General features: G+C 53.2%; 106 protein-coding genes (2 of these 106 running past the window's edge). 47 read left to right on the top strand and 59 right to left on the bottom strand.

The window, feature by feature from the left end:
• Positions 1 to 319, top strand: partial view of a helix-turn-helix domain-containing protein gene (locus tag ACQ4M4_RS03705; protein WP_430683115.1) — the 3' end only. It extends 491 nt beyond the left edge of the window; 319 of the gene's 810 nt are visible here — the last part of the coding sequence; its start codon lies off the left edge, out of view; it ends in the stop codon at positions 317 to 319.
• Between the two features lie 207 nt (positions 320 to 526).
• Here the strand turns inward: ACQ4M4_RS03705 and ACQ4M4_RS03700 are convergent, their stop codons facing one another.
• Positions 527 to 670 (bottom strand): hypothetical protein, encoded by a 144-nt coding sequence (locus ACQ4M4_RS03700; protein ID WP_430683114.1) that lies wholly within the window; start codon positions 668 to 670, stop codon positions 527 to 529.
• A 31-nt stretch (positions 671 to 701) separates the two neighbouring features.
• Here ACQ4M4_RS03700 and nrdJ point away from each other — a divergent pair, with 31 nt between their 5' ends.
• On the top strand, positions 702 to 2,879 hold the full coding sequence (gene nrdJ / locus ACQ4M4_RS03695; protein ID WP_430683113.1) for a ribonucleoside-triphosphate reductase, adenosylcobalamin-dependent: 2,178 nt from the start codon (positions 702 to 704) through the stop codon (positions 2,877 to 2,879).
• A gap of 339 nt (positions 2,880 to 3,218) precedes the next feature.
• Positions 3,219 to 3,437, top strand: a complete 219-nt coding sequence (locus ACQ4M4_RS03690; protein ID WP_430683112.1) for a hypothetical protein — start codon at positions 3,219 to 3,221, stop codon at positions 3,435 to 3,437.
• A gap of 146 nt (positions 3,438 to 3,583) precedes the next feature.
• On the opposite strand, the gene ACQ4M4_RS03685 is transcribed toward ACQ4M4_RS03690, so the two are convergent.
• Positions 3,584 to 4,351 carry a tetratricopeptide repeat protein gene (locus tag ACQ4M4_RS03685; protein ID WP_430683111.1) on the bottom strand — a complete coding sequence of 256 codons (768 nt, stop codon included), beginning with the start codon at positions 4,349 to 4,351 and terminating at the stop codon, positions 3,584 to 3,586.
• 736 nt (positions 4,352 to 5,087) lie between these two features.
• Here ACQ4M4_RS03685 and ACQ4M4_RS03680 point away from each other — a divergent pair.
• Both ACQ4M4_RS03680 and ACQ4M4_RS03675 read left to right on the top strand, forming a co-directional pair.
• Positions 5,088 to 5,552, top strand: coding sequence for a hypothetical protein (locus ACQ4M4_RS03680; RefSeq protein ID WP_430683110.1), 465 nt, complete (start codon positions 5,088 to 5,090; stop codon positions 5,550 to 5,552).
• Positions 5,552 to 6,106, top strand: a complete 555-nt coding sequence (locus ACQ4M4_RS03675; protein ID WP_430683109.1) for a glutathione S-transferase family protein — start codon at positions 5,552 to 5,554, stop codon at positions 6,104 to 6,106. Before ACQ4M4_RS03680 ends, ACQ4M4_RS03675 begins: the two co-directional genes overlap by 1 nt.
• A 185-nt stretch (positions 6,107 to 6,291) precedes the next feature.
• On the opposite strand, the gene hpxO is transcribed toward ACQ4M4_RS03675, so the two are convergent.
• Positions 6,292 to 7,455: an FAD-dependent urate hydroxylase HpxO gene (hpxO, locus tag ACQ4M4_RS03670; RefSeq protein ID WP_430683108.1), complete on the bottom strand. Its 1,164-nt coding sequence runs from the start codon at positions 7,453 to 7,455 to the stop codon at positions 6,292 to 6,294.
• A 299-nt stretch (positions 7,456 to 7,754) separates the two neighbouring features.
• A complete protein-coding gene (locus ACQ4M4_RS03665; protein WP_430683107.1) occupies positions 7,755 to 8,441 on the bottom strand; it encodes a Bax inhibitor-1/YccA family protein in 687 nt (228 codons plus the stop codon).
• A 221-nt stretch (positions 8,442 to 8,662) separates the two neighbouring features.
• On the opposite strand from ACQ4M4_RS03665, the gene ACQ4M4_RS03660 reads away from it, so the two are divergent.
• From ACQ4M4_RS03660 to rsmA, 5 genes are all read left to right on the top strand, one after another.
• Positions 8,663 to 10,054, top strand: a complete 1,392-nt coding sequence (locus ACQ4M4_RS03660) for a hypothetical protein (RefSeq protein ID WP_430683106.1) — start codon at positions 8,663 to 8,665, stop codon at positions 10,052 to 10,054.
• 228 nt (positions 10,055 to 10,282) lie between these two features.
• Positions 10,283 to 10,849, top strand: coding sequence for a Mov34/MPN/PAD-1 family protein (locus tag ACQ4M4_RS03655; RefSeq protein WP_430683105.1), 567 nt, complete (start codon positions 10,283 to 10,285; stop codon positions 10,847 to 10,849).
• Between the two features lie 99 nt (positions 10,850 to 10,948).
• Positions 10,949 to 12,121 (top strand): molybdopterin-synthase adenylyltransferase MoeB, encoded by a 1,173-nt coding sequence (gene moeB / locus ACQ4M4_RS03650; RefSeq protein WP_430683104.1) that lies wholly within the window; start codon positions 10,949 to 10,951, stop codon positions 12,119 to 12,121.
• 295 nt (positions 12,122 to 12,416) lie between these two features.
• Entirely contained in the window at positions 12,417 to 12,752 is a 336-nt protein-coding gene (locus tag ACQ4M4_RS03645) for a ribbon-helix-helix domain-containing protein (protein ID WP_430683103.1), read from the top strand.
• Between the two features lie 10 nt (positions 12,753 to 12,762).
• Positions 12,763 to 13,704 carry a 16S rRNA (adenine(1518)-N(6)/adenine(1519)-N(6))-dimethyltransferase RsmA gene (rsmA, locus tag ACQ4M4_RS03640; RefSeq protein WP_430683102.1) on the top strand — a complete coding sequence of 314 codons (942 nt, stop codon included), beginning with the start codon at positions 12,763 to 12,765 and terminating at the stop codon, positions 13,702 to 13,704.
• A gap of 39 nt (positions 13,705 to 13,743) precedes the next feature.
• Here the strand turns inward: rsmA and ACQ4M4_RS03635 are convergent, their stop codons facing one another.
• Positions 13,744 to 14,457: an HAD hydrolase-like protein gene (locus tag ACQ4M4_RS03635; protein ID WP_430683101.1), complete on the bottom strand. Its 714-nt coding sequence runs from the start codon at positions 14,455 to 14,457 to the stop codon at positions 13,744 to 13,746.
• Positions 14,458 to 14,859: 402 nt separating this feature from the next.
• Here ACQ4M4_RS03635 and ACQ4M4_RS03630 point away from each other — a divergent pair, with 402 nt between their 5' ends.
• Entirely contained in the window at positions 14,860 to 15,972 is a 1,113-nt protein-coding gene (locus ACQ4M4_RS03630) for a site-2 protease family protein (protein WP_430683100.1), read from the top strand.
• A gap of 210 nt (positions 15,973 to 16,182) precedes the next feature.
• On the opposite strand, the gene ACQ4M4_RS03625 is transcribed toward ACQ4M4_RS03630, so the two are convergent.
• The 3 genes from ACQ4M4_RS03625 to ACQ4M4_RS03615 all read right to left on the bottom strand — a co-directional run bounded on the left by ACQ4M4_RS03625 (position 16,183) and on the right by ACQ4M4_RS03615 (position 18,057).
• The gene (locus ACQ4M4_RS03625) at positions 16,183 to 16,716 is read right to left on the bottom strand and encodes a hypothetical protein (protein WP_430683099.1); all 534 of its coding nucleotides are present in this window, start codon (positions 16,714 to 16,716) and stop codon (positions 16,183 to 16,185) included.
• Between the two features lie 33 nt (positions 16,717 to 16,749).
• Positions 16,750 to 17,697, bottom strand: a complete 948-nt coding sequence (locus ACQ4M4_RS03620; protein ID WP_430683098.1) for an FTR1 family iron permease — start codon at positions 17,695 to 17,697, stop codon at positions 16,750 to 16,752.
• A 111-nt stretch (positions 17,698 to 17,808) separates the two neighbouring features.
• On the bottom strand, positions 17,809 to 18,057 hold the full coding sequence (locus tag ACQ4M4_RS03615) for a hypothetical protein (protein ID WP_430683097.1): 249 nt from the start codon (positions 18,055 to 18,057) through the stop codon (positions 17,809 to 17,811).
• 577 nt (positions 18,058 to 18,634) lie between these two features.
• Here ACQ4M4_RS03615 and ACQ4M4_RS03610 point away from each other — a divergent pair.
• From ACQ4M4_RS03610 to ACQ4M4_RS03600, 3 genes are all read left to right on the top strand, one after another.
• Positions 18,635 to 19,945, top strand: coding sequence for an oligosaccharide flippase family protein (locus tag ACQ4M4_RS03610; RefSeq protein WP_430683096.1), 1,311 nt, complete (start codon positions 18,635 to 18,637; stop codon positions 19,943 to 19,945).
• Between the two features lie 146 nt (positions 19,946 to 20,091).
• Positions 20,092 to 21,156, top strand: coding sequence for a glycosyltransferase family 2 protein (locus ACQ4M4_RS03605; protein WP_430683095.1), 1,065 nt, complete (start codon positions 20,092 to 20,094; stop codon positions 21,154 to 21,156).
• Between the two features lie 65 nt (positions 21,157 to 21,221).
• On the top strand, positions 21,222 to 22,148 hold the full coding sequence (locus ACQ4M4_RS03600) for a glycosyltransferase family 2 protein (protein WP_430683094.1): 927 nt from the start codon (positions 21,222 to 21,224) through the stop codon (positions 22,146 to 22,148).
• A 167-nt stretch (positions 22,149 to 22,315) separates the two neighbouring features.
• On the opposite strand, the gene ACQ4M4_RS03595 is transcribed toward ACQ4M4_RS03600, so the two are convergent.
• Positions 22,316 to 22,846, bottom strand: a complete 531-nt coding sequence (locus ACQ4M4_RS03595) for a hypothetical protein (RefSeq protein ID WP_430683093.1) — start codon at positions 22,844 to 22,846, stop codon at positions 22,316 to 22,318.
• Positions 22,847 to 23,007: 161 nt separating this feature from the next.
• Between ACQ4M4_RS03595 and aroA the strand changes: the two genes are divergently transcribed.
• From aroA to ACQ4M4_RS03580, 3 genes are all read left to right on the top strand, one after another.
• Positions 23,008 to 24,348 carry a 3-phosphoshikimate 1-carboxyvinyltransferase gene (gene aroA, locus ACQ4M4_RS03590; protein ID WP_430683092.1) on the top strand — a complete coding sequence of 447 codons (1,341 nt, stop codon included), beginning with the start codon at positions 23,008 to 23,010 and terminating at the stop codon, positions 24,346 to 24,348.
• A gap of 194 nt (positions 24,349 to 24,542) precedes the next feature.
• Positions 24,543 to 25,841 carry a SpoIIE family protein phosphatase gene (locus ACQ4M4_RS03585; RefSeq protein WP_430683091.1) on the top strand — a complete coding sequence of 433 codons (1,299 nt, stop codon included), beginning with the start codon at positions 24,543 to 24,545 and terminating at the stop codon, positions 25,839 to 25,841.
• A gap of 105 nt (positions 25,842 to 25,946) precedes the next feature.
• Positions 25,947 to 26,606: an NAD(P)H-dependent oxidoreductase gene (locus ACQ4M4_RS03580; protein WP_430683090.1), complete on the top strand. Its 660-nt coding sequence runs from the start codon at positions 25,947 to 25,949 to the stop codon at positions 26,604 to 26,606.
• Positions 26,607 to 26,884: 278 nt separating this feature from the next.
• Here ACQ4M4_RS03580 and dnaG read toward each other — a convergent pair whose 3' ends face one another.
• Positions 26,885 to 28,897: a DNA primase gene (gene dnaG, locus ACQ4M4_RS03575; protein WP_430683089.1), complete on the bottom strand. Its 2,013-nt coding sequence runs from the start codon at positions 28,895 to 28,897 to the stop codon at positions 26,885 to 26,887.
• A 233-nt stretch (positions 28,898 to 29,130) separates the two neighbouring features.
• The gene (gene nadD, locus ACQ4M4_RS03570; protein WP_430683088.1) at positions 29,131 to 29,778 is read right to left on the bottom strand and encodes a nicotinate (nicotinamide) nucleotide adenylyltransferase; all 648 of its coding nucleotides are present in this window, start codon (positions 29,776 to 29,778) and stop codon (positions 29,131 to 29,133) included.
• Between the two features lie 575 nt (positions 29,779 to 30,353).
• Here nadD and murC point away from each other — a divergent pair.
• The 3 genes from murC (at position 30,354) to ACQ4M4_RS03555 (ending at position 33,575) form a co-directional block, all read left to right on the top strand.
• The gene (gene murC / locus ACQ4M4_RS03565; protein ID WP_430683087.1) at positions 30,354 to 31,892 is read left to right on the top strand and encodes a UDP-N-acetylmuramate--L-alanine ligase; all 1,539 of its coding nucleotides are present in this window, start codon (positions 30,354 to 30,356) and stop codon (positions 31,890 to 31,892) included.
• Between the two features lie 233 nt (positions 31,893 to 32,125).
• Entirely contained in the window at positions 32,126 to 33,064 is a 939-nt protein-coding gene (gene murB, locus ACQ4M4_RS03560; protein ID WP_430683086.1) for a UDP-N-acetylmuramate dehydrogenase, read from the top strand.
• Between the two features lie 157 nt (positions 33,065 to 33,221).
• Positions 33,222 to 33,575, top strand: a complete 354-nt coding sequence (locus tag ACQ4M4_RS03555; protein ID WP_430683085.1) for a YbaB/EbfC family nucleoid-associated protein — start codon at positions 33,222 to 33,224, stop codon at positions 33,573 to 33,575.
• Positions 33,576 to 33,955: 380 nt separating this feature from the next.
• Here ACQ4M4_RS03555 and ACQ4M4_RS03550 read toward each other — a convergent pair whose 3' ends face one another.
• The 4 genes from ACQ4M4_RS03550 to ACQ4M4_RS03535 form a co-directional block, all read right to left on the bottom strand.
• Positions 33,956 to 34,222 carry a hypothetical protein gene (locus ACQ4M4_RS03550; RefSeq protein WP_430683084.1) on the bottom strand — a complete coding sequence of 89 codons (267 nt, stop codon included), beginning with the start codon at positions 34,220 to 34,222 and terminating at the stop codon, positions 33,956 to 33,958.
• Positions 34,223 to 34,583: 361 nt separating this feature from the next.
• Entirely contained in the window at positions 34,584 to 35,672 is a 1,089-nt protein-coding gene (locus ACQ4M4_RS03545) for a zinc-dependent alcohol dehydrogenase (protein ID WP_430683083.1), read from the bottom strand.
• 161 nt (positions 35,673 to 35,833) lie between these two features.
• Entirely contained in the window at positions 35,834 to 35,971 is a 138-nt protein-coding gene (locus ACQ4M4_RS03540; RefSeq protein WP_430683082.1) for a photosystem II reaction center protein K, read from the bottom strand.
• A gap of 221 nt (positions 35,972 to 36,192) precedes the next feature.
• A complete protein-coding gene (locus ACQ4M4_RS03535) occupies positions 36,193 to 36,363 on the bottom strand; it encodes a hypothetical protein (protein WP_430683081.1) in 171 nt (56 codons plus the stop codon).
• A 32-nt stretch (positions 36,364 to 36,395) separates the two neighbouring features.
• On the opposite strand from ACQ4M4_RS03535, the gene malQ reads away from it, so the two are divergent.
• Positions 36,396 to 37,943, top strand: a complete 1,548-nt coding sequence (gene malQ, locus ACQ4M4_RS03530) for a 4-alpha-glucanotransferase (RefSeq protein WP_430683080.1) — start codon at positions 36,396 to 36,398, stop codon at positions 37,941 to 37,943.
• 166 nt (positions 37,944 to 38,109) lie between these two features.
• Here the strand turns inward: malQ and tftA are convergent, their stop codons facing one another.
• On the bottom strand, positions 38,110 to 39,438 hold the full coding sequence (gene tftA / locus ACQ4M4_RS03525; RefSeq protein ID WP_430683079.1) for a hormogonium tapered terminus morphoprotein TftA: 1,329 nt from the start codon (positions 39,436 to 39,438) through the stop codon (positions 38,110 to 38,112).
• Between the two features lie 487 nt (positions 39,439 to 39,925).
• Here tftA and ACQ4M4_RS03520 point away from each other — a divergent pair, with 487 nt between their 5' ends.
• Positions 39,926 to 41,329, top strand: coding sequence for a type IV pilus twitching motility protein PilT (locus tag ACQ4M4_RS03520; protein WP_430683078.1), 1,404 nt, complete (start codon positions 39,926 to 39,928; stop codon positions 41,327 to 41,329).
• Positions 41,330 to 41,337: 8 nt separating this feature from the next.
• Here ACQ4M4_RS03520 and ACQ4M4_RS03515 read toward each other — a convergent pair whose 3' ends face one another.
• The gene (locus ACQ4M4_RS03515) at positions 41,338 to 41,496 is read right to left on the bottom strand and encodes a hypothetical protein (RefSeq protein WP_430683077.1); all 159 of its coding nucleotides are present in this window, start codon (positions 41,494 to 41,496) and stop codon (positions 41,338 to 41,340) included.
• A 428-nt stretch (positions 41,497 to 41,924) separates the two neighbouring features.
• On the opposite strand from ACQ4M4_RS03515, the gene ACQ4M4_RS03510 reads away from it, so the two are divergent.
• Positions 41,925 to 42,716: a circadian clock KaiB family protein gene (locus tag ACQ4M4_RS03510; protein ID WP_430683076.1), complete on the top strand. Its 792-nt coding sequence runs from the start codon at positions 41,925 to 41,927 to the stop codon at positions 42,714 to 42,716.
• 261 nt (positions 42,717 to 42,977) lie between these two features.
• Here the strand turns inward: ACQ4M4_RS03510 and ACQ4M4_RS03505 are convergent, their stop codons facing one another.
• From ACQ4M4_RS03505 to ACQ4M4_RS03490, 4 genes are all read right to left on the bottom strand, one after another.
• Positions 42,978 to 44,402: an LCP family protein gene (locus ACQ4M4_RS03505; RefSeq protein WP_430683075.1), complete on the bottom strand. Its 1,425-nt coding sequence runs from the start codon at positions 44,400 to 44,402 to the stop codon at positions 42,978 to 42,980.
• 358 nt (positions 44,403 to 44,760) lie between these two features.
• The gene (locus tag ACQ4M4_RS03500) at positions 44,761 to 45,120 is read right to left on the bottom strand and encodes a hypothetical protein (protein WP_430683074.1); all 360 of its coding nucleotides are present in this window, start codon (positions 45,118 to 45,120) and stop codon (positions 44,761 to 44,763) included.
• Positions 45,121 to 45,174: 54 nt separating this feature from the next.
• Positions 45,175 to 46,482: a serpin family protein gene (locus ACQ4M4_RS03495; protein ID WP_430683073.1), complete on the bottom strand. Its 1,308-nt coding sequence runs from the start codon at positions 46,480 to 46,482 to the stop codon at positions 45,175 to 45,177.
• A gap of 135 nt (positions 46,483 to 46,617) precedes the next feature.
• Positions 46,618 to 46,989, bottom strand: coding sequence for a hypothetical protein (locus tag ACQ4M4_RS03490; protein WP_430683072.1), 372 nt, complete (start codon positions 46,987 to 46,989; stop codon positions 46,618 to 46,620).
• 866 nt (positions 46,990 to 47,855) lie between these two features.
• Here ACQ4M4_RS03490 and ACQ4M4_RS03485 point away from each other — a divergent pair.
• Complete coding sequence (locus ACQ4M4_RS03485; RefSeq protein WP_430683071.1) at positions 47,856 to 51,029, top strand: valine--tRNA ligase; 3,174 nt, start codon at positions 47,856 to 47,858, stop codon at positions 51,027 to 51,029.
• 222 nt (positions 51,030 to 51,251) lie between these two features.
• Positions 51,252 to 51,665 (top strand): hypothetical protein, encoded by a 414-nt coding sequence (locus tag ACQ4M4_RS03480; RefSeq protein ID WP_430683070.1) that lies wholly within the window; start codon positions 51,252 to 51,254, stop codon positions 51,663 to 51,665.
• 131 nt (positions 51,666 to 51,796) lie between these two features.
• Here the strand turns inward: ACQ4M4_RS03480 and gmk are convergent, their stop codons facing one another.
• Positions 51,797 to 52,354: a guanylate kinase gene (gene gmk / locus ACQ4M4_RS03475; protein WP_430683069.1), complete on the bottom strand. Its 558-nt coding sequence runs from the start codon at positions 52,352 to 52,354 to the stop codon at positions 51,797 to 51,799.
• Between the two features lie 121 nt (positions 52,355 to 52,475).
• Positions 52,476 to 52,739 carry an extracellular matrix/biofilm regulator RemA gene (gene remA, locus ACQ4M4_RS03470; protein ID WP_430683068.1) on the bottom strand — a complete coding sequence of 88 codons (264 nt, stop codon included), beginning with the start codon at positions 52,737 to 52,739 and terminating at the stop codon, positions 52,476 to 52,478.
• A 242-nt stretch (positions 52,740 to 52,981) separates the two neighbouring features.
• On the opposite strand from remA, the gene ACQ4M4_RS03465 reads away from it, so the two are divergent.
• The gene (locus tag ACQ4M4_RS03465) at positions 52,982 to 54,727 is read left to right on the top strand and encodes an Rqc2 family fibronectin-binding protein (protein ID WP_430683067.1); all 1,746 of its coding nucleotides are present in this window, start codon (positions 52,982 to 52,984) and stop codon (positions 54,725 to 54,727) included.
• A gap of 31 nt (positions 54,728 to 54,758) precedes the next feature.
• Complete coding sequence (uraH, locus tag ACQ4M4_RS03460; protein ID WP_430683066.1) at positions 54,759 to 55,115, top strand: hydroxyisourate hydrolase; 357 nt, start codon at positions 54,759 to 54,761, stop codon at positions 55,113 to 55,115.
• A gap of 60 nt (positions 55,116 to 55,175) precedes the next feature.
• Here uraH and ACQ4M4_RS03455 read toward each other — a convergent pair whose 3' ends face one another.
• From ACQ4M4_RS03455 to ACQ4M4_RS03435, 5 genes are all read right to left on the bottom strand, one after another.
• Entirely contained in the window at positions 55,176 to 56,435 is a 1,260-nt protein-coding gene (locus ACQ4M4_RS03455; protein WP_430683065.1) for a SufS family cysteine desulfurase, read from the bottom strand.
• 23 nt (positions 56,436 to 56,458) lie between these two features.
• A complete protein-coding gene (sufD, locus tag ACQ4M4_RS03450; protein ID WP_430683064.1) occupies positions 56,459 to 57,790 on the bottom strand; it encodes a Fe-S cluster assembly protein SufD in 1,332 nt (443 codons plus the stop codon).
• Positions 57,787 to 58,575 carry a Fe-S cluster assembly ATPase SufC gene (gene sufC, locus ACQ4M4_RS03445; RefSeq protein ID WP_430683063.1) on the bottom strand — a complete coding sequence of 263 codons (789 nt, stop codon included), beginning with the start codon at positions 58,573 to 58,575 and terminating at the stop codon, positions 57,787 to 57,789. The genes sufD and sufC overlap by 4 nt, the downstream gene beginning before the upstream one ends.
• 76 nt (positions 58,576 to 58,651) lie before the next feature.
• On the bottom strand, positions 58,652 to 60,088 hold the full coding sequence (sufB, locus tag ACQ4M4_RS03440) for a Fe-S cluster assembly protein SufB (RefSeq protein WP_430683062.1): 1,437 nt from the start codon (positions 60,086 to 60,088) through the stop codon (positions 58,652 to 58,654).
• Positions 60,089 to 60,222: 134 nt separating this feature from the next.
• Complete coding sequence (locus ACQ4M4_RS03435) at positions 60,223 to 60,588, bottom strand: ferredoxin-thioredoxin reductase catalytic domain-containing protein (RefSeq protein ID WP_430683061.1); 366 nt, start codon at positions 60,586 to 60,588, stop codon at positions 60,223 to 60,225.
• A gap of 222 nt (positions 60,589 to 60,810) precedes the next feature.
• Here ACQ4M4_RS03435 and sufR point away from each other — a divergent pair, with 222 nt between their 5' ends.
• Together sufR and ACQ4M4_RS03425 are read left to right on the top strand one after the other, a co-directional pair.
• On the top strand, positions 60,811 to 61,464 hold the full coding sequence (gene sufR, locus ACQ4M4_RS03430; RefSeq protein WP_430683060.1) for an iron-sulfur cluster biosynthesis transcriptional regulator SufR: 654 nt from the start codon (positions 60,811 to 60,813) through the stop codon (positions 61,462 to 61,464).
• A 183-nt stretch (positions 61,465 to 61,647) separates the two neighbouring features.
• Positions 61,648 to 62,046 carry a hypothetical protein gene (locus tag ACQ4M4_RS03425; RefSeq protein WP_430683059.1) on the top strand — a complete coding sequence of 133 codons (399 nt, stop codon included), beginning with the start codon at positions 61,648 to 61,650 and terminating at the stop codon, positions 62,044 to 62,046.
• A 311-nt stretch (positions 62,047 to 62,357) separates the two neighbouring features.
• Here ACQ4M4_RS03425 and ACQ4M4_RS03420 read toward each other — a convergent pair whose 3' ends face one another.
• The gene (locus ACQ4M4_RS03420) at positions 62,358 to 63,137 is read right to left on the bottom strand and encodes a DUF4079 domain-containing protein (RefSeq protein WP_430683058.1); all 780 of its coding nucleotides are present in this window, start codon (positions 63,135 to 63,137) and stop codon (positions 62,358 to 62,360) included.
• Positions 63,138 to 63,542: 405 nt separating this feature from the next.
• On the opposite strand from ACQ4M4_RS03420, the gene ACQ4M4_RS03415 reads away from it, so the two are divergent.
• On the top strand, positions 63,543 to 64,526 hold the full coding sequence (locus tag ACQ4M4_RS03415) for an alpha/beta hydrolase (RefSeq protein WP_430683057.1): 984 nt from the start codon (positions 63,543 to 63,545) through the stop codon (positions 64,524 to 64,526).
• A gap of 34 nt (positions 64,527 to 64,560) precedes the next feature.
• Here ACQ4M4_RS03415 and tsaD read toward each other — a convergent pair whose 3' ends face one another.
• On the bottom strand, positions 64,561 to 65,610 hold the full coding sequence (gene tsaD, locus ACQ4M4_RS03410) for a tRNA (adenosine(37)-N6)-threonylcarbamoyltransferase complex transferase subunit TsaD (RefSeq protein WP_430683056.1): 1,050 nt from the start codon (positions 65,608 to 65,610) through the stop codon (positions 64,561 to 64,563).
• A gap of 537 nt (positions 65,611 to 66,147) precedes the next feature.
• Between tsaD and ACQ4M4_RS03405 the strand changes: the two genes are divergently transcribed.
• From ACQ4M4_RS03405 to ACQ4M4_RS03395, 3 genes are all read left to right on the top strand, one after another.
• Positions 66,148 to 66,621: a Photosystem I reaction center subunit III gene (locus tag ACQ4M4_RS03405; protein ID WP_430683055.1), complete on the top strand. Its 474-nt coding sequence runs from the start codon at positions 66,148 to 66,150 to the stop codon at positions 66,619 to 66,621.
• 61 nt (positions 66,622 to 66,682) lie between these two features.
• Entirely contained in the window at positions 66,683 to 66,811 is a 129-nt protein-coding gene (gene psaJ, locus ACQ4M4_RS03400) for a photosystem I reaction center subunit IX (RefSeq protein WP_430683054.1), read from the top strand.
• Positions 66,812 to 67,512: 701 nt separating this feature from the next.
• Positions 67,513 to 67,740, top strand: coding sequence for a KGG domain-containing protein (locus ACQ4M4_RS03395; RefSeq protein ID WP_430683053.1), 228 nt, complete (start codon positions 67,513 to 67,515; stop codon positions 67,738 to 67,740).
• Positions 67,741 to 68,053: 313 nt separating this feature from the next.
• On the opposite strand, the gene ACQ4M4_RS03390 is transcribed toward ACQ4M4_RS03395, so the two are convergent.
• The 3 genes from ACQ4M4_RS03390 to ACQ4M4_RS03380 all read right to left on the bottom strand — a co-directional run bounded on the left by ACQ4M4_RS03390 (position 68,054) and on the right by ACQ4M4_RS03380 (position 70,224).
• Positions 68,054 to 68,665 (bottom strand): (2Fe-2S) ferredoxin domain-containing protein, encoded by a 612-nt coding sequence (locus ACQ4M4_RS03390; RefSeq protein WP_430683052.1) that lies wholly within the window; start codon positions 68,663 to 68,665, stop codon positions 68,054 to 68,056.
• Between the two features lie 187 nt (positions 68,666 to 68,852).
• The gene (locus ACQ4M4_RS03385) at positions 68,853 to 69,122 is read right to left on the bottom strand and encodes an Asr1405/Asl0597 family protein (RefSeq protein WP_430683051.1); all 270 of its coding nucleotides are present in this window, start codon (positions 69,120 to 69,122) and stop codon (positions 68,853 to 68,855) included.
• 631 nt (positions 69,123 to 69,753) lie between these two features.
• Positions 69,754 to 70,224: a hypothetical protein gene (locus tag ACQ4M4_RS03380; protein WP_430683050.1), complete on the bottom strand. Its 471-nt coding sequence runs from the start codon at positions 70,222 to 70,224 to the stop codon at positions 69,754 to 69,756.
• A gap of 277 nt (positions 70,225 to 70,501) precedes the next feature.
• On the opposite strand from ACQ4M4_RS03380, the gene rlmD reads away from it, so the two are divergent.
• The 3 genes from rlmD (at position 70,502) to clpB (ending at position 76,067) form a co-directional block, all read left to right on the top strand.
• Positions 70,502 to 71,956 carry a 23S rRNA (uracil(1939)-C(5))-methyltransferase RlmD gene (rlmD, locus tag ACQ4M4_RS03375; RefSeq protein ID WP_430683049.1) on the top strand — a complete coding sequence of 485 codons (1,455 nt, stop codon included), beginning with the start codon at positions 70,502 to 70,504 and terminating at the stop codon, positions 71,954 to 71,956.
• A 33-nt stretch (positions 71,957 to 71,989) separates the two neighbouring features.
• Positions 71,990 to 73,054 (top strand): UDP-3-O-(3-hydroxymyristoyl)glucosamine N-acyltransferase, encoded by a 1,065-nt coding sequence (gene lpxD / locus ACQ4M4_RS03370; RefSeq protein WP_430683048.1) that lies wholly within the window; start codon positions 71,990 to 71,992, stop codon positions 73,052 to 73,054.
• Positions 73,055 to 73,337: 283 nt separating this feature from the next.
• The gene (gene clpB, locus ACQ4M4_RS03365) at positions 73,338 to 76,067 is read left to right on the top strand and encodes an ATP-dependent chaperone ClpB (RefSeq protein WP_430683047.1); all 2,730 of its coding nucleotides are present in this window, start codon (positions 73,338 to 73,340) and stop codon (positions 76,065 to 76,067) included.
• Between the two features lie 101 nt (positions 76,068 to 76,168).
• Here the strand turns inward: clpB and ACQ4M4_RS03360 are convergent, their stop codons facing one another.
• Positions 76,169 to 76,912 carry a carbonic anhydrase gene (locus ACQ4M4_RS03360; RefSeq protein ID WP_430683046.1) on the bottom strand — a complete coding sequence of 248 codons (744 nt, stop codon included), beginning with the start codon at positions 76,910 to 76,912 and terminating at the stop codon, positions 76,169 to 76,171.
• 40 nt (positions 76,913 to 76,952) lie between these two features.
• Positions 76,953 to 78,152, bottom strand: a complete 1,200-nt coding sequence (locus tag ACQ4M4_RS03355) for an FAD-dependent monooxygenase (RefSeq protein ID WP_430683045.1) — start codon at positions 78,150 to 78,152, stop codon at positions 76,953 to 76,955.
• 217 nt (positions 78,153 to 78,369) lie between these two features.
• Between ACQ4M4_RS03355 and ACQ4M4_RS03350 the strand changes: the two genes are divergently transcribed.
• Positions 78,370 to 78,639, top strand: coding sequence for a YciI family protein (locus ACQ4M4_RS03350; protein WP_430683044.1), 270 nt, complete (start codon positions 78,370 to 78,372; stop codon positions 78,637 to 78,639).
• A 233-nt stretch (positions 78,640 to 78,872) separates the two neighbouring features.
• Here the strand turns inward: ACQ4M4_RS03350 and hpxZ are convergent, their stop codons facing one another.
• Positions 78,873 to 79,244 carry an oxalurate catabolism protein HpxZ gene (gene hpxZ / locus ACQ4M4_RS03345; RefSeq protein ID WP_430683043.1) on the bottom strand — a complete coding sequence of 124 codons (372 nt, stop codon included), beginning with the start codon at positions 79,242 to 79,244 and terminating at the stop codon, positions 78,873 to 78,875.
• A 38-nt stretch (positions 79,245 to 79,282) separates the two neighbouring features.
• The gene (locus tag ACQ4M4_RS03340; RefSeq protein ID WP_430683042.1) at positions 79,283 to 81,310 is read right to left on the bottom strand and encodes a DICT sensory domain-containing protein; all 2,028 of its coding nucleotides are present in this window, start codon (positions 81,308 to 81,310) and stop codon (positions 79,283 to 79,285) included.
• A 417-nt stretch (positions 81,311 to 81,727) separates the two neighbouring features.
• Here ACQ4M4_RS03340 and ACQ4M4_RS03335 point away from each other — a divergent pair, with 417 nt between their 5' ends.
• The gene (locus ACQ4M4_RS03335; protein WP_430683041.1) at positions 81,728 to 82,336 is read left to right on the top strand and encodes a hypothetical protein; all 609 of its coding nucleotides are present in this window, start codon (positions 81,728 to 81,730) and stop codon (positions 82,334 to 82,336) included.
• On the opposite strand, the gene ACQ4M4_RS03330 is transcribed toward ACQ4M4_RS03335, so the two are convergent.
• Together ACQ4M4_RS03330 and ACQ4M4_RS03325 are read right to left on the bottom strand one after the other, a co-directional pair.
• Positions 82,275 to 83,501 carry an extracellular solute-binding protein gene (locus ACQ4M4_RS03330; protein ID WP_430683040.1) on the bottom strand — a complete coding sequence of 409 codons (1,227 nt, stop codon included), beginning with the start codon at positions 83,499 to 83,501 and terminating at the stop codon, positions 82,275 to 82,277. The two genes, ACQ4M4_RS03335 and ACQ4M4_RS03330, sit on opposite strands and share 62 nt — an antisense overlap.
• Positions 83,498 to 84,142 carry a phycobiliprotein lyase gene (locus tag ACQ4M4_RS03325; RefSeq protein ID WP_430683039.1) on the bottom strand — a complete coding sequence of 215 codons (645 nt, stop codon included), beginning with the start codon at positions 84,140 to 84,142 and terminating at the stop codon, positions 83,498 to 83,500. The genes ACQ4M4_RS03330 and ACQ4M4_RS03325 overlap by 4 nt, the downstream gene beginning before the upstream one ends.
• Positions 84,143 to 84,860: 718 nt before the next feature.
• Between ACQ4M4_RS03325 and ACQ4M4_RS03320 the strand changes: the two genes are divergently transcribed.
• Positions 84,861 to 85,151, top strand: coding sequence for a hypothetical protein (locus ACQ4M4_RS03320; protein WP_430683038.1), 291 nt, complete (start codon positions 84,861 to 84,863; stop codon positions 85,149 to 85,151).
• Positions 85,152 to 85,158: 7 nt separating this feature from the next.
• Here ACQ4M4_RS03320 and cobT read toward each other — a convergent pair whose 3' ends face one another.
• Positions 85,159 to 86,313, bottom strand: coding sequence for a nicotinate mononucleotide-dependent phosphoribosyltransferase CobT (gene cobT, locus ACQ4M4_RS03315; RefSeq protein ID WP_430683037.1), 1,155 nt, complete (start codon positions 86,311 to 86,313; stop codon positions 85,159 to 85,161).
• 66 nt (positions 86,314 to 86,379) lie between these two features.
• Positions 86,380 to 87,192, bottom strand: coding sequence for a DUF2232 domain-containing protein (locus ACQ4M4_RS03310; protein WP_430683036.1), 813 nt, complete (start codon positions 87,190 to 87,192; stop codon positions 86,380 to 86,382).
• Between the two features lie 269 nt (positions 87,193 to 87,461).
• Here ACQ4M4_RS03310 and ACQ4M4_RS03305 point away from each other — a divergent pair, with 269 nt between their 5' ends.
• Positions 87,462 to 88,625: an AI-2E family transporter gene (locus ACQ4M4_RS03305; protein ID WP_430683035.1), complete on the top strand. Its 1,164-nt coding sequence runs from the start codon at positions 87,462 to 87,464 to the stop codon at positions 88,623 to 88,625.
• Positions 88,626 to 88,755: 130 nt separating this feature from the next.
• Here the strand turns inward: ACQ4M4_RS03305 and ACQ4M4_RS03300 are convergent, their stop codons facing one another.
• From ACQ4M4_RS03300 to ACQ4M4_RS03290, 3 genes are all read right to left on the bottom strand, one after another.
• Entirely contained in the window at positions 88,756 to 89,445 is a 690-nt protein-coding gene (locus ACQ4M4_RS03300; protein ID WP_430683034.1) for a hypothetical protein, read from the bottom strand.
• Positions 89,446 to 89,712: 267 nt separating this feature from the next.
• Positions 89,713 to 91,590 carry a DUF3685 domain-containing protein gene (locus ACQ4M4_RS03295; RefSeq protein WP_430683033.1) on the bottom strand — a complete coding sequence of 626 codons (1,878 nt, stop codon included), beginning with the start codon at positions 91,588 to 91,590 and terminating at the stop codon, positions 89,713 to 89,715.
• 84 nt (positions 91,591 to 91,674) lie between these two features.
• A complete protein-coding gene (locus ACQ4M4_RS03290) occupies positions 91,675 to 93,636 on the bottom strand; it encodes a hypothetical protein (protein WP_430683032.1) in 1,962 nt (653 codons plus the stop codon).
• Here ACQ4M4_RS03290 and ACQ4M4_RS03285 point away from each other — a divergent pair.
• Together ACQ4M4_RS03285 and ACQ4M4_RS03280 are read left to right on the top strand one after the other, a co-directional pair.
• Complete coding sequence (locus ACQ4M4_RS03285) at positions 93,614 to 93,868, top strand: hypothetical protein (protein WP_430683031.1); 255 nt, start codon at positions 93,614 to 93,616, stop codon at positions 93,866 to 93,868. The genes ACQ4M4_RS03290 and ACQ4M4_RS03285 overlap by 23 nt on opposite strands.
• Positions 93,869 to 94,141: 273 nt before the next feature.
• Positions 94,142 to 94,282: a hypothetical protein gene (locus ACQ4M4_RS03280; protein WP_430683030.1), complete on the top strand. Its 141-nt coding sequence runs from the start codon at positions 94,142 to 94,144 to the stop codon at positions 94,280 to 94,282.
• Between the two features lie 19 nt (positions 94,283 to 94,301).
• On the opposite strand, the gene ACQ4M4_RS03275 is transcribed toward ACQ4M4_RS03280, so the two are convergent.
• Complete coding sequence (locus tag ACQ4M4_RS03275) at positions 94,302 to 94,760, bottom strand: Fur family transcriptional regulator (RefSeq protein WP_430683029.1); 459 nt, start codon at positions 94,758 to 94,760, stop codon at positions 94,302 to 94,304.
• 392 nt (positions 94,761 to 95,152) lie between these two features.
• Here ACQ4M4_RS03275 and ACQ4M4_RS03270 point away from each other — a divergent pair, with 392 nt between their 5' ends.
• Positions 95,153 to 95,653: a CRR6 family NdhI maturation factor gene (locus ACQ4M4_RS03270; RefSeq protein ID WP_430683028.1), complete on the top strand. Its 501-nt coding sequence runs from the start codon at positions 95,153 to 95,155 to the stop codon at positions 95,651 to 95,653.
• A gap of 42 nt (positions 95,654 to 95,695) precedes the next feature.
• On the opposite strand, the gene ACQ4M4_RS03265 is transcribed toward ACQ4M4_RS03270, so the two are convergent.
• The gene (locus ACQ4M4_RS03265) at positions 95,696 to 96,631 is read right to left on the bottom strand and encodes a glycosyltransferase family 9 protein (RefSeq protein WP_430683027.1); all 936 of its coding nucleotides are present in this window, start codon (positions 96,629 to 96,631) and stop codon (positions 95,696 to 95,698) included.
• A gap of 119 nt (positions 96,632 to 96,750) precedes the next feature.
• Entirely contained in the window at positions 96,751 to 97,092 is a 342-nt protein-coding gene (locus tag ACQ4M4_RS03260) for a Dethiobiotin synthetase (protein ID WP_430683026.1), read from the bottom strand.
• A 40-nt stretch (positions 97,093 to 97,132) separates the two neighbouring features.
• Between ACQ4M4_RS03260 and ACQ4M4_RS03255 the strand changes: the two genes are divergently transcribed.
• The 3 genes from ACQ4M4_RS03255 to ACQ4M4_RS03245 all read left to right on the top strand — a co-directional run bounded on the left by ACQ4M4_RS03255 (position 97,133) and on the right by ACQ4M4_RS03245 (position 100,863).
• Entirely contained in the window at positions 97,133 to 97,282 is a 150-nt protein-coding gene (locus ACQ4M4_RS03255) for a hypothetical protein (RefSeq protein ID WP_430683025.1), read from the top strand.
• Between the two features lie 705 nt (positions 97,283 to 97,987).
• Entirely contained in the window at positions 97,988 to 99,217 is a 1,230-nt protein-coding gene (locus ACQ4M4_RS03250) for a DegT/DnrJ/EryC1/StrS family aminotransferase (protein ID WP_430683024.1), read from the top strand.
• Positions 99,218 to 99,738: 521 nt separating this feature from the next.
• Positions 99,739 to 100,863, top strand: coding sequence for a polysaccharide biosynthesis/export family protein (locus tag ACQ4M4_RS03245; protein ID WP_430683023.1), 1,125 nt, complete (start codon positions 99,739 to 99,741; stop codon positions 100,861 to 100,863).
• A gap of 83 nt (positions 100,864 to 100,946) precedes the next feature.
• Here ACQ4M4_RS03245 and ACQ4M4_RS03240 read toward each other — a convergent pair whose 3' ends face one another.
• The 12 genes from ACQ4M4_RS03240 to ACQ4M4_RS03185 all read right to left on the bottom strand — a co-directional run bounded on the left by ACQ4M4_RS03240 (position 100,947) and on the right by ACQ4M4_RS03185 (position 113,328).
• Complete coding sequence (locus tag ACQ4M4_RS03240; protein ID WP_430683022.1) at positions 100,947 to 101,423, bottom strand: ferredoxin; 477 nt, start codon at positions 101,421 to 101,423, stop codon at positions 100,947 to 100,949.
• Positions 101,424 to 101,509: 86 nt separating this feature from the next.
• Positions 101,510 to 101,896: a DUF1257 domain-containing protein gene (locus ACQ4M4_RS03235; protein ID WP_430683021.1), complete on the bottom strand. Its 387-nt coding sequence runs from the start codon at positions 101,894 to 101,896 to the stop codon at positions 101,510 to 101,512.
• Positions 101,897 to 101,947: 51 nt separating this feature from the next.
• Positions 101,948 to 102,157 carry a DUF2997 domain-containing protein gene (locus ACQ4M4_RS03230; RefSeq protein WP_430683020.1) on the bottom strand — a complete coding sequence of 70 codons (210 nt, stop codon included), beginning with the start codon at positions 102,155 to 102,157 and terminating at the stop codon, positions 101,948 to 101,950.
• 501 nt (positions 102,158 to 102,658) lie between these two features.
• Positions 102,659 to 103,345, bottom strand: coding sequence for a photosystem II repair protein Psb32 (gene psb32 / locus ACQ4M4_RS03225; RefSeq protein ID WP_430683019.1), 687 nt, complete (start codon positions 103,343 to 103,345; stop codon positions 102,659 to 102,661).
• Positions 103,346 to 103,605: 260 nt separating this feature from the next.
• Complete coding sequence (locus ACQ4M4_RS03220) at positions 103,606 to 104,607, bottom strand: M28 family peptidase (RefSeq protein ID WP_430683018.1); 1,002 nt, start codon at positions 104,605 to 104,607, stop codon at positions 103,606 to 103,608.
• A gap of 263 nt (positions 104,608 to 104,870) precedes the next feature.
• The gene (locus ACQ4M4_RS03215) at positions 104,871 to 105,530 is read right to left on the bottom strand and encodes a hypothetical protein (RefSeq protein ID WP_430683017.1); all 660 of its coding nucleotides are present in this window, start codon (positions 105,528 to 105,530) and stop codon (positions 104,871 to 104,873) included.
• A gap of 63 nt (positions 105,531 to 105,593) precedes the next feature.
• Positions 105,594 to 106,349: a HEAT repeat domain-containing protein gene (locus ACQ4M4_RS03210; RefSeq protein ID WP_430683016.1), complete on the bottom strand. Its 756-nt coding sequence runs from the start codon at positions 106,347 to 106,349 to the stop codon at positions 105,594 to 105,596.
• A gap of 267 nt (positions 106,350 to 106,616) precedes the next feature.
• Complete coding sequence (locus ACQ4M4_RS03205) at positions 106,617 to 107,363, bottom strand: SIMPL domain-containing protein (protein WP_430683015.1); 747 nt, start codon at positions 107,361 to 107,363, stop codon at positions 106,617 to 106,619.
• A 547-nt stretch (positions 107,364 to 107,910) separates the two neighbouring features.
• Positions 107,911 to 109,440, bottom strand: coding sequence for an AAA family ATPase (locus ACQ4M4_RS03200; RefSeq protein WP_430683014.1), 1,530 nt, complete (start codon positions 109,438 to 109,440; stop codon positions 107,911 to 107,913).
• A gap of 590 nt (positions 109,441 to 110,030) precedes the next feature.
• Entirely contained in the window at positions 110,031 to 110,906 is an 876-nt protein-coding gene (locus tag ACQ4M4_RS03195; RefSeq protein ID WP_430683212.1) for an MBL fold metallo-hydrolase, read from the bottom strand.
• A gap of 513 nt (positions 110,907 to 111,419) precedes the next feature.
• Positions 111,420 to 111,638 carry a hypothetical protein gene (locus ACQ4M4_RS03190; RefSeq protein WP_430683013.1) on the bottom strand — a complete coding sequence of 73 codons (219 nt, stop codon included), beginning with the start codon at positions 111,636 to 111,638 and terminating at the stop codon, positions 111,420 to 111,422.
• A complete protein-coding gene (locus tag ACQ4M4_RS03185; protein ID WP_430683012.1) occupies positions 111,631 to 113,328 on the bottom strand; it encodes an ATP-binding protein in 1,698 nt (565 codons plus the stop codon). Before ACQ4M4_RS03185 ends, ACQ4M4_RS03190 begins: the two co-directional genes overlap by 8 nt.
• 678 nt (positions 113,329 to 114,006) lie before the next feature.
• Here ACQ4M4_RS03185 and ACQ4M4_RS03180 point away from each other — a divergent pair.
• A protein-coding gene (locus ACQ4M4_RS03180) for a GAF domain-containing protein (protein WP_430683011.1) crosses the window boundary here: on the top strand, positions 114,007 to 114,456 show its 5' portion. The gene runs 1,611 nt beyond the window's last position; only the first 450 of its 2,061 coding nucleotides appear in the window; it begins with the start codon at positions 114,007 to 114,009; its stop codon lies off the right edge, out of view.

Raw genomic sequence — 114,456 nt, 5'->3', positions numbered from 1 at the left:
CTCGGTTGCGTCTAGCCCTAGTCCTAGCGCATCTCCATCTCCCATCTCAACCGATCCGGTACGGGTGAGCTTGCGGCTGCTAGAAGAATCCTGGATTCGTATCACGGTGGATGGTAGAACCGATTTTGAAGGAATTCTACAAGAAGGCACCGAGCGCAGTTGGACGGCGAAGGAAGAAATCAACATTCGCGCTGGCAATGCTGGCGGCGTCTCCGTGATTTACAATGAGCAACCCGCGCAAACGCTGGGTGAGCGAGGTCTACCGCGGACGGTCACATTTACCGCGAATTCATCCAATCAATCAGCCCTTTTGCCTTAATTGCAGCTGGCTGATTTGGATTTGCTCATCTGAATATTACTTGGAAAAGCCAAGGTTCTAGACACACTGCCTAAAACCTTGGCTTTTTGGGCAGCACAGCTTGCGGCGGCTGGAGCGTTGATTCAGGCGAGTCAGTTTGAAACTAGGCTGCGACCAACCAGCTTTGGATTTATGAAGCACACAGAATTTTGCGATCGCGCATCTTGATTAGGACTTACGCACTGCATCCGAAAAATCATTCAACTGCGATCGCCCATCCTGATTTTGGCTGCCTTCGGTTGATCTTTCCGAGATGACCTTATATAGTGTGTGCTTTAGAGCATAGCCACTACATCTATAGGGCGTCGCCATCGCTTCACACTACACCTATCCAAAGTGCCTTATGGTTCAAAACATCGAACGTCCTCGCCAATCCAGCCCATTTCCGAAGGCAGCGCCTGCTGCTAACCCTGTGTTTTATCGCACCTACAGCCGTCGTGGTGAAAAGGCTGAGGGATTTCGTGAGACCTGGGATGAGGTGTGCGATCGCACCCTTCGCGGCATTGTAGAACTGGGCAAGCTCACCCCTGAAGAAGCCGCACTCCTGGGCCGAATGCAGCGCGAGCTAAAAAGCCTACCTTCGGGACGTTGGCTTTGGGTCGGTGGAACCGACTGGGCCGCCAAACCCGAAAATTTTTCGGGAGCCTACAACTGCACCAGTACCAACGTCGTTGACTGGCGCTCCTTTGGGCTGATGATGGACTTGGCCATGATGGGCTGTGGCACCGGAGCCGTCCTGGAGCCAAAATATATTCAACAACTTCCCGCCATTCGCAATCGACTAAGCGTAGCGATCGTGAGCGAGTTGGGCACCACGTCTGCCGAGCAGCGCATCAACCAAACCGAAGTTAGCTTTAACGGCAACCACGTTCGCATTCGCGTGGGCGATAGTCGCCAAGGGTGGGTGAAGTCATACCAAGCTCTGCTAGAGATATCGTCTGATGAGCAATTTTCTGGCGATGTCGCGGTCGAAATCGACCTCAGCAGCGTTCGTCCTGCTGGAGAGCGCCTCAAGGGGTTTGGCGGCGTTGCCAACCCCATCCGATTGCCGGGGCTGTACGAGCGCTGCGCCCACATTCTCAACAAGGCGATCGGTCGCCAGCTCAACTCGGTAGAGTGCTGCTTGCTCATTGACGAAGCTGCTGCCTGTGTCGTAGCCGGAAATATTCGCCGCAGCGCCGGTATGCGCCAGTTCGATAGCGAGGACGTGCTGGCCGCTGGGGCTAAAGAGAACCTGTGGACGCAAGACGAAAACGGAAACTGGCGGATCGACCCCGAACGGGATGTACTGCGCATGGCAAATCACACGCGCGTATTTCACCGCAAGCCCACACTGGAGGAGTGCACCGACGCCGTTCGTAAACAGTTTTATTCGGGTGAAGGGGCGATCCAGTGGGCGGGTGAGGCCGAGCGCCGAGCCCAAGGCGAGGGTCGCTATGGCTTGAATCCTTGTGGAGAAATCATCGGCCAAAATTTCCACTGCAACCTGGCTGAAGTTCATCTCAATCAGCTTGATCCGAATGACGAGCAGGCCCAAGAAGAGGCGTTCACGGCTGGAGCGCTCTCTGTCGCCGCGCTGCTCAATCATCAGTTTCAGGAATCGCGCTATCAAGAGTCGCGATTAGATGATCCCATTGTGGGCGTGTCGTTTACTGGGCTGTTTGACTTTTTTGTGAATGCGTTTGGTGTGGAGTGGCTGCGCTGGTGGGAAGCCGGTCGTCCCGACACCATGAAGGGGCTGGAGTTCAAGGCTAAGGAGCAAGCCTATCTCAGCCGATGGAAAGAGATTGTGCATCAGGTAGTGTGGGACTATTGCGATCGCCACGGGTTGAAGCGTCCCAATCGTTGCACCACAGTACAGCCTGCTGGGACAAAGTCGCTGTTGACTGGGGCCAGCCCTGGTTGGCACCCACCCAAGGCTCAGCGCTTTATTCGCCGCATCACGTTCCGCAAAAACGATCCCGTCGCTTTAGCCTGCATGGAGTACGGTTACGCCATCGTGCCGTCCCAATCCGACAAGGATGATCAGGGTAATTTGCTGGATGATCCGTTCGATCCGCGTTGTACCGAGTGGCTGGTGGAAATTCCGGTCGAGGTGCCCTGGGCCAACTTACCCGGCGCAGACACCATCGCGATTGAAAAGTTCACCGCTTTGGCGCAGTTCGACTTTTACATGCAGGTGCAAACCTACTACACTGCTCACAACACCAGCGCCACGGTAGAACTAAACGAGGACGAAATTGAACCCTTAGCTAACGCGATTTACGAAGCGATCGCCCAAGACAAGGGCTACATTAGCGCAGCATTGCTGGCCCGGTTCAATGCACCATTCCCTCGACTCCCCTTCGAAAAAATCGACAAAGCGACCTTCGATCAACTGGAAGCTGAGGTGCAGACCCGACAGCGCACACAGGATTTTTACGGTGCGCTAACCCGCTACGATTCTGGCGAACTGCTAGAGGCCGGGCCTGCTGGCTGTGATAGTGATAAGTGCATGCTCCCCGAAACCAAAGGCAACTAACCTCAGCATCTTCACACCTTTAGCCATAGGACTGACGCACTTTATATAAAAGTCCAGGGGGTTGAATGATTTTTGAGGCGCTAAGTGCCTCAAAAATCATTCAACTGCACAAGTCTTGTCTAATTCGGATGTCCTGGATGGAACTCAGCGGTCATGCTGAGTTCCTTTTTTATTGCGGTCGGACTGCGATCGCACAGCCAATCCAGCTGCAGATCCTGCAATCCATTTGCACTCCACCGTATACAGTTCAAGCCAGAGGAAATTCAGACAAGAGCTGCATCCCCTATCGATTCACGTTAGGATTTATGCAGACTTAAGAGCTTGAGAGGATAGTTGACCGTGTTTCTGGATGAGTTATCTCCGGTTGCAAGAGAGTTGATTGGGCATCCTGTGGCCTTTTTGGGAGGCTTTGTATCTGGATTGTTTCGCCTGAATTTGTCTGACGATCCTGTCAAGAGTTGGCTAGAGGGGCAAACCGGCGCATCCGTCTCATCGCCCACCTCCACCGATTCACATAACGGCAAGTCCAGCGGTCCCCAGTCCATTTCGATCGATTAGAGCAACCCAAAACCTATCACCTCAAAACTAAAAAAAGCCTTCTGAACTAATGGTTCAGAAGGCTGCTTATCGAATCCACACTGCTAGGGAGGAGATATCAAGGTGAAAGCGAACGCTGTAGGGATTTCTGACAAGCACTATTCAGACTACTGGGCAAGGGGCGAGAGCAAATCATTCATCCAAGTTTCGACTTGCTGAAGCAGGCGAGCCACATTGCCAGCCGTAGCATTGGGAAGTTGCAGATAGCTCAGGGATCGCTTATAGTCAGCGATCGCGCAGTTCCAGTCGCCCCATAGGTGATGGGTGCGGCCGCGCTCGCTATAAACGTGGCTTTGCAAGCAGCCGAGACCGATGGCCACATCAAAGCTTTCAATTGCACGCTCATACATCTGCATATCGCGGAAGGTAATGCCTTGGTTGATCCAAGCGCGAACATTATCAGGATTGAGTTCTAGCGCAGCATCGTAATCCAGCACCGCTTCCAAATACTGACCCTGAGACGCAAAGTAATTGGCGCGATTGTTGTAGGCACTATCGAGACTGGGATTTAGCTCTAGCGCCTGGTTATAGTCAGCGATCGCCTTGTCAGTGCGACCACTTTGGAAATACACCAAACCCCGATTGTTGTAGTCACGAGCACTGAGGGGGTTGCGAGTCAAAATTTCGGTAAAGAGGGCGATCGCAGTATTGTAGTGACCACACTGCGCCTCTGTCAGGGCTTGCTGCCGGGTCAAGATTTCCCACTCTGCCGGGCTAACCGCGTTATGGCCTGAAACGCTCTCTTGGCGGCGCTGCCTAGGCTGCCAACGCTTGGTCTGCCGCTTAGAAGACCGCCCAGTCAGGTGGGACTGCGTAGCCGCAGAACCCGATTGCCCAGATTTGCCTTGATGACTTGTAGAAGAGCGCGTATTCATGGTCTTGACATCCTCACGATGCAACTTAGCTTGCAGAGTAACGCCTACGGTTTAGTATCTTGTCCCTTTCAATCTGATGCACCCGTCCCTGTGTCACTTGTTAATGTGTCTTATTCGCTCGTGATGTGTGAGGTTGAAAGTACGGAAAAGATTTCGTTCACCACAGCACAATTTGCAGCAAACAAGGGCTAAAACCCAGAACCCACAAGGATTTCGCACTTAAAAGGAGGCTACAATCGAACTCAGTACAATTCCTGAGAGTCCCTAGGAATTTTCTTTAACTTTATGGAAGCAGCAATACTTCTTCATAGAGAAAAGACTAATTACATTCAGAAATCCATCGTTTTATGAAGCTGCAATTTTGCACAGGTAAAATGAAAACCAATTGCTGCTAATTTTCACTCATTCACCAAGCAAAATAAGCAGTTTTTGCCCATCCTGGTTAACTCCTTGTTTGATGAACCTAGCTCAACATTTAGCTTCATCCAATTCAGGTTGTGCTGCGATCCCAATTCATAACAAATATGAACTAAAGCCTGTTGGAAATCTTAAATATGAAGGTAGTTTGTTCGATTTTGCTCAAGTCATGAGTCAAGCTATTTGACAGATTCTTCTGCTCAAGTTGTGGCTGAAACTCATAATTTGTTACACATCAACCAGGCTCATCATCTACGTTTTGCCTGATTGCCGTGTCTTGCAATGGTCAACGTTTGCTGTTCTCTATTAGAAAAAATTCATGACGACAATCAACTCTTATCCCAATGCACCCGATCTTTCGGCAAATGATTATGTAGTGATGGGTTTAGCAACCTGCTTTCTTCGAGAAGATGGAGAAACTCACCCCATCAAAGTTGTAGAACCGATCCCAGCTGCAACGTTGGAAACCCTCAAGCTTGGCATTCCTACTTCCTATGAAATGGCGATCGCCACTACTTTGGGAGCGGTATTAAGCGATGGCATGGCGCACATCCCGGCAGAGTTTCCTCCCGAAACACAGATTTGCGATGAGTTTGAACTGCGGACTTACTCTGCAGCGCGCACTTACCGGGCTAAACCCGCAACCCAGGACGTCTTACCGCTGGGCACCAGCCGCAGCGACTTCAACCACTCCACCGAGCGCAAACGCATCTTAAATTCGGATCGCATGGTCAAAACCGAAGACAATGTTAAGCAACATGCTTATACACACCAGGTTTTGTAATGCTGAAACTATATGGAGGGGCTCGCAGCCGAGCTTCAATTGTGAAGTGGTATCTAGAAGAGCAGGGGATTCCCTATGAGTATGTGCTTCTGGATATGCAAGCTGGAGAGCATCGAGAGCCCGCTTACTTAGCGATCAACCCGATGGGTAAGGTGCCCGCCATTGTGGATGGAGACTTTACCCTGTGGGAGTCGGGGGCGATTTTGCTGTATCTGGATGAAAAATACGGTGCAGCAGCGTCTATAGAAGAGCGATCGCGCCGAGCCCAATGGGTGCTATTTGCCAATGCAACGTTGGGGCCAGGAATCTTTATTGAATCGAGCCGTGAGCGCGAATTTCCCAAACTGATCGGTGGCCTGAGCGAGTGCCTTGCTCAGCAGCTTTACCTGTTGGGTGACACGCTAACCGTGGCGGATATTGCTGTTGGCTCTATGCTGGCCTACATGCCTCTCATGTTGGGACTCAACTTCAAGGAGTATCCTATCGTGGAGAGCTATGTTCAGCGCATTACGGAGCGTCCGGCATTTCAAAACACCATTGCCCAACGCGGCTAAACGATCCTCGTCAATCTGAATCAAGGCTGGATGTGAAGCTCGGGTGCGAGTTTCACATCCAGCCTGATCGTTTGGTTCAGGATAAGCCCATGGTGGGGCAGTGGGCCAACAACCTAGTTATTTTGAGGTGGCGCGATCGCTCCAATCAGCTCTCTCCACAGCCGCCAAATGCCCAACGGTCGTATCTAATGCAACGGCCCCGCCAAGATGGTGTTTGAAATAGCCTTCAGAATCTTCAGCCCATCTTCGTGTTTTAACTCCTCGTACCATTGTTGGGTTTTGATGGGATCTTTGCCGTGGGTCACATCCGATCGCTTGCGGGCTCGGTTCACAATATCGGTTACCCGGCTCAAGCGCGCCGCTTCATAGCGTTTGAGGGCATCCTCTACACTCAAGTTTGTCGTTTGCAAATAGTTGGCCAACACCAGAGCATCTTCCATCGCTTGACAGCCTCCCTGACCCAGATCGGGGGCGGTGCTGTGGGCTGCATCCCCCAAAAGCGCAACGCGACCCTTAACCAGTTGGCTTAACGGCTCAACATCGTGGATTTCAACCCGATTGGTCGTCATGGGGTCTAGCGTCTGAATCAACGTTTGCACAGGTTCGGCCCAGCCTTTGAAATGGCTAGATAGCTCTTCGCGGTATTGTTCCGGCACGCTTTCGGTACCTTTGGGTAGGGGCACATCCAGGAAGAAATAGAAGCGATCGCCTCCCACAGGCATCATCGAGGCCCGCTTGTGTTCCCCAACGTAGATAACCCAGCTATCTTTGGGCACAAGGCGTTCATCGGCAGTGACTAGCCCATTCCAGTTCACATAGCCCACATAGCGCCGCTCCACCGCTTGTTCCACCACATAAGAGCGAATTTGGGAATGCGTACCATCAGCAGCAATCAGCAGATCGCCCGTGGCTCTATACCCATCTTCAAAAATAGCGGTCACGCTGTCGGCATCTTGCTCCACGGCGACACAGCGCGAATTGAGCTGCACCAACCCCGGCCCAAAGGCATCCAGCAGCATGCTTTGCAAATCGCTACGAGTGACGGGATAAGGCCGCTGACCCACCCAGTCAATCAGCATTTGCAGGCTAAAGTCGGTCAAGGTTTCGCCAGTCATGCTGTGGTAGGCCATGCGGTTCATGATGCCGCCAATGCTGGCAATTTCTTTGCCCAGGCCCAGCCGATTTAGCACTTTGACCCCGTTTGACCACAGCGAAATGCCCGCTCCAGCTGGCCGCAACTCACGCACACGATCATAAATTTCGACGGTGTAACCCGCTTGGCGCATGGCGATTCCTGTTGTAAGGCCACCCATTCCGGCGCCAACAATAATGACTTTCAAGTTTTCCATGCTGCAATGTCCTACCTGGAGCGTGATCGGATGAGAAGGGCTAACAATTTCTAAGGGCAAGTTGCACTAACAATCTGCACGGTATAAGCTGCGCGGATCGTTAGCTCAAGGGGTGCTCTGAAAGGGATTGTAAAGGATAGCGGAAGCTGCGATCGCCCCAAAGCACACAAAAAGCGATCGCTGTAGAGAGAACGATCGCTTTTTGAGGTATTGAGGATGGTAGTGAACAACGCCAACTACCACATATAGCTAGCTATCTTCAAAGACATGGACGCGGCGTAAACCCTGCATGGGTTCATCTAGCGACGACTCATGCGCATCACAATTTGCAGAACGTACCAAAACAGCAGGGCCACCGAGGCAAACAGCTCTAGCGACGCCGCTACGTAATGGCGCGTTGAGTAGTGATGCATGATTTTGGAAGTGTCGTACAAAATTGCCGCCGAGGCAAACGCCACCATGACCACCGAAAACAGGAGGCCCAGGGTAAAGCCAAACACAATACTGCACACAATCAGCCCTAGGGCTACCAGTCCGCCAATTTTAAGAATGCCGCCTAGGAAGGTAAAGTCCTTTTGGGTTGTGAAGGCCACCACCGTCAGTCCTGCAAACAAAGCCAAGGTGAGAATGGCCGCCGTTGGCAATACACTGGCATCCGAGTAGAACGCCGCCAAATACAGGAGCGGAGCAAAGATGAGTGCCTGCGCCACCACGTAAATCCCTAGGCCCATGTATTGGGTATTTACATCGTCGGCTTTTGCGGCCAAGCTACGCGACATCCATCCGAGCAGCGAAAAGGCCCCTAAAATGAGCAGCCAGGCGAACCGCCCTCCTGCCACAAAGTTCAACATTGCCGCCGCAATGCCCGTTTGAAACAGGATAAATTCCACGCCAATAAATGCTGCGATCGCCCCTGCCAAATGGAGGTAGGTTTTTTGAATAAACTGTGCGCGATCGCTAGGCCGAGACTGTGCAACGGTAATCATGCGTGTCTTTCAACTCCCACAAAAGGAAATCATTTACGAGTGTAACAAACCCATGTTTTAGGACCATGGATTATGCGTTTTCTCTAATTGAAGAATGCCCTAAATCCAAAACAAATGTTCACCTTTATTTACCCTAAAAGCAATTAAGTTTGGGCAACAAATGAATCATTTTTTCGTCTCAAAAGGATAGGATAAAGCCGCGAAATTCAGCCTTTGATGTGATGAGAAAACCATTCCTCTCTATTGCCCTGAGCCTGTCTGCCGTTTTCGTTGCAGGAGGCATTCCAGTTGCCAAACACTTGATTTGTTCTCCAGCCGCCTGGGCACAAACAACACAAAGCTATGGAGAAGAGGGACAAAGCGGTAGCAACGGTCGAAGTGGTAGAGCTGGCAGCAGCGGCAGCAGTCGTACCATTTTTGCCAATGGCTTACCCCAGCAATTGGAACTGGTCGGAACCGATGGCGAAGATGGCGAATCGGGTCGCAATGGACGTTCTGCCCTGTGTGGGCGACAGCCACGCGATGTGGATTACAACTTGCGCGCCCCAAACGGCGGTCATGGTGGCAATGGGGGAAATGGCGGCGATGGTGGCGATGGCGGCTCTGTCACAATTTACTACACCAATCTGGCAGATGTTCGACAGGTATACGTCAATGCAGCGGCGGGCCGAGCGGGTCGCGGTGGGCTGGGCGGACAGGCAGGGCCAGGTTGTAACTGCGATCGCCGCTTTTGGGAGATTGAAACCTGCACTGGAACTCCAGGCACCGCCGACTATCGCTGTAGCGTTCGCCGCTTTACCTGTACCGATGGCAGCAACGGCAGGGTCGGCAGCAATGGCAACAATGGCAGAACTGGCACAATTGGCGAGCTTACCCTGATTAACCGAGCAGAACCGTTGTCCGCTGAGCAGCCACAGGCAGCCGCCCCACTTTCGCAACTGTTAGGGCAATCGATTTCGCTGTCCAAAGACCTGTGGGATGTGCGCCAGGGAGCAACCGGGCTGCTGGCTCCTGGCTCTGTTGTGGCGAATGAGTATCGGGAATATGCAGGGCGAGTGGAAGCAACCGTGCAGCTTGTGTGGCAGGCTGCGCGATCGCGCAGTGAGTTTGCCAACGAAACCGCAACCGTTACCCTTGAGCGCGATCGCCAAGTTCAGGTGGATTTTTCTGACGAGATTTGGGCGGACGGCACCCAGGTAACAGATGCGAATCAGCTCACCACCTACACCATTGCGAATGTGATTCGGCGGAATGAAGCGACTCAGATGGATACCGTTCGGGTCGCGGGATCGGGGCGAGATCTTCAGTTTACGGTGGTCGATCAGGCCAATGTGTCCGACCTGGTGGCAACCGAGTTTGCCGTGCAAATTCGTACAGCCGATGGCCAGGGCGATCGCCGCCCCGACTACCGCACTCGGTTTGAGGGAGTTGTACCAGCCAATTTGGTTACGCAAGATGGCAACCGATTTGTCCTCAATTTGGGCCAACTGCCCATTAGCGCTCGCGATTTGGCAGCGGGCAACCCAGCAGAAATTCGGCTGACGGCCACTCGCTCCTTTGCTGGGCAATCGGCAGAAACCTCAATGAACTGGCGCGGCAATTTGCGACGCTAGGAGAGCCTACGGCTTCATCCTGCGGCTCAATTCAGCAAGCTAGGCATTTTAAACCGGCCTGATAGGTCTGGTAACCACCTCGGCATCATGTTAAGTAAATTCGAAGTAATACGGGGAGTTGTATGAAGCAATGGTAAGCGATCGCTTCTTAGCACCCAAAAAACCGATGGGTATACCGTAGAATCATGCAAATCGTTTGTTGCCCACATCTCTTGGAAGCAACGGCCCATGGTTCTCGCCTTGAGTTCACAAGCGCTCCAGCAGGTGCGTCATCATGCGGAGCAAACCTACCCCGAAGAGTGCTGTGGGCTGCTGCTTGGCACCCTACAGCGTTTCTCATCCCCCCAGGAAGACGCAACCCGAACCGTCTATGAGCTGTGGCAAGCCCCCAATACTTGGGATGCTGCTCATTCTCAATCATCAGACGGTACTCCTGCCCCGCATCCCTCAAGTTCCAACCTCGACAACACTCGTCGCTATTGGATAGCCCCCCAACAATTGCTTGCAGCCCAGCGCCACGCCCGCGATCGCCAACTCAACATTATTGGGGTGTACCATTCGCACCCAGACCATCCGGCCATTCCCTCAGAGTGCGATCGCAGCTTCGCCTGGCCCGATTATTCCTACATCATTGTCTCAGTCCAGCAAGGCAGTGCCCAAGATTTACTATGCTGGAGTCTGGATGATCAGCATCAGTTTCAGCCAGAAGCCATTCATCTCCTGACCGAACCGCCAATCATCCAACCAATCCCCTCAGCAAAACCCCTCATGTCCAATCCGGTTGAAACCTCATAACGTTGCAGTTGGCCCCTGACCAACCGCACGTTGCATGTTTATGGTTGTCTATCTGGGTTTGATTGTCAGTTCATCCTCAAACTCATCATTTATAAAGCCATGCTGAATCCCAATCTGGACGAAATCCAGCTCACAAAAGAAGAGTACGAGCGCTATTCTCGGCACCTCATCCTGCCCGAAGTCGGAGTCGAGGGGCAAAAGCGCCTCAAAGCCGCCAGCGTATTGTGTATTGGCACAGGTGGGTTGGGCTCGCCACTGCTCCTGTATTTGGCCGCCGCTGGCATCGGACGCATTGGCATCGTGGATTTCGATGTAGTCGATCACTCCAACCTCCAGCGTCAGGTCATCCACGGCACATCGTGGGTTGGCAAACCCAAAATCGAATCCGCCAAAAATCGAATTTTGGAAATCAACCCCTACTGTCAGGTGGATCTCTACGAGACTCGGCTTTCGGCAGAGAATGCGCTCGATATCGTAGCGCCCTACGATGTGGTGGTCGATGGCACCGATAACTTTCCCACGCGCTACCTGGTCAACGACGCTTGCGTGTTGCTCAACAAGCCCAACGTGTATGGTTCTATCTTCCGATTTGAGGGGCAGGCCAGCGTCTTCAACTATCAAGATGGCCCCAACTATCGCGACCTGTACCCCGAGCCCCCACCGCCGGGAATGGTGCCCTCCTGCGCTGAAGGTGGCGTGCTGGGCATTCTACCAGGAGTGATTGGCGGCATTCAGGCCACCGAAACCATCAAGATTATTCTGGGTCGAGGCGAAACTTTGAGTGGTCGCCTGTTGCTGTACGACTCGCTGAACATGAAGTTTCGGGAGTTGAAGCTCCGTCCCAATCCGGTGCGCCCAGTCATCGACAAGCTCATCGATTACGAAATGTTCTGTGGCATTCCCCAAGCCAAGGCCGCCGAGGAAGCCCAAAAGACGGCTGCTCCTGAAATGACGGTCGTCGAGCTGAAGGAACTGATCGAGAGCGGTACCGACGATTTCTTGTTGGTGGATGTGCGCAATCCCAATGAATACGAAATTGGCCGAATTCCCAATTCAGTGCTGATTCCGCTGCCCGACATTGAGGATGGAGACGGCATTTCGAAGCTGAAGGACAAATTGAATGGTCACCGCCTGATTGTGCATTGCAAGTCGGGTGTGCGATCGGCCAAGGCCCTCGGCATTTTGAAAGAGGCTGGCATTGAAGGCACTAACGTCAAGGGCGGCATTTTGGCTTGGAGCCGAGAAGTCGATGCCTCTGTGCCGGAATACTAAGCCCAAAACTTCAGCCGAAATCTGCCGAAACACAGACCAGTTCTGAGCATCGGCAGATCAGAGGCTTGAGTTTGAGCAGCATGGACACATGCGGTAACTCAAAGGGTTGTGCGATCGCACAACCCTTTAATGTTTCGGCCTTGTCACCCCTATCGGGACAAGATGGGAGTCGTCAATCCATCCAGGCTCATGCATTGAGTTTTGATACTAGAGCCCTGGAGAGGTGTTCATCCCTGGACTCTCATACTACACTTGTATTACAAGTGGATTAATGATGAAATCTCAGGAGGATGCAATGTATACAATGCACAAAACCCCAACCACCGAAATGGAAGTGACCAGCATTCGCTTGGAGCGCGAGCTGAAGGAGCGGCTCAAGGAATTAGCTGGCAATCAAGGCTATCAAGCACTCATTCGCGATATTCTATGGAACTACGTTCAGCAAAAGTCGGGCGGGCAGTCGCTCAGTCTGTCGACGGGCGATATTCGGGCGAGTATGCAGGCGATCGCCCAGCAAGAATCGGTGTGCGCCCTGACAGGAACGGTGATACGGCCTCAGGAAGAGATGTTGTTGGGGCTGACCCTCAATGGTGATATGGTGCCATTGAGTCTTGATAGTTTATCGTCTTAGGTTTTTTTGGATGGCTCCCCGACCTCGCAAACGATTTGCACAACACTGGCTTAAAAGTGAATCGGCGCTTCAGCAAATTGTCAAAGCGGCCAGCCTGTCGGGGAGCGCATCGAGCCCTGCACCCACTCCTCCACATCCTCCAGCCAATACAACAGAGCCAGCCGCAGCAAGCGCTTCAGTCGTCCAAACGGGCGATCGCGTGTTGGAAATTGGGCCAGGAACCGGCATTTTGACGCGTCGGTTGTTGGCGGAAGCCGCCGCCGTCGTTTCTGTAGAAATCGATCGCGACCTGTGTGCGATTCTGCACAAAACCTTTCAGCAAGCCGACAATTTTTTGCTGTTGCAAGGCGACTTTTTAGAGCTAGACGTGGATGCTCTGCTAGAACCCTTTCCCAAGTTTCAGCAGCCGAACAAAGTAGTCGCCAACATTCCCTACAACATTACTGGCGAAATTTTGGAAAAGTTGCTGGGTCGCATTGCCCAACCCAATCCGCAGCCCTTTGACAGCATTGTGCTGCTCATCCAAAAAGAAGTGGCGCAGCGGCTATGTGCCAAACCCGGCAGCAAAGAATTTGGAGCGCTGACGGTACGGGTTCAGTACCTGGCTGAGTGCGACTGGATTTGTGCGGTACCGGCTAAGGCATTTCATCCTGCCCCCAAGGTCGATTCGGCGGTGGTACGCTTGCGGCCACGAGCCTTTGTACCAGCGGCACACCAGCCCAAATTCCTGGATCAACTGGTGAAGCTGGGCTTTGCCACCCGTCGCAAAATGCTGCGGAACAATTTACAAGCTGTGGTGGATCGCGATCGCCTTTCCAACATGCTGGAACAGTTGCAGCTTAACCCCCAAGCCCGCGCCGAAGAGTTGGGCGTAGCCGACTGGGTTGCCCTCAGCAATGCATTACAGCAAGTCGCTACACCCGTTTTAGAATCTGAGGCGATCGCAGAATGAAACCCATGAGCGGCTGGGGTTTGACGCTTAAGTTAACGCTTAAGACGTGGGCTGGGTTGCCGAGGTGAGGCGGGCGATCGCGTCCACCAGCTCATCAGGTTTTTGGAGCAGCACATCAGGCTCCATTTCTCCCAAGGCCCGACAGGAATTGAAGCCCCAGCCCACAGCCACCATTTTCATCCGCAGCTTGCGCGCCGCCTCTACATCCCGAGTTTCATCACCCACATAAATCACTGCATCAACCGGAAAGCGATAGCGACGCAGCACTTGATGAATCACCCGAGCCTTGCCAAAAAGTGTCACCTCCGTTTCGATCACATCAAACAGTGTTTGCATGCCATGCTGTGCCAAAAAAATCATGACATTGTCGTAGGTATTGGAGGTCACAATGCCCAGTGTGTAGCCCAGTTGCTTCAACTGTTGCAGCGCTTCGGGGATGCCAGGAATTGGCTGCAAATGCACCACTTCTTGAGTCATTTCTGTTTTGAGCCGTCGCAGCAAAAAGGGCAGCTTATAAACCGGAATCTGCGACTGGCGAATAATTTCGCGCGAGGTCAGATTTTGGAGCTGCTTGATTTGCTCGGGGCTGGCTGGCTTGTAGCCAAAATCCCGAGCGATGCGGTTGGTTAAAGCAAGGATGACATCAAATGAATCCGCAATCGTGCCATCAAAATCGAAAAGAACCACTTTCACGGGTTTGGTAGCACCAGGTGAGTGATAGGTAGAGGGTTCCAGCGTAATCTGCTTGAGCATGGTCATTGTTCAGGGCTTTTGCGCCAAATCCAGGCTGAATGAGCGATCGCCGCAGGTCATGCCAGGGTAGATGTTGAACCTGTGCAGCAGCCGTCTTGGAAACCGAGCTGAGCAGTTTAGCTGCACATCCTAAAGTACCCCATCGAGGAAAAGACTGCGCCAGGTCGATAAGATCATTCTGCCCACTGTGGCTCCAAATCCATGACCCAAACCCCAAACCCCAGGCCGAACCAACCGTACACGGTTATTACGTCTCTTAACAGATTAATCTAGGGACAGGGTCCGTTAGGCTAGAACTAACGCATAACCTCGCTTAACTAGGCTGTACTCATCCAGCGTGGGTTTAAGTCCAAGGTTATCGGTTTGAGGTTTGTAGCATTCGCTGCACGCAGAGGAGCACGCATGAATGGAAGTATTCGGGTCGGCAGCTTGTTTGGCATTCCCGTCTTTATCAATCCCTCCTGGTTTTTGGTGTTGGGGTTGATTACCTGGAATTACGCAACCTGGCTGGCGTTTCAGTTTCCCGAGTTGGGTTTGGTTGCTTGGGGGCTGGGGTTGGTAACCGCTTTGCTGCTGTTTGCCTCGGTGGTTGCCCATGAGCTGGGCCACAGCCTGGTTGCCATGCGCCAAGGCATTGAGGTGAAATCGATCACGCTATTCATTTTTGGCGGGTTGGCCAGTTTGGGAGAAGAATCCAAAACGCCGGGTGACTCATTCCGAGTGGCGATCGCAGGTCCCTTGGTCAGCTTTACCCTATTTGGTTGGCTGCATGCGCTCAGCACTTTTGGGCAACTGACGGGGCCGTTGGCAGCCGTTATCGGTTTGCTAGCGTATGTCAACTTGGCGCTGGGGGTCTTTAACCTCATTCCCGGCCTACCGCTGGATGGCGGCAATATTCTCAAGTCGATTGTGTGGAAAATCACTGGCAAACCCTACCAGGGCACAGCCTTTGCCAGCCGCGTGGGTCAAGTGTTTGGCTGGCTAGGCATTGGGCTTGGATTTGCCTCACTGCTGGGGCTGACCAATGTTGGTAGCATTTGGACGCTGTTGGTGGGTTGGTTTTTGTTACAAAATGCTGGCCAATCGGCTCAAGCTGCTGGTGTACAGCGCTTGCTGAGTGGGTTGACGGCGCAAGATGCGGTGATTCCCAACAGTCCACTCGTCTCAGCGGCAAGCTCGTTGCGAGAGTTTGCCAACAACAAAATCATTGGCAATCCGGTGAACTGGCGGAAGTATTTAGTGACGGATGAAGCCGGAAAACTGGCAGGCGAAATTTTGGTGGATGATATGAAGAAGGTACCTACAACCGATTGGTGGGATGTGCAGGTGCAAACTCTGGTGCGATCGCCCTCCGAAATTGCAACCGTGCCTTCTACAACGCCGCTGCTAGACGTGATTAACATGTTGAACGAGCAATTGACCGAGCTGGCCGTGGTCAAAGAAGATGGCGAAGTCGTAGGCTTGCTCGAAAAAACCTCCATCGTCAAGCTGTTGGAGCAAAAAGTCACAGCGTAACCTACAGCTTGATTAACGTTAGTTTTGGTTAAGGGCTTTTCTGAGGTTTTCGCGGCGCGAAAACCTCAGAAAAGCCCATTTTTGCGTGCGCAACGCGCACGCAAAAATGGGCACTTCAGCTGATCCATCACTCGCGTTAATCACCTGGGGCGATCGCCCGTCATTGCACTCAACCTTGCTCAAAATCCCTCACTGGTGCCAGGGATTTTGTTATGGGTCAACATCTGAGCCGTTTGACGCAAGGGGAGCCAGAGGGGCAACCGTACCGACCTCCTCAATGACCACATTTGAATTCATCGGATTCACCACCTGCACAAAACAGCTTTGGTCGGCATACACTCGCGAGTACACAATTGTGTCGCGCTGGTAGCCATAGGTAATGCTGCCATCATCATTATGAGTTAGGGATACGGGAGTTGCCTGATTGAGCGTAGTGTCGTTGGGTTTGCGGGTAAAGGACAGGCGGGGCTGATCCTGCTGCCAGGTCACATCCGCGTAGTAGCTTGGTGTATTGCAGCGAAAAGCTTCGCGCATCACTGAGCTGGGGGTTGGCTGGGGGGATGCCACCGGGGAGCCACTAGGCGGCAGCGCGGTGGGCGAAGGCGATACAGAGGGCTGATCGGGCTGCAAGCTCATGTTTGGCATGGTGGGAGAGCTTGCATTGCAACCTACCAGTCCCCCAATGCCAAAGATTCCAGCCCATCCATAGACGAGTAGCCAGGGATTCCGAGGTTTGGCCGCCATATGAGTGCTCGAAAAAGGGAATTGAACCGTTGTCTATTCAGCTTTAGGCGCGGGTGCGATCGCCACTTTGGGCAAAACACGACTGGCCGAACGACCTAAGCTACGTAGATATAAACTGCCAACGGTAGATAGGAATACACCATAGGCGATCGCCTGCACCCCGTAGATGCGCTCTCGATACCCAAACAGGGCCTTCAGCACCACACCAGGAAACTGCCGGTCGGGCAGAATGCCGCTCAAGTTCCACACTTGAGGCCCTAGCAAGCAGGAACCCAATTGCTGGGTCACACACAAACGGACATAGGCAGGGTCTAACTGAGCCAATTGGGCGATCGCTCCATCGGCATGGCGCAGCACCGACACCACCAACCCCGCAACAATGAGCAACAGCAGCACACCCATCACCTGAAAAAACTGGCGTAGGTTGATTTTGATGCCTAGCTGAAATAATAGTACGCCAATCAGCACCGCACCCAACAAACCCGCGATCGCCCCAACTACAGGCATCCACCCTTGTTGAAACTGCGCCGAAAGAAAGAGCACCGTTTCAAATCCTTCGCGCAGCACGGCAATGGTAATCAAGCCAAAGACTCGCCATTCGGCTTGGTCGGAGTGTTGCAAGGCCGACGACAGCGCCCCCTCTACATCAGACTTCATGGCACGCGCCTGCTGGGTCATCCAAATGAGCATCCAGCTCAACAGGGCGATCGCCACCAGGCCAAACAGCCCTTCTAGCGACAGTTTGAGCACTTGGGCATAGCCATCGCTCGCTCCAGCTAGCTGAGCCAAGATTTGATACAGCAGCATACCCAGCAACGTGCTACCCAACAAGCCAACCCCAACACCCGCTGCCACCCAGCGGTTTAATTGTGTCTGGTTTGCTTTGTTGAGGTAGGCCAGAACAATTCCAACCACCAGAGCGGCTTCCACGCCTTCGCGCAAGGTCACAACAAAAGTCGGCAACGCTATTGCAATATCCATGCCATTTCGTGGGAGAGGTGAGACAGATTGCGACGTTCGTTTGGCTCCAGCATCCAGGACGCTCTGCATCATTCCAGCATCTTGAGATTGAACTCAGATGCTGCGATCGCCTCAGCAGAACCCATGAGCCCTGTATTTCATCATAAAACCTAATCCAGCCCGCATTGGCGCAGTTCGCTCGGTTCCAGCACCCGTTCCCAAAGGCGATCGCTCGTTTTGAATACAATCTGCGTGTCTCACCGTCGCCCGGTTCGCCGTTTGCATTTGGCTGATGTTCGCTGCTGCTGCAACGATGCCTTCCATTTGAATTCCACAGCAGCCCACCTTGAGCCCCTTCCTCCGTAGAATTACCCGCAGCACATTTGCGCTCCATGCCACACGCAGCGGGTCAATCGCACTCAGGTCAAGCGAAGTACAAGTAGAACTGACGCACCTCGCCCCGCAGGGAAATGGCCTGAAATGGTGATTCGCCCTGGTTTTAACCTACGCCGACCATCAAACTGCGCACGCCTACCAGAGCCAATATCACGAACGAGAAGACTTCAGCATCGCTTCACAAACTGCACTCATAACCCAAGTCGTTTTGAAGTTTTCGCAAAGGCTCCGCAAATATACAGAGTCAAGAATTGTCTTCCCAATAGAATTCAAATACTAAAACTCGATGTTGCTCAATCGTGAACGGGTTTCTAGGAAGCGGTTGAATCCAATGGGTTTGTGGCTGGGTTTGTTGGCTTGTTTGCTGTTGAGGTCAATCGTGGTGCAAAGCACTCCAGTTTAGCGATGGGTTTCTGCGGCAGCCCGCCCGCACATCCATCAAGTTGGCGAAAACCCATTTGGGGTTGGGTAGGGTGTATCGCCTGCGTCACATCACAGAAGGGTACGGCATTAGCCCTGCGAAAACACTAGAGCCACAGGCACGGAGTTAGATCACCCAGTTATGGATCTCAAAGCTTTTAGCAAACGAATTGTCGCCGTCTTTCACAAACCTTCGGTTCAGGGCACGCTGTGGATGATCACAGCCCGTGGGTTTCGCATTGTGATTCAGGCAGGCTACTTCGTGATCATTGCCCGCGCGTTGGGTGCAGAACAGTACGGAGCTTTTGTCGGTGTGGTGGCACTGGCAGGTCTGCTCACTCCCTTTTGTGGGCTGGGTTCAGAGCATATCCTCATCAAGCATGTGTCGCGCGATCGCCTCCTTTTCCGCGAATACTGGGGCAATGCCTTATTTTTGGCGATCGCCAGCAGCCTTGTCCTCATTCCCCTGGCCATGCTGGCGGCGAGGGTCTTTCTCCCCGCCAGCATCTCGCCCTGGCTCGTCGCCCTCATCTGCATTTCCGACCTCCTGTTTCTGCGGATTATTGACACCGCCTCCAAAGCGCTTCTATCGGTTGATCTGGTCAATAAGACTGCCCGCCTCCAAATCTCGCTCACGTTAAAGAACCTGCTCGCCGCCCTGGCCCTCATTACCTTTTTCGAAACTCCCAACGTCGTCATTTGGTCGCTGCTCTACTGTGGCAGCACCGTCATTACTGGTGTCACCACCTTCTTTTGGGTCAGTCGCCTCGTTGCTCGCCCCAAGCTTGCGCTCAAGCGCATTCCACCGGAACTGGTAGAAGGGTTCTACTTTTCCATTGGTCTCTCAGCTCAAAGTATTAACAGCAACGTTGACAAAACGATGCTGACGCGGCTGTCAACCCTTCAGGCAACAGGGGTTTATGCGGCCGCCTACCGCATTATTGATGTAGCCCTTACGCCCATCTTTTCGGCGCTGGGTGTGTTTTATGCCAAGTTTTTTCGGTATGGCGAAAGCGGTATTACCGGAAGCCTTAGCTTAGCCAAGCGGCTTGTTCCCATTGCCGGGTTATATGGACTTGTGGCCAGCCTCAGTCTGTTTCTACTGGCCCCGTTGCTGCCTCTCCTACTGGGCGAGGAATATCGAGAATCGGTAGAGGCTCTGCGGTGGCTGTCCCCGTTGCTGATTCTGCAATCTCTCCAATTTTTTGCAGCGGATACCCTCTCAGGGGCGGGGTATCAGGGGGCTCGCAGTGGCTTACAAGTCACGGCGGCTTTGCTCAACTTTCTGATTAACCTATGGGTCATTCCGCTGTACTCATGGCGTGGAGCAGCGGGGTCAAGCATTCTTTCAGAAGGGTTTTTGATGCTGGGCATGTTTGCCGTGGTGTACGTGCTGTATACCCGGCACATGGCTAAAGCCCGACGCGAGTTACAAGAGACGCAGGAACTGTAAAGGGATGAGCGCAATGAGCATGTGCCCGATTCTTCAGCAGACAACGACGACACTAAAGCTGGTCTCGCGCCCCTTGCGGGATCGTTAGGGGTAGGTTGGCTGTGGCACCGGGGCCATCTTTGAGGTTTAACAGGGAGGAGAGCAGGATGCATCAACCCATTGTGAGTATCGTTATCAATAATTACAATTACGCCGGGTTTTTGGCCGAGGCGATTGATAGTGGGCTTCGGCAAACGTATCCTCATGTGGAGGTGGTGGTGGCCGATGATGGCTCGACCGATCGCTCCGCTGAGATTATGGCCAGTTATGGCGATCGCATCATTTCGGTATACAAAGCCAACGGAGGCCAAGCCTCGGCAATGAATGCCGGATTTGTCGCTAGCACAGGGGACTTGGTGATCTTTTTAGATGCGGACGACTATTTGTTTCCCGAAGCGGCGGAGCGGATTGTTGAAGAGTGGGAGACAAATCGGGCGATCGCCCAAATCCAGTATCGGCTTGAGTTGGTGGACGAAGTGGGTAAGTTTTTGGAAATTCATCCCATTCGCGAAGCCCCGCTCGATTCTGGGAATGTGCTGCCCACGTTGCTCGCCCGAGGCCGCTACGGTACCACCGTAACCAGCGGCTTGGCCTTTAGCCGGGCGGCACTTCAGCAAAGTCTGCCCATTCCCGAGGCCGATTTCATCATGTCGGCAGATGGCTACTTAGTGACGGTGCTGCCGTTTTACGGCCCTTTAGCCGCAATCGAAGAGCCCTTAGGAGCGTACCGCAAACACGGCAATAACCTATGGTCGTTTTCTAGCGATGCTATTCCGGTCGATCGCTTTCGCAAAACCATTCAGCACGAGTTACAAAAGTATCGCTATCTTGTCAAGACGGCAGAATCTCTCGGTTACACACCCGCCACCGACCTGGGCTTTCGAGACTATATCCACCTCACCTCACGCCTCGCCTCGCTCAAGCTTGAGCCGAAAGAACATCCGGTTTCTACCGATTCGGTATTGGAGCTTGCTTATCGGGGCTGCCTTTCTATTTGGCGCGATTGCGATTTTAAGTGGACGCGCAAGCTATTTTTGACGGGTTGGTTTCTGTGGGTGGGTCTGATGCCCAAGCCCCTAGCTGAGTCGGCGATCGCCTGGCTTATGGCCTCATCGGCGCGCCCTGCGGCAATCGACTGGGTTTTGAAGCGCATCCGGTCATTGACGAAATAAGGCGACCCGCCCCCGAAGTGAATGACCATGAGATTGAACCAGATTGAACGGAGAACCCAAGCTCTATGCGAGTGGCAGTATGTGCATTAACCTACAAGCGACCCGACGGGTTGAAGCGGCTGTTGGATGGGCTCAACCAGCTCACATTTGAGCAATATCCCCAACCTGAAATTGAGGTCATTATTGTCGATAATGATAGCCCTAGCGAGGCTGAAACCATTTGTGCCGATTTGCGACCCACGTTTCGGTGGTCGCTCAAGTATGTGGTAGAAACCCAGCGAGGTATTTCCTTTGCACGCAATCGGGCGATCGCCTCCGCCGCATCCGATACCGATTTTGTTGCCTTTATTGACGATGACGAAGTGCCAGAGCCCAACTGGCTAGAGCAGTTACTCATCGTGCAACAGCAGTACGATGCCGACATTGTTGGCGGGCCAGCCTTACCCTACTTCGCCAACGAAACCGTGCCTGATTGGATTGCCAAAGGCAAATTTTTTGACACGCCCCGCTACGAAACCGGGCATCTACTCGAAGTGGCTTATACCAACAACGTTCTCATTCGCAATCGCATCTTTCAAACTATGCCTCAACCGTTTGATGCGCGGTTTGCCGTCACCGGGGGCGAAGATTCTCACCTGTTTATGCGGCTATATCGAGCAGGGTACAAGCTAGTGTGGGCCGATACCGCCATTGTTCATGAATGGATTCCTGCCAGCCGCATGACCTTGAAATGGTTGATGCAGCGGGGATACCGCAGCTACAGCACCCATGGTTTGTGTGAACTTGAACTAGACCCGGCCATTCGAGTGGTGCCTCGCCGCGTTACCACGGGCTGTGGACGCATTGTGCTGGGTCTGCTGATGCTGCCGATATCCGTAGTACAGCCGCATCTGTTTGCCAAGTCACTGCTGCAAATTTCGCGCGGGGCAGGCATGCTGTCGGGCCTAGCCGGACGTCGCTACGAAGAATATCGCACGGTTCATAGCGTGTAGCGCGCTGCAGTCACCATGTCTCAGCATCGCCAGGATTCTATTAGACCTCCGGCCCGCACGTTTTTTTGAAGCATGCTTATGGTTGTGTGGCGGAGCCAGGCAACTCTGCCTGCAGGAGATCCATGTTAGACAAGGGCTAACAGTTTTAGCAGTGGCTAGCGAGTTGGCTAGTTTGCATCTTCGTCAGCCTGAATTTCGACATTGAGCACATATACCCCCATCAGGGTGCGATGGGCCGCAATGTGGCTGGGCGAGTCGCCCCACAGTTCGTACTCGACGCGCAAATGCTTTGGCAGTGAGTTGGGTTGTGGTTCGCGGGTGAGCGTCAGGCTGCGAGTATAGTTTCGCAGACGGAGCTGCTGGCAAGTAGCAAAGTCATCGCCCTGTAACCAAAACCGACTCAGGCCAAAAATCCCCTGTTCCCAATAGTGGCGGTAGCTTTGTTTGCCGTTGCCCTGCATGGTCATCGTGACCCGGTAGGGTGAGATTTCGAGCCAAATGAGGCGAGGCGAAGCGGGAACGGGAGGAGGAGCTTCAGATTCTGCTGCAATGTCGTGAATGGGAGGCTCGGTCAGCAGTAGATGAAAGCGATCGCCCTCTTTTTCGTAGAGTGTGGCGGCCGTTTCCACGACCGAAATCAGCGGCATGTCCAATGAAATCAGCGAAAAGCAAACCGGGCGGCGATGGTGAGTCAGCATAGCGGAAAAGGGAATGAGGGAACAGATGGGTGAAATTTGGTGGGATGATAACGAATGGTTGATTCAGTCTCGCAAGCACTGGCCAGCGCAATGGTGCGGTTGTAGTGAAGCTGGGTTGGCCAAGCCGACTGTTTTGCACATGTGTTACTACCATAATCGCAATGGGCACGCCTTCTATCATCCTGAGTTCCACAGAAACCCATCAAACCCTGACAATTGACCCGGCCGGTGAAGCATCCTTGAGTGGACACATCCAAATTCCAGGGGATAAGTCCATTTCCCACCGAGCCCTGATGCTAGGAGCCTTGGCCGAGGGCACCACCCACATTCGCGGCTTGTTGCTGGGGGAAGATCCCCGCAGTACGGCGGCGTGCTTTCAAGCGATGGGGGCCACCATTTCAGAACTCAATACGGAGTCGGTCACGGTACAGGGGATTGGCTTGGGGAACTTGCAGGAACCAAACCATGTGCTGGACGCAGGAAATTCGGGCACGACGATGCGTTTGATGCTGGGGATTTTGGCCTCTCACCCCGATCGCCTGTTTACGGTCACAGGAGATGCATCGTTGCGATCGCGCCCCATGGCTCGGGTGATTCAGCCGCTGAGCCAAATGGGAGCCCACATTTGGAGCCGCAAAGGCGGGTTGGCTCCGTTGGCGGTGCAGGGGCAAGTACTCAAACCCATGCACTACCAATCCCCGATCGCATCGGCTCAGGTCAAGTCGTGTATTTTGCTGGCGGGCTTGCTGACCGAGGGCAAAACCACCGTATCGGAACCCGCCCTATCGCGCGATCACAGCGAACGCATGCTGCGGGCCTTTGGGGCCAATATTGAAGTCGATCCCGACACGGTGAGCGCATCAGTGATTGGCCCTGCTCGACTGACCGGGCAAATGGTGGTTGTGCCGGGCGATATTAGTTCAGCGGCATTTTGGCTGGTGGCAGGGGCGATCGCCCCTGGGTCCGATTTGGTGGTAGAAAACGTTGGCGTGAACCCCACCCGCACCGGAATCTTGGAAGCATTGCAGCGCATGAATGCCGACATTACGCTGGAAAATCCGCGTGATGTGGCAGGGGAACCTGTGGCCGATCTGCGGGTGCGTCATTCCCGGCTCGTTGGCTGTACCATTGATGGCGACTTGATCCCCCGGTTGATTGATGAAATTCCCATTCTGGCAGTCGCGGCTACGGTCGCGAAGGGAACCACCGTCATTCGTGATGCCGCAGAACTGCGGGTCAAAGAGAGCGATCGCCTTGCAGTCATAGCATCCCAGCTCACGCGGATGGGTGCCCACGTCACCGAACTGCCCGACGGTTTAGAAATCACAGGCGGTGCCACCCTCAAGGGGGCTGAGGTGGATAGCTTTACCGATCACCGCATTGCCATGAGCCTGGCGATCGCCGCGCTCATGGCCCAGGGAACGACCACCATCCAACGCGCAGAGGCGGCAGCCATCTCTTATCCCACCTTTGTTCCGACGTTGCGATCGCTCTTTTCATAACGCCACATGGCATAACGCCACATGGAGGCAATTTGTCCCTGGGGAAACAGGCCAAAACAGGCCAAATTTGAACCAGCCCCAGTTCCACAAAACATCAACGAGCGAACACACGCCATACGTTGCACTATGTACCCTATGAGGTAGATCATCATGATCAACTCAATTCATTAGATTCAACCGTAGCAAGCACAGGTATGGGTGAGGCGTTTCAGCACGAAATGAACCAGCTCCGAGAAAACATTGCCGCCCTGCAAGCGCAAAACCTGGCTCTGCAACAAGAGTTGGCGGCCTGCCAGCAGCAGCGCCAAGCCGCCGAGATCGCCTGCCAAAACTCAGAGGCCGAGTTTCGCTCACTGCTTTCGGCCATGCCCGACATTACCCTCGTGTTTAATCGCGAGGGACGCTGCCTCAAAATTTTGGCTCCAATTAATGAATCTGTTTTTTACCTACCGCCCACGGATCAAATCGGCAAAACCATTTACGAAACATTGCCCAAAGCCCAGGCAGATTGGCGCATGCAGCTATTTCACCAATGCTTGGAAACCCAGGAAACAATTGTTGACCTGGAATATCGGCTGGATGTGAAGGGTCAGGAGCATTGGTACTCGGCCGCTGTATCACCTCTGCCCCCCGATCGCGTTGTGTGGGTGGCACGCGATATTACCGAGCGTAAGCTAGCAGAAAAGAACCTCGTCGCAGCCAACCAGCAAATCACCGAATTGAACCAACAACTCCAGGCCGACAATCGCCGCATGGAAACCGAACTGGAGGTGACTCGACGACTCCAGCAGTTGATTTTGCCCCGGCAAGAAGAACTGAACCAAATTTTGGAGCTGGATATTGCTGGATTTATGGAATCCGCGACTGAGGTGGGCGGCGACTACTACGACGTACTACACGACAATGGCAAGATCCGCATTGGCATTGGAGATGTCACGGGACACGGGCTAGAAAGCAGCATGGTGATGCTGATGGCCCAAACGGCCATTCGAACCCTCATTACCAATGGGGAAACCGATCCCGTCAAGCTGCTCAATACAGTCAATCGCATCATTTACGACAATACCCATCGCATGCGATCGCCCAAAAACATGACCTTGGCTCTGCTGGAGTACGAGGCGGGAATGTTGCGGCTATCTGGTCAACACGAAGAGTTGATCATTGTTCGGGCAGATGGCCACATCGAGCCGATCGACACGCTGGATTTGGGCTTTCCATTGGGGATCGAGTCGGATATTTCGGCATTTGTGGCTGGTAAGGAGATCCAGCTTCACTCTGGCGATGTGGCTGTGTTGTATACCGACGGCATTAGCGAGGCGATGAATGGCGATCGGGTTCAATATGGCCTGGAGCGACTTTACACTGTGCTCAAACGCTACCACCACAACAGCGCCCAAGCCATTCGCAAAGCGGTGATTGAGGATGTTAAGCAGCATATTGGCAGCGAACAAGTATTTGATGACCTGACGCTGCTAGTGCTGAAGCAATACTAATCAGCCCATTTTGCACCCAAGGTAGAATTAGCGATCGCTCAGTGAAAAATGCTAGGCTCGTTACAAAATGCAACAGTTAACGCAATAGTTTCGGAGCTAACCCACATGGTGTCTACTGCGATCGCCCCTCAAGATGTCCTACAACAATTGCAATGGCGCTACGCCACCAAAAAGTTTGACCCCACCAAAACCATCCCAGCCGACGTCTGGAGCGTCTTAGAAGAGAGCCTGGTTCTCGCACCCTCCTCGTTTGGCCTACAACCCTGGAAGTTTTTTGTGGTGCGCGATCCCAGCCTGCGGCAACAGTTGGTTGAGCACGCTTGGGGCCAAAAGCAAGTCGTCGATGCGTCACACTTGGTGGTCTTCACCATCAAAACCGAAATTGATGCCGCCTATGTCGATCGCTACGTTGAGCGCATGGCCGAGGTACAAGGCAACTCCGTCGAGGCGTTACAGGGATTTGCCAAGATGGTGAAGGGCTTTATCGCGCAGCCTCCCTATCCGCTGGATCTCACCGAATGGGCAAAGCGGCAAGTCTACATTGCCCTCGCTCAGTTCATGACCACAGCGGCCATGCTCAACATCGACACCTGCCCCATGGAAGGGTTTTCACCCTCCAAGTTTGACGAAATTTTGGGCTTGACAGGCACAGGCTATGCCTCTGTGGTTGTGTGCCCTGCTGGCTATCGGGCCGACGACGATCAATCTGCCGCTCGTCCCAAAGTCCGGTACAAGCATGAAGACATGATTGAGTATATTGGCTAGGAGCGGAGAGAGGGAAATTGGGAGTCGGGAGTTGGGAGTCGGGGAATCTACTAAAATTCCTGCCCCTATTCCCAATCTGACAGGACTGCTGGAAGTTCATGAGATGCAGCGTGTTTGTGTTGTATAGCTGTCGCCAGCGTAGTTGAGACAAGGACATTTTTGGGGGATGGCTTCGCCATCCCCCAAAAATGTTCCAATCAAACTGGGTATCGCTATATGTGAGTGCAAGCATTTTGCGTACAACACAAACGGTTCATCCCGCGTCGGACCAGAAGAGTTTAGGGAATATTGCTCACATCTTGATAAAACTCACCGACCCAAGGCAATTGGGCCAAGTCAGCAAACGTTGTACTGCGATCGTCGCGATCGAGTGCTGCAATGCGTTGATTTTCTAAATAGATTTGCTGTTGATAGAACTGGCCCAGTTCAGGATTGGTCATGCAGTCGTTTTTTTGCCACAAATCGAGAAAGTGGCGGCGGCGCTTTTCGCACATGACTCGTTCCATACAGGCGATCGCCGATCGAATGACCAGCGGTGCCCGCAGCATATCTCGTTGGATCTTTTCACTCACCTGAAAGAGGTACATAACGGGGGTGAACTGGTCAGGATAGTCAATGCTAAGATCTTGCAGCATTGACAACAAATCCAGCTCCAGTAAAGCCTCATCCGAGGATGCTGCAAGTCCCACACCGCCCTCGGCCCAAGTCGAAGCTCCCTCGGAACGGGAGGCTTCTGCCGATCGCTCCAGTTCTACGATTTGGTGCCACAGAAAGCGATGATGCCCAATCGCAAAGCCTTCATCCAGCGCATCCAGCGCGGTGCGAATTTGCTCGCGGTAGGCAGGTAGATGCAGGTACAGCCGCAGCAGTTGCGCTTCCGATTCCTCGAGTAGGGTGCGATCGCCCGGAGTTTGCCATTTTTGCGACTTGCCGTGCCACCGTTGGCCCCGCACTAGCGTGCGCAAATCGCTTTCCAATTGAACCGTGAGACGAGCATTGCCCTGGCTCAACCGCTCGGCACAGCGATGGATGTAATGGGTGCGCAGCGAGGCATTGGGCAGATTGCCCAAGAGCTTGGCGATCGCCTGCGTCGCCTGCTGAAACTGATCCGCCTGATTCAAATCTTTGGTGGCGAGCAATTGCTGAATTTGCCAATCTAGCCACAGCGGCGCATTGTCCAGCAAGGCGTTGTATTCAGCAACCGGATGCGATTTCAAAAACTCGTCGGGGTCCTTGCCATCGGGAATGGTGAGAATGCGCAGCTGAACCTCACCCTTATAGGCCAGGTCAGACAACTCTCCAATGGCGCGATCGGCGGCATTTTGTCCCGCCGTATCTGCATCAAAGTTAAACACCACTTGCTTCGATTCGGTATAGCGCAGCAGTTGCCGCACTTGCCCCACGCTCAAGGCGGTGCCCATAGAGGCCACCGCATTTTCGACCCCGGCGGCATGGAGAGCGATCGCATCAAAATAGCCCTCTACCACCACCGCCCGATCCTGCTTGGCAATGGCCGATCGCGCCTTATCCAACGCAAACAACGTTCGGCCTTTATCAAACAATTCCGTTTCGGGCGAGTTGAGATATTTGGGCTGCTCATCTCCTAAACTCCGCCCACCAAAGGCAATCACTCGTCCCTGCAAATCGTGAATGGGAATCATTAGGCGATCGCGGAATCGGTCGTAGTATCCCGTCCCGCCCTGCCGAGGCACAATCAACCCCGCCTTTTCCACCAGCTCAACCGGGTAGCGCTTTTGCTCCACCAGGTAGCCATACAGCGTTTGCCAGCCCCCTGGTGCATACCCCATTTGAAATTGTTGAACGGTTTCCATCGACAGGCGGCGCTTATCCGTCAGATAGCGCAGAGCCGCCTCGCCTTGGGGTTGCCGCAGTGCATGCTCATAGAACTTGGCCGTAACAGCCACAATTTCGTACAGATGCTCTCGTAGCGATAGCTGGCGCTGCAACTCTTGCCGCTGCGATGGTTCTAGCGTTTTGACGGCGACTTGGTAGCGCCGCGCCAAATCCAACACCACATCAGAAAACGATCGCTTGTTCAGCTCCATCAAAAACTTGATGGTGTTGCCGCCAGCCCCGCAGGAAAAACAGTAGTAAAACTGCTTGCCCGGACTCACACTAAAGCTGGGCGACTTGTCATCGTGAAAGGGGCACAGCCCCACAAAATCTTTGCCCTGCTTGCGCAGTACCACATGCTCCGATACCACGTCCACAATATCGGCCCGCTGTTTCACGGCTTCTATCGTATCGGGATGGAGACGAGGGACTTCCATACAGGCGAATCGGGGTGGAAAGGGCTATGCACAGAAAACTGAGCACATCTGACGCCTCAGTTCGAAATTTCGCTGATGAATGTACAAACCGAAGGTGCAAACATTGTCGCCTCTTTGTCCGTTCAACGCAATCCTGAACCCAAATCATAAATATTGAGTTTGCGATCGCCAAAATTCGGGCGATCGCCACAGATATAGCGCCACCGCATAAGTGCTACCTCATAAGTGCCGCCTCAGCATTGAGGCTGGGCAGCAGCATACAGAGCATGGTCAGCAATGTACTGAACCACGGCATCGGGCACCAGCCCGCGAATGGATTGGCGATCGCGACAGAGCTGACGAATCTGACTCGACGAGACCTCGACTTGGGGCATCTCCAACCGCTGCCACCGTAGCGCAATCCCTTCCTGCTGCAGCTGCTGGGCAACCGTGCAAGCGATCGCGGCAACCCCCGCCGCCGCCGTTTGGCGTTGTCTGCGGGGCACCACCAGCCAAATGCATTGGGGAATCAGCCACTGGCGATCATGCCACCTCACCAGCGATTGAAACGCATCTAAGCCAATAATCCAGGCCCACTGTCGCTGAGGATATTGCTGTTGCAACGCGGCCAACGTATCGCTAGCGTAGGACGGCCCTGCGCGATCGCCATCAACCCGCGACACCGTGAACTGAGGGTAGGGCGCGATCGCCCGTTCCACCATGGCGTAGCGATGGTGGAACGGCAGCACCACCTCTCCACGGCGATGGGGGGGAACATCGTTTGGCACCCAAATCACCTGCTCAATGGCTCCCCAACCAAGGGCCGCTTCTGCCATGTGCAGATGTCCCACATGGGGAGGATTAAACGTGCCTCCCAAAATAGCGAGCGGTGCCTGGGCCATAGGTCATGATGCCAACAGCAAAAGATACGTTCTGTGGCCCTATTTGGGAGCCCACCAAACAGGGCTGGATGGAAACGAAATTCCGCAAATTGAGCAATTCTATGTGGAACGGATCAAGAATTTCGAAACAAAATCAGGCCCACCGAAATAACTATATTTTTATTCCTTATAAAAAATCTCAGAAATTTGCGGTGCAAATCGTGAAGCATTTTCTATACTGATGGCCAAATCCCTTGATCACCTCAGCTGTCAATTCATGAGTCGTTGTGCATCTTCTGCAAACAACCTGATGCAAACAATCTGAGCAAAGGATTTTAGAACCCTGAGGGAGAGTGCGATCGCAACGTCATCCATTCTCCACCTCAACAATACAGGAAGCATCCCTGATGTGCCGAAACGTAGGTTTTACCTAGCGGAATCGCTCTGTTTCTCAAACCATCATCGATTTAAAACATCAGCAACCGCACAAAATCTCCTGAATCGGCAAGTTTTTCAAGATATATATCGGGAATAGGTAATTCTTGCTATGATATCGCGTGATATTTGTGTGGTGTGGTGTACGAGGAGCAAGGACGTTGAATCCTGTTGATCTCAGTGGGAAACCATTTCATTTTATCGGCATTGGTGGCATCGGGATGTCAGCCTTGGCTTATGTTCTAGCGAAGCGTGAGCTTCCGGTCTCAGGTTCCGATATTTGCCTAAACGACATTACTCGACGGCTACAACAAAGCGGCGCACACATCTTTTGGAGTCAAGAAGCATCCAACCTTGACTTTTATCGCACCGGCAAACCGCTCCCAGATTCCGAATCTCGAACAAAGCCTCCCTCGCTATCCAGGGCAGCAACCGCAGCGGCCAATCCGCGCATTGCAGTGTCCACCGCCGATTTGACCTTTCTCCCTCAGGTCATCTGTTCCACCGCTATCAACCCAAACAACCCTGAATATCGCGCTGCACTCGATTTGGGGTGTCCTATCTTTCATCGGTCTGATTTGCTAGCGGCCCTCATACAGGAGTATCAGGGCATTGCCGTTGCAGGAACACACGGCAAAACCACCACCAGCAGTATGATTGGCTACATGCTCTACAAAGCAGGGCTTGATCCAACGATTGTGGTAGGTGGTGAGGTGAATGCTTGGGAGGGCAATGCTCGTGTTGGGCAGGGCGAATACTTGGTAGCCGAGGCCGATGAGTCGGATGGCTCTCTGGTCAAGCTAAAAGCCCAGATTGGTGTGGTCACTAACATTGAACTCGATCACCCCGATCACTACACCAGCTTAGAGCAGGTCATCGACACATTTACCGCTTTTGCCGGAAATTGCAAAGTTTTAGTGGGATGCATTGATAGCCCCGCTGTTCAAGAACGGTTGAATGTGACCATCACCTATAGCCTTCAGGCTGACCTAAAGGCCGATTACACCGCAGACCAAATCCTGCATCATGCAAGTGGAACCACCGCCCGCATTTGGGAACGTGGAGAGGTGCTGGGCCAGTTACACTTGGGTTTGTTGGGTCGCCACAACCTGAGTAATGCATTGGCGGCGATCGCCGTAGGGCGGCAGCTGGGTGTTCCATTTGAAACCATTGCAGGGGCATTGACTACATTTGAAGGCGCGCGACGTCGATTTGAGCGGCGCGGCGAATACAACCAAATCCTATTTGTGGATGATTACGCTCATCATCCTAGTGAATTGCAAGCCACGCTATCAGCAGCTCGCCTCAAAATTACGGCTCCATCCTCTCCTTATGAGCGGCTGGTGGCCGTCTTTCAGCCCCACCGCTACAGCCGTACACTGGCGTTTTTAGACGAGTTTGCCCAGTCCTTTGTCGATGCGGACTTAGCCATCACCACGGACATTTACAGTGCTGGCGAGCCCGATTTGGGCAAAGTGAGCGGTCGCCAGCTCTCGGAGGCGATCGCCCAGCATCACCCCCATGCCATTTACCAGCCCACGTTGGCTGACGTGTCATCCTACCTGTTGGAAACTTTGCAACCTGGCGATCTGGTGCTCTTTTTGGGTGCTGGCAACCTGAATCGCATCATCCCCGACCTGATGGCACACTACCAGGAACCTGATCCTGGCGATCGCGTTGCCTGTGCTGCTCCCGCTTAGCAAGATTTGGCTTCGCGCAGGCAACGCAGCATTAACATTGGCAGATCGCTTCCGTAGCGTTCTATTTCGGCGAACCTCTGATCTGCCCTGTTTCTGCCTTCCCCTATTGTTGCTTCAGGCATCAGGTTGCATCTCATTCCATCCCTAACTCGGTGCTTCAGGTCATGACACTCTCAAAAGATCCATCACTCGCCTGTGAAAACCTGGTTCGATCAACGCTTTCTGGTCGGAGTTTGCAACCTGTCCTCGGAGCAGAACCACCATCCATCCGCCTAGCGGATACAGGGCTGATCATTCGCCCACAAGTTTCGCTCACGCCTTATACGTCTTACCGCGTTGGTGGGCCGGCTGAATGGTTTGCCACCCCCCGCAACCAGCTTGAGCTTGAAGAAACCCTGGCCTGGGCCAACGATCAAGGTCTTCCCATTACCCTGTTGGGTGCAGGTTCCAATTTACTAGTGAGCGATCGCGGCCTACCCGGTCTAGTCCTATGCACTCGCTACTTTCGCCACAGCCAGTTTGACGCGGAAACCGGGCGCGTTACCGTTGCGGCGGGGGAACCGTTGCCAAAGTTGGCTTGGCAAGCCGCTGAGCGAGGTTGGCAGGGGTTAGAGTGGGCCGTTGGCATCCCCGGCACCGTTGGGGGAGCCGTCGTCATGAATGCAGGAGCCCATCAGTCTTGTACGGCAGACGTGTTGGTCAATGCACAAGTGCTAACCCCCGCAGGGCTGGCAGAAACATTGATGCTGAACGACCTCGAATACTCCTATCGCACGTCCAGTCTTCAGGGTAACGCAAACCGCTTTGTTGCCCAGGCCACCTTCCAGCTCCAGCCCGGAGCCGATCCCAACCTGGTTATTGCAAACACCCGTGCCCACAAAGAACATCGGCAAAAAACGCAGCCTTACAACCTTCCTAGCTGTGGCAGTGTTTTCCGCAATCCATCTCCCCGTACCGCAGGATGGCTGATTGAACAAACGGGATTGAAAGGGTATCAAATTGGTGGCGCTCAGGTGGCCCATCGACATGCCAACTTTATTTTGAATTGCGGCTCGGCAACCGCCAGCGACGTATTGCGGCTCATTCACCATGTCCAAGAGCAGGTTGAGCAACACTGGCAACTCTTGCTGCATCCTGAAGTGAAGGTAATTGGAGAGTTTCAGGGCGCTTGAGGCGATCGCCCGACTGGCTCAGTTGCCCATGAGTTGCTTCTCATTCGCAAATTGGCCGATTGCACGAACAGCGCGTTAAGGTGTTAAAAGTGTTAAGGTTTTAGCAATTGGGATATCTGCCCAAATGTATTGCAATTCAATCATCAAGTAGAGAGATATGACGCAAGGAAAAGGATTCGGCGGCTTTGGTCTTGGCAAAATGAAGGAGCTGGGCGAAGCCTTCAAAAAAGCTCAACAAGTTCAAGAAGGTGCCAAGCGACTTCAGGAAGAACTGGAGCAAATGGAAATTGAAGGGACGGCAGGTGGCGGTCTCGTCAAGGTGATTTTCAGCGGGAACCAGGAACCTCGGCGAGTCGAAATTTCTCCCGAGGTGCTAAGCGAGGGTGCAGAAGTTCTCTCTGACTTGGTGCTGGCTGCTTCTAAAGATGCCTACAACAAATCCACAGCTACCATGCGTGAGCGGATGGAAGAGCTCACGGGTGGTTTGGGGTTGAACCTGCCAGGAATGTAGGTTTCGCCGATTGCCTGTTACTCTGCGATCGCGGGTATTTTTTAGCCTGCTGATTCCTCAAGTCCAATGGGTTATGCCCAGTGCAGCCCGGTTGGGCTTTTTGCATGGGAATTATATTTTTGAGGAAATTTCAGCAAAACGTTCCTGCAAAAGGCGGAAGCCACGCTAGAGCCCAAGGTCAACATCGAAAGGCAATTGCCCTTAAGGGCATGCAATAAAGGGCACAACGTACGTTGTGCCCTTTATTGCGTACAAAACCTTCAGGGGATCAATCGTGGAAACTATAGCTGTCGCCAACTTAGTTGAGACGAGGACGTTTTTGAGGGATGGCGAAGCCATCCCTCAAAAACGTCATAATCAAACTGGTATCGCTATATTTACTAGTCAGAGAGATTGGAGCTAGAGTTTGAACCGACCGGAACTGGCTTAGGTGCAGCCAAAGCCAAAATGTGGTAGCACGATGGCGTTTCTTCGCCAAGAATGTCGTTGATGCGCTGACGAATTTGAATGTGCAAATCGCGAATCGAAGCGTTGAAGTCGTGCTGAATGCTCAGGACGGCCGTTTGCATTTGGTAGTTGTTGCCATAGTGAGCCACAAAATAGGTGTAGCGATTTGCGGCAGGCGCGTCCAAAACAAAATCTTTCATATCTATAAATCTCCCGTACTTGGAGGGTGGCCCTCTCAACCGAAATGGGCGTTTGTGGCGACTGTCTGCGTAGCGACGGTCTGTGTAGCGAAACTTGAGAGCTCTTATTGAGTTATACGCTTAGACTTCACGCTTTTACGCTCAAAATGATCAACCTTCACTGATTTTTCATTTAGAAAACACTGCTCAGCCTGGTGAGGCGAAAGAAACTTTTCATTGAGCGATCGCGTGCAATCAAGCGTGTAGCTAAGGCAGCAGTTCAATACTTACTTGGAGATTATGCAACAGCAGAGCTGCGGTTGCCTTCCTTCCACTAGATAATTTGTTCTACTCTTACCGGGTGATTCTACACCCTTAAAGCCTAGGGCTGCATGGAAACTTTTATCACCGTGCGATCGCGCATATCAGCTAGGGATCTTTCTAGGTCCTTTAAAGGACGAGTATCGCTAATGAGTAATGGAAATGGGATGGAGGACTGTTCAAGCATGGCCAAGGCTGCACGCACCCACTGTGGCGTATTATGAAACACGCCTTTTAGCGTTAGCTCACTGTAGTGCAGCCGATCGGTATTGACAGTAATCGTGGTGTCGCGAGGACAGCCTCCAAATAGGTTCACCGTCGCACCGGGCCGGGCACAGGCGATCGCCAGTTCCCACACGCTGGGTACGCCCGTCGCCTCAATCACGACATCCGCCCCCCATCCTTCGGTAAGCGATCGCACCAGCGCAGGCACATCTTCCACCTGGCGATACAGAAACGTCTTCGCTGCCCCAAAGGCCTCCCCCACCTGCAAGCGAGCCGGACTCCCACCCAACAAAAATACCTGGGGACAAGCACCCCCACTCCCAGTTCCTTGCAGCTCTCCCTTCACAGCATGGGGGGACATGAAGCCATATCCGGTCGTTAAAGCCGCCACAAACATCAGACCAATCGCGCCATCTCCCAACACAAGCACGCGATCGCCGGGTTTGACATTGGAGCGAGCGATCCCATGCAGCACACAGGCCAACGGTTCTGTCATCGCGGCCAGGCTATCGGGCATGCCGTGGGGAATGGATAACAGATTTTGTTGAACAATGGGCGCGGGCACTCGCAGGTATTGGGCAAACGTGCCATTGTTAAAACATAAGTTTGAACAGAGGGAGAACTCCTGTTTTTGGCAAAAGAAGCACTGGCCGCAGGGTGCAGAGTTGTTCGCCACGACGCGATCGCCCACCGTCCAACCCGTTACGCCCTCGCCAAGCGCCGCGATTTCTCCCGCCACCTCATGGCCAAACAGCGTCGGCAGCGTCAGCATTTTGGCATGGCCGCCCCGTCGCCACACCTTCAGGTCGGTGCCACACGTTGTTGCAGCGCGAACCCGCAGCACCACTTCACCTGTGGCGGGCGTTGGCGCAGGCACATCTTCAAGCCGTACATCTTCCTTGCCATACAGTAATGCCGCCTGCATCTGACCCTCCGCTTCGCCATACTAAAAACCGAGAGATCGCTCTTAAGTAAAGCAAAATCCCTCGGTGTAAATGCCTCTGGAGCCAAAACACCAGCGGCCAACAGATACAAAACATTCTTATGAAAGGTCGAATACCCTAAACCAAGCTTGCTGACAGCAGCTTACTTAAAGCCAACGGCAGCTTGCCATACAAACGCCAACAAGAAGAAGAACACGGGGATCACCGGCAGAACATCCACCAGGGGATCAAACACGGAATATGCCTCGGGCAGTTTAGCCAACAGTAGTGCCGCTTCCATCGACGCAAAACCTCTCCAACACAGATCTCATAATTGCCAGATATCTTAACATGGGCCGGGCGCACAAATTTGTTCTATCTCGAGTTTTGTATCGCCCAATCTCTACCCTAAAACGGCCCAAAACCTGACCTTTGGCATAGGAGGAAGCGTGTTAGAGTTCTTAGGAATTGAGTTGCCAATCCATAATTGTTTTCGCGGCAATTGTGCGGCAATTTTTGCGGCTATGTCTGGTTGTTTATAACTCGCGATCGCACCAGACTGAACAGATCGACCTCTCGGGATGAGCTGTACTGATAACCGCTACCGCCGCCACCCATCGGCATCGCTGCGACAGCATTTGTAACAGATTTGCGACCAATTGGCTGCGATCGACCTTCGCGATCGCGGTTCACAGCTTTTAGCGGTAGTGTTTCAGCGTCAGCCTATGCCTTTTCCTAGAACCAGCGGAATCCTTCTCCACCCCACCTCACTTCCCTCCCCCTATGGGATTGGGGAACTGGGGCCAGCAGCCCAGCAGTTTGTCGATTTTTTGTGTGAGAGTGGCCAACGCTACTGGCAGGTTTTGCCGCTGGGGCCAACGGGCTATGGCAACTCGCCCTACATGTGCTACAGCGCCATGGCTGGCAACCCGCTGCTCCTTAGCCTTGAGCTTTTGGTAAAACAGGGCTTGCTGCATCAAGAGGAAGTTGCCAGCCTGGGCCACTACCCAACAGATTGGGTGGATTACGACCGCGTTGCCCGTGAAAAGCTACCGCTCCTTACCAAAGCGGCTGCTCGCTTTCGTGAGCAAGCAACCCCCTCGCGGCAGCAATCGTTTGAGTCCTTTTGCGCAAGTCGTTCATTTTGGCTAGATGACTATGCCCTATTCATTGCACTAAAGGCGGCTCATGAGGGCAAGAGCTGGAACGAATGGGATGGGGCGATCGCCCGTCGAGAGCCACAAGCTATGGAACATTGGCGACAGCAGCTTGAGCCAGAAATCTTTTGCCAAAAGTTTCTGCAATACGAATTCTTTCAACAGTGGTCTGCTATTCGACAATATGCCAACAACTTGGGCATCGAAATCATTGGCGACATTCCCATCTACGTTGCCCACGACAGTTCAGATGTGTGGGCATTTCCAGAAATCTTCAATCTTGATCCTGAGACTGGCCTCCCCAAACTGATGGCAGGTGTACCGCCCGATTATTTTAGCGAAACAGGACAGCTCTGGGGAAACCCAACCTATCGCTGGGAGGCTCTGCAAGAAACTGACTTCCACTGGTGGATCGAGCGCTTCAAGGCCACGCTAGATTTTGTTGATATCGTGCGCATTGACCACTTCCGAGGCTTTTGCGCCTTTTGGGCAGTGCCCCAGGGGGAAACCACTGCGATCAACGGCCAATGGCTTAAAGCACCAGGGGTTGAATTCTTCAAAACGTTAAACGATCGCTTGGGTAGCTTGCCGGTCATGGCCGAAGATTTGGGCGTGATTACCCCCGATGTCGAAGCATTGCGCGACCAGTTCAACTTTCCTGGCATGAAAATTTTACAGTTTGCTTTTGGCGGTGGGCCGGGGAACCCATTTTTGCCATTCAACTACGAACGCAACTTTGTGGTGTATACGGGCACCCACGACAACGACACGACGGTTGGCTGGTTTAGCCAAATGCCTGATCACGAGCGCGAAGCCATGTCGCGCTATCTCGGCGGTTTTTCATCCGATGGGGTTCATTGGGATTTGATTCGGCTAGCGATGAGTTCGGTCGCCAATCAATCAATTTTGCCGCTGCAAGATGTGTTGGGTTTGGGAACAGACTGTCGAATGAATTTTCCTGGCAGGCCCGAAGGAAATTGGGGTTGGCGCTACCGAGCCGAGTATCTCAGCCAAGAATTGCGCGATCGCCTCCATTTCTTCACCTATCTCTATGGCCGCAACCCCCAACCCCGACGAGATCCCAACGCCGAATCAGACGAACCATCCAACCACTAAAAAAACGTGAGTGATGGATGAGCTGAAGTGCCCATATTGGCGTGCGAGTTGCATACGCAAATATGGGCTTTTCTGAGGTTAAACCTGAGATTAAAAAAGAACCCAAGCTCAACGACAAAAGAGCCCAGGTTCAATTAGATATTTGTCAGGATTTCGGTCAATTCGCTTACAGCAATCGCGAGAACTCGTAGAGTCGGCGTACGGTGGCTAGAATTTTGTCTCCATATTGTGGGTCAGCCGACCAGCGGCCACTCAGTTGACCAACAAGCGGCGCAATTCCTCGTGCCACAAACTGAAAGCGCGGGTCTACAAGTTCTTGAACTAACGGAGCCGTGCTGGCATAGGCTTTGAGGTGTTGAATTTGCGCCCGGACTCCAATACGGGCGCTTGGGAAGGCTGCGCCTGTGGGGCTACCCACCGCATCGCCCAGGCCGCCAAAGTTATTTTGCTCTGGGGTAACCAACCCACCAAACCGCAAGTAGTTGGTTTCAATGCACATTTGGCAAAAGGCTAGATCGTGGTTGACGCCTTCAATGGCAGCTTCTTCACGAAATAGCTTTGGTAAGTCTGGAAATTGGTTAAGCGCCGCCTCGTTATTACTCTTCAAAAACACGATTAGGTTAACGTCAGACGTGTTGCCAATTCCCATGATTCGGTCAATTTGACCAGGGCAAATGGTTGTATTGCGCAAAATGACCGTTCGGGTCGCTCCATCCCACCCTACGGAAATCGCATAGGGGCGCAAATCCACGGCTTTTACATACACCACATTGCGATACGTAATGCGCACCACATCCGACGATTGCGATAAGTCAATTCCTAGGCGATCGACCAAATCGATAGGGATATAGGCATTGCCATTGACGATAATGCCCTGTTCGTCATAGATACCGCCGTTAATGTTGATGTCGCATGTGGGATAAGCGGTTTCGGGAGAGACAGCGCGGCTCCAGGATGCCAGCCCATCGGCAATGCCAATGGCAACATCTCGACGGCGGTTTTGCAGAACGTTGCGATCGTCAGGGTTGGTCAGAAACCCAAGATTCATTTGCAACGAGGGGCAAACAATTTGGCGGCAAAAAGCTAGCATTCCCAAGCCGGAATCGGTATCGGGGCGCACCCCTCGGCTCGGTAGCTGTGGTGTGCGGCGCAGCAATGCCAGCAGCAACAGTTCGGCATGGGCACGACGCTGATCATTGTTGGGAATATGGAACACGGATGCGCCTCGCACCGTAGGGCTGCTAGAGCCATCAGCATGGATTTCGAGAGCAACATCACTCGCTACGGCGCGGGCGTTAATCCAGGTTATGGTTTGAGCAAGGTTGATGTCATCGGGAACAGATAGCACCTCAAACCCGCGCGATCGCAGTTCGGTCACAATTAAGTCCCGAGTCAGGATCATTTCTCTGGCTTCGGTGGTCCCAGCAACAACAATGCCTGGATCAAAGTTCGATCCACCACCGCCATGCCCTGCCGATACAAAAATTCGTCCCATACAGTTTCCCGCCAGGCCTCTCAAACAACAAACAAATTGATCTGACAAACTAATCTGTTAGATTAGCGAAAATAGATCCGATTGGTTCATCAAGTTCGGTTCACCTGGCCTTTTCGCTCAACTGATTATAATTTCTGCATTTTTGGGCATTCTGGTTGAGAGTTGGATCAAGCCTCACCTGCTGATATTTTCTTCCTTGGCGCAAACGTCCCCAGCAGCAGTCTTTCCCCGGCTCACGCTAACAGACTCATCACCTTTTCGCCAAAATCGTTATAACGATGGGAGGATCACCTTCACAGGCAGTTCCAGTTCCAGACAGTTCCAGTTCCAGACAGCCCCAAATCACTCAACAAGAGAGCCCAATCAATCCTGATTCATTGATTCATCAGGGCCATGAACTTTGTAACTTAGCTTCTTCCCCGCGATTCCCTTCCCTCTCGGTTGATTTCGATCTACCTTTCCTAAACTTTCCTGCGAGACGTGGCATATGACAGACGCACAACGCCCATTCAATCAGCCGCCAGCCGTTCCCCGTACACCGCCGCCACCGCCACCGGCTGGCCGTCCGGCTCCCAACAACGGCGACATTACCCAAATTGCTCAGCCATTGCCTACGCAGGGAATGCCAACCAGCACAACCCGGGTCAACACAGGGGCCGCAACCCGCGTAAATGCGCCCCCTCCAGGCATGCCCGCACCCGGCATGCCTGCCCCAGCGGGTATGCCCACACCGGGTACTAGACCTCCGGCCCCAGCAGCGCCTTCAGCAGCTCATCGTCCAGGAACGCCACCCCCTCAAGTTGGCGGGGTTCGCAGCAAAGCAGCTCCTGGCAGCCCGACTCTAGCTCAAATTGTGCAGGAAGCCTATGACAAGGGCTTCTCCGATATTCACCTGGGGGTAGGCGAAAAACCTCGTTATCGGAACCGAGGTGAAATCGACATTACCGACCATCCCGAAACCGATCGCGAAACATTCATGAGCTGGATGGAAGAGATTCTAACCGATGGTGAGATTCGGCACTTCCAGGACCATCTCGACTTTGATGGTGCGACCCAGTACGAGTTTGCCCGGGTGCGGATCAATATCTTTGATACACTGCGCGGCCCAGCCATGGTGATGCGACTCATTCCGTTGCGCATTCCCACTATGGAGCAGCTGAACCTGCCACCTGTGTTGAAAGATATGTGCCACTACCACAAGGGCCTGATTTTGGTGACGGGGCCAACAGGTTCCGGTAAGTCGACCACCATGGCAGCGATGATCGACTACATCAATAAGGAGATGCCGAAAAACATCATCACCATTGAAGATCCGATTGAATTTGTGCACACCAGCCAAAAGAGCCTGATCAAACAGCGTGAGGTTGGTATGCATACACTCAAGTTTGACAATGCCCTCAAGGCCTCGTTGCGGGAAGATCCTGACATTATTCTTGTGGGTGAAATGCGGGACCAAGAGACCGTAAACACAGCCCTGAAGGCAGCTCAAACCGGTCACTTGGTGATGGGGACCCTGCACACCAACAGCGCTGTAAAAACTATTGAGCGGATCCTTGGCTTGTATGAGCCCGATCAACAGGAACCCATGCGTTTGGCGATCGCAGAATCGCTTGTGGGTGTGGTGGCTCAGGGCTTGTGCCGAACAACCGATGGTAAGCGGGCTGCATTCCACGAAATCATGATTAACACCGATGCCATTCGCGACTATATTCGCCGAGGTGACTTGGATGAAGTGGAAGCGCTTGTTCCTCGATGTGAATTTGACGGAATGTGCACCATGAACCAGTCGCTGTACCGTCTATACGAAGCTGGCCGCATTACCGAAGAAACGGCCCTCGAAATGTCGCCCAAGCCAAACGAAATGGCACAGATCTTGCGGGGCCGCGTCTAGGCAAGGTTCTAAGCCAGCGAAGATTGCTGCTTTTTTCTGTAGAGAAACGATGATACTAAGCGATCGCCGGACAGGTTTCCGGCGATTTTCTTTTGCGGTGCCGGGAGTCGAGACATGATGGCGATCGCCCCATACCAGCTCATCTGCCAGTTCATCTGCCCAGCCATGAAGGAACTCGAGATAGGTTCAGTTCTGCATCGGTTATCTATGTAACACAACATGAATGTGTTACGCGAAGCATAGATTTTTGCACCATCCATGCAATATTTCGGCTACAGACTCAGCATCTCCTTCACAATAAAAGTAGCAACCTCCCAAGCTCTCCAAACGAAACGCTAGGTTTATCTCCAGCTGGAATAGAACTGCTCGATTAGAGCGCTGCCCCTGTCACCGTTTCATTGTCAGCGCCTACGCAATTGCGCTACATCAAGTCATCTATTCCATGGGTAACCAAAGTTCCCTCAATTCTTGTTGCTTCAAGGCTACGCCGAGTAGCTCACCCATTACCGTTATCAAACGCTCTATCAACCCTTGTTGCTTTCAGTAAAGCACCATCCCAAATCCTTAATTCTTGAAACATTGGGTTCTGTAGGCAATGAATGATAGCCCTATTGAGCCAGGTAAACCGACTCAATCTGATCTGTTTAAGGGAATCGCCCTGTTTACCCCAGGTGGGGATGTGGTGTACTGCATCGATCCTCATAAGCGCACGCGATGGCACCTGCAGCTTTGTGCCGTTCTGCAGGAAATGTTGAGGTTATCAGAACCACCGCATTTCCTGGTTCCTTGTTACACCGCAACGATCGATCGCTGGATCGACTCACAAACTCAGCAGTTGCGCACGTCAGCCGAAGCCCATCCTCTGGTGTTGTACCATCAAGCGTTGCTCAATGCCATGTTTGGCACGGGCGACTTGCAATGGCAGGCGATGCCAGCGCTGAGCGAAATTTGTGAACCTCTGATGCTCACCACTTATCGCAAACAGTTTCCCGAATTGTGGGAAAACCACGACTTGGTGATGCAATTTGAAACACTCGAGCCACAGTTTTCTTCACGCGCCAATGATGGCTCCAGTACGTTGGCATGGTCGCCCAATAGCACAACACGAGATGCCCAGGGCTATGTGCTGCGGCTGTATATATCGGGGAATAGCGGCATGACCGAAGAAGCCCTGAAACAGTTGCATGAACTGTTGGAACAGTCGCTGCGTCAGCCTTATACCCTCAAGGTGGTGGATATTCACAAAACACCTGAGGAGGCCGAGGCCGACCAAGTGACCGCGACCCCAACGCTAATTAAGGTGTATCCGCCTCCGGTGCGGCGATTGGTTGGAGATTTGGAAAGCCTGGGCAAAATGCTCAAGGTACTCTCCTATCCAGGAGTGTAGCGATCGCACATCCTGCGAGTATGGGCCTAAACACCCACCAGCAACGTGAGTTTGGATAAGCTGAAGTGCCCAGTTTTGCGTGCGCGGCGCCCACCCAAAACTGGGCTTTTGTGAGGGTTGCGCGCCGCGCAACCCTCACAAAAGCCCTTAACCGAAACTGACATGTCAGCACAGTTCTGCCGACCACATCCACATCATTTCCACGATTCGATAGCGATTCAAGCTAACGATGGCGATTTAGGCGAACCATGGCGATTCAGATTAAAAGGATGAATCCGATGACGATGAATCGGATGAGACCGTTGTCGATTGCTGAGACAACCAATCTCGGCCAATGCGAATTGTAATATCCGAGCGCAACACGCCTGTACTTTCTACCCGGATCTCACCCACACCCAAGGCTTGCCGCACCGATTCAGCCGTCGCGGTATTTCCCTGCTGGGCAATAATCCGCGTTGTTTCGAGAACTTCACCCCAGGGCTGATCAACCGATACATTCGTGAAACCCTGGTCGGCCAGGGCTGTCATCACCTCATCTGCGGCCAGTTCATCGCCTGTACTGTCTTGAATCGAGATGCGCTCATAGCCAGAGGCTTGAATGGGTTCTCCATCAGCCAAAGTTGCTTCGGCTGAGTTGCGGAAGTACTGAGCTACTAGTTGATCGATCGCCCGGTAGTTGGGCAACCAATAGCTGGCCACATACTCCTCGCTAGAGCTAAAGTCTCCCGGCAACATCAGCATTTGCACTTTTGAGCGATCGACCTGGGAGCCAAAGCCAACCAGGGCAACCAATTCCTCAACCGATAGGTTGGTGTCTACATTTTCTTGAATGACTGACAAAATTTGAGGCAACCGGGTAATGGTGGCAGGATTTAAGGCTTGCTCAGCCATGGCCCGCATAAACAATTGCTGCCGCTGCACACGGCCAATATCGCCATATTCGTCGTAGCGAAAGCGCAAAAAGTCGATTGCCTTTTTGCCATTGAGCCGCTGCTGCCCCTGCTTGAGGTTGATGTAGAGATGCTGGGAGTCGTCTTGATACTTCATATCGCGAGGGACGTACACATCGATGCCGCCCAGGGCATCAATCAGCTTTTCTACCCCTTGAATGTTGATACGAACATAGCGATCGATAGGAACCTCGCCCAATAGATTGCTAGTGGCGATCGCCGCAGAAGCAGGCCCACCGTAAGCATTGGCCTCGTTGAGCTTGGCGGTGCCCACCCCATCAATACGCACTCGGGTATCGCGAGGCAGCGACAGCACCGTTAGGGTTCTGTCACTCGGTTGAAACCGAATGAGCATCATCGTATCTGACAGGCCATCCAGCGAGTTGACCAGGGCGTGATAGCCCAGATCCTGCACCTCTTCGGGCGGATTGGCCACATCCGAACTGAGCACCTTAATGCCCAGCACCAAAATATTGACTGGACGTGTAAGCTGCGGGAGGCGAAAGTTGACCCCTGATGAGATGTCACTGCCTTCAAACGCTTCTGCATCTTCGGGACTGAGCCGACTTTGCAACAGAGGGGTACTGGCCAACGACACAGCCAGCAGGGCTCCAGCGATCGCCGAGGATGAAGCAATTCCCACCAAACCCAACATAAACCAGAGGCGCTTCGCTCCGGTGAGCTTTTTCTTTGGCAATTTGGGCCTATACCCAGAATAGACTTTGGGATGGTTCACACACTTCCTCGACAGACGATACTCGGCGTTAGGGTTAGTAACCGGGTGAAAAATGCTGACCTCAAGTTGGCGATCGCCTGCAATTTGCGGCTTAGCTCGACTCGTTTCCTCTCATTCACTGATTCTTTCAACTGCATCAGGCAACCTTCAGGATCGTTTCTCTGATACGGTTACACGCTAGATGTAGAGGTCATCATGCATACTTCAAGCTGCATATTAGCAGTGTTTTCAAAAATTGCGACAGTTTATAACAGGACTGACGCACTTTACGTCAAAATTTGAAAGTTTTCAGGTGTACATGCATGGGAAATAGCCCAGAGATGAACTCCCTGGCAGTTCCCCGCTGATGAGCACCTGGCTATGGCAGGCGATCGCTCAAGTCGCTAATTCCAGGCAGCACAAGCGGCTTGCGTTGCCACAGGCGCAACATGAGCCAAAGGTTTACGCCAAAGTAGCCCGACGTGGCCAAGGCATTGGCCATACTCCACACCGTGGCGTGGGAAATTTCGGTGCCTGCGCCCAGCGCCACATAGCTGGCCAACCACAGCATTCCCAAGGTCACAACCAGCCGACTTACCGCCCGCTCACGGCGATCGCCCGTTCGGCGCAACAGCGTCCACACCGCCGGAAACACCCCCACCACAGGCGTCAGATACAAGAATAGCCGCAGCCGTTTCAGCTCTGTCGGGTCGTAGGGGTCATCCAAATAGCGAGGCATGGCAAATCGCTTCCAAATGCAGCGAATTGAACGTTTCTCTAGCCTAGCTTTTTCCTAAGTTTCTGGGTTAACAACCGTTCCCATAAATAAGATGCTGCCGGTTTCGTTGTCCTGAATGGCGTAAAAGAAGGGGCGATCGCACGTCATTTGAAACGGATTCATCGGCATGGATGTTGTCGTTACTCCAATGGAAGTCACCGCTGCGGCCTCGGTTCCCCGCTCATTCACATCAATCAATGTTTTGTGCTGCACCCGACTCACATAGGTAGGCTCAGCACTCAGCCCAGAAAAATCAGCCGCCGATGGATCAAACGCCACATCCATTCCCATGGCCTGTAGGGCAGTGTTCAGGTTCACGCTAAATTCTGACTTAAAACGGGGAAGCTGAATGGCCCCCGCTCGAAAGCTAAATTGCTCTTGCCAAGTCTGCCAATTGTCGGGCGTGAGGATAGAGAGAAACGTATCCAGCCCCAGGCTCTGTTGCGGCAAAACGATCACCATGCTCAAACGGCCATTGCCGTAGGGCAGCTGAACGGCCTGAAACTGGTTGTTTTCTAGATATAAATACCCGCCATCTTGCCGCATCATCGGGTGCGACTTTTGGCTGCCATCGGCCAAATAAAACGGCTGGTTGGAGGTTTGGCGTGCGTCAAAGACCCGCTGCCAGGTGCCGTTGAAGTAGATGGCGTTGATGATGAACATGACATCATCGGGGTTGATCTGGTCGATGATGGTGGGAATTTTGCCTTCGGTGTTGCGGCTCACCCAATCGTTAATGGTCTCCACGCTTTGCCGATCACTAAAATCCAGCGTAGAGACTTCCGCCTCGTAGAATGCCTGATTGGCTTGCAGAAACGCATCTTCAAACGGAAAGTTTCGTCGTGCCCATAGGGAGTTGGCGATCGCCAGCTTCACCTTAGGATCGGCGTTTTCTAGAACCGTCATCAGAGACTGGTTGGCCTGGTTAAGGCTTTCGACCGACAGCCCCCGCAGCGATAGCGCATTGGCCATGGCTTCTTGGGTTTCGCCGTTGGCCCCGTTATACAGCATCGCCAGCGCCAGCGCCACGCTCGATGGCGAAATCATCAGATTATCCCCATCCGATTGCTGCACCACCTGCGAAAAGAGTGAGAAGCCAAACCGGGTTTGTGCCGCCACAACCTCTGGATCAACCGCAGGCAACGGCGCATTGGGCGTCTGGGCTACCGAGTCCGGCGGTTCCACAGACGAGCCGGATTCTGGCGATGATGCATCAGGGCGCTTCGATCCATCGGCCCACGACTCACTCACGGCGCACCCCACTAGGCCCAACAACAGCACACTGCCAGCGATCGCTGCTCCCGCCCAACGTAGCCCAACCATGGTCTTGACTCCTGCACAACATTGGTGATTTCTTCAACAATGGCATTGCGATGGCCTCTGGGTTGAGGGGTTACGTTTTTTGCAACTTCCGCCTTTCGGGCCAAGGGCACGCACCGAGAGAGCACCACCGACGCGCTACCATCCCAATTGGCGCAGAGCAATCTCTTTGGCACGTTCCGACAACTTGCCCAAAGCAAGCTGATTCGACTCGGTAATCAATCCTTCTCGATGCATCAGATCCACCATGGTCTGAGCGAGCAGGGTTTCGATTTGCTCAGCGCGATCGCTCAACCATTCGTGGGTTTCGGTATCTTCGGGAAATTGGTCTATACAGCGCAGGGTATAAGCCCGAAAGGATTGCACCTGACGCAACAATCGGGCCAAATAGCCTGGACATTCGCAGGCAATCACATCTGCGGCTTCGCAAATGGCAACCACCAACTCCCGCGATACATTGTCAGGATCAAATTCAAGAAATTCTTGATTATCGGAAGGGTTTGAAGTCATAACGTTATAGCGCGTCAGAAAAAAATTAATCAACAGAGAACCTTGATAAGGCTGGCCACCACTAGCCTCAAGCAAGAGAGCGTAACACTATCTCTTTCAAGCTAACTCAACACTGATCAGGTACATCTCGCAGAAACGAAGCGCGATCGCCCCATTGGCAAACGATGGAACATATCGACCCCATCGCCAAGCCACTCCTGATCTAGAGCATACTTCAGCTTACTAACTTTACGAAACGCATCATTAATCCAGCTTGAGAGTTTAGGAAACCACAGCGATCGCAAATCTCCATCCAAAACCTCAAAACTTCTATCAACCTGAACAGGACTTACGCAAGCCCACTAAATCTGGTGTGTTGGTGTTGTGGGGGGGGGGGGGTGGGGGTTGGGTGCTGCCCCCCCACCCCACAACACCAATGCGTAAGTCCAGCTGAAGACGAGTTCACGCCGCCTAGGACACTAGACCTCCTACATGAATCATTGCGCAACGGTGCCACGCAATAATTCCAGGACTTACGCAGGTGAATGCTTTTTGGAGCGCTAAGCGCTCCAAAAAGCATTTAATCCCCTGGTTTTTCGGATGAAGTGCGTAAGTCCTAAATTCATCCTTCCAAAAAGCAATTCGTGCACGAGGCCTATTAGTTGAGACGCTTTGGGTAATGCACGGGTTGAACCGTATCTCACCACACATCACCCCAACCAAACACATCAATCCTGACGCATGAACCCTCATGAAGCACTACAGGCGAGAATTGCAAACCCAGCACCCCGCCTCAAATTCTTATCGCCTTCGGTGGCAACCCTGCGCCAACACTACAAAATTCTAGTAACGTTAAGAAGAGTAATTTTGTCTCTGCATAGCCGTCCATGACTGCATCCATTCCAACTCTCTCCAGCCAATACGATCCCTCCACAACCGAGCAGAAGTGGCAGCAGTTTTGGGAGCAGAATCATGTCTTTAAGGCAGACCCCAACGCCGCTGGCGATCCCTATGTCGTGGTCATTCCACCGCCAAACGTCACGGGCAGTCTGCACATGGGCCACGCCTTCGAAAATGCCCTAATCGACACTCTAGTGCGCTACCACCGTATGACTGGGCGCAATACCCTATGGCTACCGGGCACCGACCACGCCAGCATTGCCGTGCAAACCATTTTGGAAAAGCAGCTCAAGACAGAAGGCAAAACTCGGAACGATATTGGCCGCGATGCTTTTTTGCAACGAGCCTGGGCCTGGAAAGAAGAATCGGGCAGCACAATTGTGAATCAGCTGCGCCGATTGGGCGTATCGGTGGACTGGAGCCGTGAGCGCTTCACCATGGATGAGGGCCTCTCTCATGCGGTATTGCACGCCTTTACCCAACTGTATCAAGAAGGGCTGATCTATCGCGGCAAGTATTTGGTGAACTGGTGTCCTGCCAGTCAATCCGCCGTGTCCGATTTGGAAGTAGAAAGTAAAGAGGTAGACGGCAATCTCTGGCATTTTCGCTATCCCTTGACGGATGGCTCAGGCTTTGTGGAAGTGGCGACCACTCGCCCCGAAACGATGCTGGGCGATACGGCGGTTGCGGTCAACCCCAATGATGAGCGCTACACGGCGCTGGTGGGTAAAACGCTACGCCTGCCCATCATGAACCGCGAAATTCCCATCATTGCTGATGAGTATGTGGATGCCAGCTTTGGGACAGGCTGCGTAAAGGTTACCCCTGCCCACGACCCCAACGATTTTGAGATGGGTAAGCGCCACAACCTGGAGTTCATTAACCTAATGAACAAAGATGGCTCAATGAATGACCATGCAGGGCCATTTGTGGGGCTCGATCGCTTCGAGGCGCGCAAACAGGTGGTAGCCCGCCTGCAAGACGAAGGTTTTTTGGTGCGCGTTGAAGACTACAAGCACACCGTTCCCTACAGCGATCGCGGCAAAGTTCCCGTAGAACCGCTGCTTTCGACCCAGTGGTTTGTCAAAATTCACCCGTTAGCCGACAAAGCCTTGGATCGGCTAGATAACCACAACGAACCCAAATTTGTACCCGAGCGTTGGACCAAGGTGTATCGCGATTGGCTGGTGAGCCTGCGTGACTGGTGTATTTCTCGTCAGCTGTGGTGGGGGCACCAAATTCCTGCCTACTATGCCGTCAGCGAAACGGGCGGCTCCATTACCGACAGCACACCGTTTGTGGTGGCCATGAGTGCAGACGAAGCGCGGCAAAAGCTAGTGGAGCAATTTGGCGAAGGCGTGCAGATCGAGCAAGATCCCGATGTGCTGGATACGTGGTTTTCGTCGGGGTTGTGGCCCTTCTCCACCATGGGCTGGCCAGAGCAAACCCTGGATCTGGAGCGCTACTATCCCACCACTACGCTGGTGACTGGGTTCGACATCATCTTCTTCTGGGTGGCCCGCATGACCATGATGGCAGGTCACTTTACCGATCACATCCCTTTTGACACGGTGTACATCCACGGTCTAGTGCGGGATGAAAACAATAAGAAGATGTCGAAATCAGCCAACAATGGCATTGATCCGCTGCTGCTGATCAATAAATACGGCACCGATGCCCTGCGCTACACCCTGATTCGTGAAGTGGCCGGAGCGGGCCAAGACATTCGCCTGGCTTACAACCGTAAAACCGATGAATCGGAATCGGTGGAAGCCTCGCGCAACTTTACCAACAAGCTGTGGAATGCGTCCCGCTTTGTGCTGATGAACCTGGATGGGCAAACGCCTGCCCAACTGGGGCAGCCCAATCCGGCAGAGTTGACCCTGGCCGATCGCTGGATTTTGTCGCGCTACTACCAAGCCGTCCAGCAAACCCGCAATTCGTTAGAAAACTACGGCATGGGCGAAGCAGCCAAGGGGCTGTACGACTTCATTTGGGGTGATTTTTGTGATTGGTACATTGAGCTAGCTAAGTCGCGATTGCAGGATAAGGAATCGCCCGCCCGCCGAATCGCTCAGCAAACGCTGGCTTATGTGCTAGACGGTATTTTGCGACTGCTGCATCCCTTTATGCCCCACATTACCGAAGAAGTGTGGCAAACCCTAAATCAGGCTAATTCGGCAACCCTCTTGGCAACCTCTGAGTACCCAATGGCCAATACCGTGCTGATTGACCCAGCATTGGATGAGCAGTTTGAGCTGCTGTTTGGCACAATTCGCACGATTCGCAACCTGCGAGCCGAGGCTGACATTAAACCCGGTGTGCGGATTACGGCCATTCTGCAAAGTGACAGCGATCGCGAGCGCCAAATCCTCACAGCAGGCCAAACCTACATTCAAGACTTGGCCAAAGTGCAAACCTTAACCATTCAGCCCGATCCAAAAGCGACTGCAGCCACTATACCGTTGACTGGAAACCCAGCGCTGAACTCCGCGACCGAAGCTGCCCGAGCCGCCATTCGCGCCATTGATGACTTTAAGTTTGAATCGTTGGGCCAATATCGCAACCCCGTTGTGACGCTGGGCTTGCTCTTTGCAGCAATCGTTGTGGCCCGAGTGACGCTGGCGGTCTTGGGTGCGGTGGATGGCCTGATTTTGATTTCGCCCTTGCTCAAGTTGGTTGGGTTGAGCTACAGCACGTGGTTTGTTTACCGCTATTTGCTCAAAGCCGATGCACGTCAAGAGCTGCGGCGCAGAGCGGGCGAGGTATACGAAGAAATTACGGGTCGCGCCGAAACCTTTGTAGAGTCCATTGACCTGCCTGAGTCGATTCGAGGCACCGCTCCAGCGACTGTTGAGGTACCTGCAACAGTCCCTCAACCCGACGAAGCTGTAACTGCTGAGCAAATGCTGGTCGGGGTGGTGGGCACCGTGCAGGTTCTCATTCCCCTTGCGGGGGTGGTGGACGTGGATGCCCTGCGCGCCAAAATCACCAAAGACTTGACCAAGGCTGAGAACGAAGTAAAATCGTTGGGCGATCGCCTCTCAAATTCCAACTTCGTGGATCGTGCCCCAGCCGATGTGGTGCAAGGGGTGCGCGACTCGTTGGCCGAGGCTCAGGCTCAAGCTACAATTTTGCGCGATCGCCTTGCTCGACTGTAGTTGTCGCGGTTCAGCGTAACTCACTCCATCCAACCTGCTGTGACTTGAAGCGAACCTCAAAAGCGACAGCAGGTTTTGCCATGGATCGCGATCGCCATTTCGATTAGGACAGTTGTGCGATCGCTAGAAAGAGGGCACTTGGTCTCAATCGCAAACAAATCTTAAAGCTATACTTTACAACGAGGGTAGTTTTCTTCGGGAACTCTGTACATCGCTGCTTATATGCTTTACCTGGCACAGGTGCAAAAAAAGGACCCTGACGGTTCGACAAGCCTAAGGTTGCTGGCCCACCAAAAGGCCGAGCATCTTTGGGCAACGCTCAGCGCTGAGGAAACTGTTCTTGCGCCAGAAGCGGAGGCATTTCCGGAAGGGATGCTTGTGCTGATTCAGATCTCAAGCGCACACAAGGTCAAAAGCATTGAAGATGCAAAACCGTGGATTTTGACCATTGTTGAAGAGTTTCTCAGTTCAGGCATGACTCCAGAACTGTTACAAAAAGAAGTGGAACGGGCAGAGCAGTGGCGACAATCATTAACCCTCAAAAGCCAAGAACTCGATCGGCGATCGCTCGAAATTGAAGCACGCAAAGATCAAATTCAGCAGCTAGAAGAGAACCTCAAGCGCGAGAAAAAATAAATCTCAAGCGCATCCCATCTATCACTAAGGGCAGCAGCATCAGTGTGTTGCCCTCCAATAGATGACAAACACAAAACCCCGTGAATGCTTCGACATTCACGGGGCTTTCAAGTCATGAGCCGCCGCCGCACTTACACCGGGGCACACAGCACATCTTCAATGCGAGACAGGGCCGCCTCCAAATCATCGTTAATGACTTGAACATCGAATTCGCCCGCAGCACCGATTTCAGCTTTGGCCCGCTCCAACCGTCGAGCGATCGCCTCATCCGAATCTTGCCCGCGCCCGCGCAAACGCTGTTCCAACTCCTCCATCGAGGGTGGCAGCACAAAGATGCGCAACGCTTCGGGAAAAGTTTGGCGAATTTGGCGCGCACCCTCTAGCTCAATTTCCAAAATGACCGATTGACCCCGGCGAATTTGATCTTCCACAGGTTGGCGAGGGGTGCCGTAGCAATTGCCAGCAAACTCTGCCCACTCTAGCAGGTCGCCATTTTCTACCATTTGATGGAACTGCGATCGCGACCGGAAAAAGTAGTGTTTGCCATCCATTTCACCCGGACGTGGCGATCGCGTCGTGACCGAAATCGACAGGTAAAACTCAGGATGTCGCTTCATCCACGATTTCAGCAGAGTACCCTTGCCGACCCCACTCGGTCCGGTAATGACAATTAGTCTGCCTCTGCTCATGAGTTCCCCCGTTTGCAAAATGGTTAAACAATTATCATCCAATACAATGGAAGATTTTTGCCAAGTTCTTAAGCCAACCTTCCCCTAGTCTGATTCTTCAAACCTTTTTCAAGCCAATGTTCTAGTCATCCGTATGAGTATCTTTGCTAACCACAAAGCGATTTGCCACCGTTTCGGGCTGAATGGCTGATAGCACCACATGTCCCGAGTCAGAGATAATCACCGCTCGGGTGCGGCGACCGTAGGTTGCATCAATGAGCTGGCCGCGATCGCGCGCATCGCTAATAATGCGCTTGATCGGGGCAGACTCAGGGCTAACGATGGCAATCACGCGGTTGGCAGATACAATATTGCCGAAGCCAATGTTGATGAGCCGAATATCCATAAAAATTGCTCTGAGATCGGGCAAAATGTCCCAAAATCCCTTAATTTCAATGGTATCGAAAAAAATTTGCCCAACAAGGTACTATCGGGCGATTCTCAACAAAGGGACGGAAACGTTTTTCGAGCGCAGCAATTTTAGGCAAATCTCATCTACTGCCAACCGGAGCTTCACAGCCCAAGTTAGGATCAGAGCTTGAGCGAGTTTTCCGCTCCGTTCGTTCGCGTCTATCCGGTCAAGATTCTGTGCAACCTGTAGATTTCACGACCTTAGCTGCCCTCGCAGCAGATTTGCGATCGCACTGGTTACCCGCCCGCGTGGAGCAGGTGTATCAGCGCGATCGCTACACCATTGCCATTGCGCTGCGTACGATCGACCAACGGGGGTGGCTGACGGTATCCTGGCATCCGCAAGCGGCGCGAGTCTGCATTGATGAAGCGCCCCCCCGCGATCCCAACACGTTTGCCTTTAACCAACAGTTACGACACCAACTGAGTGGATTGGCGCTATCGAGCATTGAGGCGATCGCGCCCTGGGAGCGGGTGCTGGATTTTCAGTTTACCCGGCGACCCGGCGACCCGGCCTTGTGGCATCTCTACATTGAGGTGATGGGCAAGTACAGCAACGTGGTACTCGCAACTGCCGATCAGCAAATTGTCACGGTTGCGCACCAGGTCAGCGCTCAGCAGTCGAGTGTACGCCCCTTGCTCACTGGGCAACCCTACGAGGTGCCGCCTGCTTTAAGGGAAGCCGCTCCTAGCCTGGAAGAATCCTTGGAACGATGGCGCGATCGCCTTGCCCTTGTGCCCATTCCCCTCAAGCGTGCCCTGTTGCAAAACTATCGCGGGCTTAGTTCTGCCCTAGTGCTGTCGATGTGCCAAACGGCTCACGTCGATGCCAACGCCACCACTGACACACTCCTAGCAGACGATTGGGAGCGGCTGTTTCATCACTGGCGGCAATGGCTGACAGCTCTTGGTAACGAAACCTTTGAGCCAGCGTGGACAACCGATGGGTACACCGTCTTGGGCTGGAACTCGACGGCAACCGTGGATTCGGTGCAAACGGTGGTGGGCCAGTACTACCGCGATCGGCTCAACCAACAGGAGTTTGGCCAGCTCAAGCACCAAATCAGCCAGCGTTTGGTCAATGTGTTGAAGAAGCTCTACATCAAGCTAAATGATTTTCAGTCTCGGTTAGACCAATCCGACAGTGCCGATCGCCTCAAGGATCAGGCCGATTTGCTGATGGCGCACTTGCATTTGTGGGAACCGGGCATGACCCGCATTACGCTAGAGGATTTTGCCACGGGAGACCCGGTGGCGATCGCCCTCAACCCCGAAAAGAATGCGGTGCAAAATGCCCAGGCGCTTTACAAAAAACATCAGAAACTACGGCGATCGCGCCAAGCGTTAGAACCTCTGTTACAGGAAACCCAGTCCGAAATCGATTATCTAGAACAGGTACAGGTTGCCCTGGCGCAACTGGGCGAGTACACCAGCCCCGACGATTTGGAAGCGCTCGACGAAATTCGCGAGGAGTTGGAGGAACAGCAGTACCTCACCACATCCGAGCAGTCCAGCCGCAGCCGCACGGCCACCAATTTTCGGCGGTACACCACCCCAGGGGGTTTAGAAATTTGGGTGGGTCGCAACAATCACCAAAACGACGAGTTAACATTCCGGCTGGCGACTGATTACGATCTCTGGTTCCACAGTCAGGAGATTCCAGGAAGCCATGTGCTGCTGCGGCTCCAGCCCGGTCACCCAGCAGAGGAGGCCGATCTACAATTCACCGCCGATGTGGCTGCGTTCCACAGCCGCGCCGTCCAGAGCGAGCAGGTGCCTGTCATTTACACCGAGCCACGCCATGTGTATAAGCCCAAAGGGGCAAAGCCGGGAATGGTCATCTACAAGCAGGAGCGTGTGATTTGGGGACAGCCGCAGCGCTTTGCGGGCGATCGCCAACTAGCTTCTCCCCTTTCGTCCTAACACCAATTCAGTCAAACGAGCGAGCAACCATATGGGAAAACTCACCACTCACGTCCTCGATACGGCCCACGGATGCCCTGCCGCCGGAATGGCGATCGCGCTTTGGGCCATCAACGAATCCGGCGAAAGAAAGCAACTTAAGCAGATCACCACCAATGGCGATGGCCGCACCAATGAACCCCTGCTAATGGATGAGGAATTTACCGTTGGGGTTTACGAGCTGGTGTTTGACGTGGGCGAGTATTTCGCCAGATTTCCCGACACGTTGCCCAGTCCACCCTTCCTCAATCGAGTGCCGATTCAGTTTGGCATCGCTGACTCGACCGCGCATTACCATGTGCCGCTATTGACCTCACCCTGGTCTTACAGCACCTATCGTGGCAGTTAAGCGCATAGAAAATACCCGAATTTTGTATCGGGCTGAATCGGTTCTGCTCGTGAACAGGTTCTAACCGAAGATGTCGCCGAAGAAGGCGATCGCTTCTTTTAGCGATGCAATGAACACATCCACCTCTTCCTTGGTGTTGTAGAAGTAGAGGCTGGCGCGAGCCGTGGACTGGGCCTTGATGTAGCGGTGCAGCGGTTGGGTGCAGTGGTGTCCGGCGCGAATGGCGATCCCGGCCTGATCCAGAATCGTAGACAGGTCGTGGGGATGGACGGTGCCTGTGGTGAAGCTGGCTAGCGCTGCGCGGTTGCTGGCATCGGCATTGGGTTTGGGGCCATAGGTCACCACTTCGGGAATTTGGCCCAACTGGTGATACAGGTACAGGGTTAGCTCCTGCTCGTAGGCGTGGATTTTGTCCATGCCCACCCTCGTCAGGTAATCTACCGCTGCACCGAGGCCAATCGCTTCGGCGATCGCTGGAGTCCCCGCTTCAAACTTGTGGGGCACGTCAGCATAGGTGGAGTGATCGAGAAACACATCAGCAATCATTTCACCGCCGCCCAGAAAGGGAGGCATTTCCCGCAGCACATCCAACTTGCCGTAAAGGAAGCCAATTCCAGTGGGAGCGCACATCTTGTGGCCGGAACCCACCAGCCAATCGCAATCCAAATCCTGCACATCCACAGGCATGTGGGGCAAGCTTTGGCACGCATCCACCAATACTTTGGCTCCGTAGCGATGAGCTTCGGCGGCGATCGCCTTGACGGGGTTAATGCAGCCCAATGTGTTGGACACATGCACAACCGAAACGAGCTTGGTGCGATCGCTCAAGAGTGATTTGTACTGCTCAAAGTCAAATTCCTGCGTCTCTGTCAGCTCCACAAACTTGAGCACAACACCTGTCCGCTTGGCCAGCAGCTGCCAGGGAATCAGGTTGCTGTGGTGCTCCATCACCGACAGAATAATCTCATCACCCGCTTGCAAGGTGCTGCCCCAAGCGTAGGCCACCAAGTTAATGGCTTCGCTGGCGTTGCGGGTATACACAATTTCTTCCCGCTTGGCTGCATTTACAAATGCCGCCACCTTATCGCGTGCCCCTTCGTAGCCATCGGTGGCCCGCGAACTCAGGGTGTGAACGCCACGATGCACATTGGCATTGTCGTTCTGGTAGTAGTGCATCAGCGCATCCAGCGCGGCCTTGGGCTTTTGCGAGGTGGCTGCGTTGTCGAGATACACCAGCGGCTTGCCGTGAATCTGCTGGTGCAGGATGGGAAAGTCGGCGCGAACTTTGGAGGCGAGGGTGCGTTCTTGTGCGAGGGTCATAGGAGGGTGAAAGCGAAGGAGCGTTAAGCGTTTGGAGTGTTGATGAGTTGGGTCAGCGTCTCTTGCAACGAGGCCACAGGAATCTTCTCAACAATTTCGTAGGCAAAGGCGTAAACCAACAACTTGCGGGCGCTATCCGCATCAATGCCTCGGCTCTGGAGATAGAACACTTCATCAGCATCAAGCTGACCAACGGTGGCTCCGTGGGTACATTTCACGTTATCGGCCACAATTTCGAGCTGAGGCTTGGTATCGACGCGCGCCTTGGAAGACAGCAACAGATTGCGGTTGAGCTGGGCAGCGTCAGTTTGCTGTGCGAGCTGCGGCACAAATACTTTGCCGTTAAAGACGACATGGCCCCGATCATCGGCAATGGTTTTGTGGATCTGATTGGTGCGCCCGTGGGGCTTACTGAGGGCGATCGCGCTGTGCATATCGCTGAGCTGGTTGCCTCGTACAACCGACAGGCCATTCAGCACCGTTTCTGTGTTTTCACCCGTTTGGTGAATTTCCAAATTATGACGAGCGATCGCCCCACCCAGGCTAATGGCGTTGCAGGTGTAGCGAGAATCCCGAGCTTGGGACACCACCGTTTTGCCAATATGGATACTGGTGTTGGCCTCGCGCTGAATGCGAGTGTGGTTAACCTGCGCATTCTCGCCCAGCCACACCTCCGTCACGCTGTTGGTAAAAGCGCGATCGCCCGAGAGCGACACAAATTCCTCAATCACGGTGGCGGCACTATTGGGGTCTGCCACCACTAAGCAGCGAGGCTGAGCCAACGTTTGTTCGCCTGTAGAGATGAACAGCACATGAATAGGATGGGCGATCGCCGCATGCTGGGACACCAGCACCACCGCCGCATCGGTCAACCCGGCCGTGTTCAGCGCGGTAAATAGCTCCTCGCCACCGGGCTGCTGTGCCAAATAGCGATCGATCACCGCACTCGCTTCCGACAGTTGGGAGAGCGGCGCAACCGTTACCCCTGCTAGCCCAGTGGTGGCAGATAGGTCAGCGGCATACACGCCATTCACGAAAACTAAACGGCTGGATTCAGCCTCGGGCAAAATCCAGGGTGCGATCGCATCCAACGAAACCGACATATCAGTGGGAACTGTCAGCTCCAGATCCAGCAGTGGTGAGAGATCGGTAAAGCGCCATTCCTCGTCACGAGTGGTGGGGAAGGATTGCTCAATCACCAGAGATAATGCGCGCGATCGCAGCGATTCTAAGCCCTGAACCCCAGCCGAACAAGACTGGGCCAGCATTCGTAAGCGTTGCACATAGGCACTCCGCTTCATCGCCGCATTGGAAGTGGTCGGTTCTAGCATCACGGGAGAAATTTGAATAGTCATCCAGCTACCCCCGCCGCCGCTTCGTTCAGCACCCAATCGTAACCGCGCTCTTCCAATGCCAAAGCCAGTTCTTTGCCACCCGTCCGAATGATGCGCCCGTTGGCCATCACATGTACGTAGTCCGGCACAATGTAGTTGAGCAAGCGCTGGTAGTGGGTAATCACTAACATGGCATTGTCGGAGTTGGAGAGCTGGTTCACACCCTCAGCCACGATTTTGAGCGCGTCAATGTCCAGACCAGAATCCGTTTCGTCCAAAATGGCGAGCTTGGGTTCCAGCAGCGCCATCTGCAAAATTTCGTTGCGCTTCTTTTCACCACCGGAGAAGCCTTCATTCACGCTACGGCTGAGGAACGCAGCATCCATCTTCACCACGTCCAGCTTGTCGCGCACCAACTCGTCAAAGTCAAAGGCATCCAGTTCCTCCTGTCCTTCGTGCTTGCGCTTGGAGTTGTAGGCCACGCGCAAAAAATCGAGGTTGCTTACACCGGGAATCTCAAGCGGATACTGAAATGCCAGAAAAATGCCCGATCGCGCCCGATCTTCGGGTTCCAACGCCAGCACATCTTGCCCCAAGTAAGAAACTTCACCACCCGTCACTGCATAGTCAGGGTGACCTGACAGCACTTTCGAGAAGGTGCTCTTGCCCGATCCATTCAGGCCCATAATGGCGTGAATTTCACCAGCCCGAACCTCCAGATTCACACCCTTCAAAATCTCGGTGCCGTCCACTTCGGCGGTCAAGTTCCGAACGGACAAAATCATGTCACTGTTTTCACGAATCATGATGCTGAATTCCTTAACTGCGCTCTAGCCCTCAGGCTCATGCAATAAACAAGCAAACCAGTAAAAACCAGGGAACTTAGCCCACGCTGCCCTCAAGCTTCAAGGCCAACAGGCGATCGGCTTCCACTGCAAACTCCATGGGCAACTGGTTAAACACATCCTTGCAAAAGCCGCTGATCATCATGGAAATGGCGTCTTCTGCCGAAATGCCCCGCTGCTGGAAGTAGAAGAGCTGATCTTCCCCAATTTTTGAGGTCGATGCCTCATGCTCAATCCGGGCGGTGTTGTTTTGTACCTGGATATAGGGGAATGTGTTCGCTCCTGCCTGATCGCCTATCAGCATGGAGTCGCACTGAGAGTAGTTTCGGGCACCTTCAGCCTTTGGCCCCACCTTCACCAAACCGCGATAGCTGTTCTTGGAGCGCCCAGCAGAAATTCCCTTAGAAATGATGGTGCTGCGGGTGTTCTTGCCGATGTGCACCATCTTCGTGCCCGTGTCGGCTTGCTGCATATTGTTGGTTAGCGCTACAGAGTAGAACTCGCCGACAGAGTTATCGCCCACCAGCACACAGCTGGGGTACTTCCAGGTAATGGCAGATCCCGTTTCCACCTGGGTCCAAGAAATTTTGGAGTTCTTGCCCTGGCAGAGACCGCGCTTGGTCACAAAGTTGTAAATCCCGCCCTTACCGTTTTCGTCGCCCGCGAACCAGTTCTGCACGGTGGAGTACTTAATTTCGGCGTTATCCAGAGCTACAAGTTCAACCACGGCTGCGTGTAGCTGGTTGGTATCAAACATGGGCGCGGTACAGCCCTCTAAGTAGCTAACGTGACTGCTCTCTTCCGCTACAATCAGCGTCCGCTCAAACTGGCCCGAGTCGCCATTATTGATGCGGAAGTAGGTGGACAACTCCATCGGGCAACGCACGCCCTTGGGAATGTATACAAACGATCCGTCCGTGAAGACGGCTGAGTTGAGCGCGGCAAAGTAATTATCTGCTACAGGCACCACGCTGCCCAGGTACTTCTGGATGAGGTCGGGATAGTCGTGCATGGCTTCGGAGATGGAGCAGAAGATGACGCCATCTTTGGCCAGCTTTTCTCGAAAGGTGGTGGCCACGGAAACGCTATCGAAAATGGCGTCTACGGCCACGTTCGACAGACGCTTCTGTTCCGATAGGGGAATGCCCAATTTCTCAAAGGTTTCCAACAGGGTTGGATCAACATCATCGAGGCTCTTGAGCTTGTCTTGCTTTTTGGGAGCCGAGTAATAGACGATTTTTTGATAGTCGATGGGGCCGTAACCGACCTCTGCCCAGTTGGGCTCTTCCATTTTGAGCCACTGACGATAGGCCTTCAGCCGAAACTCCAGCATGAACTCCGGCTCGTTCTTTTTGGCAGAAATGAGCCGAATTACATCTTCGTTTAAGCCGGGAGGCAGGGTGTCCGACTCAATATCGGTAACGAAGCCGTATTTGTAGGGCTGGTTAACTAACGATTTGACAGAGGTAGACATCGTCTCGTGTGCTCTTGAAGCGGTTAGGGGTTTGATGGAACGGGGCTGTTGAGGGCTAGATGATCCAGAAGGTAACGGGCGATCGCCTTAGCTTCCTCAACAGGCAAAGCGAAGAATCCAACCAGCCAATTTGATTAAGCTTGGGGATTGGTGGTACTGCGGATTTCTTCGAAGGAAATTTCTTGCTGGTCGCCAGCAAAGTCATTGTCTGGCATGAGAAACAACATGCAGTGGCACTCTTTGCGCTCGCGCATGGGGACGCAGGGGCAATTCCAGTAGGTAGCCTTAGCCTCAGCCTCCTTGTCTTCGTAATGACGACAGGGACACAATGCCGCCCCTAATTCATCTTTATGTTTTGCCAAGCCTTCGATGACCACCGCAGTAACGCCGGGATCAACACAGAAGTAGGTTCCGGTGCGCTTTGCATATTGCTCGGCAAAGCTACGCATGGTTTCGAGGCTTTTGTCGGTAGCTTGAGAAGGATTTGCTTGTGTACTCATCGGATCGGGCGGCAGAAATGGACTGGACTTTATATAATGAAGTCAATCATAAAAACAACACGCATGTTGCTTTTCTTTATTGTAAGCTACTTTAGCAACAAACTAGTTGTCAAAGTCTAGTTCACATGAGTTTTGACTGTATTTTGACGATATAAGTCCGTTTAGACCCTTCCTATTTTGTTGCCTGTCCTGTGTCTGGTAGGGCACGTCCGTTGAGGCACTATGACAACGACCCAGCATCCTTCCACCAAACAAGACATTTTGGATTACTTGCTGAAGCAGGGACATGCCAATGCGCATGACCTCGCAGAGCACTTCGGCATCTCTCCCCAGGCCGTACGGCGGCACCTCAAAGATTTGGAAGAGGAGGGGCTCATTGAGCACCAGGCGCTTCAGGAGGGTATGGGTCGCCCCAACTATCTCTATCAGCTAACCCAAAAAGGGCGCGATCGCCTACCCGCTCAGTACGATAACTTTGCGCTATCCCTGCTAGACACGTTGGCCGAAACCGTTGGCAAAGATAAGGTTCGGGATATTTTGCGAGTGCAGTGGCAGCGCAAAGCGTTGGAGTATTGCCAGCAGGTTGGCTCTGGATCTTTGCAAGAGCGAGTGGCTCGTTTGGTAGAACTCCGGCAACAAGAAGGCTACATGGCCGAGTGGTATCCCGTTGAGCCAAACGGCGTCAATGCCGATGCATCTGGATTTGTCATTACAGAATACAACTGCGCAATTTCGCAAATTGCCGAGTCGTTTCCCAGCGTGTGTGGCAATGAGCTAGAGATGTTTCAGATGGCGCTGCAAGATTGCAAGGTAGAACGCACTCACTGGTTGGTAAATGGCGAACATCGCTGTGGCTACTTGATTCAGGCGAAGTAAAACACCACGGGGGGTTACTCACTGGTTTTGGGACACAATCTGGGCGATCGCCCTAGATTCTTCCTCAGAGGCTGGATGTGCGTTCTCGATGCGCGGTTTCTCAAATCTAGCCTTGGGAAGGGCTAGGAAGGAATCGCAACTCGGTAAGATGAACAGAAGATCCCAAGCCCCCGGTGCAGTGTTATGACCAATTTTTCGACTGACTCGGCTGAGTTTTTGTCGCCTGAGGAGTGTGCAGCAATCGATCAATCTCTGATGACGGCTCGTGATCGATTTTCAACTCGGGTGGCGGTGTATGCGCTGCGATCGCTCAAGGCCGTGGCTGAAGCGACTGGAGTGGCGATCGCCAATTTGGAAACTCAACAAATCGCTGATTGGATTAATAAAGATCCCAACCTGGCTCCCGAAAAAGGGTTTGACACCAACTTTCGAGGCTTCTTTTTACAGTTGGTCGTGTCATCGCTGCGGCCCCTGCGCCAAGCCGCCGCCGCAAAAGGTGAACCCATTGAGGCGCTGACCTTGGATGATGTTGTGGCCTGGTTTGAAGCCGAAGCTAAAGCCCGGATTGAATCTCAGACGTAGCGTTGTCTGGTGATTCAGGGCTTTTTTACGCTGCACATGAGCTAAATGGTTTTGGCTAGGCGAATCACCTTCGTTCCACCATCTAAATAAAATGGGGCTTACGCACTTCATCCGAAAAACCAGGAGGTTGAGTGATTGTTGGAGCGCTAAGCGCTCCAACAATCACTCAACTGCATAAGTCCTGTAAAAAACACGAGCATCGAACCGGGCCTGTTCCCCTTTGCAGCAGGCCCGGTTCGGCGTGGATGATGGCTTATGTGAACCTTGCCCACGTTGAATTGCGGCTTGAGAGACACCTTTGACCATATCCGCTACTGGCTTTGTCCAGCATCGGCAGGGGGCTGTTCAACCGGACGCACTTCGCAGGGCTGAGTTTGGCAGTTATTGATGTACAGTTGCTCGATCGCGGGCTTTTGCCAGCTCAGCGGAATTTCCAATAAGTCGCGTGCGCCCGTTACCCCCTGGCCAATAAAAAACAGCAGGGCAAGACAGTTCAGGACGATGTGAACTTTGCGCCACGTCAACGAGCGATCGCGGTAGATGTCTGGCACGATCGCCAGCGAAAAGATCATGAGAAATGCGGCGACCATGCCGTAGTAATAGTGAGAAATTTGCCATTCAAAGTCTCGGCGGAACACCAGATCGTATAAATTGCCATCGCCCGCCTGAAACTTTTGAAACCCAATGATAATGAGGCCCATTCCGGTGAGGGTGGCAAATACCGCCCGCCACGGCAGCGATCGCGCCCGGTACAGCAACACCAGCGAGGCGATCGTCACAATGAAGTACAGCACAATCAACACAAATCGGCCAGCATTTGCGTCCCAGTTGCCCGGCTCAATCAATAGCTTTTTCACAATGGGTTGCGCCATTCCCAACAGGGCAATGCCCACCACCGATGCGCTCAACCATTTGCCTACTTGCAAATGCTGAGGACCCACAGTCGGCGAAATTTTGCCTTTGTTTTCCTTATCCTGCAGGCGGCGCTGGCGCGTTTGCCAAGCAAAGTACACCACCACACCAATTAATGGAAATACATAAAAAACGGCGATCGCTGGGTGCAAAATCGTCGCCAGATCTACAGCGCTCATCCCTAAACCCTCTGCTGGACTGACCTTATTCTGCACTGAACAGATTAAAGAAACCTGAGAAGCCTTGTGAAAATCTTGGGCAAACCACAAGCACCCGTTTTGGATGGACTTGCGCATTTGGTGTTGTGGGTAGGGTGCTTCGCACCCTACCCACAACACCAACACACTAGATTTAGTGGGCTTGCGTAAGTCCAGTTGGAGTTGGAGCTTATCGAGCGATCGCCCCTTCGGGCCAACTCACCCGCTCCCATCACTGAGTACAGGCCCATGAGCGGGTCTCTATCAGCGCAAATTCTCCCTCCCTGATGAGGCCGAAGAAACCAGAGCGTGCGATCGCGCTTAACCCATACTGAGTCTGGGTTCAACACCTATTGAATTCAGCGCACTTCGGGATACGATAGAGATATGGTTGACACTGTTGATGTTCTGGGAACCCCTCACGCCTACGAGCTAACCGAGACCACCAACACGGCTCCGGTGTTGGTGTTTGTGCATGGTTGGCTGTTGAGCCGCGCCTATTGGCAGCCAATCATTCAACAGCTGGCTCCCCATTATTCTTGTCTAACGTACGATCTGCGCGGCTTTGGCGGCTCTCAGCCCTGCTATCGACCAACGGCCAAAGAGTTCGCAAAACCCGCTATTTCGGCCAGTGCTGTCGCCCTAACTCGCTCCAATTTGGCGATCGCACCGGGTCAATCAACTAGCCAGGCGATCGCTACATCCACCTCCGTTGAGCCACCCACCGGATCGGGCTATACCCCAGCCGACTATGCCCAAGATCTGGGCATTTTGCTGCAACAGCTCAATCTGTCAAATGTATGGCTAGTTGGGCATTCCTTAGGTGGCAGCATTGCCCTGTGGGCCGCCGATCTCTGGCCCGATCAGGTCAAAGGCGTCATTTGCCTCAACTCGGGTGGTGGCATCTATCTCAAAGAAGAGTTTGAACGCTTTCGGGCAGCCGGGCAGCAGTTAGTCAGGCTCCGGCCTCGGTGGTTATGCTACGTCCCCATGCTAGACATCATGATGACCTACATGAACGTAGCTCGACCGATCTCCCGCACTTGGGGTCGGCAGCGCATGCAAGATTGGGTTGTGGCCGATCCTCAAGCGGCATTGGGCACGCTGCTCGATTCCACCACCGCTGAGGAGGTGCATCGCCTACCGCAGGTGGTTTCGCGATTGCAGCAGCCAGTGTATTTCATCGCTGGACAAAGCGACACTGTAATGGAGCCGCAGTATGTGCGGCATTTGGCTAGCTATCACCATTTGTTTGATTGCAGTGGCGAAAACGTGATCGAGATTGCCGACTGCGGTCACCTTGCCATGTTGGAGCAACCCGATGCGGTTTCTCAGGCAATCCTGAATGTGTTGCAAACACACACCACCTGATTGAACAGCGACAACACTCCATCGCCACCAAGCATTACCCTTGCTCACGATAAAGCTGCATCACGTCGGAAAGGGGTATGCGCGATCGCACTCCAAGCGTGAGTGGAGAGGTGTGCCCTCGATTCAGATGATCAGCCGCTGCACAGGCAATCATGGCAGCATTGTCGGTACAAAACTTGAGCGGAGGAAACAGCACCCGCATTCCCAACGGTTCTGCCGCCTCCGTCAGATGCTGGCGCAGCCCCCGATTGGCCGCAACACCACCCCCCACCGCAATGGTTGTCAGGCCAAAGTCTTGAGCACAGGCGATCGCCCGCTTGGTTAATGCCCGTGCCACCGCCGCCTGAAAGCTAGCGGCAATATCTGCAACTGGTAACGTTGGCGATCGCGTTTCCAGGGTTTGGGTGAGGCGCAGTACAGCAGTTTTAAGACCACTAAAGCTAGAGTCGTAGCGATGAAACCCTCCTTCTGGCAAAGAGATTTGCCCTTCGGGTAAAGCAAACGCTTTAGCATTTCCCTCAATGGCTAGCCGATCAATGATTGGGCCGCCAGGGTACCCCAGCTTTAGCAACCGCGCCACCTTATCAAATGCTTCCCCGGCAGCATCGTCTCGCGTTTGGCCCAGCGTCTCGTACTGGCCGCAGTCTTTGACGTAGATCAAGCTGGTGTGCCCACCCGACACCAGCAGACACAGAAACGGAGGGTTCAATTCGGGTTCGCTTAGGTAGGACGCATAGATATGGCCTTCCAGATGATGCACGCCCAAAAACGGCTTTTGGCGTAGCATTGCCAGGGTTTTGGCGGCTGTTAGCCCTACCATGAGCGCCCCAACCAAGCCCGGCGCGCAGGTCGCCGCAATGCCGTCAATTTCGGCCCAAGTACAGCCCGATTGCTCCACCGCTTGGCCGATCGCCCAGTTCATCGTTTCTAAATGTTGGCGAGAGGCGACCTCGGGCACCACGCCACCGTAGCGCTGATGCAGCTCAATTTGCGAAGACACCACACTGCTAAGGATCGTGCGATCGCGCACAACTGCTGCCGCCGTTTCATCGCAGCTTGTTTCTAATGCTAGTACCGTCGCCATCCCTTCTTCCTACAGCTCTCATCGTTGTGTGAACATTGCGCCCAAACCTGGTGCACAAACATGACTCCTCAAAATGGCTTCTACAAGCGCAACTTATGGGTTGCCTAGCAGCACCGCCGTGCGTGAATTCAAGGCTTCATCCATAACAGGCCGTAACATTAGTTAACCAATCCCAAAATTGCGGGCGATCCGATCAAATAATTTACAAAAGTATATAGTTCAATTTTGAAGGAAAGATTTGTTTTTGTGTATCTAACTTTTCAATTGAGTCCATCATTCCTTATCCCGAAGAAATTGATTGAAGATGGCAAACACCTGACTGAGGGAGGGTTTCAAAAAATTCAGCCGACAGGCGATCGCAGATTTCCATGCATCAACACTGAATTTTGATTTGCAATCCTCTCTGCTTTTAAAAGTTTAACTTTACGGGGTTTCACCTGAGGAGTATGATTGCTCTGATGTATGAATGCCTTCATACAAACAACTTAATCTTTTCATCAAAAATCTTTGCTTTTCGTAATAAAGGGAAACAATTCCATGCGCAAATTGTTTGCTCTCATTTCCACCTTTTTCCTCTGGGTGGGATTGGCAGCCCCTGCACTCGCTTACAACTTGACAACCTGTGGCGACAATCCTTCCTTCCAGGCTCGTGCTGCCAAAGCGGCAACCGAGCAAGCCAAAGCTCGCTTTGAGAACTATGCCCAACTCCAGTGTGGAGCCGATGGCCTGCCCCACTTAATTGTGGACGGCAGCATTGCTCACTTGGGCGAATTCATCATCCCTAGCATTCTCTTCCTGTACATTGCAGGCTGGATTGGCTGGGTTGGTCGGGCCTATATTATCTCCGTCCGTGGCGACAAATCTCCCGAAATGTCCGAAATCATCATTGATGTGCCTCGGGCAATCCGGATCATGCTAACAGGCTTTACTTGGCCTTTGGCAGCACTTGCAGAGTTTACCTCTGGTAAGCTCACGGCTCCCGACAACGAAATTACGGTATCACCTCGCTAGTCTTGGTGTCCGTTGTTTTGTCGTATTGTCCATCCTGTTTGCTTGGTTCTGGAGCGTAATTATGCAGTATTTCGTCAAGTATCTCTCTACAGCCCCTGTGCTGTTGACTCTGTGGATGTTCATCACCGCAGGCATTCTTATCGAATTCAATCGGTTCTTCCCCGATTTGCTATTCCACCCAATGCCATAAGTGTTCATGGGTTAAGACCTATTGAAAACACTCTGGGGGGCGATCGCCCCTCTTTTTTTGTGCTGATGGGCGCTGAAAGATCAAGAGCCATCGCTAGTTTTGGATTCAGCCTATTAATCGAAATACGTTTCCAAATGCCTACCTGTTTAATATCAGTTTCGGTTAAAGTCTTTTCTGAGGATTGCACGCTGCGCAACTCTCAGAAGTGCCCATTTTTGCGTGTGCGTTGCGCACGCAAAAATGGGCACTTCTGCTTATCCATATCCCACATTGTTTAGGGCAATACTAAGACCAATGCGATCGCAAGCCTGATCAAACTCGACCGTTTTCAAATTCATGAACGGCTTCAGTTTCTATCCTAAGTCAGTGTCCAAATTCCCTGATGAATATGATTTACCTAGGTTGAATGTACTGACCGATACACAGTGGTCTAAGCCCCGACGGCTTAGCAACAGCACATCAAAGCTTCAAGCAAATCTTGTATTTAAATCTGCAAAAACGAACGTAATAAAAGACGCAAACGCGATCGCATAATCCTCCAAAAAGAGTGAAAAACTTAATTTACTCCTCCGAAAACAGCGTTAATTTCTGTTAGTAAAAGCTATTCAAATTAAATTGATTCAACCCTTAGACAGACCGTTTTCTCATCAGCAGCCGATAGGTTTGTAGTGTAAGCCTGAAACGATCTGGAGTTTAACATCATGGCTACTGAAAAACGCGGTTTTGCCTCAATGGATCCTGACAAGCAACGCGAGATTGCAAGCAAGGGCGGACAAGCTGCTCATGAAAGCGGACATGCCCATGAATTCACCCCTGAAGAAGCCCGTGCTGCCGGAAAGAAAGGTGGAGAAGCCGTCAGCAAAAACAAAGAGCACATGTCCGAAATTGGCCGCAAAGGTGGCAAGAGCAGCAATAGTAACAAAAGCTAATTTGTCGGCTCTTTAAAGCAGCAATAACTTACAGTTTTGAACAGTTTGCTATCTCCCCTATGGGAGCTAACTCTGCCAAGGTTGATACTTCAACGTTGACGCCTCGCAGTTGTTAGCTCCCATATTCTTTATCGTTCATTGGTTTAATCAAAAGCTAGCGCGATCGCCCGGTTCATCACAATGAATTAAGACAAGTCTTTGCCAGAAACTCTTGCTCATCAAGGTTTTTTTGACAAATATCATCCCTCGTTAGCGCGCTCAGGATTATAGATTCAAATTAGTTTATGGCGTGGCTTGAAGGTGGGGCGATCGACTAGGGCGTTGAATGAACTTTTACAGATGTAGGGAAGTGGCGATCCACAACATGGGCGACTTCGTCGGGTCGAATGCGGGTATATCGCGTCTTGTCAGGCATGACCACATGGGGGCCAGCCTTGCACTGCTTCATACAGCCTGTTCCCTTAATGGTGACGTGCTCATCTAGTTGGCGATCGCCCAATTCAGCTTGGAGAGCAGCCATCACAGCCTTGCCTCCGCGTTTGCAACAATCCGACTTTTGGCACACCAAAATACAGGGTTTAGACTTCACTGTTTCCCGCTTTGCAGCGGGTGCAGGAGGAACAGATTCAGCCGTTTGTCCTGGAGGTTGCACCAAGGGCATTGCTCCCAAGCCAATGTGTACTGCTTTGAACTTAATCGTACCGTCTTCGTAGTCCAGGGATTGAGTACCAACCAGTTGCAACCAATCGCCCGGAGTCAAAACGTGCCGACACGAGGCTCGTGCTTCTTTGCTCAGCTTGATGTACAGCTCTCCCGTTGCCGTTGCTAAGCGCAGACCCCTGACCTTATACCCATCTTTTTTAACGAGTTCTAAAAGCCGACCTTCTAGTTGAAATGGAAGTTTGGAACTTTTAAAGCTACCCATGTGTGAATAAACCCTATTTCAAAACGTGAACAAAAAAGAAACTGGTCGTAAACTCAACCCTGAAACGTAAAAGCGTTGTGTCCAACATGGCTTAACCAACGCAAATTGCACGTACGAATGAGGCGATGTTAACTAACGGGACAATTTGCATTGGCGATCGCTTGAACTGCGGTTGCACGGAAGACGGTTAAGACGATCGCCAGCAGCGTGCTAACCAGTTGAGGTGGGCTGTGCGAGAACCCGTCAATTGCTGCATCACGCTCCAGAGTTGAATTGCATCCACTGGAGAGTCAATTTGGGCGCGGAAGCTGCCATCGGGCAGGCAGTTGCAGGCAATTCCTAAATCTTGTAAGCGGTAGCACACGAGCCAGCGATCGCTACGGTTAATCGAAACAACATGCTGATCAGCCGAAAAAAAGCCAGCGTCTTTTACGGAGTCAGGAGTGAAGTCATTCATGGGTTGTAACAAGGGACTGTGAACCAAACGAAGAGATGGCCAAGCCTTGCACAGAACCGACAGATGGCGGCGAAGCAAACGAGTCCATGCAGAAGACCAACCAGAGGGTGCAGCGTGGCTCAACCAAAGCCCAATAGCTGAAAACTAGCCTGGGCTTTGATCATGAAACCGCAAGCAGCTTATTGATTAGCTTTCTCAATAAGCTCTTACATATACCCTACATCAGGATGCCCTGATTTGAAAATTATTTTCAATAAGGAATCTTGATTCCTCCATAAAACCAGCAGAGCCAGAGCTCTGAAACGCTCTGCTGGATGAGGCTAGAGCGGCTTTCAATTCCGCCAGGTCATTCGACAAACCACCAGAAGGTCATCAATACATAGGGCTTGCAGTGCCAATACTTATGGATCATACGCATGGCACACCATCCCTATCATGCTGAAAATTCTCAAAACCAGAACAAACCCATTTCCCAACTCAAATCGCATCCGAAGGCTCGAAAGGTCTTTGCTGTAGGCGACGTTCACAAACCAGAACTCAGCTGCATCGGTGATAATTACCGTCAAAACTTACGCAGTTGAATGATTTTTCCGATGAGGTGTGTCAGTCCTACACCAAAAATCCTGGTCAGCTATGCTGTGTGGGTAATTTGCTGGCTCAAGTACTGGAGCAGCTCTCCCAAGGTTTCTACTTCCAGGTCTTCTAAATAGGGATTAAGTTCTACCCCAAACTGAAGCTGAATATCGTCGCACAGGGTGAGATACCAGTCATACCAGCACACCCCTGTCCAGCACAGATCTTCTTCTAGGCGATCGCTCGGCAAAAGTTGGGCCATGTCCAGGCCACTGTATTTGGGAAGCTGAGTAAAGGCAAACTCGGCGATCGCAATATCAATATGATTTGGCGCACCATAAGCTGCTTGCCAATCGAGTAGGCTGAGCGCAGGCCGGGTTTGCAGCCCTTGGGTGACCCGACGGCGCAATTTCAGGTCCGGGCTCAGAATGTCGTAGGTATTGAGGCTGGGAAGAAAATTGAAAATCCGCTGCCACATAAATCGGGAATCTTGAGCGCTCGTACCGTAGCTTTCCCAAAGTATTCCCATCCCCCGTTGAATCTCTCAGGTTTGCAATAAACGGCTTGCGTACTTACACATCGACCACATCGACAATTTCACAGGAGTTACGCAATTGGATGCTGAATCGTGAGCTAGACTTGGCACCCATCCTCCAAAACCATTCAGTTCTGCCCAACGTGTGTAAGCCCCGTTCATACGGGTAACAGTCATACGGGTAAGAGCAGAATCGGTTCACGAAGTTTCGCACTCGCTTGGAGCGATGCGCGTTAGCGTATGATCAGTCTTTTTATTACTGAGCCGATCCGTGACCTCAAACTCTCTTCCCGATGCAGCCTCCGATGCAAGCCAGGACGCTGCGCCAAACGGGGCTCCTGCCGTCAATACTCCACTGCCACCTGCTGCCCCTCAATGGCGTCAGGGCGAGCTAATCGATCTCACCATTTCTGACCTAAACCACAATGGCGAAGGAGTGGGCCGTTGGGATGGGCGTGTTGTGTTTGTGGGGGATACGGCTGTTGGCGATCGCATTTTGGCGCGGCTTGTGCGGGTAAAGCCAACCTATGCCTATGCCAAGCTGTTTGATGTATTGGATGCCTCGCCACAGCGTGTGCGGCCCCGCTGCATTGTGGCCGACAAATGCGGTGGGTGCCAATGGCAGCATGTGGACTATGCCTTTCAGCAAACGGTCAAGCGCAACTTGGTAGTGCAAGATTTGGAGCGCATTGGCGGATTTAGCCATCCTCCGGTTGACCCGCTGCTGCCCGTGGCGCATCCACTAGCCTATCGCAACAAGGCCACCTATCCGCTGGGGCGATCGCCCCAGGGACAAGTGCAAGCCGGGTATTACCAAAAAGGCAGCCACAGCCTAATCAACCTGAACCAGTGCCCGATTCAAGATCAACGGCTCAATCCCTTACTGGCAGACATCAAACACGATTTACAAACCCGGGGTTGGAGTATTTACAAAGAGTCTGAGCATCGCGGCAAACTCAAGTATTTGAGTTTGCGAATTGGGCAACGGACGGGCGAGCAGCTGCTGACCCTCGTTTCCACGGGTGGCGGGCTGGAGGGGTTGACCGAGCAGGCCGAAGCGTGGATGGCTCGTTATCCCGACTTGGTGGGTGTGCTGCTGAACCTCAATCCTAAACGTGGAAATGCAATTTTTGGCTCTGAAACGCAGTTGGTGGCTGGACAAGGCTACTTGCGAGAAGAGTTTGCAGGATTGGAATTTCGGATTCATCCAACCACGTTTTTTCAGGTGAATACGGAGCAAGCAGAAGCATTGCTGAATGTGATTGAAGCAGAGCTGAACCTGACCGGAACCGAAACGGTGCTGGATGCCTACGCTGGTATTGGCACGCTGACGTTGCCCCTGGCAAAACGGGCAAAGGAGGCGATCGCCCTGGAAGTGCAGCCAGAGGCGGTGGTACAGGCAAAAATTAACGCTGAAATCAACCATATTGAGAATGTGGCGTTCCACACCGGAGCCGTGGAAACATTGCTGCCCACGCTGGAGGTGCATCCCGATGTGGTGGTGCTAGACCCACCCCGCAAAGGCTGCGACCCTGCCGTACTGCAAACGCTGCTGCTCACCCAGCCAGAGCGCATTGTGTACATGAGCTGCAACCCCTCCACGCTGGCCCGCGACCTCAAGATATTGTGTGCGGAGGGGCACTACCAACTTACCCGCGTGCAGCCTGCCGATTTCTTTCCGCAAACGGCTCACGTTGAGTGCGCTGCATTTCTGGTACGTTTATGACGAAATGCGATCGCAGCACAAAGGATAGTCACGATGGGGATGAAATTTAGCGAGGTGGTGCAAGCCCTGGGTCACACAGGGGCTACCAACCTGACAACTCACGCCGAACACAACCCAGAAATTCTTGGAGTGGCGGCGATCGATGAGGCATCTCCGGGTCTGTTGTCCTATGTGGATGGCGGCAAGTTTGCAGCTCAGGTCGCCACGACCCAGGCCAGCGCTTTGATTCTGCCCATGGATGAGACGTTGCAAGCCCAGGCCACCGAACGCAGCATCGCCTGGATTGCCACCAAGCAACCGCGTCTGGTGTTTGCGCAGGCGATCGCCCTGTTCTACAAACCCTATCAGCTCCCGGCGGGCATCCATCCCACGGCGGTGATTGACCCATCGGTGACGTTGGGCCAGGATGTGGCGATCGGTGCCCATGTCGTGATTCAGGCGGGCTGCACCATTGGCAACGGCGTGTGCATTCATCCCAATGTGGTGGTGTATCCTCAGGCTTCTGTGGGCGATCGCACCGTGCTCCATGCCAACTGCGTCATCCACGAGCGCAGCCAAGTTGGGGCCAACTGCGTCATCCATGCTGGAGCCGTCATTGGCTCTGAGGGATTTGGCTTTGTGCCCACTGCCGAGGGGTGGCTCAAGATGGAGCAATCGGGCATTACCGTATTGGAAGATGGCGTGGAAATTGGCTGCAACAGCGCCGTCGATCGGCCCGCTGTGGGCGAAACTCGCATTGGCCGCTACACCAAACTCGATAACTTTGTGCAAGTAGGGCACGGCTGCACCATTGGCCAAGCCTGTGCGATCGCCGCCCACACCGGATTAGCAGGGGGCGTACAGCTCGGCAATCGGGTCATTTTGGGTGGACAAGTCGGCGTTTCCAACCAAACCAAAATTGGCGACGGAGCCCAAGCCGGAGCCCAAGCCGGCATCCATAGCGATGTCGCCCCCGGCGAAGTCGTGGTTGGCACTCCAGCGATCGGCTATAAACTCTTCCTCAAAGTCTCCGCCATCATGAACCGTTTGCCAGACATGCATCAGACCGTGAAGCGATTGCAGAAGCAGATAGAGGGGAGCCAGGCGGACAGGGGCTAGGATTTAGGAGTTAGGGTCTAGGGAGAAAAAGGGGAATCGGGGGATAGAGAAGGGGCTAAGAATTTAGCGAATGCAAGCAGCTTCGCCGGTGGCGAAGCAAACGACTTTATAGCTTTCCTCCTAATCCCTATCTCCTGGCCCCTCATCCCTCTTCCTCCCAATTCCCCACTCCCCACTCCCTCTCTTCCCCTTAGCCCCTACCCCCTGCAAGGAATAATGCATACCCTTAGTTACAATTGATATCAGAGCTATTTGGTTTCGTTAGGAAACGCCATTTATATTTATGCAGCCAACTGATCCCAGCAAATTTACCGAAAAGGCGTGGGAAGCGATCGTGAAATCCCAGGATGTAGCGCGCACATACCGCCAGCAAAACCTGGAAGTGGAACATGTCGCGATCGCCCTGCTGGATCAGGAAGACATGGCAAATTCCATTTTGGACAAGGCAGGGATGGACTCGGCCCAACTGCGGCAAAAGCTAGATGCGTTTGCGGCGCGGCAGCCTAAGGTCACCTCGTCAGATTTGAGTCAGCTCTTTTTGGGACGCGGGTTGGATGTATTTCTGGATAAAGCAGAAACCGCGCGCAACAATTTTCAGGATGAGTTTATTTCGGTCGAGCATCTGCTGCTGGCGCTGTGTGAGGACGATCGCGTTGGGCGGCGGCTATTTCGAGCGGTCAATATTGAAACGAAAACCTTGGAGACGGCAGTACGAGCAATCCGAGGAAGTCAGCGGGTAACGAACCAAACGCCGGAATCGCAATATGCTGCGTTAGAGAAATACGGTCGCGATTTGACAGAACTCGCGCGGGAGAACAAGCTTGACCCGGTGATTGGTCGCGATGAAGAGATTCGTCGTGTAGTGCAGGTTCTCTCTCGCCGCAGTAAGAACAATCCGGTGCTGATTGGGGAACCGGGTGTGGGCAAAACGGCGATCGCCGAAGGGTTAGCTCAGCGCATCGTCAAGGAAGATGTGCCGGAATCCTTGAAGGGACGTAAGCTCATCTCGTTGGATATGGGTGCGCTGATTGCCGGAGCCAAGTATCGCGGGGAATTTGAGGAACGACTGCGGGCGGTGCTGAAGGAAGTGACGCACTCCGAAGGGCAAATCGTGCTGTTCATTGATGAGCTACATACGGTGGTGGGGGCGGGTTCTGCCAATGGCACCAATGACGCCAGCAACTTGCTCAAGCCCATGCTGGCGCGGGGAGAGTTGCGCTGTATTGGTGCGACTACGCTGGATGAGTACCGCAAGCATATCGAGAAGGATGCGGCCTTAGAGCGTCGGTTCCAGCAGGTCTACATCGGCCAGCCCACAGTAGATGACACGATCTCCATTCTGCGCGGACTGAAGGATCGCTACCAGGTGCACCACAACGTCACCATTACGGATGCGGCATTGGTGGCAGCGGCGACTCTGAGCGATCGCTACATTACCGATCGATTCCTTCCAGACAAAGCGATTGACCTGGTGGATGAGGCAGCCGCCAAGCTGAAGATGGAAGCCACATCTAAACCCGTAGAGCTGGAGACCATTGAACGGCGGATTCGTCAGCTGGAAATTGAAAAGCGATCGCTCGAAAGTGAAGGCACCCAAATCGGCTTTACCAACCCTGCTTTCCGCGCATCCAAAGAAAAGCTCGATCGCTTAGAAAAAGAAATTGCAACACTCACACCCGAAAAGCAAAGCCTGACGGAACAGTGGGAGTCTGAAAAAACTATCCAAACCGAAATCAAAGCGCTGCGGGAAGAAGAGGAAAAGCTGCGCCGCCAAATCGAAAAGGCCGAGCGGGAGTACGACCTCAACACCGTGGCTCAGCTCAAGTACGGCCGCATGGAAACGGTGCATCAGGAGCTGGAAGCCAAGGAAGCCTCGCTGCTGGAAATCCAAAATCGCAATGGATCGGCCTTGCTAAAGCAGCAAGTAACGGAAGAAGACATTGCCGAAATCGTCGCCAAATGGACGGGTATTCCGGTCAACCGTCTGCTGGAAACCGAACGGCAGAAGCTGCTGAGCCTGGAGAGCTATCTGCATGAGCGGGTGATTGGCCAGCAGGAAGCAGTGGCAGCGGTAGCAGCGGCCATTCGTCGGGCGCGATCGGGGCTGAAAGATCCGGGTCGGCCCATCGGCTCCTTTATGTTCCTGGGGCCAACCGGCGTGGGCAAGACCGAGCTGGCCCGCACCCTGGCCGAGTGCCTGTTCGATTCTGAAGATGCCTTGGTACGCATCGACATGTCGGAATATATGGAGAAGCACGCCGTATCGCGCCTGGTGGGTGCGCCTCCGGGATATGTGGGCTACGAGGAAGGCGGCCAGCTCACCGAGTCTGTGCGGCGACGACCCTACTCCGTGGTGCTGCTGGACGAGGTGGAGAAGGCTCACCCCGATGTGTTCAATATTTTGCTGCAAGTACTGGATGACGGACGCATTACCGATTCCCAAGGGCGCACGGTCGATTTCCGCAACACGATTGTGGTGATGACCAGCAACATCGGCAGCGAGTACATTCTGGATGTGTCGGGCGATGATTCGCAATACGAAGAGATGCGCAAGCGCGTGATGGATGCTCTGCGCAACCACTTCCGCCCCGAATTCCTCAACCGGGTGGATGACATCATTCTGTTCCACGCGCTGAACTTGAAGGAGCTACGGCAGATTGTGGGCATTCAGCTCAAGCGCTTGCATCGCCTGCTGGCCGAGCAAAAGATTATGCTTCAGCTCACCACCGCAGCACAGAACCACATCGCCGATGCAGGATTCGATCCAGTCTATGGAGCGCGTCCGCTGAAGCGAGCCATTCAGCGCGAAATTGAGAACCCGCTGGCGACCAAGCTGCTGGAGAACGTGTTCGTTTCAGGCGACACCATTTTGGTGGATGCCAAGGAAGGCCGGCTCATCTTCGGCAAGAAGAAGGTCGCAGCCAAGCAGCCACCCAAGGTGGATAGCCATAAAGCGGATGGTTCTGCCAAAGCCGACAGCCAGCCAACTCCCAAGGTTGCGGCTGAAAATTAGAGTGGGTTTCGGCTTCGCTCAACGCACGGTGATTGGCCGAGTAGGTTTCGACTTTGCTCAACCTGCGTTTGCTGTTGGCAAAGGTCAGATAAATCGTTTACTCACCGTTGAATTGGGCGGGCATTGCGGGGATAGAGTGCCGCAAACCGCTCAATTTGCGCTTTGGACAGTTCGACAGACTGCTGCATGACGAGCCAGGTTACGCCTTCGGTGCAGGGTGGCGTGGTGAGGGAGCCGCTGTAGGAAAAGAAGTGGCGATCGCCCGGCAATAGTTCTCTCGCATCTACCCGCAACTCCCGATTCACCTGCTCCACTCCCAACACATCAGGCAATCGGTCCCAAATCGGTTGCAGGGTTGCGTTGGGTTTGCCAGCTTGCAGCATCACGCCAACTACCGCCAGCTTTCCCGCATCGCTGCGATGGAGCAGGTGCAGTTCCATATCTGCAGGCTTGCCCTTGATGCGGTGTTCACTGGGGTGATGAAAGTGAAATTGAAGTAGGTGCAAGGTTTCGCCGTTGAGGGTGATGAAGCTGCCAGGTTCGTAGTTGACCTGGATTGTACGCCCAGTGTTGAGCAGGCGTAGTGGCGAGTCGGTGTAGTGAATTTCCAGGGGAACCGAGTCGTGTGGTGTGCCATCGGTGAGATTGATGGGCGACTGCGCGTGACCGATCGCACAGGTGGCAAAGTCAGGCGATAGCGTTCCCCAAGCACTGGGTTCGTTGGTGCCAACGTAGTCCCAAATTAGTTCCGATTGTTGAGCCAGGGCAGAACGGGCGATCGCCCCATGCAACGCCATACCCAAAACCTGAGCCGCACCCAATTTCAGAAGTCTGCGCCGATCCATCGTCACCAAGTCAATCAGGGTAAGTTGCCAACAGCAAACCCTACACCGTCAGGCGCACCGACGTAAAGCCTTCCCGCAGAGGAATTTGCCGCCGCTGCCAGGATAGCCGCAGTGGAATTTTGAATGAGGGAGGCACCAGCCGCAAAATTTGCCGCAGCACGGGCTGGTGACGAATTAGCTCTCCCTGCTTGGCTTCGGCTTGTTGAAGTCGTTGAGCCTTGGTGATTTCCGGCTGGCGCTCAGCCTGAATGCGGGGAAGCACCGCATCGATCGCTCCAGGGTCTGCATTGGCTTGCAGCAGCGGCACCAGATAGTCCGCCGCCACCATCACATCCCGAAGTGCCAGGTTAATGCCCTGTGCCCGAACGGGAGACATGGGATGGGCCGCATCACCCAACAACAATAGCCCTGGCTGCCACCATTGGGGACACTGCCCCACCAGCACCGACAGCTTCATCGGCGCTTCCAACGTTTCGGCATGAGTGCGGATGTGGTCGGCTAACCAGCTCATCTGGAGCGACGAAAACTCTGCTACCCAGTCCTTGTCTCTCCAGCGATCGCCCTCTGCTGCCGTCAGCACCCAGGCAATATGCAGCTTCCCCTCCTCCGCCCCGTGAAAAACGCTAAAGACGCGATCGCCATCCACAATTGTCGTAAACGTGTTGGCTTCCACAAATTTGGGATGAGCTGCCACCTTAAACCACAGCACATCAATGGCGCTGGGTTCGCTCACCAGTTCCAGTCCTGCCCGCTGCCGCACCCCAGAACTGCGCCCATCCGCCCCAATCACCAAATCGGCCTTGAGCTTGCGCCCATCCTGCAACACCACGCCTGCAATGCGATCGCCCTCTCGCCGTAGATCCTTGACGGGTATCCCACTCACAAACTCGAAGTGGGGATAGGTTTGCGCCTCTGCCACCAGCGCCTCCAACAACGGCGGCTGCGACACCAACGTACAGGGATGCTCCGCGCCCATCGGTTCAGGGACGTGAAAGAGAGGGCGATCGCCCAAAAAGAATTCCCAGCCATCGATCGGACGGTGAGGCACCTGCTCCATCAGCGGCAGCAAACCCATCTGCGCCAGCGCATCCAACCCGCTTGGCATCAGCCCCTCACCCCGAAACACCCGCCGAAAATCCCGCGCCGCCTCCACCAGCACCACAGAAATTCCCCGCTGCACCAGCAGCAGCGCCAACGTCGCCCCCGTTGGGCCAGCACCCACAATTACAACCTGAGACATCACACCAATTTTGGATCGTTGATTTTTGATTTCGGCCAGAACCTTACTTCGTACCACAGCTTATGCTGGTTGGGCAGTGCCCAAGCGACTCCCGATTTCCGATTCCCGGCTCTCCTTTTCCCACCAGCCTCTAACCCCTAAATCCTAGCCCCTTCCCTCCCCTAACCCCTTCTTTTTCATGGCATAGTAAGAACTTGTTCGCGTTCAAGAAAAAACGATGCCAAAGTACGTGATGTGGGGCAGCTATTGCGAGGATGTGCTGGAAAAACGCGCTCCCCATCGGCAGGCCCATTTGGATGGCCTTGCCAAGCAAAAAGAATCGGGAGTGCTGGTGACCATTGGCCCAACCCAGGATCTAACCAAAGTGTTTGCCATTTACGATGCGTCGGATGAAGCAACGGTACGCCAACTGGTAGAAGGCGATCCCTACTGGCAAAACGGCGTGTGGACCGAGTATGACGTGAAAGAGTGGATTCAGGCGTTTTAGGAGTTGATTTTCCGACGAGGGTTTGGGGAGGGTCGGGAGTTGGGAGTCGGGAATTGGGAGTCGGGTTCAATCCACGAAACTCATGCGATGAAAAACCAAATTTGGCCTTTCCATCGCATTTTTGGTAATGTTCTAGACTTGTGGATGTGTGTGGTAGAAGGGCGACTCCACCGCCCTTCTACCACACACATCCACAACTATTAAACACAACCGCATTTTTGAGTTGAAGGGGTTTAGGTCAGGCGGGAGACGTGGGCACTCACGACGCGCCAGCCATCGGGAGTGCGCATCCAGGTTTGGGTTTGGCGACCCTGACCACCATCGGGGCGATGCAGCTCGGTATTAGCAGTGGCAAAGTCTTGGCCGTAGGTGGTGATGACGGTGTTGCTGAGGATACGGGAAAGGTTGGCAGGATTACGATTTTTGCGAAAGTTGGCGATCGCCTCATAGCCATACAGATTCTCAGTCGCACCGTAGCGAATTGTGTGGGGGCTGTTCCAAAACAGCTCATCTAACACCGCCACATCATTCGTGACCAGGGCTTGCTCATACCGCTGAAAAGCCGCAGTCACCTCGGCAACTACATCGGGCAAATTGATCTCCATTCCCAAATATCCACTCGTTTACTGGTTCGATACGGCCGCTAACTTTTTTTGGCTTTGCGTTTTCGGGAGGCCACCTTGGGCGCAGGCTCCAAGTATACAGTTCCATGACCATTGCCATCGGAAAGGGCTTTTGCAAACGGAACTGTGAAATGGAAGCGACTGCCCTGGTCTCGTCCGGCCGATTCTGCCCAAATCGTACCACCCAACCCAGCAATAATTTGACGGCAAATGGCTAATCCCAGCCCGGTGCCACCTGCCGTACGACGCAGCGCCCCTTCTTCTTGATAGAAGCGATCGAACACATCTTCAAGACGGTTAGGCTCAATGCCGCGTCCGGTGTCGCTAATCGTGACCTCCAGCATGTTGCCGCCGTTGGGGTGGGCCTCAATCACCACCTCACCTTCCGATTCGGTAAATTTGCACGCATTATCCAACAGCTTGGACAACACTTCGACGAGCCATTCTCCATCGGCTCGCACCAGCGGTAACTCCGTGGGGATTTGGCTATTAATGGCGGGCAAGCAATTTTCGGACTGGCGTGTTTTGAGGCTGCTCAGGGCAAGATCAACGCATTCCTGAATTTCAATTGGCTCTAGGTGCCATTCCACCCGCCCGCTTTCCAATCGCGATAGCGTTAAAAAGTCTTGCACCAGTTTGCGCATGCGGTCCGCGTCGGATATTGCCGTGGAGAGCATGATTTGTCGCAGTTCAAGGGGCATATCGGGTTCGCTGGCCAAGCTCTCCAAACACACTTGAATGGTGGACAGGGGCGTGCGCAGCTCGTGTCCGGTGATGGCGATCAGGTTGCTGCGGGTACGCTCTAGCGCTTCTAGCTGCCGATTGAGCTCTTCTAAGTTGGCGTAGGATTCTGCCTGAATGATGGCCACACCCAACTGGCTGGCAATCGCCTCAATCAGCGCAATATCGGCCTCAGACCAAACATAGGGATCGCCCTGGCAGTGATGTAGTTCCACAATGCCCAGCAGGCGCCCCTGGTGAATGACCGGAGCCATCAGCCAGGAACGAATGTGCCAGCGATCGCACAGGGATCGAATAGCCTCCAAATCGATGGGAACCGCTTCGGATGGGGAATGGTGATCTACATCCGGCAGAGCGATCGCCACCGTATTGTGGGTTTCCACCACATGCTGAAACAGTGGATTGGTTTGGAGTGGCCAAATTTCGCCCAGCAGCGATGGAATCGCCTCATCTCGCCGGGACTCGTGGGAGATGAGTGCAGCCTCATCCTGCGACTTGCAGCGGTAGACCAGGCAACGGCACACATCCATCGCCTGCCGCAGTTCTTGCACCGCCACTCGAAAGATCGATTCTGGATCTAGGGATTGGCGAATGGCCGTGGTAATGGAGTTGATCAGCCGCTCCCGTCGTTCTTGCGCTGTAATCGAGCGATAGGCCTTGAGCAGTTTGTACTGCCCTGCCTGCAAATGGGTAACCAGCCGTTGAGCAAAGGGATCAGGGCCGACCTCTGTTGGGGTGGAGCTGGCTTGCTGAAGCAGCGGAGCCGCTGCTGCGACTTTGTCGGCCAGTTCGGGACGGTAAACCAAAATGCGGTTCAGCAAAATTTCAGCCGCCTGAATGCTGACATGGCGATCAAATGTCCAAATGCCCTCAAAGCGGCGGCTTTGGTCCATCGCCATTTCTGCAACGATGGTGCGATCGCTCAGGGCATTGCGTTCCCGACAAATAAGACAGGCAGAGTAATTGGCCCCAATAACTACCAAGTGCCACTCTTGGCTGAGTTGATCTGAGGGTTCAAAGGCGATCGTTTCGTACACCTCGGAACTATTCATGAAGCTGGTTTCGGGTGCGGCCAGCACATACACCTGCGAGGTGAGCGCCGCAATGCGCTGATAGCGGTGCGCCTCTTGCCGATAAAACCGCTCACGCTGAAAGCTGGCAATAATTAGCGGCTTTCCGCCTGCTGCCAGTACTTGGTCTTCCATCGCGTGAGAGAGCGCTGTCAGGGAAGACTTGAAATAGAGCTGAGGCCGCAACTGGGGCGAGCGGTCCAGCAGTTCATCGAGCACTGATGTCGAAATGCTCATGCCTAGCCTCGGTCAAACCAAACGGGATAAAACTCTACCCGACAACTTGCTGATGTCTAAATAAAACCATTCTATTCTCACCTGTGGCCGCACAACCTGTCATCTTTCATTGCGATCGCGCTTTCGCCATCATTCTTCCATCCGCTCACCTCGCTTGCACAGCGCTAGACGTGCTAATTCGCCAGCACCCATGCAAAATCGACCTGCCACCGTTGTTACCGTCAAGACTTACGCAGTTGAATGATTTTTGGAGCGCTAAGCGCTCCAAAAATCATTCAATCCCCTAGTTTTTTGGATGAAGTGTGTAAATCCTAACCGTTTGTTGTTACCGTTTTTGATCGGCATTGGCAATGCCCAGGCGGATCGGTTATCACCATAGATAGTTCAATTTTTGTTTCACTATCGGAAGGCAAGATCATGAAGGGCTGGCAGCAATGGCTCATGTTGATAGCTGGGGTAAGCATCACAGCCAGTAGTGCAGTGTTCGCTCCTAGTGCGATCGCCTTGAACGAAGAACTGGACTGGCAAACTCAAATTCTGCTATCTAATCCGTTTGATCCAAACTTGTTGAATGGCGATGAGCCTCGCGATCCCAATGTCATCTCTGCATTTGACATCTCGCAATCCGGGCTTACCGTCCCCAGCTTATGGTGGCTCGACCAGCAGTTTGGCGGCAAGCTACTTACCAATTGGTTTGCCTTTCCGGCCGAGGCCGCCGTTCCCCCGCGTATCGATCTGGTGGTCAACGCTCAGGTGTGGAGCCTGTACAACTATATGGAGCGCTATAGCTTTGTCAACCAGTTTGGCACTGCAGGCAATAGCTACGGCTACAACACGCGCGTATTTGATCGGCAGGGAAATCTGCTGGCGGCCTACGTTTGCGAATTTGAAGACAACGCGTCTACAGCCGTGGTCGTGCAGTCTGGGTGTTCCATTTTTATGGATGGGGGCGGGCGAAGCGGCCTCACAGGGCAGACGGCGGCTGCCGCATCTGGAGCCAATACTGTTGGTACTGCTCGGCGCTAGCAGGTTCCAAGCTCAGCAGAAACTCGCTGCGATCTAAAACATCTGTGCTAGGCAGCAGCAGCGGATTGTTTTGAAGGCTAGCGGGTAAAGCAGCGCGATCGCCCAAAATGACTGGAGAGGCAGCCGCTCCCAACAGAGACAGCCGCAGCGCGTTCTCTGGCTGCCAGCAATAGTTAATCCACTGTACGGCTAACTCATGGGCTGTCGGGGTGGTCGCCTGTCCTGTTGCGATCGCACCAGATGCCGTTGCGGGCTGCACCCACACATCCGCCGACAACACCGTGCCCGAAGCGGGAATTACCGCAGCCATGCGCCGATCTTTGCGCAGCACGGGCAACAGATCCGCCAGCCAACCCACGGCCACCCACGTATCTCCCAACATCAGCGGCTGCAAGTAAGCATCGGAACTATAGAACCGCACCTGTTGCTGCAAGGCCGCCAGTTTGGCGGAGAGCTGCGGCAGCGCTGCCAAATCTGTAGTATTGACCGATTGGCCCAGCGTTTTCAACGTCAAACCCAGCACCACTCGGGCATTATCCAAAATGGATATGCGCCGCTCTAAAACCGGGTTCCACAAATCATTCCAGTCGGCAGGTTGCCAGTCTACGGCTTGCAGTTTGTCGGTGCGGTAGGCGATCGCCAAGCCAGTCCAGCGATAGGGTGCCGCCCAAATCTGCCCAGCCGGATCGACAGCGCCCTCGGCATTACGGGTCATCAACGCCTGCCACGATTGGGGCAAGCGCTGCCAGCCAGCCAGTTGGCCCACATCCAACGGCTCAATCAGCTGTTGCCGAATGGCACGGGTCAACCAGGCATCTCCTAGCGACACCAGATTGGCAGTCTGCCCAGGTCGAGGAGTGCTAGCAGCGGTTGGAGATTGGCCTGACTGAGCCGATGCTTGAGCTGATTCCTGAGCGGTCTGCGTCGCGGCTTCGTGCCACCGCTGCAATTCTCGAAATGCGGTTGCCAAAGTTTTGACCTGGCGCACCGAGAGGGAACGGCCATTTGGCAAAGTGCGCTGAAAGTCTTTGAGGAGTTGTGGCGGCACCGACCCCTCCAGCAAATCCAGCCGCAAGCCCGAATTTCCAGTTTGGTTACATCCAGCCAAGCCGGATAACAGCGCCAGGCTGCCCATTCCCTGTAGTAGCGATCGCCGATTTATCACTGCCTGCGTTCAACCCCAAAACCAATCAAGTCTATCACTGTGGGCACCTCGCCTGCTGAGGGGCGCTGGTAGGTCACAATGGTGCGCATACGCATATCTGGCGCGACAAATCGCATTTGATCCACCGCTACCGATCGATTGTAAAACGTGGTCATTTCTAATGTTTGGCGAGCCGGCTGATAGGTAAATCGTCCGGCGATCGCCCCCGGATCAAAATAGCCTTCATTGCGCAAGTAATAGCCTCGAACAATATCACCATCCTCTTCCGAAACGACCGACGCAGAGGGCAGCAGCGGCGTAACAACGACATCTTGACGCACCACATACGCATCGGGCACAAACAAGGCTTTGAGGCTCATCGACACCGTTTCTCCCTTTTCAGATACCGTATCAAACGAAACGACAAAGCCCGGACACCCATTCGCCACCTCATCGGAGGTTAAATCGACTTGAGCATGCGCAAAAGGGCCATAGCCTTGTATCGACGCGGCCAACATGTGGCGCTTTGCCTCGGCACTCAAGCGATCAGCTCGGAACTCGGTGTGCGATCGCTCCACTTCTTCCCGCAAGACAAAATGGTAAATCCGCTCGGTGACCCATTTTCCATTGCACGCAACAAAAAAGTCCTGAAAACTTAGCATTTGAATTCCAAAACTCAACGATCCATTACCCTCACAATATCCAACTCAGATCAATCAGAATCAAGCCTTTTCATCGCCGATTTTAGCTCGTTTCACGCCATTTCCCATCAACAAAGGGATACCAAGATTCAGTCAACTCATGTCGGCTTGGATCCAAAGTTTCAGCATGATTCCTCATTCATAATTAGCGCCAATTTCTTACAGCAATTCGCCCCGAGTTCGCAGCTCTTATTTCCATCCCAAATCCGTACCCCGAGGGCCAAAACTGTTCATTGAGAACCTGTAGCAACCCGTAAAGTTACGAAGGCCACCAGGCAGAACAGACCACCCATCCATCGATTCGGGCTTCTCAAAGCCCCTACAACTGAGGCGATAAACGTCATTGCGAGTTCGACTAAAGTCTTACTCTACCGATAAACGATGCTGGTACTATTCATTCAAATACAAGAGTTCGTTGCTTCTAGCGTCTCAAAAACTTTCGTTTCTGCGAAATTGCGAAATTACGGCTAAATTCGCCAGTTTTTCATCTTGTGCAGGAATGTAATAACAAACGTTAAATGATTCAGGAATACGCTTTGTTTGTTCAATCCACTCTTTATGATGGAATGACACTTAATGGAACATAGGGCGTCAAATGGATTTACTCCAAGAACAAATTGCAAATTTGAATGCAAAAATTGACGCGCTGCGAAATCAGATAGATCAGCTCAGCAGCAGGATGTCTGATTCTCTGTCTGATAGTTCTTTGGCCGGAGATAAGGGCCTTCGCTCATCCTTAAGGTCTCAAGCTGGACGCTATTCTCAACAGCATCGTTACAGCTTGGATGCGGATATGGAACACAAAGATATCCTTTCAGATGCCGACTTTTTGGATACCGATAGCCACAGTGGTGAGCACAGTCTCTCGCCCGAACTTCAGATTCAGCGCCTAACCGCTCAGTTGACCGCTGCCTACAATCGCATCGCCGCACTTGAAGAACAGCTGTTGTCTAAGCGTATTGCCCATTAGACCCTCGCTAATGGTGTTGCTCAATGCGCAGTCTGTCAGCTAGGAGCTGTTCAACTTTGTGCTGCAATTGCGCGCATGACAAGCCCATCAGGTGAGCCGCGATCGCACAGCCTCCTGCTCCAACGCCTTCTTTGACATAGCCCACTTCGTAGGCACGGAGTTCTGGCATGCGAGATGTCGCAAAACTTAGGGGTGAGGCGAGCAGGGGAGCCTGCAATAAATCCGCCAAACCAACCGTATCTCCGCTGGGATCATCAACAACCCAGCGGGTGGTTCCTACAACGATGCGATCGCTCGCCCAGCCATATCCCTGGTGCTGGGCAATGGTTCGCGCTAAGGCGTACACCGCCAACATTTGAGTACCACCGGCCAGCAAGACCCCTTTGTGCTGGCTGGCAGCGATTGCCATGCCAGCCACGGCAATTTGCATGGGATCACCGACAGCAGCCACCACCTGGAACGGATCGACAGCCCCTTGGGTTATTCCCATGGGGGCTGTATCGTTGCGGCGGTGCGGTTGAACCAAGGACCCCAGGGGCGATCGCGCCAATCCCTGCTGCACCAGCTCCAGCTTTTGGGCATGGTTGCACTGCACATGGCTGCTATTCACCTTGTCGTGAGCCTTCCAACCCAGCCCCAGCAACACCCCCAGCGCTGTAGTGGTGCCCCCCACCACACATTCCCCAAGGACGAGATAGCCGTGGGAATCCTGGGCTGCCAGTTTGTGGCCCCACTCCATCCCAACTTGTAGCAAATGCTGCACCACGGCTAAATCAAGCGCGGCCCCTGTCGAAACGCAGCGCGCCGCCATTCCTCCCAACGCAATGTAAGGCACCGTGGGTGGATGTCGCAATCCCGCATCAAACAGCATGAGCGGCATATGGCAGGCGGTGATAGCCGCTTTGGAAATGAGGGCCGGAGAGACTCCTGCGACTAAGGGCGGTAGGGGAAATTTGGGCTGCGGTTGTGGCCCCCAGTACAAAAACTCGGCATCGGCGATCGCCGTGTACTCGCGATCGGTTGGGGTTGCCCCTGCTGCCGAAATGTCAGGAATCAGCCCCGTTTCGGTAAACCCCAGCACACAGGCAAACAGGGCCGATTGGTTGGCATAGCGCTCCAGCCAAGACGTGGCGATCGCCCGTTGAGAGTGAACCTGAATCATACCCAATTCTTCACCAGACCCACTGGCCAAATTCCCATGGCCCGCCTAAATTCTGCCAGCCTGCCGCTACTCTTCTTCAAAAATGACTTGCACCCAGCGCGGTGCTTGGGGAATGGGATTGCCCAAGCGAGACAACAACACCCAGGCCGCGAGATGAATCGTAAACACGTAGACTAAATCACTCAGCAAAACCGCCCCCACGGCAAAAATCTGAATTGCCTGTAGATTGACTGTTCCTAGTGCGCCAACGCCCAAAATGCCCCAGTCCACCAAGCGCGACACCAGCCACACCACAAAATCGGAAATTCGATTCGTCAGGTAGGCCCACAAGTCTTCACTTAGGAACAGAGACACCATCCACATGCGGACAAAAAAACCAGCCGTGGCCAGCAGGGTTCCCGTTGAAATGGAGCCCAGCCAGCTCATGTTGCGTTTCCAGCTCATGCCGAGCTGCACGCCCAACAGGCCATAGGGAATCAGAAACAGCAAACTCAGATATGGCCCCATCAGCACCGAGAGGAGTAGTCCCGTGACTAGCGTGGCCATCCATGCAGCGCGCCCACCCCAGCGCAGGTACACCAAAGCGGCTGGCAGCGGAAACAAAATTCGCATCCACGGAACCAGGCTGAGATAGTAACTCGCCAGCCACAGCAAACTCGCGGTGCTGGCTAAAAAAGCCGTCTCTACCAGGCTCAGCGGCGGTGGGGTGTGGTTGACCTGGAGGGGGGTTGGGCCTGCCTCGTGGCCAGAGGCCGGAGCTGGTGAACCTGGGTCGGCTCCGGTAAAAAAGGGATCATCCCACTCAGCATCAGCGGTATTCGGGCGATCGCGATCGCCGGGTAACGCAGCATCGGAACCGTGAGGAGGAGAACCACTCATGAGCCAGGAGAAACGTCAGCAGATCCTACTGTATCGCTGATTGCCATCCCTCGGGGGTACAAATCCTCGTAAAGATGGCTGCATCTACTGCAGGAACAGTCCGTTCGCCCGAATTCTGACGATAATAAAGGGAAGAACCCGATCGGACTAGCCGCATCAACCGCTGACTGTAGACTGCTGACTGTAGATTGAGCAATTTTGCTGCGTCAGCTGCACATCAATTCGTTTTAAGTTGATTCTCACGCCCCTTAGCTGCTTGCCCTGTTGCCATGTTGGATTCGTTACCCAAGCTGCCTCGCCTGCTCACCATTGGTCTCACATTCCCGTTGATTTTTCTGAACGGATGGCTGTTTCTACAGTTGGCCAATTCGCTTCAGCCGATGGTAACGACGCTCATTTCGGCAACCCTAATTGCCTTTTTGCTGGATTATCCCATTCGGTTTTTGCAAGAGCGTGGCGTCAAGCGCAGCATTGCGGTCTCCATTGTGCTGCTCGCCTTTGTCATGATTTTGGGCGTGCTGATCTTTTTCCTGGCACCCGTGATTGTGCGAGAGGCCAATGAGTTAATCAACCGCTTGCCAGAGTGGATTAAGTCGGGACAACAACAAATCAAATCCCTGGAAGCCTGGGCGATCGAGCAGCAGCTTCCGGTGGATGTCAGCACCAACCTCAACCAGCTCGTAGAGCGGTTAACCAGCCTGTTGCGATCGCTCACCAGTCAGCTGATCAGTGTCATCTTTAGCGCCATCGGCAGCATCGTCAATATTTTTCTGACCCTGGTATTTACCATTTTTTTGGTACTGCGGGGCGAAAAGCTGTGGAATGGCCTGCTGAGTTGGTTGCCGGCTCAGTGGGGCACGCTGGTACGGCGATCGCTCCCCCAAAACTTTGAACGGTTTATTGCGGGACAGGTCACCCTAGCCACAATCATTGGCGTGGTGCAAACAACGGCCATGGTCATTCTCCGCATTCCCCTCGCCGAACTGTTTGGATTTGGGATTGGCGTTGCCAGCTTGATTCCCTTTGGCGGCACAACCACCATCATTGTGGTGAGCTTGCTGCTAGCCCTGCAGAATTTTTGGCTTGGCGTGAAGGTGCTCATTGTCGCGGTGTTGATTAATCAAATTTGCGAAAACCTGCTTGGCCCTAGAATTGTGGGCGACCTGATTGGCCTAAACCCCGTGTGGATGCTGATTTCGCTGGATATTGGGCTTAAGCTGGGTGGCTTTTTGGGCCTGCTGATTGCAGTTCCCATGGCTAGCTTTATTAAGGCAACGGTCGATACGCTGCGCTCTTCGGTGCCGATGAGTTTGACGATGGCGGCTGAAGGGGTGAACCTGGAGGAACTGGGTGAGGCGATCGCCGAAGAAGATGCGATCGCCGAAGCCCGCACCAGTGGTGAAACATCAGGCGCAGGCCGGGGAAAAGAATAAGTTGACGTCAGTTTCGGTTCAGAGCTTTTCTGAGGTTTGTGCGACGCACAAACCTCAGAAAAGTCCATTTTTGTGTGCGCGACGCGCACGCAAAAATGGGCGCTTCAGCTTATTCAAAACTGAGGTTAAGTTAGCTCTTTTCTCGAAAACTTTGCACAATTTGCTGCATTTGAGGCTCGTTGCGGGCGAAGTCAGCCGGTGGCGTCCAGCTCAAAATCTGCACAAACTTGTTGGGGGTTTCGACCGTGGTGTGCAAATACACCACATTGATGTCATTCAACGAACCATAGATCGTGTGCTGAATGGCTGGATAGCCGCTGACTTGGGTCAGGGTGTCGCTAGGTCCCATCGTTTCAAATTTGGAGAGCTGGCTGGTCAACACCTGGCGGGCCAGTTCGGAGTGTTCTTCTTTGGTGATGCCGCCGAGGTCTGCTTTATTCTGCGACAACACGATCAAATAGATTTGCGCTTCGGGGTTAGCCGCCTGAATTTGGGCACTGGGGTTCAGCCCTTCTTCAACAACCCAACCGGGAAGTCGGGCAATTTGGCTCGATTTATCGGTGGATTCAAACACACTGCCCGGAATCGGCACAGCATTGGGATCTGGCAAATCGAGGGCAGCGGCGGCAGGCGTTTGAATGACCGTAACGCCAGATGGACTGGACTCTACGAGCCAGCCACCCAGGGCAACTGCCACCAATAAGGCGAGGCTGCCCCATTGCAGCACTTGAAGACGAGAGGGCGCAGGGGGTTTACCGTGGGTCATGGGTGCGATCGCCCTAAGGGCTGAGTGAAACGAGTCGGTAGAAATCGTTCCCATTCTATCTCTGAGGTTAGAGATGTGTGGCAGTCTGCCAAATTCAGCCCAAAGGGCTCGAAATCTTTATCTCAAAAGGCCTTTAGACGTTTCCGCAATTTTGCGCTGGCGAAAGAGTAGATTTTTCGCGGCTTGCGTTTATCAAATCTTTAATTGGCTGCAATCAGCTGCCATGGGTTCGCGTTTATCGGTTGCAAATCCTATGAGCGAGGCGAGCATGGGGACATCGAGCCTAGGGCATGCAGAATAACCATCCAAACCGTAACCGGCCTAGCGAGGACGCTCACCATTGCGGGGATAGCGGTTATCTTGCCAAACATTGCCAACCCCCTTGGCAATACCGCGCCCCACTAGCCCAATGCCACGACCAATCACCTCGGTCAGCAAATACACCAGCCCACTGCCCACAACCGAAACAGCAGCACGCACCCTTGGAGCGATCGCATCTCGGGTTTCGAGCGCCAGAGTCACCAAATATGGCAACCCTTCCAAACCCTCAAGCTCTTGACGGCGCGGCGCGTAAATCGACTCTAACTGAATGCCATAGAGATGAAGCGAAAACAGTTGATACTGGCTTTCAAAAATGTTGCGCGGCTCGACTAGGTATCGCTCGACTCGGTAGCGCCAGGACAAATGATTGCGAAACCGTTCAATTTCGCGGCTGGACAACAAGCGGCGATCGTAAAATGCCTGTTTAATGGTTTCAAAATCGGCGACCCGATTCAGCAGTGGCTGCACAACGGCATTGGCAACCTGCACCATGAGATGGCTAAGCAAAAGCTGCGATCGCAGCATCGACTCAGGGTTTCCGGCGGTATAAGGTACGCCATCAATCACCAGGGGTGTTTGAAACAGCAGATGGGCAAGCCAGTCGGGAAACAGGGGAATGCGATTCAAAATGTCGCGTTCGACAATGGGTGCATCTAGCAGCAGTACACTCACCAACTCCACATCGCCGCTGACCGTGGGTACCATGTAGTATTTGCCAAAAAATTCGGTGGTTGTGTCTTCCCACAGATCCAGCAATAGCTGCGATCGCATCTCGACCAGTTGATCTGGCTCTACCTGCGAAAACCGTAGCTCATCCAGCAATTCTTCGAGCTTGCGCAAAATTAGGTAGAACAGTTCGCGTTTTTTATCGGTCCGCAGAATGTCAATTTCAATCGGTTGGTTGGTGCGATTGTCCAGCCCGGTTTGCAGCTTACTCATCACCTCGTCAAACAATGCGGAGCGAAGGCCGCGAGCAGTTAGATTCGGATCAATCGGCGTGGCTGACTCGGTAGCCAAGGCAGAACCCGCTGTTACGGGCTGCAAAGCACCAGATGGCTGAGAAGTTGGCTGGGGCGATCGCTCAGCAGGCACAGCAGGAAAACCCGTAGAAGCGGTCATTTGCCCAGCACGGGCTGATCTAGCCACCTCATCCGTAGCCGCCCGTGGTGAAATTTCGGGCAATTCAGGAGTCGCCAAAATTCGCCGAACCAGCCAGCGGGCTGCTAGCAGCTCGCGTCGTCTACCCGCCAGGATGGCTCGTTCTAGGGATGGCAAGTTGTAGTAGCGCAGTTGAGCGGTAATTTCGGCTAGCGCTTGCTCAATTTGCTCAATCCCAGAGACCCGCAAGCTGCGTCGCATATTGCTGAAAGGCCCTGGCTGCAACCCCAACCTGGGTGCAGCCAACGTACCCACCGTAGGCGCAGGCCAGTAGGATTGGCCATAGGCCACACGTCGCATAATAGCCAGCAGGGCGGATGTGTCGGTTTGCCGTGGACAAAATCCGCTTGCCCCCGCCTGTTGCGCTGCTGCCACCATGACGGGTTCTGCCGAGGTCCCCAGCAGGAGAATGGGCAAGGTTGGGTAGCGATCGCGCATGAGTCGGCACAGGGCCAGCCCTTGAATGGCATCGGGCTTGGTGCTGCCCAAGCTGGCACTAACCGCTACCAAGCGAAAGGGCGCAGGTCCAGAGCTAGATTCGGCCCACCAGTCATCGAGCGATCGCAGCGCGGTCATACCATCATCCCACTGGCTAACCACATCTATCTCAGGAAACTGCTCTAACCACAAACACATTCCCGCCCGAAACGTTGCATTTTCGTCAATGAGCATGAGTTGCAAGTGGGGCGTTGAGGCAGTCATTGCAGTCGGGGATGGCATAAGCAAAAGGCTGTATTCAGCTTAGCGAGGTTTGCCCCCAAGAAACGTGCTGCCCGCACCAAAAGTCGGCGGCATTTGTTGGTTCTAAAGGTCAGCCCTGGCTGGCAGTTCGGCATTTCCACCCGATTCTACCCTGGACTCAGCCGGAATCCCCTCTGCATCGTTGGCGGGCTCTACCGGCTCTACCGATGGAGCGGGCTGGGCGGCTGGCGCGGCGGCTGGCTCTGGCTCCCACTGTTGCCAAAGATTTGTGCGTTCTGCATCCCACTGGGCGATCGCGGCTTGGGCTTCTTGATACAGAGGGCGATCGCGCTCAAGCTGTGAGGCAACCCCAATAGCCTGCGTATACCGACTGCGGGAGGCCAATGCCGCCGCCTCATCCAAAATTTTTCGATCTTCGGCGAGGCGAATGCGGTTGAGTTCAGCCTGCCAAGTATTGAGCAAGCTCTGGGCTTCGGTAGATAGAGCCCGGTTCGGCTCAATGAGTCGGGCTTCGCGAATGGCTCGATTCAGGTTGCCCTGTTCTGCATATTGTCGGGCTCGATTGAGCACAGGGCGATCTTCGATAGTTTGAATTTGGGCGACCCATACATCGATTGCGTTTTGGGCTTCTCGCCACAGGGCGCGATGCTGGGGAACTCGTTGTGCGGCGGCGATCGCCGCCTGAATGTCGACAATGCTTCCCGGCTGGGCCAGCTCGTACGCCCGCGCTAACAGCGGCATGTCTTCAATGCGTTGGGTTTCCTGCCGCCAATGGTCAATGAGGGTTTGCGCCTGAATGCGCCGAGGACGTTCTCGGCCAATTAAGCTGGCAGAGGCCGAGGCCCAATCAAAGGTTGCGCGTTGCCCCACAGTTGCCACTGCATGGGCATATTGCAGCTGGGTCAGATCCTGAAGCTGGGCCTGCCAGTTTTGGCGCAACGACTGGGCTCGCGGGTAAAACACACTGCCTGGCTGAATGGAATCTAAGGCGGCGATCGCCTCTCGTAAATTCACAATTTGGGCAAACGAGGGCATCCAATCCAACAGCGGATCCCACTGAGCCAGCTTGGCAGCATGGCTGAGCGCCACCAAATCGCCCGCCTCATCGGACAGCGATACCTGCGAGGGCACCTGCCGCCCCAATTCATAGGCTCCTTCCATATCCCCTGTTTTCCAGCGTTGCAGTCCCAGATTGGCTAACTGTTCGCCCCAGGTTTGCACATCGGCCTGGGCCTCTTGCCAAACATGGGTTTTGGGGTTGACTTGTTCCACCAGAGCGATCGCGCTTGCCAAAGCCAATGGTTCAGCCGATGCGGCCAGGGATCGCGCTTGGAGCAACACCTTCCAGGCATCTTGTTCTTCCACAATTTGTTCGGTCAGCTCAGCCATGCGGCGCTCTCGCCAATATGGATTCGCCAACTTGCCCAGTTCAACAATTTGCTCCGACGCTAGCGACCAATTTTGCTGCTGAATGGCGGTTTGGGCGATCGCCAAAATCTTTTCTCCCTCATCCCATTCTGCCGACCATGTCGTAATGATGTCCTGAGCATCGGCATAGACTGGGCTACTGGGCGGAACATTGCGCGCCACCTCTACTGCGCCCTGGAGATCGCTGCTGGCGTACTTTTTGCGGGCAATTTCCAGCACAGCCTTAGACCAGCCCGCCAACAGTTCTTGCGACTCGGCATAGAGCGGATGGGCATCCGTCCAACCGGAGACTAGCTCAATCGCAGTGAGCAAATCTGGCAGCTTGCCCGACCGCGCAACATCTCGCACGCAAAACAATTGCTCGCTATCGGACGATTGGCGCGAGACCTTGGAGCACTCCGGCAACGGCGGCAAGCTGGTCAGCCACGTAAACCCAATCGCTCCCACACTGCCTGATACCACCAGCGCCAGCATAACCAACAATGGCAAGCGCCATGTCTTCAGCGTTTGAGCGATCGCCTGAGCCGGAAACTGATGGACACTTTTCTGCACCAGCACCACAGCCAGCTGAGCCATCAACCGAACAGCATTGGGTCGGCGCGATCGCTTTTTCATGCGTTTTGCAGACTGGGGCATCGGCCCTACCGCAGACCGAATCGATTGGGCCATCGACGAGCGATCGCCCTGCACCACTCGCTTTGACCTAGCCACCCGCCGCCTCACCGCCTTGGGGAAAGCACTCCCCGTCGACGACCCAGCCGAACGAGATCTAGAAGCTGGCGAATCCACCAGCCGCTCCAAGCTAGAATATTCGCTCTTGTTGATCGGCTTGACCCGATGTTTCACCATGGCATTGTTTGTGAAGTGATGCGCTGAACGGAGACACCGATGGAAAACCTAGCGCCACCGCCGAATTTCCCATCCGACACAGAACCACATCTTTTCAGATGCTTCGTCCTGCTCTAGCCGCGTCGATGACGGAGCCACAGGGTCAAGTGCACACTGTTTGACTGGGTTACATCACCTTTGCCAACAGAAGCACAAACATCTCAGGGAAAAGCCCCAAGAATTACCGTAGATACTACCTGATTCCTCTCACAATGCATCAATAAATTTGCGTTTGTTTAGTGGTTGTACATCCATGGCTGAGCTTGATAACGGTCAGCCTGTTTTTTCTGGTAGCCCCACCGCTGCAACTTGCCATCTTGAACAGCCCACTAAAAAAAGCGCCCCCAAGGCATTTGAGTGGCGCTTCCTTTCTATTTGGAACGTTTCAACATAGGTTTAAACCCAGGCGATCGCTAGGACACCGGCTCCTCTACAGGCGCACCCCGATAGCCGTAAAAGTCGATCGTATAGTTGGTAATTTTGACTCCGGTTTGCTCCTCAATTTGCTGCAGCAAATCGGCTGGTAGCTCCACATGCACATCAATAATTTGGTTGGAGTCCAAACAGTTAATGTGGCTATGGGGATCGCTAATATTGCCATAGAGCCGTCCATCGGCCCGGTCAATGCATTCAATAATATTTCCCTTGGACAGCGCCTCCAGGTTTTGGTAAACCGAGGTGTGGCCAATATCTTTGCCCTGCTGCGTCAGGCGATCGTAAATTTCGCGGGCAGACATATGTTCTTGCTGCTGCCACAACAATTCAAGAATTAAGCGACGCTGCTTGCTAACCCGCATGCCCAAGGTTTGGCAGCGATCAAGCGCATCTTGCAATGAGCGAATAGGTTTGCGGCTGTCTACATCAAAATCCATAGTTGAAACGTTGGTGCGCCTGTCTAAAGTCGTATTTCAAACGATTGATATGGATCAATTCTAGTCACGATCATTCAGAAATAGAGCTGCGTTTTGAACAACTCCTTGAGGAAAACGTCCAGCTGACGGGCCACGACTTAAGGATTGAACCAACCGCGAGTACGAATTTCAACGGTGAATTTTGCTACTTGTAGCGGACTCGCCTCTTATCCATACTCAATACCACTTTAACTTTTAAAGTGTAAACTGTCCATTCAGAGGTAGACAATTGTCACACGGCTTGGGGGGATGGGCTGTTTTGTAAAATCCTGGGCTACCCCAACATCAAGGACATGGCTCGAATTGCCACAAGCTGCTCTAGGCTAGAGTGTGTCGATTGTTTTTGGATACGCATGACCATCATTAACCTAACCGCCGAGCACATTCACCAGTTGGATTTGTCACCTGCGGTATCCGCGATCGCAGCTTGGCAATCGGCCTATAGCCAATCCACCCAAGTTGAGCATGCAACCGACGGTGGCGATCCACTCGCATTTACGATCGAGTTTCCGCTCGAAGCCTCCGACCCACGCGAGCTATCAGAAGTCCCTGAGGTGCGGCTATGGTTTGTACGGCTTGATGCTCACTATCCCTGGCTTCCTCTGGCCCTGGACTGGGAAGCAGGCGAACTCGCTCGCTATGCGGCCATGCTGCTGCCCCACCAATTCAGCCCCACTGACGGCATTCAGTTCAACCCCGAGGCATTGGAGCTATTTGTGATGGGTAAGGTATTTACTGTCATGGAATGGATGAAGCAGCAACAGACCATGAGCCGCACCAAAATCAAGTTCATGACTCAGGTGCTGGGCTACGAGCTAGACGATGCGTTTTTTGATTTTATTGAGCGGGCGTAACGGCTCAACGGATGCCACCTCCCAGCTCATGGGCTTGAGACCTTAGCCACCCCATACTTTTTGCATGACCGTTTGAGGAGGCAACTCGGCCAGGTTGGAGTTGGGAGCTTGAATCGGCAGGTATTTGTCGCTGGCAGGCAAGGCTAATGCCGGATTGGTCGCCCCAAACAAGCCCAAGGTGTACACCTGAAGGGCTACAGCCAACTGCATGGGAATTCCATCGGTGCAGAGCACTAAGTTGGCTCCGGCAACCATGGCGGCGAGCTTGCCCAGATCCGGCGGAGCCGAAATTTTGATGGCGGGTTCTGCTTGGGCGATCGCCGCGACGGTTGCCCCGTTCTGCTCATCCTGGATCATCATGAGGGGCAACGTTGGCTGCTTTTGTTGAAAATCCTGAATGATGGCTTTCCAGCTTTCAACCGGATAGGGCTCTGTCGCATCGTTATGCAGCAACACATAGCCACCGCCACCAATACCAAGGCGTTTTTGCTCCGCATCTGCCCAATCTAGATCGCGCTTGGACAGGCTAATGGCGAGATGAGGAGAGGGCGTACTAACGTCTAAGGCTGTGAGCAAATCATGATATGCCGCAGGCGCATATTGGCTGGCAGCAAACGGCACGGTTTTGGTATAGAACAAACCACCGGAACCACTACCAAAGGCAACACGCAGCGGAATGCCGGTGAGCCACAGCAAAAACCCTAAACCCCAAGCCGGACGAAAAACCAGTGCAATATCGTACGTGCGATCGCGCAACACCCCCAACAAGTTAGCCCAGTCTGCCGGGCTGTTGTTGTTTCCGTAGGCAAAGGCGATCGTATCGCTGACAGACTTGGAGATCCGATAGGCTGACATTGCCCCAGGCTCAATCACCACATCAATTTCGGCATTGGGATACACGGTCTTCAACGTGTCTAACGTGGGGAAAACCTGAAGCTGATCCCGAACTCCGCCTGGAACAAGAGCCACAATTTTCATAAAAATATTTGTTACTTAATGAATGTCGCTATGTCGCTCACTATTTTAGGGGAACTCGGCCAGCAGAGACCGTCTCCCTCATATTTACCTGGATATTAGCGTGTTGCTTGTATTCCGAATTACGATCCCTCCCAGGTTCCCGAGAAAATGCTCTTTACGGCGATCGCAATTCGCATCAAGTCTTCATCGAGCAGCGGTGGCCAATTTACCCCCTGCTGTCGTCCCGAGTCGTAGTAGTAGCGGCTTTCAATCGCCAGTACATACAGCGCATGCACCAGTTCTCGATCCAAAAATTCGGCACCACCCAATCGTTCATACAGCACTTTTAGCGCTAGAAGCAGCGTTGTCACTTGCCCCGGTACCGGAGGTTTCCCCTGCTTCAACCGCATCAAAAAAGCGTTAGGGTCTTCGGTTGGGCTACCCTGGCTTTGCAGCAAGTCACGAGCAGTTGAGTAATCCATATCTCAAACGACGAAACAACGTAAGAAGGTGTCATCTCCTTTGTCACAGTATCAAACCCTGAGCCAAGTTGTTGCGGCAAGATCCAATGCTTCGGCAAGCGTTGCGATCGCACCTCTGACTCAACCAACCCGTCATCTAGAGATTGGTCTTTACAAATGGCAGACCGATTTGCTGCGATCGCTCTTTTAATCCAAATTCCGGATTGTGAATGCAGCCTAGTGCAAATTGGGATATCCATCGCTCGACAATTAATTTCACTTTAAGCAGCTCAATAACCTGGCTGAATTGGATCAGCATTTTCCGTAGGAATGGGTAACCACACAGCCTGTGCCATACATAAATTTGGAGGTGAGGAAAGCCGAAATGGGAGGATTACGGAAAGATTTGGCCTAAATCTGTGAAGTTTTAATGTGGTTGCCAGCCAAAAGAACACGATCCAAACAAAATCAACGATGCTGGTTGCAAAGAATTGCACTTTATCGACTTCTACAAAGTCGTCTTTCAAGCATGCGATTCATCCTAGGCTTATTCGCTTCGGGATATCTCCAGAAGTTGACCTGTACTGTTTAGCCCTCCAGTCAGTTCCCCAAAGCCATGGCCTTAGGCTTAGACAGTTGATGTCGAGCTAAGGCTGCACATGGTATAGCCTGCACCCCCATGGCATAAGACGCATTTACGCATCTTACTCAACCACCTGTGCATCTTGCTGGCAGTCACTCTGTTCACGTTTGTTCAAGTCTGCCCGCTCAATCTTTTAAGATTCAAACGCAAAATCCTTGGGTGCTGGTATATCAACCATTATCAAAACGGCTTCCCCAACCGCTGTTGGTTCATGGCAATACCAAGATGCGATGGCTTTGAAATCTTTATTGTTACGCTGGTTTGGCTGACACTATGCAAATCTCTACTTCTAGCCCTATCGTTCTGAAAACAGGCCGTGCGGTTCCCCAAGCTGCAAAAGTTGAGATTCCTCTGATTGATTTGAGCTTTCAACATCAACCCTTACAGAGCAAGATTGAGCAGGCAATTCAAGGCATTATTCAGCGTGGAGATTACATTTTAGGCTGGGCGGTGACTGAGTTTGAGTTTGCATTTGCCCATGCTTGTGGCTGTCACCATGGAGTAGGGGTGGGATCGGGAACCGATGCGATCGCCCTAGGCTTGCGAGCTTGCGGCCTGCAACCGGGAGACGAGGTGCTGGTTCCAGCCAATGTGCCCGTGCCAACCCTGTTAGGGGTGCTAGCAGCTGGAGTAACCCCGATCTTGGTGGATTGCATTCTAGAAACCGGGCTCATCGATATCGTAGCGGCAGAAAAGGCCATTTCTCCCCGAACCCGAGCCATTCTTCCAGTGCACTTATACGGCCAAATGGTCTCTCCAAGGCAGTTGCTCGATTTGGCAAGCACGTTTGACTTGGTCATTTTTGAGGATGCGACTCAGGCCCACTTGGCAGAACGAGAGGGCTACCGGGCAGGTTCGGTAGGGATGGCCGCTGCCTTCTGTTTTTCGCCGTGGAAGAACCTTGGTGGCGTTGGGGACGGTGGACTGGTTGTGACTCGGCATCATGAGATCGCAACCCAGGTGCGATCGCTGTGTAATTTTGGTGCGACTCGAAAACACTATCACCCCTACGTTGGTACCAACAGTCGGCTCGATTCCTTGCAGGCTGCGGTGCTCACTGTTAAGCTGTCGCTGCTGTCGCGGTGGAACAGTGATCGCAATAGTTTGGCCCAGTATTACGATGAGTTGTTTTCTCAACAGGGCACCGGAATTCAGCCCCTTCGCAACGATGCGGGCAGTGGCCACGTTTACGAGCGCTACATTTTGCGCGTGACGCCAAGCTCATCGGTTAGCCGCAGCGTTCTTCAGGCCATCCTAACCGCCAACGGTATTCAAACCGATATTCCAATGGCGATGCCTTGCTATAGCCAACCAGCATTTCGCGGCCTCGGCTACTCTTTTGGATCTTTTCCTAATACAGATGCGCTAAGTCAGCAATCACTGCTGTTGCCCCTGTATCCTGGCCTGAGCCTTGCAAATGTGCGCCGAGTCGCAGAGACCGTTTTGGCTGCGGGAGGCGATCGCCAGTACTACGACATTTTCTATCCATGCCACTGGGCATAGCAGTGGTTAAGTTGGATTTTTAGGGGTGCTAAAAACCTAAGAATTGTCCATGTCGAGGCGTGTTTGGGATCTTCAACCCGCTAGTTCAATCTACCTCCTGCATCAATGCCGTTTTGAAGCATGAATGTTCATGCGGCAGAGCCGTTAAAAACTCATGCAGCAGGTCTAATTTCGATAAGCCACTGGCCATCGTGTGAGTAGCCATCGGGCGATCGCGATAAGCCACAAAACCAGGTTACAAACAAGCTAGATTCATACAGGACTGAGAGAACTCAAACCGCCCTCGACATCCCCCCAAGTTGGGCGACTATGGATGGAAAAAAAGGGTTGAAAATCCCCAAAAATTGAAGGGGTTAGGGGGCAAATGCAGAACCTTGAATCCGTTTCAAACATCCTGTTAGGCTCTTGGGTGATTTAACCGTGGCTAAATCCACAACAAATCATCCAAAAGCCGTTAAATTCTATACGAGGTTCCCAAGTCCCGTTGGTCTTGGATTGGTCAATGCATTAAGGAGCCGATAGTGCAGTACTCATCTTTGCTACGCCGGGCCTTAGGGCCTGTTGTGTGGACTGGCCTCATCGTGGTCGGTGCTACTCTATCCGCAACGTCTGCAGTCGGCCAACCCACCCTAACCACGCCGCCACCGCCGCCACCGTCCCCATCTGGCGGCTTCCAGCGTCCACCAGCCGCGCAAGACTTTGGGCGCTATCGCTTGGGGCCTGGCGACACACTGCTGGTTAATGTGGTGCGATTTCCCGATTTAAGCGTAGAGGGCACGGTTGATGTAGAGGGCAATATCTTTGTCCCCCTGGTGGGTGCAATTTCCGTGCAGGGGTTAACCATCCCTCAAGCCCGCAACCAAATTCGCCTCGCGCTCGATCGCTACATTATTAACCCGCAGGTTGATCTGGTGTTGGTTAACCAGCGAGCAGTCCGAGTTAGTATTCTTGGCGAAGTGGTGCGACCCGGTGCCTATCCACTGGAGAATGCACAGCTATCGGCGGCACTTGTTGAGGCTGGAGGGACCACCAGCTACGCCGATCTGCGTCGGGTGAGAGTGCGCCGCATTAGCGAATCGGGCGCAGCGATAGAACGCACAATCGATCTGTATTCTCCGCTGCTAAGTTCGTCTTCTCTACCAGAGTTGCAGTTAGAGGATGGCGATACGCTAGTGGTCCCGGCCCTAACAGTGGAAAACCGACACAATTATGATTCCAACTTGGTTGCCCGCACCAACCTAGCTCAAACCGAAATTCGCATTCGCGTCCTGGATTACTCAGCAAGCCGAGGAGGTGGCAATGTACGGGGTCAGGCCTTGTCAATTGTAACCTTGCCCAATGGCAGTACCTTTTTGGATGCGATCGCGACAGTATCACCCAATCCAGATACAGCCAGTTTGGGCAGTATTGCCCTTGTCCGGTTTGACCCAGCGGAAGGAAACGCCACAACCCAAGAACTAAGCGCCCGACAAGGGTTACGTGGGGACGCCAGCCAAAACCCTGTCTTGCAGCACAATGATGTGATTATTGTGGGTCGAAATACCATTGGGCGGGTTTTGTACGGACTCAACACAATTACCCAACCCTTTCGAGATGTGGCAGGCTTTCTGCTATTTTTCGATACCTTAGATCGCGTTTCGGATTAGGTGACCTTAGTAAATACGGCCCAAACGTAGATACGGCCAAATAGCAGATTCCCAGTGACCCCATCCCTGAAACAGCTCAGCGGCTATGATTTTTTTTGACGACGCTGCTCTTGCTTCTTACGGCGCGAGTTGACGGCCACAACTGATTTATCGATAGGAAAGCCCACAACCGGGATCACCTGATATTTGCGTTCTTCTTCGAGCTGGCGAAGTTCGGTATAGTCTACCCAGTGGATACAGTCTACAGGGCAGGTATCGATCGCTTCCTGAATCACCTCTTCAGCGTCGCCATCTTGCCGAATTACGCGCGATCGCCCATAGTCAGGTTCAATGTAAAACGTATTACGAGCCACATGAGCACAGTGCTTGCAGCCAATACAGGTAATTTCGTCAACATACACCCCCCGCTGACGTACCACACCACCCAGTTCCGGTTCTAGCCCGGTTCGCTCTTCAGCATTGCGCCAAGCACCACCGAGCTCTGGCTCAAACCCAGTGACAGGCTGTTGGCTAGAGGCATCGTCGCCCAAGGGCGCAGAGCTGTGAAAGTCATCATGCATAACGTCACCTCACAGAACAGTCGTTCTAATGAAAAGAGGCCAGCCTGAAGCAAGCTGACCCCTTGAAGTCCGAATCAATCTCAGGCTTAACCGTTCCAGCGATTGAGCACAAGACGAATAGAACCATCTTGCTGGCGCTGCTCTTCAGAAACCTGGAAACCTTGGCGGGCCGTTTCTTTCTTCACCGCATGGTAAGCGTAGCGCTGGTTAACCCGGTTCAAGAAGCCTTCAACCGAGAGAGGCTGCTGCCAGTATTGCAGGTCAGCCACAAGCGCATATTCTCCGTCATTCCAGCTAAAGCCAATGTCATAGCCGTTGTCTTGCTCGATCACCACTTCCGCTTCGTGGGTTTGGCCACGATAGCCACGAATAGGCTGTGGACCCGGTTTCCAGTTAGATCCTAAGTCGTCAAGTGCCGACTGAAGACAGGTCAGATCACGAATTTTGGTTTTGATTTGGCTAAAGTGTGACATGGAACTAAATCACTCAAAAACAAGGACTTTGCTAAACGGAAAAACGCTGAACTACCATTCGCTGAACGAAGACTGTTGAACGGTATTCGATTCTTGCTGGATTGCTTGAGCAAAATATTCCGACGTAGGCTCTTGGCTAATGACCTGGCCTAGTTGAGCTTCAATTGCGGCAGTAACTTCGGCACAGGATGAACCAATGATGCCCGTCACTTTCTCTTGAACTCGTCCGTCGGGGTAAATGATGAACTCAAGTGTTTCCATGAATGCGATCGCCAAAAAAACGGGGACATAGCCTGACTAGCAGGAGGCAGAGCTAATGGAATGAAGCCATGAACTAATTGATTCAGGATTCACTCACCAACTCGCGGACTTAAGTCTTCTGGAACGAAAGCCTTAATTTGGAGTTGAAGGAGGCACCTACCAAGGTGTTCTATCCAGTCATCATCCAAACTAACGCACTGATTCTAGTAAACTTGCTCGACTAGTTTGAAGGATACCGTGGTAAATCGTAACGAAAGTTATCAAACAGAGCGGTAAGAACTCTTGTTGTTAGTGTCGCGCAAGTTACGAATGCCGTCAAGGTAGCATTAAGCCTAGGTTTCAGCCATCCAAAAAATTGATATTAACGATAGATGACAATTGGGTGTTTTGCTGCTGCTAAGGGGGCGATCGCCAAAAACGACTCCCCGCGAAACAGGATATGCTCAACTAATACCGTGCCAGATCTTCCTGGCAGCGACCTGTTAGCTTCTGCTCTCAGACTTAAGATGAAAACCCTTGATAGAAGTAATAAGTTGCCATGGGAATCACAGTTGCAGCAATCAGCAAGCCAATCACCCAAATGGTGGAGCTTCCTTTTTTCTGCTCCGTCTCTTCGCGGGTTGCAAAGGTGCCCTCGGCAGCTTGCTCAGCTAGCATGACTTCCGGTGCTCCAGGATCTGGATCGCCGGACAGCACAGCAACGAGGCGATCGCTGGCATCAAGCAGTGCCTGATTGTACTTGTTGCCATCTCGCAAAGGCACCATCAGTGTTTCTTGAGCTACGCTGGTCGCAATCTCATCCTGAAGTAAGGTTTTTACGTCCTCTCCAGCACGAATCGCCGCAGTGTTGGTGACCGTGTCTAGCACCAGTACCGCCTGGTTAGCCTGCACATCCGGGGTGGGGAACCAAGTTTCAAACAGGTTGTCAGCAAAGCTTTCTACCGTATCCCCATAGTCCAAGCGATGAATGGTGACAAACCGCACTTCCTGCTGCGTGTCAGTCGCCAAATCGGCCAATGCTTTGGTTAGGTTGCCCTCGGTTAGACGGCTCAGCACATCTCCCTCGTCTACTACCCAGGTGGCATCGCCGGATGCCAAGCGAGGAATGTCGTAAATGCTAGTTGCTGCTGCCATTGGCGTGCCAATTAACCACAGCTGTACCGTGAGCAAAACACCCACAACGGCCATACAAACTGTTTGACAAGCTGTACCCCACATAAACTTGATACATCCTGTTAGAAAACTAAATACTTCTCTCACGATACAACAGGTTCAGAACTTACGCACTTTCCCTACGGCATTCTGCAATTGACATCTTTTGGCCTTGTACCAGGTCGGTTGTAACGAGCGGATTCGTTGGAAAAGCATTTGGCGCAAGTTTGGCGCAAACGTTTTTCCAACATCGGAACGACCCAAAGACAGCTCGCAATTACAGCAAAATTTAAGATTCAGAAAGAGCGATCGCGCGTGGGTGGTTGAGTGAGCAACCGAACTGTGGCATCGGCGATCGCCTGGGCAGATGCTGCAAAAAAATCAGGATCTAGCGTGGTGGCTGTATCCTCTGGAAGATGATAGTGCGGATTGCGAAAGTTTGCGGTATCGGTGACGAGAAATGCGCCAATGCCTCGCCGCCAAAAAGGGGCATGATCGCTCCGAACGGTATCGGGCGTGAATCGGCCCAGTTGGGGAACAGGCAACGTGAGGATTTTTGGTTGGTTGGCACGGGGTTGAAAGACAGAGAGGAGGTCCGCATGGGGCTGATCGACCAAAACTGCCAAAAAATCACCGCGATCAGTTGGGGGAGCAATTGGCAATGGAGGATAGCTCTGACATCCAGGCTGCAGACAGCGAAACCCAATCATATCCATGATGAGGGCGGCAGTGTAGGCAGTGGTGCGCGGCAACTGTGCAGCAAATTGTCGGCTTCCGACAAGGCCCGCTTCCTCCAAGTCAAACAGAGCGAGCTGGAGGGTGCTAGGCACCGCAATCGTTGCAAAGCTTCGAGCAATTTCTAAGATAGTGGCGACCGATGTAGCGTTGTCGTCGGCACCAGGCGATCGCGCGACCGTGTCGTAGTGCGCACCCAGCAGCACAATTCCAGCACTGGGATCTTGTCCAGGACGGGTGGCAACAATATTGACCCCTTGATGGTTTTCAGCAGCGACAGGCTGAAGCTGCGGCTGCCAACCTGCCTGTTCTAGCGCTTGTACAATGTAGGCTCGGGCGCGATCGCGCTCTGTTTCGGTGTGGCGCACAAACGACAATGCTTTGACATCGGCCAACAGGCGATCGCGATTGAGCATCGGAATAGAGATAACCTCACCCGAAGCGGGGATTCGTTCGGTGGGAAGGGAAGAGCGGTTCCCCGTTGGGACTCGAAGCTGCCAGCCCCCCCATAGAACCAGTGCCGCAACCAGCAAGGTTATCCACCACCATCGCGCTTTGCGCATGTCCTGCTCCGCTGTCAATCAGTGCTGCTGTATTGCCAAACTTCACCCATTGTATCGAGGGAAGCTTTGATGGCGATCGCACCTTGAGCAAACTATCCTTGAGCAAACTATCCTTGAGCAGACCATTCCATTGCCAACCCAGCAGGGGGCCAATGTCTGGAGGGGATTAGCCAAAATTGAGATGGGGCACCGTTACATCGCACGGTGCCCCAAAGAACTGTTTAACAACCTGTGTGCAGCACATCTAGGACAGAAAACTGCGCCTACGGCAGCGCCCCATCGGGCGGGCACAAGCGTGTGCCTTCTCCCATTTCGGTATAAACGCAGCCTGCATAGGTGCCAGCGGGTCGATTGGGCTGAGTTGGAAAGACCAACAGCGCTTCAGAACCCGATGCATCCCCATGTTTGATGAGCAAATCGCCGTCCAAATAGCCAAGGCTGCCCACCCCGTTGAGCGCGTAAGTGGTGAATTCATCTTGCAATGGCCGAGAACCTGGAACCTGCACGCGATACAGAGCATACGCACCAGGTGGCTGCGGATCGACGACAAACACAGCGCTGACTTGAGTCTCTACACATTCCTGAAGCATGACGCCAACCGCTACATTTCCGGTGTTGGGGTCAACAGCAACATTGGGGAAAAACCACTGACCCGATAGGGTTTGCTCAGGAGCCAGATCAATGACATTGCAATCCAGCGCATCTAAAACGCGAACATTCATATCGGCAGCGTTAACGGTTTGGGTGCTGCCGTTGTGCTGAATGTACAGCTGTGTGCGATCGGAGGACAACGACACAGTCGGGGCAGACTGAGACGGCTCAGAACTGGGACGACCTGCAAACTGAATCGACTCTTGTGCGATCGCACCCACACCAACCAAAAGAAGGCCAAAGCCAGCCATCAAACCAAGGACATGTTTCATAACTAAACCTAGGGGCAAAGATTTTGTCGTGTGAGCAACACTCACTTCTATTGACTACACCCCCTAAAGCAGTCCTTCCTGTTCAATTTCTTCAATAATTTGCAATCCGCGAGTATCGCCAACTTGCAGCATGGCCACTTTGGCATCCTCTCGAACGCCCAGATCTTCGTCTTCGGCAAAGGCCTCTAGCAGAGCATCGATCGCAGTGCCATAAATCGCGTTAGAGGGGAGCTCACGGCAAAGTTGGCCCACCGTCCAAGCACAATTACTGCGCACAGCCGAGACTGGATCACGCCGCAGTCCTTCAATCAGCACCGGAATTACAGAAATGATGGCCTCGTAGCCAAGGTGGCTGGCTTGCGCGAGTGCACTGGCGGCCCACAGTCGCACTGCCGAAATGTCCGCTTTTAATGCAGTGACCAGAGGCTCTAAAGTGCGGCGATCGCGACAGTTCCCCAAAGCCCACACAATCCCTTTGCGCACATAGCCATTCCAATCGCGGCCTAGTTGAGCAATCAACGGTTCAACGGCAGCGGAACTGGGATTGCGACCCAGCGCATAAGCAGCACTCACCCGCAGCAACGGACAAGCATCTTGCAGAAGCTCAATTAATTGGGGAATTGCGCGAGGCTCCTCCAGCTCACAAAATGCCCGCGCAGCAATCATTCGCTGCTGGTTTTGCGAGGAATTCAGCAATTGCAGCATCAAATCTGGGTCGGGCTTGGGGGCTTCAACTTCGTTGCCCTCAGCAACCAACTCATCTAGCGGATCGCCTTCTAATTCCGCTTCTAGTAGCGATATGTCGTCTCTATCGTACATACAGTCACTTTACCGTAAGGGGGGACACCCCGAAACCTCCCTAGAGCGAGATCAGCAAAAACCTGTTGAGCATGCAACTGCGACGGGTACACAGGTGCCCATATTGAGAATTGTATAGCTGTCGCCAGCGTAGTTGAGACAAGGATATTTTGGGGGATGGCTTCGCCATCCCCCAAAATATCCTAATTAAACTGGCTATCTCTATTAAAAAAGCTCAGTCTTCCCGGTGGTCACCTGAGAAGACTGAGCCTAAAGCAAACGCGCGGTTTAGTAGCGGATTTGCAGCGTTACAGAGGCTTGAATTTCTTGTTCACCGCCTACGATGGGAGTGGTAAAGTTTTGGCTGGCATCTGCCGCTTCCATGCGGGCGAGGGGCATTGGAGGGGGAAAGATAGGAGTTGCGCCATTGATTTGAATGCCAACAATTTCCTGGCTCCTGAGCCCAAGGGAAGACAGCACGGCCTCGGCTTCAGATTGGGCTGCTTCGGTGGCCTCGCGCAGAGCTTGCTGACGCGCACGAGCGATCGCTTCATCCGACGCCACAAAGCTGATGCCATTAATCCGAGTTGCCCCTGCGTTGACGGCATCATCCACAATGTTGCCCGCGCGATCGGTGGCAACCCGGAAGCTGACAGTATTGGTTGCACTATAGCCAATCAGCCGCTGCTGTCCATCGTCATAGCTATACACCGGGTTGAGGGAAATGCCCGTGGTTTGCAGCTTTTCAACATTGCGCGATCGCAGCAACTCCACCACCGACGACGATAGCCGCGCGGCCTCGCGTTGAGCCTCTTCGGCAGTCCGTTTTTGCACATCCACACCTAGCTGCACCTGGGTCAAGGTTGTGGCGACATCTTCAGAGCCCTGGCCTACCACAGTAATAATTCTTGTCATCGCTGCTTGCTGTGCCATTGCTGGCTTCATGGTCATTAAGCTTAAACATCCCACGGCTAACGGCACCAGTAACCCAAACTGCGTGGCCTTACCCGTGCGAACCGAAAGCGCCGATTTCATAACGTGAATCCTCACAGACCAAAATAAATTAGGTTGCTATTAATCTGGCATTGCGAATGACGAGAAAATCGCTGGTTACAAAATTAGCAACTTAAAATTTGTTCGGGGTTTGGTGGCGAATGACCGTCATGTTTCTGTCTAAAATCGCTAGATCACCTGAATCACATCGCTTTTCGCCTTGTTAAGAATTCTCAAATTTACACCCTTGGGCTGCTGTCAGTTGATGGATAGCGCTTGGTGTGGGGCAGACATCCGTAACGAAAGTTTTCGACAAGCCTCTGCTCAGCAAGGATCTCCCGAAAAAGACAGGTCTAAAGGAACGTAGCGATAGGAAGGTGGCGATCGCCATACCCACAAACCTTACGCAAGTTCCCTCCAGGTCATAGGGTTTGTGTTGCCTGGACTTCGCACCCGACCGATACCACAGGTGTGGCAGGCCAGAGACAGATTTACCCAGCGATGAGTCCAAAAAAGCTATCGCCAGGGATGGATACGTCCCTGGCGACAAGATTATAAGCAAGATTCGAAGATGAGCCAACTTGCAAGCTTACGATTTGCGTTTGCGAGTTGCCTTCTTGGCCGGAAGCTTGAGCGTTTTGCCGTGTTGGGCAATTGCCAGCATAAGATGCTGCATAGAAATTTCTCCCTCACCCGAGGCGGCATGATGTAGGGCAGCCGTGTACGCAATCCTGCGGATGTCGCCCCCCGATAGAGCAAGCTGGTGTGCCAAGACTTTCCAGGCAATATCGTTGGCTAGGGTGAGCGTTTGGGGGAAGGCTTGCTTCCATAGATGCAGGCGATCGCGCTCGGTTGGCAGCGGAAAGTTCAATCCCTGGGAGGCCAGTTGTTTCCAAGCCAGTGCCACACCCTCTAGCCGGGTCACGCTAAAAATGGTGAGTAAGCCTGGACGCTGGCGCTGGTTTAGCAGTTGAGCCAGCGAAAACGAGTCCAGCGTTGCAGAGCGGCGCAGCCAATGCTGAGCGGACTTGATCAACACAACTGTTGGCATGCGTTGGGTCAACTCATCTAACAATTGCTCGTAGTCTGTTGGGGAAACTCGCTCCAGATCGACACTCACCAGCGGAACCCCTAGCTCGTGGGCGATCGCTCCCGCTGCCATGGTTTTGCCCGTTCCTGCCTGCCCTGCAAACAGCGCAACCGAATGAGGCAAAGCGCCAAGGCCCAACGGCTGCTGCTCATTCCATAGGTGCTGGAGAGACGGGCTATGCCGCGTATGGGCCGCCAACGTTTTAAGAGATAGCAGCAACGGTTGTGGGAGCACCAAGTCATCCCAACAGGGCGTTGTGGTGTGATAGGTCAACAGGCTGGGCTGAGCCAACTCGGTTGGAGTCGCTAAAAGCCCGTCTAATTGGGCCACATCGGGACTTTCGGCCAGCAAAAAGTTGACTAACTGTGGCATCAGCTTAACCCGCTGATTCAACCCAGTATCTCCAGGGCACACCAGCCATTGCACCAACCCTCGCTGCAACAGCGGCGACTCACACATAATGCGCGTGCGGGCTGTTCGCCATTCTTGATCGTTCCGACATAGCAGGCGAAACACCAGTTCCATCGTGGGCAAATCCAGCTTGGAATGGCTTTCTTCCTCTTGCAAAAATCGATAGAGATTGGCGTAGCGCCGATTGACTTCGGGTGCAAGGGCCATCAGCACCAAGTTTTTTTCAAAGCTGTTGAGCTGAAGGCGATCGCACAATAGAGGCAATGCCAACACAACCCCCTGCTGTTGGGTTGCAGCAATCCGCTGGTCTAGCTGCTGCTGATAGCTCGGCTTGGGAACGCTGGGCATCGTTGTGGGTGTGGATGGACGATGCTCATCATAAGCGGGAGTTCCCTCAAGAGAAATAATTCCGCGCCACCAGTGACTCGTGACGCGATCGGCACGATTTTGAGCAATGCGGTCAATTTCTTTCGACTCCTTGCGTTGGCGAGACACGGCTGCCATCAACACGCGTTCTAGCCACGCCAGTTCCGTCTTTAAATACGTCCAGTTGTCCGTAAAGGTCGTTACTTGCTCAGTCTGCATTGCCCTCTCGAAAAATGCGTCGTGCTTACTCATACCGTTGAAGCTGCGCCGGGTTTAGCGTCGAGTCTGTTGTTTTAGCGTGTGTTCGTTTGCACACCTGCACGTGTGCTTTGGAGTTCACCCTGGTGTCAACCATTCTGCCAGGCAGGTCTGTCATGCAGGATTCTGAACCTGTTCATCTCAACTTGCTTCACATATCGTTCCAAGGCCGAGTTGGAGTGCATTGGCAGTTTGGCTGAGATTAGTGTTCCCCAAAAGTGATCCCAAACAAGTGCTCCCAACAAGGTTCCATCAATTGACAGCATGCAATTCACCAAGAGCTTTAACGCTGTGGAGCGAGGCAATACTCCAATCGTTTGGGCATTGGCAATCGCGTATCCTTGCGCTTAAGACTGCCCATCCTTTACAAAGCAACTGCATTTTTTAAGATTTTTTGAAATATCTTCAACAGAGACTTTGATGGAATCGGCCTTTTGGGAGTTGATTATATGAACTCATGATGGTGAGTCCTAGTCAGCTTTTCATTATGGAATGAAGAGTCATGGATGAGTTTGCTCACTCCAAACATTTTTGCAATGAACCAGGGTTTCGCTGTTTGAGGATGTGCCAGTTCTTACCTCGCCTTAAGCCACCTGACGCATCCAGGCAATGCACTGCTGCATTTGCGTTTGCATCGTGTGGCGATCGCTGTGAAAGCGCTTTCCATGCCCAGGCAATACCCACTCAAACGAATAATTGGCCAGCTTTTCCATAGAGGTGATGAGTTCGCTCCAGGAATACCAACACGCACCACGAAAGGCATACAGGTGCTGAAGCGAGGACGACCATGCTAAGTGGTCGCCCGTAAATAACATGCAATTGCGATACAGCAATACCGTGTGTCCCTTGGTGTGGCCAGGGACTGGAATCACGAGCAGATCGTCGGCTAGCGGCACCGAATTGTGCCCCTGAATTTGATGCTCTACGTTGCGGGTGCTGGAGTTAATTTCGTCGGCATGAAGCACGCGATCGCAGCCAAAGTGGTCGTGAAATTTTTGGTGATCGGCCACATCGTCGCGGTGGGTGAGATACATCAACGAGATGCCGCCCATCTCTTCCAACCGTTTGACCAAGGGTGGCGTAAAGCGGGGAGAGTCAACCAATACATTACCTTCGGGGCGTTGAATCAGATAGCTAGCTGCTCCAAACGACGCCTCGGAATGATAGCCACAATGAAAGACCGAGTTGGCGATCGCCAAGGGAAAACTCTGCTGGGCGGCCCGAATATCGGTGGGCTTCTCCACCGTACCAATCGAGGCGGTTGGGCAAGCCAGCAAAGCCTGCAGCGCAGACAGCCGTTCTGTAGAAGATTGGGGTTGGTGATGCACAGCCGACTGGTCACCGGCCCGATAAAATATCTCAGGGGCCATCCAGCGGCAGGTGTCGCAATCAATACACGACTCATCTACATAAAAGTCGCCTGCAACGTTTTGAGATCGGCGTAAATGAGGTTTGGCTATGGTGAGCCTCCTGCTGGCTGGCAGCCATGAAATTGCAGTTATGCAGCCTAGGAACGGAATCGGGCATCTCTTGCAGTCGGGCACTCAATGGCAAACCATAGCGCCATCGCAACGTCGTCGCCTACCCACCAAAGAGGGATCTGCTCAAGATTTCTGTTTTGGTCTTTTACTTTGGCCGTCTACTGACTACGCTAGCGAACGCGAACGCGCTTCGACAACTTAGGTAACACCCAGCATGGCTGATTCCGTGGAACTACGCATTTAGGGAGATGTTTTGATGAGAGTTCGTGTTAAAAGTTAAATATCATCAAATTTCATTCACATTTCATTCACGGTTTCTCGTTCCTGCAGCATCTGCATTTTTTGCATCGCTTGCCACGTTTAATTTCACTTTTAACCCTCACATCAAATTCTATGTTTGAAGTTGGCGCTTTGCTGCTTTGGCTGACGTTAATGACATTTATGCCAGGTTTGGGTCGAGCTCGATCGATCGATCAATCTTCTTACTACGCCTCATTTTCCACCTCTCGATCGCCTCGTTCCTAAGCGATGGCCTCGTGCGATCGCCCAATCATCGTCGATACCGCATGGCGATCGCCATATCACGGGCATTCTGCGCTTTTCCAATTCAACCACTTCCCCACAAACGGCACCATCCCAACCGCTGGCAGATTTGTTAGCGAAGGGCGATCGCGCAGCTTGAAGTGCCAGTGAACCCCCTGCGTTAGTCAATGCTGACTCCCCGCACAGTCTTGGGCTTGGCCCGACTGACGGGTGGCGCTTGTTCTAGCTGGCGGGCGCGGACTTGGTGCGGCTGAAAGTGCTGCAACCACAGAGCAGGCGCATCGAGCGTTTCGCCACCATGCTTGGTGATGCGCTGCCGCACCTGGCATAGCACCGGAGTATTCACACAGGCTCCAGCAATGATGACCTGCCCCTTAGTAAGGGCAGGTAATTCCTTCAGCAGATCCCGGCCAGCGGCTTCTACCCCATACTTCAAGCTGTCCTGGTCAACCGGGTTCACAATCCGCATGATGAACTGGCTCATGCATTGCGATAGCACATCCGAGTCGAGCTTGCCAGGGCGCTGGGTAATCAGGCCCACCCCCAAACCAAACTTACGCCCTTCGCTCAGAATGGTGCGCAGAATCATTTTGCAGCGCGATGGCTCGTGGGCTGGCGCAAATCGATGCGCCTCCTCAATCAAAATAAACACGGGATAGGGCAAATAGTTTTCGTCCTCAGGGCCAATGTGCTGCTTCAGCGTATTCATGCGGGCCTGGTTGGCCTGCCGCAAAATTGCTGCACAAATCACCTGCTGCTCTTCCTGGCTAATCTCGTTCATTTGCAGCACGGTCACCTGCCCCGGCTGAAACAGGTCTTTGGGAGCGAGGTGATCAGAGGTGTGAAAGTAGGGCGATCGCGCCAAGCGCTCCAGTTTCCACTCCAAAGCGGGAGCAGAGGTTCCAGTTTTTTCGTTGCCTTCGTCATCTTGGGTGCGATCGCACTCATACACCGCCGAGATCAAGTCATTTATGCTCCAGCGGTAATCACCCTTTTTGTGGCGATGCAGAATCGTAAATGCCTTGTTGAGGATGGACTGCTGGCGATCGCTCATTTGGGGCAGCAGCGTCAGCACATCATAGTAATCCAGTGATGACATCCGGATGCGAATCTCTTCGGGCGTTAGGATTTTCACTTCAGGAGCGTAGCCATCCTCATCGGCAAATGCAGGCAACCCTCGCATATCCTCTAAAGTGGTGTACTCCCCATGCGGGTCAAGAATCAGCACAGCCGCCCGGTTATAAGGCGCAAGCAGCTCCTCAACCAGTACCCCCGCCGTGTAGGATTTACCCGAGCCCGTTCCGGCCAAAATGGCCATGTGGGTACTGACCAACTCTTTGACATCAATCACCACAGGCACCGAACCCTTTTCCCGCAGCAGTAGTGAGCCAATGTGGGCGGAACCCATCTCTTGCTTCTGCTTTTTGTTGATGATCCAGCGCAGGGAATCATCGCTCGCCAGGTGCACTCGCGTTCCCGGAATGGGCGATCGCCGAGGGTTGATGAACCCCTTCATCACCGGATCAAAGTAGCCAATCACATCCACGGTGACTTCATAAATTTCGGGATTGGGTAGCGTAAAGCCAACCAAAGCTGCGATCGCCTCAGGGCTAATTTCAGTATCGGCAAACATGCGATCGGGCAAATGATCGATCAGACGAAGAGCCGAAATTTTCCCCAAAATTTGCAGCGACGGCTCAAACTGGGTGGTTCCAGTAATTTCGTAATAAACAAATTCGCCAATTTTGACGTAGCGATTGTCCACCGTAATGAACACATATTGGTTGCCGTCGTCGCCCGGCCCCTTCACCGTACCAATTGTATGTAGCGCAGATAAAGCAGATGGCATAGCAGTCATAGTGCAAGCAGGAGGGAAGATGAAGAGTGGCAGCCAAACCAACCAGTACTAACCAAAAACCACGCTTGAGGGCGCAATTTAACATCGGAACCACAGCACCTCAAGGGGCGATTCCACGTACCATACACCGCATCAATCGATTACACAGCACTAGTACTAATGAATCCTATCGCAAATCTTGGAAATACTACGGTTTTGATGCAGCAAGCCAGCGGTGTTACGAATTTCTGACATTGAAAATCGATGAAGCTGGTACAAATCGTGGGGAATTCACGGATATCGAATCGAAAAGAAGCGTGTAACCTAGGGTCAAGCTGTTGATATCTTTTGCCACAGACAGTTTGGCCATTGAGTTTAAGTGAGTTTAAGCAGGAGGCGAATGAAGCAATGGTTCGAGCTTACGCTAAGTCCGCTTAATTTCAGGGTCAATACGCAGAATTTTCAGGTGTGTTTCGGTGCCATTTCGCTGCTTGACCGAGCCAGCAGCTATCAGGTGAAGTCGGTTCAGCAGTTGCAAAACGTTGTGAGCCCAACGCTAGAGAGTCGACATCAAGATGTATGTCGCATGGGCGGGATGTTGATATATCCAGCGCGGGCATTTGCATCCACGGTTGCGGCTTTCGCGACGGTTTTCTTATGGATACGCTCTGCGATTTCTTCAAGAGGTAGATGACGGTGATGATGACGGATGAGAAATCGCTCTCTCTACTCTGCCAGTCTTCGGTAGCACAGTTTCAGCTTGGGCAAAGCACGATTGTTCAGCAGCTAGAGCAGGATTTGACTAGCATTTTGCTGCACAGCAATACGCCATCTGCCGCGATCGCCGAGCTATTGTCCACCGCAGGCCAAATTTTGTTGGCCAACCAATGTGCTGTTGCGGTCCTTAATTCAGAGAACGAGATTCAGCAAATTATTCATTGGGCTGCTCCAGCCGGAGTGACCACGACAAAACCGGGCACGCCCCACGCTTTAAAGCAGCTGTTAGAGCTAGACACCGTGCAGCAACAGGTGAGGGAGCGATCGCTAGTGGATATTGCCGATCTCTCAACGTTGGCGATCGCCGCACCCAAGTCGCTTCATTCCTCCCACACAGCCGCTGCGGCCTCTCCCCAGGCAGATGCGCTTACC

Origin of the sequence: Leptolyngbya sp. AN02str (assembly GCF_050565595.1) — a bacterium.
GTDB lineage: Bacteria > Cyanobacteriota > Cyanobacteriia > Elainellales > Elainellaceae > Kaiparowitsia.
Note: the sequence above shows the minus strand (reverse complement) of the source record. Positions and strands in the feature narration are given on the sequence as shown.

Bases quoted from the DNA above. Each gene is read 5' to 3' on its own strand.
- ACQ4M4_RS03630 (WP_430683100.1), top strand. From the start codon at position 14,860: ATGAATGGAAGTATTCGGGTCGGCAGCTTGTTTGGCATTCCCGTCTTT.
- ACQ4M4_RS03185 (WP_430683012.1), bottom strand. From the start codon at position 113,328: ATGACTGCTATGCCATCTGCTTTATCTGCGCTACATACAATTGGTACG.
- ACQ4M4_RS03540 (WP_430683082.1), bottom strand. From the start codon at position 35,971: ATGGAAGCGGCACTACTGTTGGCTAAACTGCCCGAGGCATATTCCGTG.
- ACQ4M4_RS03405 (WP_430683055.1), top strand. From the start codon at position 66,148: ATGCGCAAATTGTTTGCTCTCATTTCCACCTTTTTCCTCTGGGTGGGA.
- ACQ4M4_RS03380 (WP_430683050.1), bottom strand. From the start codon at position 70,224: ATGGGAATACTTTGGGAAAGCTACGGTACGAGCGCTCAAGATTCCCGA.
- ACQ4M4_RS03265 (WP_430683027.1), bottom strand. From the start codon at position 96,631: ATGAAAATTGTGGCTCTTGTTCCAGGCGGAGTTCGGGATCAGCTTCAG.
- ACQ4M4_RS03480 (WP_430683070.1), top strand. From the start codon at position 51,252: ATGCTTTACCTGGCACAGGTGCAAAAAAAGGACCCTGACGGTTCGACA.
- ACQ4M4_RS03620 (WP_430683098.1), bottom strand. From the start codon at position 17,697: ATGGATATTGCAATAGCGTTGCCGACTTTTGTTGTGACCTTGCGCGAA.
- ACQ4M4_RS03680 (WP_430683110.1), top strand. From the start codon at position 5,088: ATGACGACAATCAACTCTTATCCCAATGCACCCGATCTTTCGGCAAAT.
- ACQ4M4_RS03280 (WP_430683030.1), top strand. From the start codon at position 94,142: ATGGCTGAGCTTGATAACGGTCAGCCTGTTTTTTCTGGTAGCCCCACC.
- aroA (WP_430683092.1), top strand. From the start codon at position 23,008: ATGGGCACGCCTTCTATCATCCTGAGTTCCACAGAAACCCATCAAACC.
- cobT (WP_430683037.1), bottom strand. From the start codon at position 86,313: ATGATTCAGGTTCACTCTCAACGGGCGATCGCCACGTCTTGGCTGGAG.
- sufC (WP_430683063.1), bottom strand. From the start codon at position 58,575: ATGATTCGTGAAAACAGTGACATGATTTTGTCCGTTCGGAACTTGACC.
- rsmA (WP_430683102.1), top strand. From the start codon at position 12,763: ATGGCTCCCCGACCTCGCAAACGATTTGCACAACACTGGCTTAAAAGT.
- ACQ4M4_RS03290 (WP_430683032.1), bottom strand. From the start codon at position 93,636: ATGCCCCAGTCTGCAAAACGCATGAAAAAGCGATCGCGCCGACCCAAT.
- ACQ4M4_RS03295 (WP_430683033.1), bottom strand. From the start codon at position 91,590: ATGCCATCCCCGACTGCAATGACTGCCTCAACGCCCCACTTGCAACTC.
- ACQ4M4_RS03645 (WP_430683103.1), top strand. From the start codon at position 12,417: ATGTATACAATGCACAAAACCCCAACCACCGAAATGGAAGTGACCAGC.
- ACQ4M4_RS03605 (WP_430683095.1), top strand. From the start codon at position 20,092: ATGCATCAACCCATTGTGAGTATCGTTATCAATAATTACAATTACGCC.
- dnaG (WP_430683089.1), bottom strand. From the start codon at position 28,897: ATGGAAGTCCCTCGTCTCCATCCCGATACGATAGAAGCCGTGAAACAG.
- uraH (WP_430683066.1), top strand. From the start codon at position 54,759: ATGGGAAAACTCACCACTCACGTCCTCGATACGGCCCACGGATGCCCT.
- ACQ4M4_RS03415 (WP_430683057.1), top strand. From the start codon at position 63,543: ATGGTTGACACTGTTGATGTTCTGGGAACCCCTCACGCCTACGAGCTA.
- ACQ4M4_RS03545 (WP_430683083.1), bottom strand. From the start codon at position 35,672: ATGCAGGCGGCATTACTGTATGGCAAGGAAGATGTACGGCTTGAAGAT.
- ACQ4M4_RS03240 (WP_430683022.1), bottom strand. From the start codon at position 101,423: ATGCATGATGACTTTCACAGCTCTGCGCCCTTGGGCGACGATGCCTCT.
- lpxD (WP_430683048.1), top strand. From the start codon at position 71,990: ATGGGGATGAAATTTAGCGAGGTGGTGCAAGCCCTGGGTCACACAGGG.
- ACQ4M4_RS03675 (WP_430683109.1), top strand. From the start codon at position 5,552: ATGCTGAAACTATATGGAGGGGCTCGCAGCCGAGCTTCAATTGTGAAG.
- ACQ4M4_RS03425 (WP_430683059.1), top strand. From the start codon at position 61,648: ATGACCAATTTTTCGACTGACTCGGCTGAGTTTTTGTCGCCTGAGGAG.
- ACQ4M4_RS03550 (WP_430683084.1), bottom strand. From the start codon at position 34,222: ATGAAAGATTTTGTTTTGGACGCGCCTGCCGCAAATCGCTACACCTAT.
- ACQ4M4_RS03515 (WP_430683077.1), bottom strand. From the start codon at position 41,496: ATGGCTGGGCAGATGAACTGGCAGATGAGCTGGTATGGGGCGATCGCC.
- ACQ4M4_RS03235 (WP_430683021.1), bottom strand. From the start codon at position 101,896: ATGTCACACTTTAGCCAAATCAAAACCAAAATTCGTGATCTGACCTGT.
- ACQ4M4_RS03455 (WP_430683065.1), bottom strand. From the start codon at position 56,435: ATGACCCTCGCACAAGAACGCACCCTCGCCTCCAAAGTTCGCGCCGAC.
- ACQ4M4_RS03500 (WP_430683074.1), bottom strand. From the start codon at position 45,120: ATGCCTCGCTATTTGGATGACCCCTACGACCCGACAGAGCTGAAACGG.
- ACQ4M4_RS03270 (WP_430683028.1), top strand. From the start codon at position 95,153: ATGACCATCATTAACCTAACCGCCGAGCACATTCACCAGTTGGATTTG.
- psb32 (WP_430683019.1), bottom strand. From the start codon at position 103,345: ATGGCCGTTGTGGGTGTTTTGCTCACGGTACAGCTGTGGTTAATTGGC.
- clpB (WP_430683047.1), top strand. From the start codon at position 73,338: ATGCAGCCAACTGATCCCAGCAAATTTACCGAAAAGGCGTGGGAAGCG.
- ACQ4M4_RS03580 (WP_430683090.1), top strand. From the start codon at position 25,947: ATGGTGTCTACTGCGATCGCCCCTCAAGATGTCCTACAACAATTGCAA.
- ACQ4M4_RS03555 (WP_430683085.1), top strand. From the start codon at position 33,222: ATGACGCAAGGAAAAGGATTCGGCGGCTTTGGTCTTGGCAAAATGAAG.
- malQ (WP_430683080.1), top strand. From the start codon at position 36,396: ATGCCTTTTCCTAGAACCAGCGGAATCCTTCTCCACCCCACCTCACTT.
- ACQ4M4_RS03275 (WP_430683029.1), bottom strand. From the start codon at position 94,760: ATGGATTTTGATGTAGACAGCCGCAAACCTATTCGCTCATTGCAAGAT.
- ACQ4M4_RS03325 (WP_430683039.1), bottom strand. From the start codon at position 84,142: ATGCTAAGTTTTCAGGACTTTTTTGTTGCGTGCAATGGAAAATGGGTC.
- sufR (WP_430683060.1), top strand. From the start codon at position 60,811: ATGACAACGACCCAGCATCCTTCCACCAAACAAGACATTTTGGATTAC.
- ACQ4M4_RS03395 (WP_430683053.1), top strand. From the start codon at position 67,513: ATGGCTACTGAAAAACGCGGTTTTGCCTCAATGGATCCTGACAAGCAA.
- ACQ4M4_RS03220 (WP_430683018.1), bottom strand. From the start codon at position 104,607: ATGCGCAAAGCGCGATGGTGGTGGATAACCTTGCTGGTTGCGGCACTG.
- ACQ4M4_RS03205 (WP_430683015.1), bottom strand. From the start codon at position 107,363: ATGAAATCGGCGCTTTCGGTTCGCACGGGTAAGGCCACGCAGTTTGGG.
- ACQ4M4_RS03320 (WP_430683038.1), top strand. From the start codon at position 84,861: ATGTCTGATTCTCTGTCTGATAGTTCTTTGGCCGGAGATAAGGGCCTT.
- ACQ4M4_RS03285 (WP_430683031.1), top strand. From the start codon at position 93,614: ATGCGTTTTGCAGACTGGGGCATCGGCCCTACCGCAGACCGAATCGAT.
- ACQ4M4_RS03495 (WP_430683073.1), bottom strand. From the start codon at position 46,482: ATGGTTGGGCTACGTTGGGCGGGAGCAGCGATCGCTGGCAGTGTGCTG.
- hpxZ (WP_430683043.1), bottom strand. From the start codon at position 79,244: ATGGAGATCAATTTGCCCGATGTAGTTGCCGAGGTGACTGCGGCTTTT.
- ACQ4M4_RS03655 (WP_430683105.1), top strand. From the start codon at position 10,283: ATGGTTCTCGCCTTGAGTTCACAAGCGCTCCAGCAGGTGCGTCATCAT.
- ACQ4M4_RS03300 (WP_430683034.1), bottom strand. From the start codon at position 89,445: ATGGGAACGATTTCTACCGACTCGTTTCACTCAGCCCTTAGGGCGATC.
- ACQ4M4_RS03610 (WP_430683096.1), top strand. From the start codon at position 18,635: ATGGATCTCAAAGCTTTTAGCAAACGAATTGTCGCCGTCTTTCACAAA.
- ACQ4M4_RS03230 (WP_430683020.1), bottom strand. From the start codon at position 102,157: ATGGAAACACTTGAGTTCATCATTTACCCCGACGGACGAGTTCAAGAG.
- ACQ4M4_RS03520 (WP_430683078.1), top strand. From the start codon at position 39,926: ATGACAGACGCACAACGCCCATTCAATCAGCCGCCAGCCGTTCCCCGT.
- ACQ4M4_RS03625 (WP_430683099.1), bottom strand. From the start codon at position 16,716: ATGGCGGCCAAACCTCGGAATCCCTGGCTACTCGTCTATGGATGGGCT.
- ACQ4M4_RS03435 (WP_430683061.1), bottom strand. From the start codon at position 60,588: ATGAGTACACAAGCAAATCCTTCTCAAGCTACCGACAAAAGCCTCGAA.
- ACQ4M4_RS03665 (WP_430683107.1), bottom strand. From the start codon at position 8,441: ATGATTACCGTTGCACAGTCTCGGCCTAGCGATCGCGCACAGTTTATT.
- ACQ4M4_RS03215 (WP_430683017.1), bottom strand. From the start codon at position 105,530: ATGAAACATGTCCTTGGTTTGATGGCTGGCTTTGGCCTTCTTTTGGTT.
- ACQ4M4_RS03490 (WP_430683072.1), bottom strand. From the start codon at position 46,989: ATGACTTCAAACCCTTCCGATAATCAAGAATTTCTTGAATTTGATCCT.
- ACQ4M4_RS03510 (WP_430683076.1), top strand. From the start codon at position 41,925: ATGAATGATAGCCCTATTGAGCCAGGTAAACCGACTCAATCTGATCTG.
- ACQ4M4_RS03595 (WP_430683093.1), bottom strand. From the start codon at position 22,846: ATGCTGACTCACCATCGCCGCCCGGTTTGCTTTTCGCTGATTTCATTG.
- sufB (WP_430683062.1), bottom strand. From the start codon at position 60,088: ATGTCTACCTCTGTCAAATCGTTAGTTAACCAGCCCTACAAATACGGC.
- ACQ4M4_RS03350 (WP_430683044.1), top strand. From the start codon at position 78,370: ATGCCAAAGTACGTGATGTGGGGCAGCTATTGCGAGGATGTGCTGGAA.
- ACQ4M4_RS03420 (WP_430683058.1), bottom strand. From the start codon at position 63,137: ATGAGCGCTGTAGATCTGGCGACGATTTTGCACCCAGCGATCGCCGTT.
- ACQ4M4_RS03335 (WP_430683041.1), top strand. From the start codon at position 81,728: ATGAAGGGCTGGCAGCAATGGCTCATGTTGATAGCTGGGGTAAGCATC.
- ACQ4M4_RS03305 (WP_430683035.1), top strand. From the start codon at position 87,462: ATGTTGGATTCGTTACCCAAGCTGCCTCGCCTGCTCACCATTGGTCTC.
- ACQ4M4_RS03600 (WP_430683094.1), top strand. From the start codon at position 21,222: ATGCGAGTGGCAGTATGTGCATTAACCTACAAGCGACCCGACGGGTTG.
- tsaD (WP_430683056.1), bottom strand. From the start codon at position 65,610: ATGGCGACGGTACTAGCATTAGAAACAAGCTGCGATGAAACGGCGGCA.
- ACQ4M4_RS03685 (WP_430683111.1), bottom strand. From the start codon at position 4,351: ATGAATACGCGCTCTTCTACAAGTCATCAAGGCAAATCTGGGCAATCG.
- ACQ4M4_RS03390 (WP_430683052.1), bottom strand. From the start codon at position 68,665: ATGGGTAGCTTTAAAAGTTCCAAACTTCCATTTCAACTAGAAGGTCGG.
- ACQ4M4_RS03485 (WP_430683071.1), top strand. From the start codon at position 47,856: ATGACTGCATCCATTCCAACTCTCTCCAGCCAATACGATCCCTCCACA.
- nrdJ (WP_430683113.1), top strand. From the start codon at position 702: ATGGTTCAAAACATCGAACGTCCTCGCCAATCCAGCCCATTTCCGAAG.
- ACQ4M4_RS03340 (WP_430683042.1), bottom strand. From the start codon at position 81,310: ATGAGCATTTCGACATCAGTGCTCGATGAACTGCTGGACCGCTCGCCC.
- ACQ4M4_RS03700 (WP_430683114.1), bottom strand. From the start codon at position 670: ATGGCGACGCCCTATAGATGTAGTGGCTATGCTCTAAAGCACACACTA.
- ACQ4M4_RS03585 (WP_430683091.1), top strand. From the start codon at position 24,543: ATGGGTGAGGCGTTTCAGCACGAAATGAACCAGCTCCGAGAAAACATT.
- tftA (WP_430683079.1), bottom strand. From the start codon at position 39,438: ATGGGACGAATTTTTGTATCGGCAGGGCATGGCGGTGGTGGATCGAAC.
- ACQ4M4_RS03355 (WP_430683045.1), bottom strand. From the start codon at position 78,152: ATGTCTCAGGTTGTAATTGTGGGTGCTGGCCCAACGGGGGCGACGTTG.
- hpxO (WP_430683108.1), bottom strand. From the start codon at position 7,455: ATGGAAAACTTGAAAGTCATTATTGTTGGCGCCGGAATGGGTGGCCTT.
- psaJ (WP_430683054.1), top strand. From the start codon at position 66,683: ATGCAGTATTTCGTCAAGTATCTCTCTACAGCCCCTGTGCTGTTGACT.
- sufD (WP_430683064.1), bottom strand. From the start codon at position 57,790: ATGACTATTCAAATTTCTCCCGTGATGCTAGAACCGACCACTTCCAAT.
- ACQ4M4_RS03250 (WP_430683024.1), top strand. From the start codon at position 97,988: ATGCAAATCTCTACTTCTAGCCCTATCGTTCTGAAAACAGGCCGTGCG.
- ACQ4M4_RS03210 (WP_430683016.1), bottom strand. From the start codon at position 106,349: ATGTACGATAGAGACGACATATCGCTACTAGAAGCGGAATTAGAAGGC.
- ACQ4M4_RS03660 (WP_430683106.1), top strand. From the start codon at position 8,663: ATGAGAAAACCATTCCTCTCTATTGCCCTGAGCCTGTCTGCCGTTTTC.
- ACQ4M4_RS03635 (WP_430683101.1), bottom strand. From the start codon at position 14,457: ATGCTCAAGCAGATTACGCTGGAACCCTCTACCTATCACTCACCTGGT.
- gmk (WP_430683069.1), bottom strand. From the start codon at position 52,354: ATGAGCAGAGGCAGACTAATTGTCATTACCGGACCGAGTGGGGTCGGC.
- ACQ4M4_RS03360 (WP_430683046.1), bottom strand. From the start codon at position 76,912: ATGGATCGGCGCAGACTTCTGAAATTGGGTGCGGCTCAGGTTTTGGGT.
- remA (WP_430683068.1), bottom strand. From the start codon at position 52,739: ATGGATATTCGGCTCATCAACATTGGCTTCGGCAATATTGTATCTGCC.
- nadD (WP_430683088.1), bottom strand. From the start codon at position 29,778: ATGGCCCAGGCACCGCTCGCTATTTTGGGAGGCACGTTTAATCCTCCC.
- ACQ4M4_RS03260 (WP_430683026.1), bottom strand. From the start codon at position 97,092: ATGGATTACTCAACTGCTCGTGACTTGCTGCAAAGCCAGGGTAGCCCA.
- moeB (WP_430683104.1), top strand. From the start codon at position 10,949: ATGCTGAATCCCAATCTGGACGAAATCCAGCTCACAAAAGAAGAGTAC.
- ACQ4M4_RS03310 (WP_430683036.1), bottom strand. From the start codon at position 87,192: ATGAGTGGTTCTCCTCCTCACGGTTCCGATGCTGCGTTACCCGGCGAT.
- ACQ4M4_RS03200 (WP_430683014.1), bottom strand. From the start codon at position 109,440: ATGAGTAAGCACGACGCATTTTTCGAGAGGGCAATGCAGACTGAGCAA.
- ACQ4M4_RS03385 (WP_430683051.1), bottom strand. From the start codon at position 69,122: ATGAATGACTTCACTCCTGACTCCGTAAAAGACGCTGGCTTTTTTTCG.